Below are 115,343 nucleotides of genomic sequence, written 5' to 3'. Positions count from 1 at the left end.
GGCCTCCAAGCCGAGCTGAATATCTTCGTCCCAGATCTGGACGTCAGGTGTAGCTGGACGTCCAGGTGCCGGCTCACGTCGTTCCGTTGCGAGAAAACGCTGCCAGTCGGACGTGTGGGCAAAGGGAAGGGACAAGCCAACCTTCATCGACGACGCTCCCGTCGGTCTGTCCGAGGCTGCACTATCCGCTGGCGATGGCTGCGTTATCCGCCAGCGATGCAGTCCGATGGGTTTGATGCGCGGCACGCGTGGAGTCTCTCCGCAAGACCGTTGCTCGCCTGCGCCCGCGCTGGCCAAGACCGACCTTAGTACGTGAACGTTTACTTATGCAAGGTGCCGTTGCGTGGGCTTCACAAGGTGAGTGCGGCCATGTCGTCATGAACCGAGCGGAAGAACGCCGGTGGTCGATTGCTGCTGTGGACCATCATCTTGCCGTCCGCGACTGCACGGTCCATCGCCTCGTTCAACTCGCGGGCGCGGGCTTTGTCGTCGCCGACGACGAACTTCGCGAGGGGAGCGATCGTTGCCCAGTCGACGACCACCTTCAATTCCACATCGTCGGACTCGGTCCTGGTGAGCTCGACCGCACCGGCGCGAACCCGCCATGTCACCGCGACCCGGCCGTCTGCGGCGATGGTCCGTGGCACGTCCGTGTAGACCTCACAGACGGAGAATGCTGCTCCGTGCAGGGCGCGATCGAACTCTTTCGCACGCGCGGCGAGGTAGCCGTGCAGGGCGGCGAGGTACTCGGCTGAGGCAAATGCATACATCGCACAACTCTCGTTTCTCTGTCGATCGTCACTGTCGGAGCAGTTCCGGCCAGCGCGCCGCGATGCCGCGCCGCCCGGTCCGAGTGGTGTGTGCCCAGAGGGCTCTAGACACCCTGATGTTAGTTAACGTACACTTGCATACAATATCGCTACGAGGTCGGTGGAGGTTGCTCAGGTGAAATGTGGCGTTGCATTGCACTGCATGTATTCCGAGGATTGGCGGCGGGTGCAGGCCGGTGACTGGTCGCAGCCACCGAGCCCGCCGGACTACGTGAAGTGGGACGAGGTTCTCGACCTCGGGGACAGGATCGAGCCGCTGGGATTCGACTCGATCTGGTCGGTGGAACATTTCGCGACCCCGTACGGCATGGTGCCCAATTCACTTCAGCATCTTGCGTTCTGGGCCGGGCGGACCGAGCGCGTGGATCTCGGCACCTCCGTGATCGTGCTCCCCTGGCATCACCCCGTTCAGGTCGCCCATGAGATCGCTTTCCTGGACATCCTTCTGCAGGGTCGCAACTACACGATCGGCGTCGGCCGCGGGCTTTCGCCGAAAGAGTTCGGCCCCTTGGGGATACCGCAGGAGCAGGCTCGTCAGCGGTTCGTCGAATCGCTCGACGTCATCCGGCTCGGCCTGACCCAGGAGCGCTTCTCCTACGACGGCGAGATCTTCAAGATCCCTGAGACGAGCATTCGGCCCCAGCCACGTCACGGCGATCTGTGGAGTAACGCACTGGGCGGCTTCATGACGGAAACTTCGCTCGAAGCTGTCGCGAAGGCGGGGCTGGGCGCGATCGTGGTCAGTCCGCAATCCTTCGACAAGGTTGCCCAGAACATGATGTTGTTCAACCAGATTCGGCAACAGAATGGACTCTCTCCCGACTCGCAGCCCATGGTGCTGCTGTGGGCCTACTGCGTGGAGCGGCCCGAGGAAGCGGCGATCGCACGTAAGTACTTCGCTCGCTTCGAGCGTGACGGTGCACTCCACTACGGCTTCGCCGACCCTACGGCTTTCGAGAACATCAGCGGGTACGAGCAGTACGCCGAGATGATGAAGCAGCCGGATTCCGGCAGTACCGGCTTCGTCCCGGGTGGCGGAGCCGAGGTCGCCGAACACAATGCGGCGGACAATCAGCTCATCGGTACGCCTGACGAGATCATCGAGAAGGTCGAGTACATGCAGCGCACCACCGGCGCGCGCGAGATCGCGGTCAACTTCAACTTCGGCGGCATGCCGCACGATCTCTGTGTGAAGTCGATGCAACTGTTTGCCGCGGAGGTGCTGCCAGCAATTCGCGAAATGCCGACCGATCGAAAGTAGCCGCCGTTGTCTCCGCATATTTCGAACTCGGCAGCCGACGCTGACGAGCAGAACAGCTCAGCGATCCCGTATGAGGGAAGATGAAATTTCATTGGTTTGCTGAAGTAACCTACCCGCATCTAGGGCCGGACTTTCCGCAACGCGTCGACAGCGCTTGGGTCGATGTGTCACCGGCCCTCGTCGACTCCGGGCAGGTCGGTGAGACCTACCGAATGTTTCTCCGCCTCATGCAGGAGGCCGACAAGGTGGGTTTCGACGGTCTCGCCGTCAACGAACACCACCAGACCCCGTTCGCGATGACTCCATCGCCGAACCTGATGGCATCCGCGCTCGCGGCCACGACCGAGAACGCGGCGATTCTGGTGATCGGCGACTCCCTGGCCCTGTACAACCCACCGATTCGGGTGGCCGAAGAGATGGGCTATCTGGATTGCTTGTCCGGTGGTCGGCTCATCGCCGGGTTCGTGGTCGGGACACCGATGGACGCGTCGTACTCGTACGGCATTCCCCCCGGTGAGATCCGCGAGCGCTTCTCCGAAGCGCGTGAACTGATCATGCGCGGATGGGCTGCCGAGAAGCCGTTCGCGTTCAATGGGAAGTACACCCAACTCAGATACGTCAACCCGTGGCCGCGGCCGATCCAGAAACCACCGCCGGTCTGGGTGCCGGGAACCGGCAGCCCGGAAACCTGGGACCTGGTCCTCGACGAGGGCTACTGCTACGGCCATCTCGCCTTCACCGGACTCCATACCGCGAAGCCGAGTGTCGACGGATTCTGGAACCGGGTCGAGGAGCGTGGCCTCGACGTCAATCCCAACCGCATGGCGTTCACCCAGATCATCTGCGTCTCGGACACGGACGCCGAGGCGGAGGCGGACTACCACGAAGCGGTCAAATACTTCTACACGCACAATAAGATCGCGCCACGGTTCGCCCAAGGACCGGGGTATGTGTCGGCCAGGGCGCAGCGGTTGCGAGCTGAAACCGCGGCACGGAGTGCGAAGAACAGCATCGTCAGCCCTTCGGATATCCAGCGGGTTGCTGAAATGGATTTCTGGGAGCTCGACGAAAAGGGATTCATCATCGCGGGAAGCCCGGAGCGCGTCAGGCAGCGGGTGCACGAACTGGCGACGACGCTGCGAGTCGGACAGTTGGTCACGTGTATGCATTTCGGCAATCTCGCCGAGGAGGTCGCGCGCAAGAACACCACGCTGTTCGGCACCGAAGTCGCACCGCACCTGCGGTCCCTCTGGTCGGAGAAGCCGGATGTCTGGACGCCGGCCGTCAGCCAGAGTCGAGTCATCGCCAACGAGGCTCGAATCGCCGGCTCGGCAGATCAGCGGGCAGTCCTGTAGCCGAGCACTAGGCTCGAGAATCGAAAGGAGTATGCCGGTGAACGACTACCGATTCCTGACATACGAGACGCTGGATGACGGAAGCATCGCGCGTATTCTCCTCAACCGGCCGAAGACGCGTAACGCGCAGAACCGGGGTCTGCTGGTGGAACTCGATGACGCGTTCCTGCGAGCAGAGGCAGACGACGACGTCCGAGTCGTGATCTTGGGCGGGGTCGGTCCGATGTTCTCGTCCGGACACGACCTGGGTTCGGCAGAGAGTCGCGCTGAGACCGAGCCGGGTCCGGATCAGCATCCCTCGATGCGAGTCCACGGTGGCACCCGCTCGGTCACCGAGTCCCGCATGCTGCAAGAGTGGCACTACTATTTCGAAAACACCAGGCGCTGGCGCAATCTGAGAAAGATCACCATTGCGCAAGTGCACGGCCCGGTGCTGGCGGCTGGTTTGATGCTCACCTGGTGCTGTGATCTCATCACTGCCGCCGACGACGTGGTGTTCGCCGACGTCGTCGGTACCCGGCTCGGTATGTGCGGCGGCGAGTACTTTGCCCACCCGTGGGAGTTCGGGGCCCGCAAAGCCAAAGAGCTGATGCTCACCGGTGACGCCATCGACGCACATGAGGCGCACCGTTTGGGCATGGTCAGCAAAGTGTACCCAGTCGGAGAACTCGCGGAACGCACGCTCGAATTCGCGCGGCGGATCGCGGCGTTGCCGACAATGACGGCCCTCATGATCAAGGAATCCGTCAATCAGACCGTCGATAACATGGGTTTCTACAACGCGCTGAATGCCTGCTTCACCCTGCACGAGCTGAATCATGCACACTGGGGTGAACTGACGGGTAGCAAGATCGGCGTCGGCACGCCGGAGGTCGGCGTTCCCGGTTGGCGATCTGCCGGACCGCCGGAATGCGCATCGAAGGACGATGCGGGGCGAATGCCATCAGGAGAGCCGATCAATTCTGAAGGAAGCCGCTGATTCGTCGTGGCCATCGGACTGCGATGGACGTTCTCCGGCCGCTGATTCGCTAACTACCCGATGCGTCGGATGGTAGCACACGGCCCTCCTCGGCTAGCGTCGGATCCGGAGTCGCAAGGAGCGGGAAAGGAGTGATTCCATGACGCGGACGAAATCGTGCAGTGACGAGTTGATAATCAGCCGTATGCTCGACTTCGTGATAAGGTGGCGGCATTGGGGAGGTGGCCCCGACGAAGATATTTTCATCGAGTTCGGAGTCACGCCGCGCGTATTCTTTGGCCGAATACAAGCAAATCTCGGATCTGATGTCGCTGCACGGCATGGAAAAGAAGCAGTCGCCCAACTGGAATCCATCTGTCGCATACGGCTCGCCCGCAACATCGGCAGATGAGGCAACGTTCGGCCGCCGCGGACGCCGAGAGGGAGCTACATTTCGAATGCGCAGCAGCAGTGTGCCCACGGGCGGACCATACTTCGACGACCTTGCGATCGGGATGGTGTTCGACGACGCGCCCGCGGTCACGCTGAACCCGGGACTCGCCGCATCGCACCAGGCAATAGTCGGCGATCGGCTGCGTTTGCCCCTGGACGAGAATCTTTCCTTGCGAGTGACCGGGAAACCAACCCACGCACATCCTGCGCTGGTGTGGAATCTTGCGATAGGACAGTCGACCCTCGTCACGCAGCGAGTGAAGGCCAACGTCTTCTACCGTGGCTTGCAATTTCATGGCTATCCCACACTGGGGGATACGTTGTATACGGTCACCAAGGTGGTCGCGCTTCGCCAGAACAGTCCGAAGCCCGGGCGGTATCCCACTGGTCTGGCAGTTTTGCAAATATCCACCAAGGACCAGCTCGGAAAGCCAGTTCTCGATTTCTGGCGTTGCGCAATGCTGCCTCGACGCCCCGGGCGGATCGAAGACGACACCGGGCATCACGATGACCTCTCAGCTATTGGTCGTAGACGTCGAGGGCAGTGGAAAGCGCCGGAGACGTGGAATCTCAGCGCATTCCGGAGCATGGCTCCGGGGGAGCATTTCGACGGATGTATCGCGGGATCCGAATGGGTGCTCACGGCCGGTGACGTGGTGTCGAGCGCGCCGGAACTCGCGCGGTTGACGCTGAACATTGCCGCGGTTCACCATGATGAGCGGGCCGCCGAATCCGGTCGGCGGTTGGTCTACGGCGGACACACGATCGCGATCGCTTCAGGGCAGGTCTGCCGGGTTCTGCCGAATCTTGTGACGATTCTGGGTTGGATCTCCTGTGATCATCTTGCGCCGGTGTACGAGGGAGATACCCTGACGAGCACGGTGCGCGTCGAGCGTGCGCAACCGCTCGGGAGTGGGGGAGGAGTGCTTCAGATTCGAACGGTTGTTTCTTCGAAGTCGGGTTCGGTACTCGATTGGCGGTTTGCGGCGCTGGCCGCGTGAATGGCCGAGCCCTCACGAGCGTTGAAAGGAGTGCGCGCGCGATCTCGTCTCCGGCGCAGGACCGGGATGGTAGTCTGGCTGCGAGACGTGCGGAGCCGCGTGGCGCCGAATAAGCGCGCACCTCTGCGGAATCGAGTTCATCGTGTCCGAGTTCGAGCCGTCTACAACTCAGGCGGACGTGTTCTCCGGAATCGCGGCGGAGTTGGCCGCCGCCGGATTCGAGCATCCGCATGAGATCGGCCGGGGTGGTTTCGGTGTGGTTTTTCGCTGCGAACAACGGAATCTGGGTCGTACTATCGCGGTAAAGGTGCTGTCCGCCGTTGTGGACGACGACAATTACGAACGATTTCGGCGCGAGGAATATGTGATGGGTCGCCTGTCCGGGCACCCGAACATTGCCACGGTGCATCAGGTCGGGTCGATCGCAGGGGGGCGGCCGTTCATCGTGATGCCTTACTATCGGCTCGATTCACTGGAGAAACGGATCCGGCAGGAGGGCCCGTGCGAGTGGGCCTGGGCGGTACGGGTCGGTGTCAAGCTGGCAGGCGCGCTCGAGACAGCGCACCGCTTCGGCATCTTGCATCGCGACGTCAAACCTGCGAATGTCCTGCTCACCGATTACGGTGAACCCCAATTGACCGACTTCGGTATCGCTCGCATCGCGGGCGGATTCGAAACCGGCACCGGCTATTTCGCGGGATCGCTGGCCTACACCGCGCCGGAGGTGCTCGGCGGTGCACCGGCGACTGTCGTTTCGGATGTCTACGGTCTCGGCGCCACATTGTTCAGTCTCGTCAGCGGTCGTGCGGCCTTCGAACGCAAGCCGGGCGAAGAGGCCATCGCCCAATTCCTCAGGATCGGTACCCAGGACATCCCGGACTTGCGGGAGATCGGCATTCCCGACGACCTGAGCCAGGTGATCGAAAACGCGATGTCCCGCGATCCGCTGGCGCGAATATCCACGGCCGCCGCGGTCGGCGAAGCGCTGCGTACCGTTCAACGACAGCACGGGATCGTGGCCGACGAGATGGCGATCTCCTCGGAAACGATTGGCGCCGAGCCGTACCCGACCAGCCCGGCGGCGGTGGGCTCCCGGTACCGCCGCCACCTCGGCGGTCGATCGCGGTTACCAGTACCGTTGACGAGCTTTGTCGGTCGGCGGCATGAGGTGCGCGACATCGAGTCGCTGGTGCGCGGTGGCGCGCGCCTGACCACTCTCACCGGGCCGGGCGGCGTAGGCAAGTCTCGCCTCGCAGTGGAAGTGGCCACGCAACTGAGCTCGGAGTTCGGCGGGGATGTCCGACTCGTGGATCTCGGTAAGGTGCTGGAGGCGGATAACCTCATCGATGCCTTCGTCGACGCGCTCGAGCTCGGAGATCTTCCCACCGAACTGGGGCAGCCGGCCCATGCGCTCGCCGGTCGACTGGCCGAATCGGTGGGTACTCGGCCGACGCTGATCGTTCTGGACAACTGTGAGCACCTCATCGCCGACTGCGGTCCGCTGGTCGAGGAACTCCTTCGCACCGTAGCCGGCTTGCGGATACTCGTGACCAGCCAGCAGGTGCTGGGAATCGCAGGCGAGCATATTTTCCCCGTACTGCCCATGTCGTTGCAGGGTGCCCCGGACAGCGAGAGCGAAGCAATCGAACTGTTCCTCGATCGAGCTGAGGCCGCGGTGCCCAATTTCGCTCCGGCCGAAGCCGATCGCGCCGATGTCGCTCGACTTTGCGCCGAACTGGATGGGATGCCGTTGGCGATAGAGCTGGCTGCGGCGCGGTTGCGGACGTTCGGCGTCGGCGAGCTGCTGCAGGTTATCCAGGATCGGTTTCGACTGCTCGTCACCGGTAGCAGCGCCGTGGAACCGCGTCATCGGACACTGCAGGCGCTCGTCGATTGGAGCTATCGGCTGCTCACCCCTGACGAGCGTGAAATATGGTCTGCGGTATCACTTTTCGCTGGCGAGTTCACCGCGGAGGCTGCGGTCGAAGTGGGTGCGGGACCGGACCGGACCGTGCCCGACGTGCACGTCGCGCTCGCGTCCCTGGTGGATAAGTCGATGCTGATGAGCACACCGCGCAACGGTGTCCACTACTACCGGTTGCTTGTGACGCTGCGCGAGTACGCCAGGCAACGGCTCGCCGAATCGCCGGTGCGGGAGGTGATCACCACGCGTTACATCGATCGCTACCTCCGCATAGCCGAGGACTTCGAGAGAAACTGGTTCAGCTCCCGCCAAGTCACAGCCTTCCAAACCGTACAGGCCGAACGCGAAAACCTTCGTGCTGCTCTGGCATACAGTGACGTCGATGGCGACCTGTCTACGGCGGGTGCCGAGATCGTCACATCCTTGCATTACTACTGGCTGGCCAGCAGCACGCTCGCAGAGGCTCGACGGTGGCTCGCCGCAGCGATCGACTCACCTCGAGTGGACCCGGCCGCAAAGGTCCACGCGCTGTGGAGTTCGGCGCTCATCGCCATGGTCCAGAACGACATCGCAGGCAGCGAGCGTCATGCCCGTCAGGCCCTCGACCGTGCATCGGCCATCGGAGACGTCGTAGGCGAGGGATTCGCCAGAATGGCACTCGGCTTGGTCGCTCTTTTCCACGACGATCTGCGCGGCGGGTTCGCCGAGTACGAGTCGGCGCTGAAGTGTCACCGTGACGCGCAGAATCCGCAGGGAATCGTTGCCACGATCCCGGGTCTGCTGACGACGTTGGCGCAGCAGGACAGGGCGTCGCAAGCTCCCGAGCTCTGGCACGAAGCCGTGGCGCTGTGCGTCGAGGCAGGTGAACAGTGGAATCTGGCCTATCTGAGGTTCTCGCACGCCTACCACGCGTACACGGTCGGTGATCTGGACGGAGCCTTGCACGACGCCCGAAGAACTCTCCGGCTCTCTCGGCCGTTCGCCGATCGCATCCTCGTTGCCTGGGTACTCGAAATGCTGTCGTGGATTGCCGCCCAACGCAACGAATTCGAGTTCGCGGCGCGGCTGCGCGGCGCTGCCGTCGCGTCCTGGGCGGCCGGTGATTCGTCGATGATCGGGTACGGCACCATGACCGAACACCGGCGTGCGACGGACACCATCGTGCGCGCCGCCCTCGGTGCCGAACGCGCCGACGAGCTGATCGATCTGGGCAGGCGCACAACCGGCGACGCGATGATTGCCGAGGTGCTCGCTGAATTCGAATCCGACCCTGCCGCACATGCGGCGCGCCCTTCGGATACGTGAGCAGGCCGACGGCCGTAGGGCACAGGCGCGGATAGCTCTGCGTCAGTTCGCTTTGCGGCGGAGGTTGACCCGGTAGGTGTAGTAGTCCGGGTTGAAGTAGCTCACAGCCAGTTCCACGGCCCGTCCCTGCGTGTCCGAATACAGTCGATCGATCCGCAGGACCGGCGCTCCCACATGGCATTCGAGGCCCTCGGCGACGGCGTCCGAGGCCGCCACAGCAGTGATCGTCTGTTCGGCGTCGCGGATCGTACCGGGCATCCGCGAGTCGATCGATCCGATCACGGTCACGCTGCCGCGCGACCCCGCCGTCGCGAACTCCCGCACGTCATGGAGCAGTCGTCCGATCGAGGGCGGCAGGGTGACGGTGGTGATCGCGATCGGGGTGTCGTCGAACAGTCTGCGCAGTGTCAAGGTGCTCACCGAGTCCGAGGACAGACCCATTCGTCCGGCGGCTTCGATATCGACTCGCAACTGGAGCGGGGAGATGATCTCGCAGATGGTGTCCACCGACAGTGCGATGAGATCTTCGATCGAGCCGACATGGCGTAGGTAGCGACCGGATTCCGCGACCGGGAATGTTCCTCGCCCCGCCACTCGATAGATGAGCCCCTCGGCAACCAGATCCTGCATTGCTCGCCGGACTGTCGAGCGGCTCACTGCATGCGTGGTGGCGAGCTGTTCCTCGGTGGGCAGCGGGTTTCCCTCGCCGAACTGACCTTCGCCTATCGCGGCGCGCAGCCGATCGGCAAGCGTTCGATATGCGACGTCGCGCTCGACCCGACGCATGGAACCTCCCTTCGAGGCACGCCAGCCTAGTCGAGTTGCCGCATCGTCTCGCGAGCGTCCGGGGTCGATCCTCGGTCGACGCATGCCGTGGAGCGTCATCGCCCGATCGGGTGAGAGGCAGGCCACCCGGTAGCGCTCTTGACTGCCGATGGACGCCCATGGCTAAATGGCCCTACATTTAAACAAAATATACGTATATTTGGAGCTGATGTGAATCTGGCGGAGCGATTGGCGCAGTGGGGGTGCGCTCTCGAGCCCACCGACGACGATGTTGCGCTCGCCCGCAACGCGCTCGTGGACACAGTCGCGGTGACTCTCGCGGGCCGATCGCATCCCGTGCACAGCGTCGCCGGAGAGTTGGGCGAGGCTGGTCAGTGGGCCGCGGTGGGACACGTCCTCGACTTCGACGATCTGCACATGCGGTCCACCACGCACATCAGCGTCGTATGCGCCAATGTGGCGCTCGCGACGGGAGGCGCTTCGAAGGCATACCTCGCCGGCGCAGGCGTGATGGCTCGTCTCGGGACCCTGCTCGGCTGGAGTCACTACGCGCGAGGCTGGCACGCCACGTGTACGGCCGGCGCTCCCGCGGCGGCGGTCACCGCGTCCGTCGCGATGGGACTGTCGGCCCGGGAGACGGCAACGGCACTGGCACTCGCGGTTCCCGCGGCCGGGGGCGTCCAGCGCGCCTTCGGCACCGATGCCAAGTCCCTTCAGGTCGGATTCGCCGCGGACGCGGGCGTCCGCGCCGCCAGGCTCGCGGCTGCCGGTGCCGAGGCGGACACCTCGGCTCTGGCGGAATGGCTCCGGCTGGTCGGCGCTCGGCACGACGCCGTCGACTTGTCCGGTCCGGCTGTGCCGGGAGGTCTTGCGGTCAAGCTGTATCCGGCCTGCTATGCCCTCCAGCGGCCGATCAGCGCACTCGATGCCCTGACCGCGGACGGGGTTCGAGCCGCCGACATCACCAAGGTCGTCGTGAAGACCCCGGAGGCGACTGTGGCGCCGCTGATTCACCACCGTCCCCGGACTGGGCTCCAGGCGAAGTTCAGCCTGGAATATGCCGTAGCGGCAGCATTGCTCGACGAGCACCAGGGGTTCGAGAGCTTCACCGACGCCGCGGTCCAGCGCGACGAGGCGCAGCGTCTGGTACAGGCGGTCGAACTCCGGTGCGACCCTGGCGGCGAATGGCTCCTCGACGGCGAGGTGCAGATCGAGGTCCACCTCGATACGGGAACAATCGCCCGCACCAGTCTCGACTTTCCCCCGGGATCACCCCAGCGTCCGCTCGACGAGGCACGGCTGGAGAGGAAGTTCGCGGACTGCATGCGTCGCGCGGGGCTGCCCGGGCGCGATCACAACGAAATCACCTGGGACTCCGGGGCACAGCTGCTGCGGCAGGCGCTGAAGACGGCCTAGGGCCATCTGCCGCACCAGGGCACCAACTCCGAACACCGACAACCGTAGGGACAGAGCAATGGAAGGCCTCAGCGCAGAAGAGGGTGAAATCGTCAGAGCGGTACGGTATTTCGTCGACAAGGAAGTGCGACCGGTCGCCCGGGAGCTCGAGCACGCGAATGCTTACCCCGCCGCGCTGATCGAGCAGATGAAGGGCCTCGGCATCTACGGCCTCGCGATCCCGGACCCTTGGGGGGAAGTACACGTCTCGACACCCTGCTATGCACTGGTTACCGAGGAGCTTGCTCGCGGTTGGATGAGCTTGGCCGGGGCCATGGGTGGTCACACCGTGGTCGCCAAGTTGCTGGTTGCTTTCGGAACTCGGCAGCAACAGGACCGTTACCTGCCGAAGATGGCGACAGGAGAGATCCGGGCAACGATGGCACTCACCGAGCCAGGCGGCGGCTCGGATCTCCAGGCGATGCGCACGACAGCACGTCGAGAGGGCGACCACTACGTGGTGAACGGATCGAAGACGTGGATCAGCAATGCCAGGCGCTCGCAGCTGATCGCGCTCCTCTGCAAAACCAATCCGCGGGTGCAGCCGACGCATCGAGGCATGAGCATTCTGCTGGTCGAGAAAGGGCCGGGGTTCACGGTCTCACGAGACTTACCGAAGCTCGGGTACAAGGGTGTCGAGAGTTGTGAGATCGTCTTCGACGACCTTCGGGTGCCGACGAGCAGTCTGCTGGGCGATTCGGAAGGACTCGGCTTCTCGCAGATGATGCGCGGGCTCGAGATCGGTCGCATCCAGGTTGCCTCGCGAGCGGTGGGCGTCGGCCGCGCCGCGCTCGAGGACGCCCTGGCGTACGCACAGGTGCGGGAGACGTTCGGGCAGCCGATCTGGCGGCATCAGTCCATCGGTAACTACCTCGCAGACATGGTGACCAAGCTGACGGCGGCTCGCCAGCTGGTACTGCACGCAGCCCGGCGCTACGACGACGGAGCGCGCGCCGATATGGAGGCGGGGATGGCGAAGCTGTTCGCCTCCGAGGTCGCGATGCAGATCGCCCTGGACGCCGTTCGCGTCCACGGTGGCTATGGCTACTCGACCGAGTTCGATGTCGAGCGCTACTTCCGCGATGCCCCGCTGATGATCGTCGGCGAGGGAACGAACGAAATCCAGCGCGGTGTCATCGCAAAGCAGCTGGTCAAGAGGAACTCGGTGGCCCCATGATGCATCCGCTCGAAGGGATCACGGTGGTTGCGCTCGAGCAAGCTGTCGCCATCCCGTTCGCCACCCGTCAGCTGGCCGATCTCGGCGCACGAGTCATCAAGGTCGAACGCCCTCTCGTGGGCGACTTCGCCCGCGACTACGACCGCACCGTGCACGGTCAATCCAGCTATTTCACCTGGCTGAACCGCGGCAAGGAAAGCGTGACGCTGGATCTGAAGCAGCCCGAGGACCTCGCGGTGCTCGAGACCCTCATCGCCGGAGCCGACGTCTTCGTGCAGAACCTTGCCCCTGGATCCGACGAACGGCTCGGGCTGGCAGCCGAAACCCTCCGGGCACGGCATCCTGGCCTCATCACGTGCTCACTCTCGGGTTACGGGTCGTCTGGGCCGTATCGCTCGAAGAAGGCTTACGACCTGCTCATCCAGTGCGAGACCGGCTTGCTTTCCGTGACCGGGACACCCGATGAGCCCGTGAAGGCGGGAATCTCCGTCGCCGACATCGCCGGTGGAATGTATGCCTACACCGGAATCCTCACCGCGCTGTATGAGCGTGAACGTACCGGCGAAGCGAAGGCTCTGGAAGTCGCCATGATCGACGCCTTGGGTGAGTGGATGACCCAGCCGATCTACTACACGACATACGGTGACCATCCGCCGGTCCGGTCCAGCGCGCACCACGCTTCGATCGCGCCATATGGTCCGTACGCGACCGGCGACGGTGGTCAGGTCTTCTTGGGAGTGCAGAACGACCGGGAATGGGCACGACTGTGCGAAGAGATCCTCGGTCGGCCCGATCTCATTGCCGACGAGCGCTTCGCACACAACTCCGACCGAGTTGCGCACCGACCCGAGCTGAAGTCGCTACTCGAGCGTGCGTTCGCGTCATCCACCGCGCACGAGATCCTCGCCGCCCTGGATGACGCAGGCATCGCGAACGGGTGTCTGCGCACCCCGGCGGAGTTCGCTGCCCACCCACAGCTGGCGGCGCGGGATCGCTGGCGCACTGTCGACACGCCGCAAGGATCGGTGCAAGCGCTGCTCCCCGCAGTCACGGTGCCGGGGCGCGAAGCACTGATGGGTGCGGTGCCCGCTCTCGGCGAGCACACCGCAGCGATCCGCGCCGAGGTGGACGCGAAACGTCGTCGCGCCGGGGCGGGTGACGAGGTTCCGAGGATGCCGTAGGAGCGCAGAGTTTGCTGGAGTCGCCGAACAGAGCGCTTAATGCTGCAAGATGCAGCGTTTCGCGCACGCTCTGGAACAGTAAAACTGGGGCTCATGACCTGGACGATCGGCAGATCCCGGTCGGTTGCCGAGTGGAAATTCAGCTGCGAGCAGTGCGAACTTCCGGCGAACGGCCGGTGCGAGGTGGTGGCCAAAGGGTGGGCCACCGTCTGGTTGCGCGAGGATCCGGGTCACCAGTGCGCTGCCATCCGGCGAGCACTTGCGGGGCGTGCGCGGGCGCTCGAACGGTTCGAGCAGGCCGGGTGACCGATGGCGCCGACGTTCGGGTATTTGCAACTGTCGCTGGTCGGTGAACGCGCCGATGAGGTCACGGGCGAGTTGGAGGCGCTGGCCGCGCACTTCGACGGTTCGATCAAAGGCAGAGTGTTCGCCGAGTTGGAGCCGCCGGGTCAGGCGTTGTGGTCGATGTTGACGGCGGGTGAGCACGAGCGGATCCGGGCGACCGCGGCCCGCCGCCGAATTGCGCTGGAGCGGGTGCTGGGTGGTCCACCACCGACAACTGCGCTGTGGATGCTGCTGGACACGCTGGCCAGGTGCAACGGTGAACCGACCTATCTGCTCGTGCCGTCGCCACAGCATTTCGACGGTCTCGGTGTACCGAGAGATCTGATGTTGCGCAGGTTCGCGGACGCGTGTCCATCGCTCCTGGTGAGGTATGCCGACTCGGCGCAGGCCACCCTGCTGCTCGACGGGCAACCGCTGAGGGAGACCAGCGCTGATGACGGGTCTGGGGCGCTGGTTGATCTGACCGTCGAAGCATTCGCTCACCCTGTCGAGGTCGTGCGGTCCTACGCGCGCTGGAAGCTCTCACGCGCGGGCCTGGGCGATCTGGTCGAGCCGGTCGATTCCCTCATGCGCCTGCTCGTCGGTGCGGCCGTGGACGATCCCACGACGGCCGGTGACAACCGCCTGCGGGTTGTGATCCATCCGCCGCAGGCCACGACGCTGACCCTGGAGGTCTGGGAAACCGGCGACCACTCCGATGAACCGGTCGGCGGCAAGGTGAGGCAACTTGTCGACCCGGGAGGCACCGTAGAGCGGTACCGAAGTGCGCCGGGCGGGACCGTGACCTGCTGCGAGCTGGTGCTACCCACCGCGCGATCGCGACCGACGAAGCGCCACGTGGCGGTGGAATTCGGCATCGAGGGCCTGCCGATTCAGCACTACCAGGCCGATGCGGATGTCGCCGAGGTGTTCGCCGCCGAGGCGCGGCGGAAGCACCTGGTCGCGCAGGTCACCATCGACGATCTCGTGACGCCGGAGATGAGACTGCTGCCATGCCACCGCCTTTTCTTGCCATGACGCCACGGCAGTGGATCGCTGCGGCGAAGGCTCAGGATTCCACGCCGCCGGTCAGAGTGGCGGGCGCTAGGCGGTGGCGCGGTCGGGAACGATTTTCGCGACGCCGTCGAGCAGGCAGCGCAAACCGAAGTCGAATATGCTCTGCGGCTGCGAGGCATCGAACGCGTCGGCGTCGAACCGGGCGATCATCGGCAACTCGCCGGAGGCGAAGATTTCCTGGACCTTGCTGCTGCGTGCGTCCATCCACTGTTCGCGGGTATCGCTCGCGTACCTCTCCCTGGCGAGCGGATACGCGGCGCTCTGGGTGTGTGTGGAGACCATGATCGCGATGCGCACCATGGTCGGGAAATCGAGGCCGAGGCCGTCGACCGCGCGGATGCGCCAGTCGGTGTACCCCATCATGCGCGGTGCGGCCGGCGGGCGGGTGGTGATGGCGAACAGCTGTGGTACCCAAGGGTGTTCGCGGTAGATGTCCCACTCCTGGTGGGCGGACAGTTCCAGCTTCGCCCGCCAGCCCGGCGGGCCGGGTTCCGGCAGCGGGTGGTCGCCGAATACGGCGTCGATCATCAGTCCGCCGAGTTCCTCCTTGCCGGGAACATAGCGGTACAGCGACATCACACCGACGCCTAGTTCGGCCGCGGTGCGGCGCATGGACGGGCCTGCGCCGCCCTCCCGGTCCGCCAGCGCGATCGCGGCGCGCACCACGCGGTCGACGGTGAGCGCGGCACCGGCCTCCTCGGTCGGCTCGGCGACTTCCTGTTGCTTCGCCGCGACGCGTTCCCGATACGCCCGTGCCCGGCAGGCGCGTGAGCAGTATCGGGCGGGCCTGCCACGCACCGCGGGCGCCAGCATCCGGCCGCACACCTGGCAAGTCGGCATCCCGAGACTCTTTTCGTCACAAAATTCGGTCCGTGACGAAAGTCTACTCGATGCCGGGCGCGTGTCGGTACTCAGCGGCTGAGTACGGATGAAATGCCAGTTCACTGGCGGTTACTCGCATCTATATGTCGACAGGTTAGGAGCGTTCAGTACCATGCATTTATGACTCGTACAGTGTATTCAGAGAGAGTGTCGGAGTCGACGCTCTCGCGCTACAGCGTGGTGTTGCGTGAGGTGGTCAAGGTTTACGGAGCGGGCCCAACCACGACGAGGGTCCTCGACGGCGTGAGCCTGGCATTCCCCCGCCGCTCCTTCACCGCTGTCATGGGGCCGTCCGGCTCGGGTAAGAGCACGTTGCTGCAGTGCGCGGCCGGACTGGATCGGCCGAGTTCGGGATCGGTGGTGATCGATGGGGTCGAGCTGACGATGCTCGACGAGGACGCACTGACGCGGCTGCGTCGCGATCGGCTCGGCTTCATCTTCCAGTCCTACAATCTGGTGCCGACCCTGACCGTGCAGCAAAATGTCACGCTCCCCATGGAATTCGCCTCCCGGCGGATACCGGCCGGTGCTGTGCTGGATGTCCTGGCCCGGCTCGGTCTCGCGCAGCATGTGCACGCGCGGCCTGCGGCGTTGTCCGGCGGTCAGCAACAGCGGGTGGCGATCGCCCGCGCGCTGCTGAGCGGGCCGGCGGTGATCTTCGCCGACGAGCCGACCGGTGCGCTCGACAGCCGGTCCGCCGCCGAGGTGCTCGGCTTGCTCCGAGATGCCGTCGACAGCGCGGGGCGCACCATCGTGATGGTCACCCACGATCCGGTGGCCGCATCTGTCGCCGATGCCGTGGTCTTCTTCGCGGACGGGCGGGTGGTGGACGCGATGCCGCGGCCGACCGCCGACGCCGTCGCGGCGCGAATGGCGCGGCTGGCCGATGGCCTTGCCTACCATGGCGGTGTTCGATGATGTGGCGCTTCGCATTACGCACCGTGCGGGCCCGCGTGTCGGCGTATGTCGCGTCGGCGTGCGTGATCGGTACGGGGACAGCGCTGTTGACCGCGTTCGCCGCGCTGGTCGAGACCGGTGTCGCCGCGCCGGATGGCAGTGCGAAATCCTTGGCGATCCTCGCGGCGATCATGGGCGGCTGGACTGTCGCTGTCGTGGCGTTCGGCATCGCCTCCACCGTCACGCTCGTGATCCAGGCGCGCAGGCGGGAGCTTGCCCTGCTCCGATCGATCGGCGCCGTCCCCCGGCAGGTGAGCGGCGCGGTGCTGGTGGAGACGATCGCGGTCGCGCTGCCCGCGGTGATCATCGGACTCGCACCCGGTATCGGGCTCGGCGCGTTTCTCCTCGACCGGATGCGGGCGGTGGGTGTGGTGGACGCACCGATCCAGCTGGTCGTGAGCTGGCGGACTGCTTGTGCGGGCGTGGCCATTTCGCTGCTGTCGGCGGCGCTGGCCGCGGTGTTCGCGGGGCGTCGCGCGGCAACGGTCCCGCCGGTGCTTGCGCTGGCCGACGCCTCGGGTGCCGAGGAAGGCGTGGTCTCCCGAGCGAAGCCGATGATCGGTGTGGCATTCCTGCTGCTCGGCCTCGGCTGCGGGGTCAGCACGCTGTTCATGTCCGACGGACCGCTGCTGGCGGCAGTGGCCGGACCGGCCTGTATCGGTGTCGCGATCGGTGCGGCGCTGTTGAGTCCCGCTGTCGTCGCGGTGGCCGGGCGGGTCGACGCATGGGTGCCGAGCAGCGTCGGCCGGTTGGCCGTGCGCAATCTGAACGCCCGCGCCGCGGCCGCGAGCACTGTCGTCGGACCGCTGGCGCTACTCGTCGGCATTGCGACCGGCACGCTGTACATGCAGAGCACCGAGGACAGCATCGTGAAGCGTGTGCCCGACGACATCGGTCCGCAGTTCGCGGCCGCGAATTACCTTGTCGTGGCGATGATCATCGCGTTCTGCACGATCGCCGTCAGCAACGCGCTGATCGCGGCGACGTGGGATCGGCGGCGGGAGTTCGGCCTGCTCCGGCTGACCGCGTCGACGCGGCATCAGGTAGTGGGCGTGGTGGCCGTCGAAAGCGTGGTCGCAACGGCCATCGCGGTCGTTCTCGGCACGATCGCGGCGGCGGCCACCGCTGTTCCCTACAGCATCGTGAAGACCGGCTCGCCGATCCCCTCCGGGCCGTGGTGGATGTACCCCGCGATCGTCACGGGCAGCTTCGCGATCGCCCTCGCCGCGACCTCGTCGACGAGTGTGCGCGCCACCCGGATGCGGCCGGTCGTCGCCCTCACAACACCATGAGCCCGAGTCTCGGCGCAAAGCCTCACACAATCATTGATCGGAAGTAGATAAGCCATGGCAGAGAATCGAGAATTCGACCTCATCCTCTTCGGCGCAACGGGTTTCGTCGGAAGGCTCACTGCGAAGTACCTCGCGGGCGGGGCGCCGGAATCGGCGCGTATCGCGCTGGCCGGGCGTTCGCTGCAGAAGCTGACCAAGGTTCGCGACGACCTGGGGCATGCCGCCGCCGGGTGGGGTCTGGTAGTGGCAGATGTCGCCGACCAGACCGCGCTCGACGCGCTGGCCGCGCGGACCACCGCAGTGGTCACCACGGTCGGCCCGTACCAGCGCTACGGCATGCCGCTGGTGGCCGCCTGCGCGAAGTCGGGCACCCATTACGCCGACCTCACCGGCGAGTCGGTATTCACCAGGGACGCGATCGACCGCTTCCACGATCAGGCAGTGACCACCAGCGCGAAGATCGTGAATTCCTGTGGCTTCGACTCGATTCCGTCGGACTTGTGCGTCTACCAGCTCTACCGCAGCACCGTTGCGGACCACTCCGGCGAACTCGAGGACACCACACTCATCGCGACCGTGCAGGGTGGTGTCAGCGGCGGCACCATCGACTCCGCACGCGCCATGTTGGAAGTCATCGCGGCAGACCCGTCGAAGCAGTCGGTGATATCCGATCCGTACTCGCTGAGCCCGGACAAGTCGATGGATCCGAATGTCGGCCGTCAGTCCGATCGGGCGCTGCAGCGGGCGAAAACGATCGCTCCGCATTTGGAAGGTTGGGTCGGTACGTTCGTCATGGCACCGCACAACACGAAGATCGTACGGCGTAGCAACGGCCTGCTCGGTTGGGTGTACGGCAAGAATTTCCGCTACCGAGAGGTCATGGACGCGGGAAAGACGTACGCGGCGCCGATGATCGCCGCCGCAGTGTCGGGCGGAATCGTCGCAGGAATGGCGGCGGGCGCCGTGCTGTCCAGATCGTCGGGGGGACGCAGGCTCCTGGATCGGGTGCTTCCGAAGCCCGGCACCGGACCGAACGAAGAGTCCCTCGCCCAGGGATGGTTCACGATGAATACCTACGCCCGTACTTCCTCGGGCGCCGAATACGTGGCAACCTTCTCCGGCGCCGGCGACCCCGGCTACCAGGCGACCGCGGTAATGCTCGGCGAGAGCGGCCTGTGCCTGGCCTTCGACGGCGCAAAGCTGCCGCAGCGGGCCGGAATTATCACTCCGGCAACGGCAATGGGCGATCTGCTCACCGACCGGCTGCGGGCCACGGGGATGACGATCGAGGTCGAACGGTCCCGATCGTGAACATGGACTCGCTGCTATCTGCATCAGCCATGACCTTTACTTGTCAGCCAACACGGCATATGTTGGCCAACATAGATTCGAGCCATGGAGGTCGACGATGCGGTGGGTGACCTACAAGTCCGAGCGTGGCGATCGCGTGGGGGTGGTGTCCGGCGAGACCGTTCACGCTCTTCCGCCGGGGATACGTCTGATCGATCTGATTCGACACGGCACGGACGCACTGCATGCGGTCGGCGAGAAGGCGCTGCGAACCCCGGACGAGGTGGTCCGGCTCGACGAGCTGACACTGCGGGCGCCGATTCCGGAACCGCCGGCGATCCGCGACTGCCTGTGCTTCCTGGACCATATGCGGAACTGCCAGGAGGCGATGGGTGCACCGCGGACGCTGAAGGATGCCTGGTACCGGATTCCGGCGTTCTACTTCGCGGCACCGTCGACCGTGCTGGGTCCATACGAGGATGCGCCTACCGCACCCGGAAGTGCATGGCAGGACTTCGAACTCGAGATCGGTGCGGTGATCGGTCGCGGCGGCAAAGACTTCACTGTCGCGCAGGCGGAAGAGGCGATCATCGGATACACCATCTTCAACGATTGGTCAGCGCGTGATCTGCAGGCGCTGGAGGCCCAGCTGGCGATCGGGCAGGGCAAGGGAAAGGACAGCGGCATCACGCTCGGCCCGTATCTGGTGACCGCCGACGAGCTCGAGCCCTATCGGCGCGACGGCAGATTGAGTCTGGAGGCCGCTGCTCTGGTGAACGACGAGGTGATCGGGTCCGGGTCGACCGGCGCGATGGATTGGAGCTTCGCCGAGGTGATCTCGTACGCCTCGCGCGGGGTCGAGTTGCAACCGGGTGATGTGTTCGGTTCTGGCACCGTACCGACCTGCACGCTGATCGAGCATATGACGATGGCCGATCCCAAGGCCTTCCGGAGCTGGCTCGAGGAGGGGGATGTGGTGACGCTGCGGGTGCAGGGCCTCGGCGAAACCCGCCAGACGGTGCGCCGTACTCCCGCCCCCCATCCGGTCGCCGAGCGTCCGAACCCGGATCGGGAACCGCCCGCGCCGCGGGTGAACCGTGCGGCGGCGTTGGTCCCGTACACGAAGGGGCTGCACGATCTCGGCAAGGATGTGTGGGCGTGGACGCTGCCCGACGGTGGTCTCGGCTGGTCGAACGCGGGCTTGATCGCGGGCGCAGGCGCATCCTTGCTCGTCGACACGCTCTTCGATCTGCCGTTGACCAGGGAGATGCTCGCCGCGATGCGGCCGATCACCGACCGCGCCCCGATCACGCACGTGCTGAACACCCACGAGAACGGCGACCATATCTACGGCAACCAGCTGCTCGGGGAAGCGGTCCGTATCATCACCGCGAAGCACACTGCCGAGGAGATGGCCCATGGGCTGGCCCCGGCGTTGATGGCGCTCACCCAAGTGCTCGACGTCGACCCGGTGACCAGCCGGTATCTACGAGAGCGGTTCGCGCCGTTCGACTTTTCGGGTATCCGGCTGCGTCAACCCGACGAGACCTTCGACCGCGAGCTGACCGTGCACGTCGGCGATCGCGAGCTGCGGATGCTCAACCTCGGGCCCGCCCACACGGCGGCGGACTCGGTCGTGCATGTGCCCGACGCCGGTGTGCTCTTCGCCGGTGACCTGCTGTTCATCGGATGCACCCCGATCGTGTGGAGTGGCCCCATCGCCAACTGGATCGCGGCCTGTGACACCATGATCGGCCTCGACGCCCCGACGATCGTGCCCGGCCATGGACCCGTCACCGATCCCGATGGCGTCCGTGCCGTTCGCGCGTACCTCGAGTACGTCAGCGCACAGGCCGATATCGCGCATGCGAGGGGGCTGTCGTTCCAGGAGGCGGCGCTGACCATCGATCTCGGCGAGTACGCTACCTGGCTGGATTCCGAACGGGCCGTGGTCAACGTCTACCAGCGCTACCGCGAACTCGACCCCGCTACACCATCCATGGGCGAGCTCGAGCTGTTCGGGCTGCAGGCCCACTGGCTTGCCCGTCGAGGCTGACCGCTCGGTGCGCAGCCGATCGCGCCGGTCCGAGCCGAGGCGAAAAATCCCTCGCGCACGGCCGGTCCCGGTGCCACGATCGGCTCGTGTCCGACCACGTCACGCTCGAACCCCTCGATGAACAGCTGCTCACCGAGCTGCTGCACGCCGCTGTGGCGGACGCCGCTCCGGTCGAGGTGATGCCGGTAGCAGGATCAGGCACGAGCTGGAATGCCCAGCGCGAAGCGGGTTTCCGGGAGTTCCATCGCGGCAGGGCGCTGGCAACTCCGCCGATCGAATCGACCTACTGCATCGTCGCGGACGGCGCGGTGGTCGGAGCCGCCCGGCTGTGCCCGATCGCGCCGGGCGCCGCCGAAGCCGGGGTGTGGATCGGCCGTTCCCACCGCGGCACCGGCATCGGAACCGCTGTATTCGCGCTGCTGATCGAGCGGGCAGCCGACGAGGGCTACACGTCACTGTTCGTGAGCACAACCGCGGAAAACACCGCAGTGTTGCGCATGCTGGCCGCCCGCGGAATCGAATACGTGGTGGATGGCGACAAGGTCACCGCCTGGGTGGGCTGTGTTTGAGTGGTGGCCACAAGGGGCCGCGAACGCGCAGCGCCGCCGACGCTGCAAGAATATTTACGTGCGGATCTTCCTGGCCGGTGCGACCGGCGTGATCGGTGTTCGTTTGCTTCCGCTGCTGGTCGAGGCGGGGCATGAGGTCGCGGGGATGACCCGGTCGGCGGCGAAGGCCGATCAGGTGCGGGCGGCGGGGGCCGAGCCGGTGGTGTGCGACGTTTATGACTCGGAGGCACTGACCGCGGCCGTAGTCGCGTTCGGGTCGGAGATGGTGATGCATCAACTCACCGATCTGCCGGATGACGCGGCGCTGGTTCCGGAACGGGCCGAGGCGAACGCGCGGATTCGCACCGAAGGTACGCGCAACTTGATCGCCGCGGCGCGGGCCGCGGGGGCGAAGCGCTTTCTCGCGCAGAGCATTGCCTGGGAGCCGCCGGCGGGGCGGGGTGCGGTGATTCGCGAGCACGAAGCGGCGGTGCTGGATATCGACGGCGTGGTGGTGAAGTACGGGCAGTTCTATGGTCCGGGAACCTATTACGAGACCGAGCTGCCCACGCATCCGCGCGTGCATGTCGACGACGCCGCGGAGCGGACGATCCCGCTGCTGGACGCTTCCAGCGGCATTGTGATCGTCGCCGACGCGTCGTAGCGAGCGAAGCGTGGACGTGCGACGCAGCTGTGCACGGCGGAGTGTAGTCGTGAGTGAGTCCGGCGAGTAGATCCAGAGCACAGTAGGTGCTCGCGTGCGCCGCAGCTGTGTGGGGGCGCGGTGTAGTCGTGCGGGAGCGTCGGGCGGGTAGACCGAGGACACAGGGCGTGGTCGCGTGCGATGGAGCTGTGCCCAGTCGTGCGGGAGGGTCGGCGAGTACACCGATCACGCAGCGCCCGGGCACGTGCGACGGAGTAGAGCGCCGGCGGGTGTAGACCTGCGCTACGTGGTGCAGGGGCCGGTATCGACCGGCTGGTCGGAGCGCCAACCGTGATCGAGTCGATCGAGAACTTCCGGAAGGCTCGTGGCGAACCCGACGCTGCCGTCGTTCTCGTCTACACCGAAGACGATGCCGAGCACACGGCCGCTGCGATCGACGAGCGGCCCGCCTGAATTGCCGTGCTGGATCGAGCCGTCGAGGGTGTAGATCTCGCGCTCGCCGAGACCGGTGCGGTAGATGTCGCGCACCTGGCGGGCGGCGCGGCTGCGTACCCGGGTCGCTACGGCGGTGTACGACCCGCCTCTCGGGTAGCCGAGCGCGATCGCGTCGGCACCTGTTCCGGCGGGCCGGGGCGCGACGGTGAGGGCGGGCGCGGTGAGACCGGGGACGGCGAGCACCGCCACATCCATGGTCGGATCGAACTGCACGACGCTCGCGCTGAGCGGCCCGGCGGCGGCGTCGACGGAGACTCTGCTGGAGCCCGCGACGACGTGGGCGTTGGTCAGCACCCGCTCCGGTGCGATCACGAATCCGGAACCGGATTGGCGAACTCCGCAGGTCGGCGCGAGATCCTGGATGCGAAGCACACTCGGGCGCAACTCGGCGGGCATGGGTCCTTCGGCAATGGCCGGATCGGGCGGCGCGAGCGGACGGGCCAGCCCGGCGTCCGCGATCGGCGCGGTGAGCACCTCGGACAGCCCGGACAACCAAAACGGGGCGAGATCGTCGACGGTCCGCACGGTGGTCGAATCACGCACCAGGGCCGCCGATTCCAGCGGCGCGGCGAACAACCACACCACCAGGGGTACTGCCAACGCATGGACGAAGCCGCCGCAGACAGCGTCCGCGCGTCGCCCGGCAGGTGTGGAAACGGCTGTGCGGGCGGTGCGCCCGGCCCGGTGCCCGGCGATCGCGCCGAACGCGACCAGTCCGGTGATCACCATCAGCACGAGCAGTAGCCGCACCGCGCCGGGAGCGAAGCTCGCGAGCGCCGTGGCCGACAGTGTGGCGCCGAGTATCGCACCCGCCAACGCGCCGGCGAACCCGAGCAGCGCCACGATCGCGCCGCGGCGCCAGCCGAGCGCCGCGGCGGCGACGAGTGCTACGAGCACGGCGAGATCCAGCCAGTTCGGCAAGGTCACCGCCCACACTCCCGTCGCTGATCATCGAGAATGCCGACGGTTTCGTCGCCGGCCTCCCCGTCACCGCCCGGCTATGACCCAGCTAGCGGATCGGCAACGGTAGACCCGCTAATCTAACCAGCGTTTCGAGCCGCGGCAACCAGCTTGTTCCAGGCGGTGGGCTGGGTGGCCAGCGCCCGCCGGGCATACGCGCGGACATCGGCGTCGGTGTCGTCGATCGCGTCGCGCAGTGCATCGTGTGCCGCGGCCAGGTCCGGCCACCCCGCCAGCGACAATACCGCCGCCTTGCGGACATCCAGATGGGGATCGCCCAGTGCCACCGCCAGAATCGGTACTGCGAGGTCCGGATCGGCTGCGGCGAGCCCGCGCGCCGCGCCCACCCGGATCTGCCAGGCCGAGTGGCGCAGGGCGGCCGCCAGTGCGGTGACGTCCTCGGGCTCGACGCCGAGTTGGGCGAACGCGGTGCACGCCGCGGCGCGCACCAGCGGGTCCTGGTCGTCGGCGAGGCGCCGAATCACCTCGGCGCCGCCGTCGCCGATCGCGGCGAGCCCGTGGGCTACCGCGATGCGCACCTCACGCTTGTCGTCGGCGACGAGGGTGGCGACACCGTCGCGATCGTTCAGTGCGACCAGGGCGCGGACCGACTCGATGCGCACCCGATGATCCACGTCGGCGAGCGCCGAGCGGTAGTGAGCGGCTGTCCCGGCCCGCAGGGCGCGCAGCAGATCGATCACGGTGGCGCGAACGACCGGGTCGGGTGAGCCGAGCCGGTCGGAAAGCCCGGTCGCCGAGGGTAAGACTTCCACCAGTTCGCGCAAGCTCGCCGCGGCCGCGCGCCGGACCGAGGCCGCCTGGTCGTCGAGCGCGTCGATCAGAGCCGTGGGGAAGCCGTCCGGCGTGTGCTCGGTGAGCACCGAGATCGCGGCGGCCCGCACGCCCGCATCCGGATCCGCGAGATAGGCCGACAGCTGTGGGACGGTCGGCTCGTCGAGCGCGAGCAGCGCCACGATGCGGGGCGAAGGGGGAGTGGCAGCTTGCTTTCCAGCGCCGGAGCCGACCCGGTCGTGCTCAGCGGCGACGCCGGTGTGCGGAGCACGGCCTGCGGCCGGTTGCGGCTGGTGCACCGGCACCGCCGCGACATCGGCCGAGGGCAGGTCGTCGAGTCCGGGCACCGGAACCAGGTACGGGGCCACCGGCCGCTTCAGGAACGCCATCGTCCCGTCGGGGTTCTTGCGGAGGTTGAGGTGGTATCGCCATTCGACATCGTCGCGTTCGGGGAGGTCGGCGCGCTCGTGGTAGAGGCCCCAACGGGATTCGGTCCGGGTCAGGGAGCTGCGGGCGGCCATTTCGGCGCAGTCTCGGATGAACGACACTTCGGCCGCGCGCATCAGCTCGTGCGGGGTGCGGGCGCCGATGCCTGCGATCTCGCCGCGCATCCGCTCGAAGGTCTCCACCGCGATCGCCAGTTTGGCGGCCGTCTTGGGCGGCGCCACGTAGTCGTTCACGAAGCGGCGCAGCTTGTATTCGACCTGTGGCTGCGGCGGCCCGTCCGGATGACGCAGCGGCCGGTAGATCAGTTCGTGCGCGGTGGCCAGCTGGTCCTCGGGCAGCTCATCTGGCGCCGCCACCGCGTCGAGCGTGGACGCGGCGTGCGCGCCCGCGAGATCGCCGAAGACGAACGCGCCGATCATGTAGTTGTGCGGTACGCAGGCCAGATCGCCCGCCGCGTACAGGCCCGGCACCGTGGTGAGCGCGTGCTCGTCGACCCACACGCCGGAGGCGGAATGCCCGCCGCACAAGCCGATTTCGGAGATGTGCATCTCGATGTCATGAGTGCGGTAGTCGTGGCCACGGTTGGTGTGGAATGTGCCGCGGGTCGGGCGCTCGGTGGTGTGCAGGATGCTTTCGAGTGTGCTCAGCGTCTCGTCGGGCAGGTGCGACACCTTGAGATAGATGGGTCCCCGCGCGGATTCGATCTCGCGCTTCACCTCGGCCATCATCTGACCGGACCAGTAGTCGGAATCGACGAAGCGTTCGCCATGGGCGTTGACCTGGTAGCCGCCGAACGGATTGGCCACGTAGGCGCAGGCGGGGCCGTTGTAATCCTTGATCAGCGGGTTGATCTGGAAGCATTCGATGCCGCTGAGCTCGGCCCCGGCGTGGTAGGCCATGGCGTAGCCGTCGCCCGCGTTCGTCGGATTCTCGTAGGTGCCGTACAGGTATCCACTGGCGGGCAGCCCGAGCCTGCCGCAGGGCCCGGTGGCCAGGATCACCGCCTTCGCGCCGACGGCCACGAATTCGCCGGTCCGCGTGTGCAGTGCGGCGGCGCCGACCGCGCGGCCGTTGTCGGTGAGCACGCGCACCGGCATGAGCCGGTTCTCGATGCGGATCTTCTCGCGCATCTTGCGCTGCCGCAGTACGCGATACAGCGCTTTCTTGACGTCCTTGCCTTCCGGCATCGGCAGCACGTACGAGCCGGAGCGGTGCACCCGGCGCACCGCGTACTCGCCGTACTCGTCCTTCTCGAATTTCACCCCGTAGCGCTCCAGCCGCTGCACCATGGCGAAACCGCGCGTCGCGGTTTGATACACCGTGCGCTGGTCGACGATGCCGTCGTTGGCCCGGGTGATCTCGGCGACATAGTCTTCCGGTTCGGCCTTGCCGGGAATGACGGCGTTGTTCACGCCGTCCATGCCCATCGCCAGCGCACCGGAGTGCCGCACATGCGCCTTCTCCAGCAGCAGCACGTTCGCGCCCTGTTCGGCGGCGGTGAGCGCGGCCATGGTGCCCGCGGTGCCGCCGCCGATGACGAGCACGTCGCAGTCCAGCCGGATTCGTTCCGACAGCGGCGGAGTGTTCATAGTTTCTCCAGGATTTCGGCCTTCGCCGCCGACCGGTCGATCGCCTCGCGCGGGTTGGGCACCGGCACCAGTGCGCGCAGCGTGCCGCCGCTCAGCACGGCGATGCGGTCGCCGAGTAGCAGTGCCTCGTCGAGGTCGTGGGTGACGAAGACGATGGTGGTGGGGTGGGCGCGCCAGGTGTCGATCAGCAGTCGCTGCATGGTCTCTCGCGTCTGGGTGTCCAATGCTCCGAACGGCTCGTCCATCAGCACGGCGCGCGGCGCGGCGGCCAGGCTGCGGGCCAGCTGGACGCGCTGACGCATGCCGCCGGAGAGGTCGCGGGGCAGGTAGTCGCCATACCCCGTGAGCCCGACCTCGTCCACCCAGTGCAGTGCGGTCGTTCGGCGTTCGGCGCGGGGTATACCGCGCAAGCGCAGGGCGAGTTCGATGTTCTGTCGCGCCGTGCGCCACGGCAGTAGCGCGTCGTCCTGGAACACCAGAGCTCGGTCGGCGGCGGGTCCGGTGACCGCGGAGCCGTCGGCCAGGATCGCGCCGCCTTCCGGAGCACGCAGTCCGGCGAGGGTGCGCAGCAGCGTCGACTTGCCGCAACCGGATTTGCCGACCACGACGAGGATTTCCCCCGGCGCGATGGTCAGGTCGAGCCCGTCGAGCACCGGTTCGCCGCCGTAGGCGATCCGGACGCCGGTGAGGCTCAAGCGCATTCCGGTCGATGCCGGTGCGTCGACGATCACGGTGGTCATGCCTCCACCTCTCTGGGCAGCCAGCGGGTGATGCGGCGGCCGGCCAGCTCGACCAGCCCCGACGTCGCGAAACCGAGGACGCCGATGGTGATCATGCCGACGAAGACCGCCGGGTAGTCCACGATGGTGTACGCCTGCCAGGTCCGGTAGCCGACGCCGAGGCGCCCGGAGATCATCTCCGCGGAGATCAGGCAGATCCACGCCACGCCGACGCCGACCGACAGGCCGCTGAAGACGCCGGGCAGGATGCCGGGGAACACCACGCGGGTGAGCACGTCCAGCCGGGACGCGCCGAGCGTGCGCAGCGCGTCCTCCCAGATCGTCGGCAGCGCGCGCACCGCGTGCCGCGTGCTGACCAGCACCGGGAACAGCGACGCCGTGAAGGTGATGAACACGATGCCGGACTCGTCGCTGGGGAACAGCAGGATCGCGACCGGGACCAGAGCGATGGCCGGAATCGGCCGCACCAGCTCGGCGAGCGGGCCGAAGGTGTCGGCGAGCAGCCGGGACCGGCCGAGACCGATGCCGACGATCACGCCGACCACGGCGGCCAGCCCGAAACCGGTGACGATCCGCAGCAGCGACTGGGCGATGTCCAGGTAATACTGGTCGGCGCGTAGCTGTGTGCCGAATTCGGCGACGATCTCGGTGACGGTGGGCAGCGTGTCGAAACGCAGTACCGCCCGCACGTTGCCCACCGTGAGCAGCTGCCACACCCCGACCGCGGCGGCGACCGACGCGACCCGCAGCAGGCGCGAGCGCCACACCGCCGATGTCGCGGCGGACAACCGGGTCGCGGTCGGCTCGGCCGTACCGACCGGTACCGAGGGGGCGGCGAGTTCGCTTGTCATCCGCGTACTTCCGTGACGGCCTGGTCGTAGCCGACCGGTGTGGCGGACGGATGCGCCTGCCGGTATCGCTGGGCGGCGGAGGCCGTCGTGAAGGGCAGGTAGGTGGCGCCCTCGCGCAGCCAGACCGACTTGTCGGCGAACCAGCGTGTGCCGAGCTCGGTGTCCGGGACGTAGGCGGCGCGGATCACCTTGCCCTGCGCCTTCGCGGCCTGGATCGCGCGCAGCAGGCAGGTCGGGTCGGCGGCCGGTTGCGGCTTGTCCGCGCCGTCCAGCCACAGCTCCCCGGCCAGCGTGGGATTCTCCGCCGCGGCACCGCACACGGGATCGGTGCCGGTGACACGCGTGGGATTGGCCTTGTCCGCCAGTTCGCGGTCGTAGTCGCGGCCGGTGTCCGTAAACGCTGTGCGCAGCGGGGCGTCGTCGACGAACCGGTCGATATCGAGGTCGGCGAAGTCGCCGATCGACTTCAGGTACGCCACATCGCCTTTCAGTGCCGCGATCAGGCTCGGCTCGAGCGTGGTGTCGAAACTCGTTCCGCCGGGACCGTTGTAGAGGTACACCACCTCCTGCGGCAGGCCGGAGCCGTCGGCGACGATCTTCGCGGCCTCGAACGGCTTCTCGCGCAGGAACTGGGTGGCGTCGAGTTGCGCGGCGAGGAACGCTTGGAGCACCTCGGGGTGCTCGGCGGAGTAGGCGCGCCGGGCGACCACGCCGTGGAAGGTCGGCACACCGAGTTCGGCGCCGTCGTAGAGCAACTTGGCCTTGTTCTGGAACACCACCAAGCCGGGCCACGCGACGAACTGCGAGAGCGCGCTCACCTGGTGGGATTCCAGCGCGGTCGCGCCGACCTGCGGCTGCTGGTTGAGCACCTCCACACCCTTGGCCGGATCGATCCCGGCCCGCGACAGCGCCTGCACCAGCGTGCCGTGCCCGGCCGAACCCACGCTGGCGGAGATCTTCTGCCCCGCCAGATCGGTGATGCTGTTCGCCGCCGAATCATTCGGCACCACAACCATGTTCAGCGCGCCCTTGAGGTTGTACCCGGTGACCGACACGAGTTCGGTGCGTGCGCGCTCGTTGACCTGGGTGCGGGAGCCGTTGATCAGCAGCGGGTAATCGCCCATCGACCCGATGTCGATCTTCTCGGCCACCATCTGCGCGGTGATCGGCGCGCCGGTGTCGTAGTCCTGCCACTCGACCTGGTACTTCGCGCCGCCGTTGTCGGTGATCTTCTGCAGCCGCTGCTCCAGGTAGCCCTGTGCGCGCAGCAGGGTACCCGCGGTGACGGTGTTGATGGTCTTGGACTGATAGCCGATGACCACCTTGACGGTGCCCGCCGGTGTGTCGTCGGTTTTCTCCAGGGAGCAGCCGGTCAGCGCGAGCGCGACGGCGAGCAGGACGGGGGCGAATTTCACTCTCATCGGACTTCCAGATCAGCGGAGCAGGTAGGGCATGTTGACGGTGACGGCGCCGGTGGGGCAGCGGGCCGCGCACGGACCGCAGTACCAGCACTCGTCCACGTGCATGAAGGCCTTGCCGTTGTCGGGGTTGATGGCCAGCGAGTCGAGCGGGCAGATCTCGACGCACAGCGTGCATCCCTGGATACAGAGCGACTCGTCGATGGTGACCGGGATGTCGGTGCGCTGGTTCACGAGTGCCATCTAGAGGACCTTCCATTCGGGGGTGCTGCTGCGGGTCAGGCTGCCGCGCATGGTGATTCGGTCGCCGCGCATGCGGATGTACTCCAGGTCGACCGGACGGCCGTCGTCGAGCCGGGTCAGCCGTTCCAGCATCAGCAGGGGTGCGCCGCCGGGGACGTCGAGGGTGGAGGCGGTGTGCGGGTCGGCGGGCACCGACTCCACAGCCAGATCGGCCGAACCGAGCGAGTGGCCGCTGATGCGTTCCAGCAGCACGAAGACGTCGGTGTGCTCCAGGTCGTGGCCGAGCACCTCGGTGCCGATGTCGGGCACCAGATAGGTGAGATCGAGGCTCAGCGGCAGGTCCGCGAGGTAGCGCAGCCGCTCCAGGTAGACGACGCGTTCGCCCGGTGCGAGGCCGAGGCGGCGCGCGACGGCGGGCGGTGCGGTGACGTGCATCGCGGCGCGTACCTCGTTGCGCACGGTGCCGTGGCCTTTGAAGGTTTCCTGCAAACCGAGCAGCGTGTCGAGCCCGTGGTCGTACTTACGAGTGGCGACCCGGGTACCGACCTTCGGCGCACGATCGATCAAACCCTCGTCCTTCAACAGGGCCAACGCATCGCGGACCGTATTGCGCGAGGCGCTGTACTCCGCGGCCAGCTCCTGTTCACTCGGTAGCGAGCCGTCGAACGCACCCGCGTGCAACTGGTGGCGCAAGATGTCGGCGACCCGCCGCGCCTGATCGGCACGCAACTGCCGCACCGGACTGGGTTCCGCCGCCACCGCATCTGCCTTTCTCTCGCTGACCTGCACAGATAGCGAAGATAATGCGCCAGCGACCACCTCCGGGCCCGCATAGCACCCGCCAGAATTCAGAGGATGTTATTGCGCGGGGCCGGCCCTGCCCCGACCCTGCCCCGACCTGGCACTATGCGCCGCGGCGCGGGCAATCCGCCACCCGTGCGACGGCAAGCACATTTCGATCACGCCGATCCGAATTCCGCGCGGTGCGGCAACGGACCGGCATATCTACGGAGCGGAGTCGTAGGTTTCCGCATCTGCGTCGACCTGCGCACCGAGCGCAGGGAACCGGCCGAGCTGCGCCACAAGAGGCGCCGGGTCGAGTGGAGAACGAGCTGCAGCGCGCAACGCCGTGGCCGACTTCGCATCATTCGATCGCGAAGAGGCAAAGCGTTCACCGAAAGAGGTTGGTGAGGCGGCCTTCTTCGTCGGTGGTGAGACAGGCGACGAAGGCTTCTTTCACTTCTCCGATGTCGCGGGCGTAAGACTGTTTCCATTCTTCGTATGAGCGGACGCGGGGGGCGCGTTCGGGGGCATCCGGGTGGTCGCGGTCACTGATGTCGGCGTCGAAGATGATTATTTCGCCGCTGCGACGGTTGTCGATGTTGATGACGGTGTAGGGGCGAATCCCCTTCTTCTTGCCGTTTTCCCTCTTCTTACCGTAGTCGAGGAAGACGACAGCAGTGTCTGCGCCGTCTTTCAGGTTTCGGACGTCGTCGATGATGTGGGCGAGAGGGTCTTCGCTGTCGGGGTCGAGGTGGGTTTTGACGAGTTGGGCGGCAATGAAGTCCCGGAGGTGGGTGACTTTCTTCAGTCGTGGTTTGGGTTTGGTTGCTTCGTTGAGGCCGAGTGCCCGCAAGACTTCGGCTGTTTGGTTGATGCCGTCGAGCAGTTCCCGGGCGCGGGAGGCGGCAGCCGGGTCCTCCAGCGCCTTGTCTTCTCCGAAGATTCGGCGGATGACGGACACGAACGCGATGGAACCGAATGCCGCGGCCATACCTATGGCTGTGGGCCCGGGGCCCCATGCTGCGATTGCGCCGGCGGCGCTCATGCTGCTCAGCCCGGCTGCAGCCCCTGATGTCATACCGCGGAGGGAACTCACACGTCCGCGTAGTTCAGACGGGACCGTCCTGGTCACGTGGGCGTTGATAGCCAAGTTGCTCGGATTGAAGACCATCCAGGCGCCTGCAAGTATCACCGGGGCCGCCCACGGGCCGGGGGTGGTTGCCAGCGCGCCGGCCGCCGCTGCCGCGGCGACCAATTTGGCGGTGAGTAGCCTGCTGATTCTGACTGCTTGCGCCCGCTCGTCGGCCAACCGCTTGATGAGTACCACGTTCGAGAGATTGATCCCGATAAGAGGGATCGCCGCCGCCATGCCTATCTGCCCCGGTGAAAGGCCGGAGTGGGCGAGCAGCCACGTGAGCTGGGTCCCTTGCGCACCTAGGAAGAGCCAGGTGAGACCGCCGTTGGTGTTGATGCGTCGAAGCAGGGGATGGTCCTGGATCGTGTGCACGCCTTGACGGATCGAGGTGCTGAAGCCTTCCCAGGCACTGTCCGATTCCGAAGTCTTCGGCGCGGCCGGCGTATCCGGCACCAGCGATATGGTCGCCGCGCTCACAATGTTCGTCCCGAGATTGATGGCCGGAGGGAAAGCGGCGCCGAGTGCCAGTATCGGAGGCCCGAGCCCTTTTGCCGCGAGTGAAATGCCTTCCCCTGCGACGGAATGGAAGCGTTCCAGTCCTTCTTGCGCGTCGCCGGCCTCCTCTTGGAGGTACCGGAACATCGTTGCCCTATAAAGCTGGTTCGAGACTACTTCCAGCGTCGTTGCTCCGACGAGCCCGGGGATGGTGTATGAATTTTGAGCCGCCACCGCGGCAATCGCCAACAGTGCTCCTGCCGACCCTATGCCCAGACCGCTCAGCATTACTCTCCTGGGCGAGCCGTGGTCGGCCAGATATCCCGCGAACGGTGCAACGGCGATCGGTAGCGCGCTGGTGATCAGCTCACCGACACCCAACGCCACAGGTCCGGCCTCCGCGGCCACGTAAAGGCCCATCGCCGTCGACGCCAGTACCATTCCGCCCGTGTGGGTGGCCTCGGTGGCGAGGCGTATGCCGAAAGCGGGGTCGGCGCGAATCACACTCAGCAGTGATGTGGTCCTTTTGGCACCTTCGCTGTCGTTCGACGGCTCAGTTTTGCTGGACTGCTCGGATCCGCTCGGCTCGATGCTGGAATCATTCGCCGCGGCGGATGTTTCCGGAGAATCAGGCGTTATCGGCGAAGGCTCGGGCACGTCCTGCTGCTCGGATGTGCCGCCCTGCGGTTGCGGGTTCCCCGGTGTATCCGGTTGATTTCGATTACCGAAACGCAGTACCCGCCACGGCCTTCCGGTCCAGGGATTGAAACCGAACTCCTGCATCGGTCCGTCTGCGGGGACATGGGTAGCCATCGCTCCACTGCGCGTCCGATTGCCGAACTCGTCGACATCGCCGAAGCCGTCGTGGCCGGGGGTTGGGACGCCGGGGCGGACATCGAGTACTTCGTCCGGACCGACGTGTGGATGGAAAGACAGTCCTGGGCCGGGGGCTGGTGCACCGCCGCCGGATTTCGCGGTCGAGCGACTGGTCGTGGGTGCGGGTGATGTGTGGTTTACCAGGACGCCGGTGATGTTGTCGCGGTCCTTTTTCCGCAGCGCGTTCTGTCGGAAGGCGCGCAGCGCGGCGAGAAGGTCGCCAGGGGACTGGTCCTGCGCGTGCTGGAGGACGTTCGCGAGGGACTCGGCCGCGAAGGTCTTCCCCCACAGTCCGTCCGTGCACAACAGCAGGTGCCCTTTGCGGGGAAGGGGAATCGTCTTGGCATGGGACGGCTGTTCACTTCCTGGAGGCATTCCCAGGTAGCGGGAAATGTGATGAGCGTAGGCATGTTCGAGTGCTTCGGCTTCGGGGGTGCCGGTGTCGACCAGTAGCGGGACGATCGAGTCGTCCCTGGTCAAACTCTCGGAGTCGGGGGCATTCTCGTCCAGCCAATATGCCCGGCTGTCGCCTTCCCAGTCCAAGGTGACCTGGTCGTGCTCTTCCAGTGCCAGCACGACTGTGCACGCCGGGGGGTGGGGCAGCCCACGGTATTCCGGCAGTTCGGCCAAGGCGCGGACCGCCTGTCGTGCTGCTGCGGTCGCTCCCTGCACTATCGACACACGATCGAATCGCCCGTCGGAGCCGACTTCGGCCAGGGCCGCTACCAGATAGTCGCGGGCTGTATCGGCCGCCGTGCGTGCGGCGAGTTCGCCATTGCGCGAACTCGAGACACCGTCGCAGACGACGGCCACCTGGATGGGTTTCCCCGCGACGTCGAGCTTCGCGATCGCGAAGGCGTCTTGATTGTTGTGATGGCCGCGGCCTGCGGGCCCTACGCCGATATCGCTGTATCCGGCAATCGAACCCAGGTCCTGCTGCACCGGAGGAGGCAGCTCGTGGCGCTGTCCCGGCACCGACTGCCCAGACTCGGACTGCGCCTCTTGTTCGGGGCGAGGTGCACCTACGCTCTGTTTCCGCTCGGCCGGTGCAGATCCCGATCGGCCATCGGAATTTTGGTCCTGCGTCATGGCGGCCAGTGCTGCCCCGACCTGACCGACTCGGGCATCAGCCGCCCGGTAGCGGCTCACGGCCTCGGCGGCCAGCCGGACCCGATCCCGAAGGTTCGGATGGACCTGTCCGTCGGTGGCCTTGTCCGCATCCACCAACGCCGCCAACCAGTCCGCCGCGGCGTTGAAGTGATGGACCAACAACCCGAACCGTTCACTCGGGACGGTCGGCGGTCGCTCCAACTCGGCCACCAACTCATCGATGAACCCGAGCATGGCGTGCAGCTTTCGATAGCGCGCCATATCCGCGTGCAACACCGCCGCGCGCGGATCTACTGAGGCGTCCCGTTCTGCCGCGATCCCCTCGCGCACCAACCACACCTGGTTCACATCGACCGACGCCGAGAGGCTCATGTCGCCCGCGCCGGTCGAGCTGTCCGCCCGGGCCGCCTGCAGCGCTGCCCCGCCTTGCTCGACCCGCTCGTCGGCTGCGCGGTAGCGGTCCACTGCCTCCGCCGCCTGCCGGTTACGGTCGGCAATGTCGGGGTAGACCTGCCCGTCGGTAGCATTGTTCGCGTCCATCAGCGCCGCCAACCACTCCGCGGCAGCATGGAAATGCTGTACTAGCAACCGGAGTCGATCCGACGCGATGGTTGCCTCCGGTTGCGAAAGCACCTCCCGCAACTTGTCGAGGTGCCCGACCATGCCGTCCAGCTTCTGGCGGCGGACCACATCCGCATGCGGATCTACCACGGCAGCATCACGTTCGGCGGCGACGGCCTCACGGACCAACTCCAATAGTCCGGTATCGACAACGGCCGATAGAGCTGCCACCACGGGCGCATTGCGGGGCCTTTCGCCCGGCGCCTGAGATGGACGCTGTTCGGGAGCATCCTGTTCGTGGCCGTTCCCGGGATTCCCGTTGTTCGCTGCGTCAGACGAGGACGGGGAGGCTGATGACCCGACGCCCGGTACACCATCAGGCGCGGTCATGAAGGCCAGATGTACGCCGCCCAGAAACTCCTCCGCAGATGTCACTCCTTGCATCGGAACCCCCTCATTCCGGGCCAGGCGCTTGCGGTCGGTGTCCAAGGCATCGGCTGGCGTACCTACATAGCTCTTCGGCACCGGCTTGGAGTCCAGCGCCGTCGTCGGCGGAGAACCCGGATTCCCCGCCGGCGACGGCTCGCCGAAGTCCGCGGCATCGCCTTGCACTGTCCCCCCACCGGCGGCGATCTCTGTCATCGCGATCACAGTGCGCTTCGAGACGGGGTCGAAATGGCGCTCCGTGACATAGAACTCAGTTCCCGATCGAAATAGCACCTCGAGCTCTCGTGGTTTGTCGGAGATCCTCGATACATCTTTGCCTGTTTTACTGATGATCCTCATCTCGACATTTGCTCTTTCCGCGACGCGGACCGGTATGTTGGTGATACTCCGAGAAGTCGAAGTGAAGGCAGCCTCAACTACAGTGTTACCCTCGCTGTACTGACCGAGAATTTCGGATGACAGCATGGTGAGGCGCACAACCGGTCCTTCGTAATCCGGCAGCTTGGCGAGTGCGTTGTTGATTGCATCTATGAACTCTTCGTATCCGAGGAGTGGATCCTCCTCATCATATATGTTCCGCAACTGATCATTGTAGGAACTGGAATTCAGGAATGTGTAATCCTGGATGGCAAGGACGTCTTCCCCGGTGAGCACCTCCGCGCGCTCGACATGCACCGATCCTGTTGAATCGGTAAGCGATGAAGTATGTTCATGTGACCGATCGCCGGTTGCGGCAGTTCCCACCCGAGATTCCGAATCCGGCCGCTCGAATGGTATCGGGTATAGACGATCAAGTGTCGGTACGGCTTCACCAACGCCTACGTTCCAGTCGAGGAACTCCGCGGATTCCGTAAAGTCCGGACTGTCACCCGGCGCCGACCCGAATGGAGGATGGGCCATCATTATCTCGGGTAGGCTACTCCGCAGCGCGCTGTGCAGATCCAAACGGTGTATCTCCTCAACGGTAAACCACCCGGCATCAACAGTCTCCCACCCGTCTACTGTCGGATTCAGCCGATAAGGCACGTCCGCTGTGTAAGTGACGTACGTCCAATCGTGTTCAGGGTGTGAGAACACATGTTGACCGGTCAATTTCAACTGGTCGAGGTAGTCCGGTGATGCGCCCGCCTCCTCGGCGAGCTCGCGGGCGGCGGCATTTGCGGGCGTCTCATTAGAACCCTTCGATCCACCAGGAAGCTGCCAATTCTCTTGTGCGTAACCGTGCCCCATTCGCACTAGAAAGTAACGCGCCACTCCAAAGATATCGACATGCCTCAGCATCACTCCACCCCCTCCGTACAACCCAGCAGGCCCGTAGCCCGCGACACACCCATCTCCTGGATCGCCAATGTCATCCAATATCTGAAAGGGGCTGGCATTGCCACCCGACATCGCAACAGCGGGCTCGGCCACCGCACCGCCGGAATTCGATGCATCACCGGCTACCGACGGCTCAGGTCGCGCAGGCTCGAACAGATCCGGGGAATCCAGATGCTGTGCTGGTTCAGTTGTCAGGGCACCGCCGCCGCGGGTCGTGGATGGCTCGGCGGGGTCGGGGGATCCCAGCGCGGGTGTGCTGGTCGATGTGCGCTGGTCGGCGGAAATATCGTCGGCCGCCCTGGAGATTGCGGTCTCCGCTTCCCGGTCCGTCGTGGTCGACGCGGACGTCGCGTCGTGGGCTCCGGCCGGTGTGGTGCCAGCTGCCGTGACTTTGTGCCGGGGACTCGGCGTGGGTGGGGTATCCGGCGGATCGGTCGGCCCTGTATTCGCCACTGCGGGGCGGCGTTTGGTCCACAGCGTCGTGTGATCCTCGGCCACGGCGCCGGTCGCCCGGACTCCCGTGTTCGGCTTCATGTCGCCCCAGTCGGGAGAAATCGTGCCCTGCGGCGAGGTTGCGGTTATGGCTGCGGGCGGGGTCGGTCCGCGTGGGAGGCCGACAATTGTTGCTGTGTCGAGTTCGAGGACTGCCCAGATGTCATAGCTGTCCGAGTTCGTCGCTGTTCCGGTGTCCATGGCGCGCAGTCCGTATCTGGCCAGGTCCGGTTCGTGGAGCGCGTTCATCGGCAGTGTTGGTGCTGCACCGGTGCCCCAGACGCGGAGGCCGATGCGGAGGATTTCGGCTTGGTCGTTGTCGTCCTGGACCATCACGAGTGTGAATAGCAGTGCTGCATGTGCGCCCGGCTCGATCCCGTGGTGGATCATGTCCTCGACGACCGAGTTCACTGTGGTTTTGATTCTGTCCGGCCAGAACTGTGTCATCAGTAGGTGAGCGGTGGCGCGGCCCAGACCCACGGCCACAGCGGCCGCCATGTCGGGCTTGATGTCGAGTCCGCGCATGTCCGCGTGGAGCTCGGGATCGCCGTGCACGGTGGCGGCATCGAGGAGCTTCAGCTGGTCGCTTCCGTGGATGGGTGCGAGCTGTTGCAGCGGCTGCCCCTCACGTGCGACTTTGCGAATGATGGAGGGCCCCGCACCGGCCTCGGGAATTTCGAAGAGGATGCGTCGGTCGTCGTTGGGCACCGCTGATTCGTCCCAGGGAGGGTCGAGGATGACTCCGATGGACGGTCCGTCGATCCTGGCGGTGTCCAGCCCCCGAGCGTGCAGGTTGGCGTAGTGATCCAAAAGCTGCCCCGCCGCCTCGGACGCCGTGGTCGCAGCTGCGTCCTCCGACCAGCTGCCCAGTGCCGCCTGCACCAGTCGGCGGGTCTCGTCGGCGACATAGCTCCAGGCCCGCCCGATGGGCACACCGGTGATTGCAGGCTGGCCCGGTGTTGTTGTGCGCGGCCCGGCAGTAGGCGGTTCTATGGACAAGTCGACAGGAGCGGGGTCACCCGGCGCCGCATCGGTCTCGGATGTGTCCCCCGGCTCGGGTTGCTCGCCCCGGGACCAGCCACCGCCGTGCACGCTGAATTCCGCGAGCTTGTCTACTTGTCTGGGTACCGGGCGGCCGTGGTCCCATGCCCTGCCGTGTTCGCCGAAGGGGTCTTCGGTGTCGGGGACGCCCATGGCCGACGCGGTCAACGGCGAACTCGCGCTCCACCGTGTCCGCCGCGGTGCATGGGACCGGTTCTCGGGCGGACTCGCGTCGATCACCGGCTGCGTGGCATTCCCGGGTAGCTCCGCATCCGGCACACGGGGCGCCCAGCTGACCTCGCTGTCGCGGAACCCGGGAGTCGGCGACGGATCGGTGCCGTCGCCGTTCGGACGTGACCTCTCCTCGTCCCGCGCGGTTCGGCCCTGATCGGCGGAGCCCTGCGCACCAGGTTCCAGGGTCGGTTGGGTGCCGGCATGAGAGAACGTCAAGGGGGTGGACGGTGGACGGTCGGTCGGTGCGTCGTCGCGGACGCCCCATTCATTTCGCATGGCGGTGGTGTGGCGGCGGACTTCGTCGAGCGCTTGGGTTGCGGTGATTTCCCGGTCGGCGAGTTGTTGGCTGAGTTCGCGTATTTTCTGGCTGTGTTCGGCGCGGAGTGCCGGGTTGTCGAGGGTCCAGGTCGGCGGGTATTGGTGGCCGGTGACGGGGTCGCGGAAGCCGGCGTCGCCGGTGAGGCGGGCGGCGAAGGCGTCCATCACGGTCCGGTCGGCGGGAACGCCGTCGATGGTGAGGCGGTAGTCGGCGTATTCGTCGATGATCGCCAGTGCTTCTTCGGTGGAGCGGATGCGCAGGCCGTGGTCGGCCATGGTGCGGCCGAGGATGCGGTCTGGTGAGTATCGTGCGGAGGTCAGGTCCTCGACTGCCAGGTCGAGGGTGTCTTCTAGGGACTCTGGCTTCGCGAGGGTTTGCAGGTCGACTCCGGCGATGGCTTGCACGAGGGGGTCGGGGTGGTGTTTTCCTGCTTGGGCCTTGGTGCGTTCGTCGAAGGCGGTTCCCATGATCATGGTGTGGATGCGGGCGGCGCGGTCGGGTTCGTATCCGAGGGACAGCGCGTGGGCGCGGGCGAGGTGGGCCGAGCGCAGTTCGTCGTATCCGTGCGGGTTGTTGCTGCGGCGGCCGTTGCCGTAGACGGCGTCGCTGTAGGTGTCGGCGGCGGCCGCGTCGAGCCGCTGGTGCGGGCGGGCGTCGATAGTGCCCAGGTGTGCTTGCAGCAGGCGCCCGTCGTCGGGGAGACCGAAACCGTTGTGGTAGGTCGCCGGGACGCGATATTCGGGCAGCTCGAGGTCGCCGATGATCTGGTTGGCCCGCCCGACATCGGGATCGCCGTAGAGGGTGGCACAGATGTGCATCCCGTTCGCGGCGAGCCGGACCGCGACCTCGGCATCGGGATGGTTGAGCGCTTCGGCCGGCAAAACCGAACGCAGGGCGTCGATCTCCCGAGCCAGCACATGCTGCGGTAGCGGCGGCCGCGTCGGGTCGAGCAGGCGGGCCCGGATAGCCGCGGTTTCGAGGAGATCCTGCGGCAAGCCACGTTCCTGGAGCACGGCATACACGTCGGTAAGGCTCGCGACATGGATACCTTCCGGGGTTTCCCAGGAACGCTCGAGCAGTTCACGATGTGACGGACCCGCGTCCTCTCCCATACCGATCGACATCCCGGCGTCGACCAGACGAGCAGTTCCATCGGCCGCCCGCGTCCGCGACGATCCCGGCTGCCCATGCAGATACCGGAACACCTCCTCGGGGACCGATACCTCCAGCCCGGCCCCCGCACGCGGCCCGCCCCCGAAGGCAGCGTCCACCGCATCACGGCCCAGCACCACCAATTCTCCAACCACCCGATCACCCAGCCGCCCGACAACAGCCTCCAGCGAACCCCGAGAAGGATCGGGCCTCCGACGATCATCGGTGACCGCTACACGCCCTGACCGCTCACCCGCGGCGGGCCCGAACCCAAGCCGCTCCTGGTGTCGGGTGGCTGCCTGTTGTTCCGGATCCGATCGCTGGTTCCACGGTGTCGGCCTGCCGGGCTGCAATGTAGAAGCGTTCGGCAAGTGCCCCGCACCGGACGGTGGAGCGGACTCCGGTGTGGTAGTGGCATCGGCGGTGTCGGCCTGTGTTGTCGAAGGAATCAGGACCTCGAACCAGATGTCCTTGCCAGCTGGATTCAGGGTGACACCCCACACGCTCGAAAGCTCCTCCATCAGCCCGATACCGCGGCCGTGTGTCCCTGCCTCCAACGCGCCCAGATCGAACGCTTCCTCATTGAATTCCACTGAGTGCAGGTCGAAGTCGCTGAAGTTGCTCTCTTTCTGTCGGGTAGGCAGCCCGCGGCTTTCGTCGCCGATCGTCACCCGCAACTGGTTCCCGTCTACCCACAACCGGACGCGCGCGTGGCCCTCGGGAGCGTATCGATCGACGTTGCTCACCAACTCCGATACCAACGTGACCATGTTGTCGAGTTGATCGTCCGGAACATCGATCTGTGTCAGGACGTTCTTGACGGCGCGCCTGGCTTGTGACGCGCCTCGCGCAACGGCGCCCGGCGGGAAGGTCAGGTCCACTGCGGGTTTGGGCGTTGTCTGTGACGGATCCTGCTCGGCGCTTTCGGGGAGCTCGAACCACACCGTCGTTCCCGCGCCGTGCGGCAACTCGTAGCCCCATGCTTCCGTCGTCTGTTCGATCAACCTGACGGCGCGCCAACCGAATTCGGCTTGCAGCGGCCGGGTGGGCAGATCCCGGCTGTTGTGGCCGGTTACCTTCACCACCGCCCGCCGATTGCCGGGGTGTCCGAGTACCTGGACCGACACCTCCGGCTCACGCAGGGACGGGCGATGTGTGTCCGAAAATGCAAGCGCACGCCGCACCAACTCCTGCACGATCGCCTCGGCCCGATCTCGGTGTCCCTCGATCGGCCAATCGGCCAGAGACTCGTGAACGGATCTGCGTGCTCGCTGCATGAGTTCACGCGCCACCGCTGGGTCTCGCCTTGCCGCAGGATTCCGGTCCACCACCAGCGCAGCGCGGTCACTTGGATCAGAAAGCGCGGGGGCCGAACCGGCTCGGGATCCTCGCTCGGAGTTCTGTTCACTTGTCCGGCCGGATCCGCCGGTTTCCGGGTCCTGCGGCGGAGAGGGCGTTGCTTTCCGCGGTGGTTCGGGTGGCGGAGTCGGCGGCGGTTGCCTTTTGCGCTTATATGGCGGTTTGCGGTCGCCGTCGCCGACGGATGCCTGGGCTTGGGGGATCAGGCGACCCGGTTGTACCGGCCGTTGGGGTGGGGCGAGTTGCCGCGGTGGTGGTGCGGCTATCGCAGGTACGCCGGTTTGGACGGCGTGGTCTTCGAGGCCGTCGAGAGGTGGTTGGGGCGCTGCAGGTTTGTGTGGTGCGCCGGGGGTTTCGGGGTCCGGCTCGGTTGGATCGTGTGCGGGTGGCGGAAGTTCGGTAGGTGTGTCGGCGGGCTGCGCGGGCAGGTGCGGTGTAGGGGTGTCGGAACGATGTGGGAGAAGTGTTTCGGAATCGAGTGTGCTTGCCGTGTTCTGGTTTTCTCGGGGCGTACCGGGGGCGGCAGTGTCGGGGATCGGCAGCTGTGGCCGATCGGTGAGTGGGATGGCGGGCGAGTGCTCCGGAACGATCGGGGTGGTCGGGTGTGGGACGACGGGGATGGTGTTGGCGGGTGGGCTGTCCAGTACAGCGGGTTGGCCGGGGATCGCGTACGTGGTGCCTGGCGGTTTGGTGTACTCCTCGGGCATTTCGGCCGGGAATTCATCCAATTGGGGCTGAGTGGGTACGTATCCGGGCACGACTGGTGTGATCACCGTCCCGATTCGTGCCGGGAATTCCTCGGGATCGCCGGGGCGCTCATTGTTTTCGGTGGTTCGCTCGTCCGTGATCCCAGGCAGCGGTGTCGTGAGTGCCGTCGTGGCACCGGCATTCGACAGCACCGATCCTGGAGGCGTGTCGGTGCCGACGTGGAATCCGGTGCGGTTGTCGGTTGGCACGCTGTCGCTGCCGCTGTGTTCAGCGTGCGGTGGGTTGGGTCGGCCTGCGGCGGTGTCCGTAGTGCCCGGTTTCTGCGGGGGCGACGGTGGTGGCGTTCCGTTGTTGGGCGCCGATACAGCCTGGGCCGGTTGGTCTTTGGCGTCCGGTGTGGGAGGCGGTGTCGATTTCGGGGCGGGCTCCGGGTTGGCGGCCGCCGGTATCGGCGGTGCATCCCGCACGGGTGTCATCGAAGTCGGCCGTGCACCAGGTGTCCCGGCGTTCGGTGGTGTGGCGTCGTCGAAGAATCCGAGATCGATGAGAGAGGGCGCATCGTCGGCTGGAGGCGGCTCGCCGCGCCCACTGCCTCGGGTGGGCCCGCCCAGGCCCGGCGCACGCGGAGGAAGCCCATCCCCCGGTGCGGCAGCCGGTTGTACCGTGACACCGGATCCGTTGCCGCTGTTTCCGAGATCCGTGGTGGTGGCGACGTGGGTTTCGGGGGATCCGTTGCCGGGCGTCATGCCGTCGGCGTTCGTCATAGGGCTCGGAAGGGGGCCGCGTCCCGCTGCCGACCCGGTCTCGGCACCGATGTGGATGACGGTTCCCGCCAAGGCCATCCGTGCGGTGCCGGACTCACCGCCGCCGGTCGATGCGGTGGGCGGGTGCCCGATGGCCGAGCCGGACCGTCCCGGCGTGCCGGTGGTGGGCATGGGCGAGTCGGCCCCGACAGCTCTGCCCTGGAACTGTTCGAAGACCTTGTTCCAGGCTGGCCAGGTAGGCTCTCGCCCAGGTGTGGACGGAGTTCCACCCGAGGACGGTGATGACGTCGGTGGGGTCGATCCGGGCGGGGTATCGTTACCGCCTCGCAATCCGGCAAGCATCTGGTGAGCCTCGGCGTCGGCCCGCTGCTGCCATTGGGACAGGCTGATCTCTTGGAACCTGCCTTGGCCGGCAGGTGCGTCGGCGGCGTGTTCAGCGGCGAACTCGAGTGCTCCCGCGCGTGTTTTCGGTTCGAGGTCGTCGAGCCGTGGATTGCGGACGAATTCGCCGGCGATCTCCTTCCCGAGCTGGGTCAGCTCGGGGGAGAGTTCCGGCCGGGGTGTGTGCCCGTCGCCGATTTCCGGAGTGGATCCGGCTTCGTCGGGCAGGGCAGGCTTACTTCGGGGAGGGCCGGAGCCACCTGCCGCGTGGGTGGGCTCGCCCAAGCGGGCAACGGTATCCGAGGGTGCTCGCGGCGCGGCCCCCGCATCGGGTAGGGACGCATGGGCCGCGGGAACGACGCGAGCGGCGTGAACTGCGGCAGCGAGCCCGCCGACGACGCCTCCACCGACACCCATCAGCACCATCTCGGCGAGGTTGCGGCCACGGATCTCACCGCCGGTCAGACCGAAGGCGGTCAAACCTCCGGTCAAACCGCCTGCGGCACCGCTGATCGCGCTGGTGGACAGTGTGGCAAGCGCAGTCGGGAATGGCAGGCGTGCGTTGATGGCGAGACGGTGGAGCCCGGGCATTACCTTCGCCGCGACTATCCCCCCGGTCAGTCCGCTCACAGCGCCGATCGCCGTGGCCACACCGACCTTCCCCCAATCCATCTCCGTGACCCGCCCAGGTTTTCCTTCCCCCATCACGATCTGGGCATACTGTGCTGCCGCCGTCGCGCCACCCATGAATATCGACCCCATCAGCAGACCGCTTGCCGCTGGCGCCAGCATCGGGAATGCATCCCTGAACGCGGTGGCGCGCTGCAGCAACCACGTGATGGTGCGACGGCGCGCCTCGGCGGCGGCGATATCGGCGTTCAGCCGAGCAGTCAGTGCCTGGGTGCCGAAACTGCAGGCCACAGTCAGCCCTAGGGCGATGGCGATCGCACGGACGGTGAGTCGCTCCAGCTCCACGGCGTTCGCGCCGTCGTGCATGAGCCTCGCTGCGGCGTTCAGGGCCTTGACCAGTGCGTTGCCATTATCGATCTGCTGCTGCAGGCCACCCCGGATCGCCGTGCCGGTTTCACCGCCGATTGCCGATGCCGTGTCGCGCTCGGCTACGGACTCCAGTCGGCTCAGGATCTCAGCGAGGTTCCGCGCCGACCGAACCAGCGCATCCGCGATCGCACGCATCGCAGCGGGGTCCCCGACGGGCCAATGACCGACAATCCAGCGGGTGAGCCAATCCGGCAATCCCGGCACCGCGGAGTCACTCACCGCGAATCCCACCGCCTGCTTGCGCTCTCGAACATCAGCAGATGCAGCACTTTCGCGGGTCCGCACGCCGCCTCTCCGCGCAACTCGACTTCCGCGAACGAAGCGATCAACGCCGCTTGCGGGTGGAACCGCCCGCCGGTGATGCTCCCGCCGCCCAGCTGGTTTCGCCAGCGCCGGTAACCGTCGACGACCGTGGCCAGGGTGTCGCGGCCCGCCCACGGCCCACTGATCCGCCGATACTCGGTGATCAGTGCTCGCTGTGCCGACCGGCGGGGTCGCGGGCCCGCCATCGTCGCCAGGACTCGCCCCAGCTCGCCGACGACGGCCGAATAGATCGGGCGTTCGAGGGATCCGGGTACGAACACCCCGGATGGAGCTGCGGCCCTCGCCTCGGCGGCCAGCCTGGCCGGATTCGTCACGAGAGCGCGATCGAGCAGCAGCCACGGTTGGCCGCTGCGTGCCTGCTCCGACTCGCTGCCGATCCGATCCCACCTGTCCTGGGATATCCAGCCCCGGCCGAGTTCGTGGATTGCGATTCCGCCGATCTCGAGGAACGGATATCTGCCCAGGATGTCGTCCAGCGCCGCCGCGATCTCGCCGACGGTGTGCACTCCGATGCCCGAGGTGTCGAATCCGGCGAGCTGTATGCCGTGGCGCGTGGCCATGGCCTGCGCTGCCTCGAGAGCCTCGGGGTCTGTCGGCGCGGCGGTGCTATCCCGTTCTGCAACGGGTTTCGCTTTGCGGGACTTGTCTTTTCGGCTCGGTCGGGCCGGGTCCGCGGGCGCGACACCCGGTCGGGCGGGCTCCGGCCCGAAAACCCGTCCAGGCTGGCGGCTGCCGGGACCCGGGTGCGACCATGGTGAGGCGGCGGCGTTCGGCCGCATCGTGGAACCGCCGGGACCGCGCGACCATGGTGTGCCCGTGGGTTTTCCGGTTGCGGCGGTGGCGTCGCCGGCCGCGTGGAAGGTGGTCGAGGGCCCTGCGGTGCGCGGCTGCCTGATCCCCGGGTCCGCGGCGGATCGCGGTGTCACACCGACCGGAGCGTTCGGCAAGCCGTCCACGACCGCATCGCGGATACCTTGCGGTGCAGGCGCATCGGCCTTCGCTGGTTGCTGACCCGCTGTCGTGGGCTCGGTGATCGAGTCGTATCCGGCGGGTTGCTCCTGCGGGGCTGTGCTCGGATTGCCGCTGGGCGCCGTCGACGGCGCGGGGCTCGTCCACGGCGCGGAGGTCGTCGGTTTCTGTGTCCCGGTGGCGCTTTCGGCGAGCGGTCCCGTACTGCCGGGGTACGCGGCAGGCACGTCCGGGTTCTGCCCGACCGGATCGGATACGACCGGGAACGGGACGTCCGGGCCCATACTGTCCGGCACGGCGTCGCGGATCAGGTTGCCGAGTCGGTGGTCCTGCTGGTCGAAGCTATCGGCGACTTCAGCGATGCCATTGCTCAGTTCGTCCAGAGTGCCGATCAGATTCTGGTAGCCCTCCAATGCCTTCTCTACATGCGGTACATACGCCTCGCCGATCATCCGCCCGGGTTCGTCGTCTCCCCACGGCTCGCCCTGCCGGGCGAGCTCATCCTCTAGCTCGTTCAGGTCTCGCCGCGCCTGGTCGGCAGCAGTCGACAACGCGGTCACCAACATATGCATCAGGTCCGGGTCGACATACAACGACTCACCCATTCTCGGCATCCTTCCCCTGCACCCACGGAACCGAAAGGACTATCCGTCCACTGAATTCCGGAGGCTGAACTCCCAGAGATGGCAAGAGAGGTCGCAGCCGACTCGGGTCGGGCCCCGCATCCGGACGCCTCCTCGCGGTGCCGTCACGCGTGGTGGGATTCGCGCTCCAGCGGGTCCCGCAGGCTCGGTGCGCGGGGAAACAGATCGGGTAGGTCGGGTATCGCCTCGGCGATCGGCGCGATCATCTGCTGCATCTGCTGCTGAGCTCGCTGGGCAGCCGCGCGCCCGGCGTCGGTCACGGACTTGCCCAGCTGGTCGGCCGTGCTGCGCAGAGCATCGGTGCTGAACTGCACGTCGACGAGCACTCCGGTGGCGTCGACGGTCACCTCGACCAAACCGTCGGCCGAACTCGCGCTGCACCGCGCCGTTTCCAGTTGCTGCTGGACGGCGGCCAACTGCTGGCGCTGTTCGACGAGCAGATCGAGCATCTGATCGACTTGCTCGCGCATCCCGTCATTTGCTGAGCGCAACGCCTCCTGCTCCCAGCGGTCCATCGGTATCCACCTCTCGTCGATAATCCGGACGGTTTCATGCCCCCACGCCGTTGCGTTCGGCGAACCTCCGCTCGAACTGCGCGGTGGCGGTCTCGGGGTCGGCGGTCGAGTGTTCCAGTACGCCGTCGTCACCGACGCAGAAGATCGCCCGGCCGATCGCGAGCGCTCCTTCCGGCACCGGTACATGTACTGTCCATCCGACGCCGAATCGCTCGGCGGTCAACTGCGACAACGGATATCCCGTGGTATCCAGCCCCAGTCCGGTGATGTAGTCCCGCACCCGGGAGCAGGCTTCCGCGGCCGGTATCGGTTCCATCTCCGGCGGTGCCAGGCCGGCCAGCAGGTACTGGTGATATGCGCCATCGATATCGAACCGATCGTCATCGCCGAACACGTCGCGCAGGATGCCCCGCGTGATGACGCCCGCCTCGGCGGCGGCAGTCATCGCGGCAATCGCGTCGCAGCGGTCATCCCGGCCGTCGGGAAGAAGACCCGCGAGGATTCCGGCCACGGTGTCGCGGGTCCACATCCCGGGCACCGCGGCCGCACACTCCGTCGCTGTGGGTGACTGTCCGCGATACCAGCAGCCGGCCTCCCACCAATAGCAGAACGACAGCAAACCCGATTCGGCGCGCAGATTCAGGGTCGGGTCGGACACCCAATGCGGCGCTCCCGCATAGAGATTCGGGATCGACGCACCGTCGTTATACGCCGCGTCCAGCGCCGGTGCGTTCCACACCCCGCCGGACAACACTGCCCGGCCACCCGGGAGTGCGTGCAGCGTCGATCCGTGGTGGCCCGCTCCCTCGAACACCCCGGTCCAGGGCAGCATCCGTGGGCCCCACGTCGACCCGGTCGCGATGAACGCGGCGGCGAGGGTGGCCCATCGCGCCCACATCTCGGGAAAGGGCGGAAACTCGTTCACCGTCAGAGTTGCCCACACCGCGTCGGCGCGGTCTGCGCGTTCCTGTGCGGCGGCCTGCTGCGGCGCGCGTCGTTGCCTGCTGCCATGCCCGATGTAGGCGGCCAGCCACACCGGCACCCGGTCGCGCGGATACGCCGAAAGGTCGGTACGGTACGCCTGCGGTTCGAACAACTGTCCGGGCGGGAACGGCTCGTCGCCGTAGTCGTAGTCCACCTGCGGTGCGCCGGAATCGGTCAGTACCACCAGCATTCGCCACCACGGTCCTCGACTCGATCGTGCCGCGACCGCTCGCTGTTCCCGAACCAGGGCAAGTACCGGCTCCGGGGGAGGCAAAGAGATGGTCTGCTCACCGATGGAATACACGATGTGGCCGATCTCGGCGGATACCGTCATGGCGAACACCGCGTCGACCCGATGCCAGCCCGCCGGGCCGTGGAAAACAAGGGCTTGGCTGATCGGGTCTGCGGTGCGCCCCGTTTCATATGCCACGCCTACCCCGCACCGTCCTCGTTCATCGCGCGCTCTGGTCAGATCCTGTCGTATGACACCCCTACGAGGCCCGAAGTCGACCGCTCACCCGCTGGAGCGTGTCCGACGAGGTGTGCACGGTGTCTCGCCTCCCAAGCGAGCCAGGGGAAGTGTGCCGATGACGAGCGGAAGAGCGGGCGCTCCCGGAACCGGGTGCGAACATCAGCGTTCCGCATGCTGGTCGTCAGAAACAATGCGAAACCTAGTGCAGATAACGACCGCGTCCGTGGGTTGAGGCAAACGCCCGCTTGTCCGGCGGTCGGTGTGCGGTGGTCGGGGCCGCCCGATGGCGGCGAACACCGCCGTGCCGCGCATTCTGGCCGGCCGGGGATCGAATACCCGGTGAACGGCGACGAGGTCACTGCCTGGGGCTGTGGCTGAATTGTTTTGCGAGCCATAAGGGGGCCCGTGAAAAGCGGCGCCGCGGGAGCCGATTTCACGCCCTCATCGGGCCGCTGAGCGTGGGCCGTAGGTGTCGAGGAACAGCACGGGACCCGCGCCGAAAGCGGCTGTGGCGTCCATGTGGAGCAGTGCGGCCAAGGCTTTGGCGGTGTAGACGGGCTCCAATTGCAGTCCGGCCGCAGCGGCACGCTGTTCGGCGTCGCGTGCGGCCGTTGTGGTGTGGCCGTAGCCGGGGCCGAGCCAGTCGGTGGTCATCGTGACGTCCTCGGGCCGCAGTCCGGTTGGGGTGAAGCGGGCTCCGCGGGAACGAAGCAGGTTCTCGGTGCGCTCGGCGAGGCGGACGACGTGCGCGGCGTCGAGGGGGAGTGTGTCGTTCACGACGACCCCGACAACGCGCGTGCGCAATCCGGCCAGTCGTAACCCGAGTGCGAGACCGGCCGCGGTGCCACCGGACCCGACGGCGGTGACGATGTGCGTGGGTTCGGGAAGCTCGCCCGCGGCGATCTGAGCCGCGAGTTCATACGCCGCCTCGACGTAACCCAGGGCGCCGATCGGCGACGACCCGCCCGCGGGCAGGAAATACGGGCGCTTGCCGCCCCGCAGGTGCCGCAGATACAGCCACGGCGCGGCGAGCAACGTGCGCAGCTTGCTGTGCGTGAAATGCAGTGTGGCGCCAGAGCTTTCCAGTCGCCGCAGCTGCGCGCGGACGTGGTCGTCGACCGGCTGATCGACCAGGGCGAGAGCGGTATCGATGCCGTGGGCGCGGCCGTACAAGGCCGTGGCCAGGCCCCAGTTGGTACCGGTGCCGCCGACGGTCAGGATGGTGCGCGCACCGCGGCGCCGCGCCTCGGGCAGCAGCCATTCCAGCTTGCGTACTTTGTTGCCGCCCCAGCCGCCGTCGCCGTATCCACTCTCGTCTTTGCACCACAGGTCGGTCGCGGTGCCGAGATCACACCGGCGCACCGGTGTCGGCGCGGTGCCGAGCCGGATGAACGGCAAGGTGTCGGTCACCTCGGGACAACGCGCATGGAGCAGCGCACCGGTCATGGCGTGATCGCCTCGGGGATACCCAGCAGCGCCGCTTGGACCTCGTGGAGGCGGTCGACGTCGCCGCGGATGCCCGCGACGTTGTCGTTGTACAGGAACGCCTCCCCGAGGCGGACCAGCGTGTAGGCCAGCAGCGCGGGTTCGAGGGGCGGGCGGTATCCGTCCTCCTGGGTGGCGCGAACGATCAATCCCAGGACCGTGCGTACCACCAGCGGCTGACACGGTCCATCGCTGGCGGTCAGGATGCGCAGCCCGGACAGCGGCTCGTTCTCGAAGTAGCGGCGGAACGGTTCGTTGTCGGTCATCCAGCGGTTGACCCGGTAGAGCACATCCAGGATGCGCCGGGCGCCGATGGAGCGGCGGCGTGCGTCCGCGCGGCTGAGCAGGGCCTCGAATTCCCCGGCCAAGACCGCGCCGAGCACGCCGTCACGGGAGCCGAACCAGCGGTAGATCGAGGCGCGGCTGAGCCCGAGTTGCCCGGCGATAGCCTGGATGTCCACGCGTTCGCCGGCCAGGAACGCCTTGCGGGCGTGTTCGATGACCTGTTCCCTCGTCGCGGAGGCCGGTCGGCCGGGAGGGCGGGTGGTCCGCTGACTGGAATCGATCACCAAGAAATGATACATCCTCTAGGGCGTGTATAAAAACGCGCTCAGAACCACGCTTCCCGCATCTGCAGCGTAGTCGTGTCCAGGCGGGCGAGCAGGTCCAGTGCCGGTGCGGTCCTGGGCAGCTCGAAATGATAGAAGAACCGCGCCGCGTGCCGCTTGCCATCATAGAAGTCGCCGGAACGCTCCCCGGTGGCGAGAAACTGCTCGAGCCAGATCCACGCCAGCACGATGTGCCCGAACGCCTCCAGGTAGACCGAGCTGTTGGCCAGCGCGGCTTCGATGTCGCCGGTGGCGAACAGTCCGGCGGTCACCTCGACCAGCCGGCGCCACGCCGAATCCAGCTGGGCGGCAAGCTCGGCCGCCTCGCCACCCGCCATGCCAGCGGCGGCGATGGTGGCCTCGACCCGCGCGCCGAGCGCCAGCAGGCCGGCCCCGCCCTGCTGGGTCACCTTGCGGCCCAGCAGATCCAGGCCCTGGATGCCGTGCGTTCCCTCGTGGATCGGGTTGAGCCGGTTGTCCCGGTAGTGCTGTTCGACGTTGTACTCGCGGGTGTAGCCGTAGCCGCCGAGCACCTGGATGGCGAGGCTGTTGGCCTCCAGGCACCACTGCGAGGGCCAGCTCTTGGCGATCGGGGTCAGGATATCCAGCAGCAGGGTGACCGCGCGGCGGTCCTCCTCGGACTCCGCGGTGCGCTGGTCGTCCACCAGGCGTGCGCAGTACAGCACCAGCGCCAGCCCGCCTTCGGCATAGGCCTTCTGCGCCAGCAGCATTCGCTTCACGTCGGCGTGTTCGATGATCGGCCGCTGCGGCGCGGCCGGGTCGGCGGGCAGTTTGGCCCGGCCCTGGGTGCGGGTGCGGGCGTAGTCGAGCGACTCGAGGTAGCCGGTGTAGCCGAGCGCGGCGGCGACCAGGCCGACGCCGATCCGCGCCTCGTTCATCATGTGGAACATGTAGGTCAGCCCGCGATGCGGTTCGCCGACCAGATAGCCGACCGCGCCGGGCGCGCCGCCGGGCGTCCAGCGGCCCTCGCCGAAGTTCAGCACCGTGTTCACGGTGCCGCGGAAGCCCATCTTGTGGTTGAGCCCGGCCAGCGCGACGTCGTTGCGTTCGCCGATCGCGCCGTCGTCGCCGACCAGGAAGCGGGGCACCACGAACAGCGAGATCCCCTTGGTGCCCGCGGGTCCGCCGGGGATCTTCGCCAGCACCAGGTGCACGATGTTCTCGCCGAGTTCGTGATCGCCGCCGGAGATCCACATCTTGGTGCCGGACAGTCGGTACGTCCCGTCGTCCTGCGGCTCGGCGCGGGTGACGATGTCGGCCAATGACGAACCGGCCTGCGGCTCGGACAGGCACATGGTGCCGAAGAAGCGGCCCGCGAGCATCGGCCGGACGAACTTCTCGACCAGCTCCGGATCGGCGTGGGCGACGAGCAGATTTGCGTTGGCCACGGTGAGGAACGGATAACCCGCGGTACCGGGGTTGGCCGCCTGGAACCACGCGTAGCTCGCCTGTGCGACGGTGGCGGGCAGTTGCGCACCGCCGAGTTCGTAATCCATTGCCGCCGAAGGCAGCCCGGCCTTCGCGAACGCTTCCAGCGCGCGACCGACCTCGGGGATGACGGTGACGCGTTCGCCGTCGAAGGTCGGTTCGTTGGCGTCGTTGAGCTTGTTGTGCGGCGCGAAGTACTTGGTGGCCAGCTGCTCGCTGAGCTCCAGCACGGCGTCGAAGGTCTCCCGCGAGTGCTCGGCGTACCGTTCGCGTTTGGTGAGCCCCTCCGCGTCCAGCCACTCGTAGAGCAGGAAATCGAGATCGCGCCGGGACAGCAGGGTCGACCGCATCAGCCCATCCTTTCGGGACATGTTCGAGCAAGTGTATCTTACGGGCGCTCGCGGCGCCCGGTGGCGCGCGCCCCGGCGACGGGATCGCGGCTCGACACCGCTGGGGGTACGGGTGGGCGACCTCCGGACCGCGCGGCCGGGTTCGTCTAGGGGCTGAGCAGGCCGCGGGCGTGGGCGGTCGCCGCGGCTTCGGTGCGGGTGGCCGCGCCGAGTTTGGCCAGGATGCGCGAGACGTGCACCCCCGCGGTATTGGCGCTGATGAACAGCTCGGCCGCGATCTGACGGTTGCTCGCGCCCGTGGCCACCAGCCGCAGCACGTCGAGTTCCCGAGGTGTCAGGCCCGCGGTGCTCGGCCGCTGCGTCGCGGGCGGGCGGTCTGCGGGGTGGTCGAGGATGATCCCGGCGCGGTCGGCCAGCTGCTCGGCTTGCGCGCCGAGCGGCGGCGCCGCCAATTCGTCCGCCAGCTCCACGACGGTCCGCAGCGCTGTGCGCGCCGCGGCACGATCGCCTGCGGCCAGTTCGGCTTCGCCGGATTCGAGCAGAGCGCGCGCCAGTTCGTACGGCTGGTGCAGGGCCCGCCACGAAGCCGCCGCCGCAGTCCAGTCGGCGGGACGGCCACTGCGGACGGCTCGGCAGGTATCCCGGTGCGCGGCGTCGACGGCGGTGGTCACCGGCAGCGTTGCCATGGCGGTGTCGAGAACCATTGTCGCGCAGCGCGTTCGGGCTACCGTGGCGGCCAGCGCCCATCCTTCGTGATGATGGGCGGCCAAGTCGTCCGCGGTCAGCGTCGCTGCGCCGATCTCGGCGGCGCGCTGCGGGTTGCCCGCCGCGTGCGCGATCTCGGATTGCACGGCGTGCAGCTGGATCTGGTACTGCCTGGCCCAGCGGCGGTCGCCGAGCAAAGGCTGCGCGGTTTTCGCGCTGGTCGCCGCGGCGTCCACGTCACCGCGCGCCAGCATGACCCTGGCGTGGCAGAGCAGCAGCGCGGCGGTGCTCAGCGGCGGCAAGCGCTCGGTCAGCGATTCGTCGATGAGATCGAGCGCTTCGCTCCAGCGGCCCAGCGCGGTGAGCGCCTGCGCCCATTTGACCAGCAGAATCGGTCCGGCATCGATGAAACGGTAGGTCTCGTGCGCGGCACGCAGCCCCTGCTGGATCGCGGCGATGGCCGCCTCATTCGACCCCGCCGCGACCAGCAGCGCCGACTCCCACAGCACCACGCTCAGCAGCGTTCCCGGATCGCCCGCGGCCGTCGCGGCGGCATGCGCCCGTTCGAAATGCGCCATGGCCACCTCGGACCGGGCCGCAGTGGCCAGCCCGAGGTATGCGTAGGCGCGCGCGGTCAGTGGCCCGGCGCCCAGCTGTTCGGCCACGTCGGCGGCGGCGCGCGCATCGCTCTCGGCCGCGGCGGAGTCACCGCCGAACACGCGCGCCGCGGCGAGTTCGGCGAGTACCTCGCCGCGCAGCACCGTCGGCCGGTCCGCTGGAAGCAACGCCAGCGCCGCGAGCAGGTCGTCTTCGCCGCCGCTGCTGCTCTGATTGCGCAATCCGGCCCGAAGGTGGTGCAGCCGGGCGGCGCGCTCCGGTTCGACCGCCACGTCGATCGCGGCCAGTGCCTCGTCGGCGGCCGCGATGCCCCGCTCGATGACACCGCCGCGATGACATGCCGCAACGACCGCTTCCAGCACGCCGAGTCGATCGGCGTTCACCCGGTTCGCGGGTTCCGGTGTCCGGTCCCATAGTTCGAGCACCCGATCCAAGTGACGCACCTGACCACCGTGTGCGCCAGCACTTTCCGCGTCCGCCGCGGCATGCCATGCGGCTTCCAGTGCCAGCGGCAGTTCGCCAGCCTCGTACGCGTGATAGGCCAGCTCGCCGGAGGGGCACCCGTCCCGGTCGGCGGCGAGTACCTGGGAAAGCTTGGCGTGCAGGCGTTTTCGTTCCGCTGGCAGCATGTCGTCGTAGACCGCGTCGCGGATGAGGATGTGCCGGAACTCGTAGCCGGTGTCCGTGGTGACCAGCAGTTGCTGATCGACCAGCTGATGCAGGGCCGTGGTGAGCTCGTCCGGGGGGAGGTCGGCGGCGGCCTCCAGCGGCGCGTGGCGCACCGGTGAACCGGCCACCGCCGCGAGCCGCAAGACCGAGCCGGTCCGGTCGGGCAGGTCGGACAGATACCCGAGCAACAGCTCCGACAGGTCGGCGGGCGTGTCCTCCGGTGCCGGACCGAGCGCCTCGACGAACAGCGGAATTCCCTTGCTGCGCTCGAAGACTCGCGCGATCGTCCCTGGTTCCGGCTCCCTGCCGAGCAGCGCGGCCAGCTGTCTGCCCACCTCGTGCCTGGTCAGCGGCGCCGGAGTGAGCAGGCGGACTCCGGGGGCGCGGCGCCACCCGGCGACCAGCCTGCGCAGTGGTTCGGAATCGGCGGGCCGATAGGTGCCCACCAGCAGCAGATCTCGCTGGGTGAGGTTGGCCACCAGGAACGCCAGCAGCTCGAGGCTGGCGTCATCCGCCCAGTGCAGGTCCTCCAGGACCACCACCACCGGCCTGGTTGTGGCCAGCTGTTCCAGGACGGTCAGGATTTCACCGAACAACCGGATTCGATCCGTGTCGGCTTCCGCCGACCCGGACCGTGCGGCCAACTCGGGAAGCCAGCGGCCCAGCGCGGGCTTGTCCACCGGAAGCAGCGCTGCCAGCCCGTCCACACCCTGGTCGCGCAGCAGCGCGCGCATGACCGCGACGAACGGAGCGAACGGCACGCCCTTGGCGCCGAACTCCGGACAGCGTCCGCACAATACCGCCGCATGCGCGCCGACCCGCGTCGTGAACTCTACGACCAGCCGCGACTTGCCGATTCCCGCCTCGCCCGCGACCAGCACGGTGTGGACCGCCGGGTCCCGGTAGGCGTCCTGCAATGCCGCGACTTCGGCGGCCCGCCCGACGAAGGCACCGCAAACGGGAAGGCTCACCACGGGCGCGATCATGCCCGACCACGCCGTTGGTGCCAACTGTGGCGGGTAAAGAGGTGTTCAGCGGGAAGATAACGAATTCTCGTGATTCGGCTGCCCCCTCGTTACCCGAAGTATTACCGGCATGACGACGAACACCGAAATCCGCCCCTTCCGCATCGACATCCCGCAGGCCGACCTGGACGATCTCCGGCTGCGCCTGGCCCGCACCCGCTGGATCGACGACCTGCCCGGCACGAGCTGGGAACGCGGTGTGCCGACCGCCTACCTGAAGGACTTGGCCGGGTACTGGGCGGAGAAGTTCGACTGGCGGGCTGTGGAGGCGGAGCTGAACGCCTACCCGCAGTTCACCACCACCATCGCGGGGCAGAACGTGCACTTCCTGCATGTCCGCTCGGCCCAGGAGGACGCCACCCCGTTGCTGCTGCTGCACGGCTGGCCCAGCTCGGTGGTCGACTTCCTCGACCTGATCGGCCCGCTCACCGACCCCGCCGCGCACGGCGCCCCCGCCGCCCCCGCCTTCCACCTGGTCATCCCGTCACTGCCCGGCCACGGCTTCTCCGGCCCGATCACCGAGACCGGGTGGAACGACGGCCGCATCGCGGCGGCGCTCGCCGAGCTGATGGCGCGGCTGGGTTACGACCGCTACGGCGTGCAGGGCGGCGACCACGGCGCGTTCATCGCCCCCACGCTCGGGCGGATCGACACCGAGCACGTGGTCGGCGTGCACGTCAACGCGCTGGTCACCTTCCCGACCGGGGACCCCGCCGACATGGCCGCGCTCACCGACGCGGAGAAGGCACGGCTGGGCGCGATGAAGAAGTTCCAGGACGACGGCTCGGCCTACATGAACCTGAAGGGCTCGCGACCGAACACCATCGCCCAGCTGCTGGCCGATTCCCCGACCGGCCAGCTCGGCTGGATCGCCGAGAAGTACCAGGAGTGGACCGACTCCTCGCACGAACTGCCCGAACAAGCCGTGGACAAGGACCGGCTGCTGGCCACGGTGAGCATCTACTGGTTCACCGACACCGCCCGTAGCGTCGCGAACTTCTACTACGAGCGCTTCCACGACGCGACCATGTTCGCGCCCAAGCCGAAGGGCACGGTGCCCACCGGTGTCGCGGTGTTCAAGGACGGCGACTACGCCATTCGCCGCTTCGCCGAACGCGCGCACACCATCACGCACTGGTCGGAGTTCTACTCCGGCGGCCACTTCCCGGCGCTGGAGGTGCCGGAACTGCTGGTCGGCGACATCCGAGAGTTCTTCCGCACACTCGGCGACTGATACGGCGGAACCCAAGGGCAGGCGGTCCCCACCGCCTGCCCTTTCCGTGCGTCGGCCACGCGTTGAGTCAGCGGAGTGATATGGCGGCGACCCAAGCGCCGATCGGCCACCATTTGCCGACCGTCGGTAACTCACGACACGTGCACGAGAACCGTCCGAAGCCGATATACCGAACTCAAGCGAGCACTGTTACGAGAAATCCTGCGATGTACGCGATGCCGAAAAGAATTGGGATCCATTGCTCGATGTGGGTGAGGGGCCAGTATCGTGCCCGGTCCTTCCCTTCCCCCAGGGCCCACCATTCGGCACGCCAGAAGGGCGAGGCGGGGAGTCGTTCTTCGAGGACGCCGATGACCTGGTACTTGGCGCTGTTCAGGAGCCGGTAGCTGCGTACCAGGTAGAACCAGGCGAAACACTGGCCGAGGATGGCGACCAGGGGGATGGCCAACCACGGTTCCTTGTCCGACGGTGGGGTTTTCCCGAAGGCGGCGACAAGGGTGAAGATGCCGGTATTGAGTGTCACGAAGAACGAGTTCGTCAAGCCTCGTCGGGCGCTGATGCGGTCGGCCATCTCCACGTAGAGGCGGTACTGGTCGAGCACCGCGCTGTCGTAGGTGGTGCTACGGGCGTCGGGGCCGGTCTCGGCCTCCGGGTGGTTCCAGAGTCGGTGGCGCAGCTCCGACCGGCGATCGTTCTGGTGCATTGCCCACCTTTCCCTGGCGTGTCGCGGTGTGCTGCGGGCGGATTCTTCGTTCTGTCGGGGGCAGCGTGTGCGGTCGGACTCCTCGAGTCGGCGAGCCGACGTCAGCTCACCTTCACTTCGCAGCCGGGGTGTCGTCAGGAGGAATCGGTAGGTCAGGGCAGACCTTGACGTAGTCGATATCCGGCGAGACCCACTCACGCCATTGTTTGTGGCTCATGTTTCGCGTCAGCGTGCTGCACAGATTTTTCGTCCACTCAGCGGGGGCTGCGGACCAGAGCAATATGCTGCCATGATCACCGCTGGATACGATGCGCCGACCGTCCGGGCTGAACGCCACGCTCCGGACAGTTCCAGGGTGTCCTGTCATGGGAGGGCCGATCGATCGGCGGCTGGTCGCGTCCCACAGCCGCACGTTACCGTCGTCGCCGCCGGTGACGATGCGCTGCCCGTCCGGGCTGAACGCCACACTCCACGCTGTTCCTTGGTGCGCGCCCATCGGTTCGCCGAGGGGTTGGCCGGTTGCCGCGTCCCACATCCACACGGTGCCGTCGGAGCTGCCAGCGACGATGCGCTGCCCGTCCGGGCTGAACGCGATACTTGGAATCCGGACCGCAGTTGCGGTCATCGGCTTTCCTATGGGTTGGCGGGTTGCCGCGTCCCACAACTGCACGGTGCCGTCGGAGCTGCCGGAGGCGATGCGTTGCCCGTCGGGGCTGAACGCCACGCTGAACACCCAGTCTTCGTGTCCGGTCATGGGTTCGCCGATCGGTGTTCCGGTGTTCGCGTCCCAGAGTCGCACGGTGCCGTCGGAGCTGCCGGAGGCGATGCGCCGTCCGTCGGGGTCGAAGGCCACGCTCAACACCCAGTTCTGGTGTCCGGTCATGGGTTCGCCGATCGGTGTTCCGGTGTTCGCGTCCCAGAGTCGCACGGTGCGGTCGGGACCGCCGGAGGCGATGCGCCGCCCGTCCGGGCTGAACGCCACGCTCATCACGCCGTCTTCGTGTCGGGTCATCGGTTCGCCGACGGGTTGCGCAACGGTCGCATCCCATCGCCGCACGTCACCGCCGCCGGAGGCGATGCGCTGCCCGTCCGGGCTGAACGCCACGCTCATCACGTCGCCCGGGATGGTCGGTTTGCCGGTGGTCGCATCCCACACTCGCACGGTGCCGTCGTCGCCGCCGGTGACGATCCACTGGCCGTCCGGGCTGAACGTCACACCGCCCACCGGCCCTCGGTGTCCGGTCAGGGGTTCGCCGATCGGTGTTCCGGTGTTCGTGTCCCACAGCCGCACGGTGCCGTCGGCGCCCGTGGAGACGATGCGCTGACCGTCGGGGGCGAACCCGACGCTGCCGATCGGGCCTCGGTGTCCGGTCAGGGGTTCGCCGATCGGTGTTCCGGTGTTCGCGTCCCACAGCCGGAGGGTTCCGGCCCTGCCGGCGAAGCCGCCGGAGACGATCCGCTGCCCGTCCGGGGCGAACGCGACGCTCGCCACCTGACTGCGGTGCGCGGTCATGGGTTGGCCGATCGGTGTTCCGGTATTCGTGTCCCACAGCCGCACGGTTTCATCGACACCGCCGGATACGATGCGCCGTCCGTCCGGGGCGAACGCCACGCTCAACACCCAGTTCTGGTGTCCGGTGATGGGTTCGCCGATGGGTTGTCCGGCGTTCGCGTCCCAGAGCCGCACGGTTTTGTCGTCTCCGCCGGAGGCGATGCGGCGTCCGTCCGGGGCGAACGCGACGCTCCGTACCCAGTTCTGGTGTCCGGTGATGGGTTCGCCGATGGGTTGTCCGGTGTTCGCATCCCAGAGCCGCACAGTCTTGTCGGCACCGCCGGAGGCGATGCGCCGTCCGTCCGGGGCGAACGCCACGCTCAACACCCGGCCCTGGTGTTCGGTGCTGGGTTCGCCGATGGGTTGTCCGGTGTTCGCGTCCCAGAGTCGTACGGTGCCGTCGGCACCGCCGGAGACTATCCGCTTCCCGTCCGGGCTGACCGCCACGCTGGGCACCCGCGCGGTGGTCTCGATTATCCTGCGTACGTGACGGAGCTCGAGGTCGGCGCCGAGCAGCGCGCCCTCGTCCGGCCGTGATGCGATCGACTGCGCGGCCAGAATCTGCTTGAGCGCGCGTGCATCCCCGTCGAGGCGGGCGCCGGCGAGGATGGCCTGGGCCTCGGATACCAGCCGCAGAGCGATCGCTTCGTTGCGTTGATGGATGGCCGCTTGTCGTTGATCGAGCGCGATCGCCGCCGCGGTGACAGCGCTGATGGTCAGGAGCGCGAGGCCGACGATGGCGGCGCGCCGTAACCGCCGGAAGCGGCGTTGCTCCCGCAGGTCCTCGCTGGCCAGTTCGTACTTGGGTTTGCCATGGATCGGGGCAGCCAGGTCGGTGACCTTCTCCCGGAACAACGCCGCGCGAGGATCCCACGGCGCATCCTCGCTGACGTCGACGTAGAACGGCTCGGCGGTGAGCGTTCCTGGCTCGGTCAGTACCGGTAGGGCCACATCGGAGCGTTCCGGGTCGAATCGTCCGGTGTCTTCGTCCCAGGTCAGGTGTCCGTCGGCGACGACGAACAGCAACCGGTCCGGGCCGCGTCGTCGCAGCCAGTGGGCAACTTCCTTGTTGACCCAGCCCGAGGCGACCGAGTGTGCGGAAAGCACCACGATGAAATAGCGGGCGCGATCGATCGCGTCGCTGACCTTGCCCCACAGGTCGGGGCTGGCGGTGAGGTCGGTGGCGTCACGGAATACCCGCAGGGCGTGCAAGTGGCCCATGCGCCGTCCGATGCGATGCAGGCCCTTCTGAATACCCGCGGCGACCAGCCGATCTTCGTGGGCATAGGAGATGAAGGCGTCGTAGTCGGACGACTCCTGTTGTCCACGAGCCTGCCGCTCCAGAGCCTCCGGAGCCTGCGCGCACATGGGTTATCGCCCCGCTCTCCAGATCGAGACGCATGAACTGGACGATTCGAGCCTGACGCACCCGAATTCAGATGACGCGCGTAGTCCGCTACTCGACTTCGCAGGAAGTTGCTGACTCGCCGGCCCGCTATACCAGGTGCCGCATATCCACGCCCGACACGAGATTCGCGGTGAGCCTGTACGCGGGGTCGGTGACCCAGCCGCGTGAGGGCCCGTCAGCCACTCCACGAACGCCGGTGATGGGCATGGCTCAGCCCGGTCGGAGGTTCGTGACTGGCAGGCCATGCTCGGCGCGCAGGCGCGCCGCCACGAGCGAGCGGTGGCATGCCTCCGGATCGCGTTCGACACAGAAAAGGACGGTCGCCGAGTCGCTCGGAAGCTCGGCCACGAGCGCGCCGAGGTCGAACGGGTCGAGGATCTCACGGGTGTAGCGCTCGGCGTACTCGGGCGCCAGCGCGATGCGGTTGCGCTTGCCCACGCCCTGGCGGTCGTCCTCGCGGTACTGGAGCTGGCGCAGCTCGGTTGTCGGCGCCAGTTCCTTCACGTGCCGGTAGCCGATGTCCGCCGCGGCGAGCGCGCGCTGGAGCCGCGCCGAGTTCGCCCAGGAGTAGTCGGGGCCCCGGACGCCGCGGCGCTGGCGGAGGTCGAGCAGCGACCCCACGCCCGCGCCGGTGAGCTTGTCGAGGAAGGCTCCGGCCGTGAAACCGTAGACGCCGATTGTCACTATTCTGAGCACCGGAAAGCACCCACCTGCCTGCTACTCGTGCCGGTTCGACCGGCAGAGGCGGCGAGGTCGCATCACGCGACGGCGGTCCCCTCGAGCTCGACCATCAGGCCGGGGATCGCCAGCCGTGTCACCCCGAGCATCGTGGTGGTCGGTGCCACCCCGGCGGCGCCCAACCGCGACGCCAGCACGCCGTAGTGCTGGAAAAGCAGATCGACGTCGGTGGTGTAGACGTTGAGCCGGACGAGGTTCGCGAGGGACATGCCGGCCTCGCTGAGAATGGCCTCCAGGTTGTCGACGCTCAGCGCCAACTGCGCGGCCATGTCACCGGCATGTTGGGGCTTGCCGTCGCCGCTCATCGCGGTCTGCCCGGAGCAGTACAGCGTCCGGGTGTGCCCGGAGACGATCTCGCCTTGGCTGTACCCCATCTCCACCGACCACGTCCACGGGTTGACCGTTGCCCGTTCCATGGCCCCATCAGCTCCGGCCGATTCATCGAGAGTACGTACGTCCATCGGCTCGGTAGCCATCTTCTTTGTCATGCTGGTCAGCCTGTCAGCAATACACGACACCTTGTGTCGTGTATTGCTGACATAATTTTCGTATGCGAGCTGACCGGTTGGTCTCGCTGGTGCTGCTGCTGCGCCGGCACGGTCGGCTGTCCGCGGCCACGCTGGCCCGCGAGCTGGAGGTATCCACCCGCACCGTGCTGCGCGACATCGAGGCGCTGTCCGCGGCCGGCGTCCCGGTCTACGCCGAACGCGGCCGGCACGGCGGTTTCGCATTGTTGCCCGGTTTCCAGACCGAGCTCACCGGACTGAATCACGACGAGGCACTTGCCCTGCTGGTCGCCGGATCACGGCGTGGTGGGCAGGCATTCGGCCTCGGCTCGGCGCTCGCTTCGGCCATGCGCAAGGTGGTCGACGCGCTACCCGAGAGCTCTCGGGCCACCGCGGCCGGCGCGGCCCAGCGATTCCTCGTCGACCCGGAGGCCGACCTCCTCTCGCGCCGGCTGGTCGCTGAGGAGGTGCCCGACGCCATAGTGACCGAGGTCCGGCGCGCGGTGTTCGCCGGCCACAAGCTGCGCATCCACTACGCGGCTGTCGACCAGACCCCGAAGTGGCGCACGGTGGACCCGATCGGGCTGGTCACCGTACGCGACCAGGGCTACTTGCTGGCCACGAGGTCTGGCGCGGACCGCACCTACCGGCTGTCCCGGGTCTTGGCGGCGGAGGAACTCCCCGAACCCGCACAGCGACCGGACCGGGTCGATCTGGACCGGGCCTGGCAGGAACGCAGCACGCAGTTCCGGACCGGCGGCGACCAAGTCACCGTGCTGGTACGGGTGCACCCGGCACGGCGGGAGGACCTGGTGGGCACCGCGCTGGCCGTCCGCGACGAAGCAGCCGACGCAGACGGCTGGCTGCGGATGGAGGTGACCTTCCAAGATCCGAGACACGCCGAATGGGCGGTGTGGCAGCTCGCCACGAACGCGGAAGCCCTGGCCCCGCAGTGGTTGCGCACCTCCCTGCGCAACCGCGCCGCCGCGATCGCCACCTGCTACGGGGTGTCATCCTGAGAGTTGCCGCCTTCTGCGGGCAATGAAAACGCCACCTTTGGACAACGCTGGTCGGCGATCCCGCGCGCACCGCCGCCGAGCGGCTCCACCGGAATCCTCGACGCTGAGGAGACGTCATGCCGAGCGCATAGCCGGAAAGATCTCCTACAGCCGCGAGGAAGCCGAAGCCGCGCGGGCCCCGAGCTGCCGAACCAAGGTCGTCTGTGACACCGCCTACCGGTGGGATCTCGACACCGCCTGCGATCCGAAGACGTTGGTACAGGCGAATATTGACATCACCAGGGTTCGTTGGTGATAGGTCGGCTAGCGCGATCCCCCGATGGGATGGTCTGGCACTTTCAACCCGCCACTGTCGAGACAGAACCAATGCCAGCCACCATTCAGGTGATGGAATGCGCCATGCGGGGGAGGCGCGCCGGTAAGCTGGGCGAACCCTCCGCCCCCGCTCGAGCAGTTGCGCGCTATGGGGCTGGTCCTGAAGTAGATACCCCGGTCGAAGCGGTCCGCACTGTCAATGCGGTAGAGGCCGAGCCGGTGACCTTCGAACGTCCGCGGATCGACACCGTCGCGCACCTGCTGTGCGGCATCATCGAAGCTGTGCGCCGAGAAGTACCAGCGCACAGCGATCGGTAGGTCTGCGCTCCAGGCAGCTACCGTGAACGCCACCACCAGCGCAGGCGCAAGCAGGGGACTGAACTCGGGTACCCGAAGCCGCCGGGATACGACTACCCGGGTCAGGTAGCCGACGATCACGCAGAACAACCCGAACGCCACGCTGATCAAGAACAACCACAACAGCAACGACTCGGTGCCATCTGGGGCACTGGCCCGGACGAGTGCCCCCAGGCAAGACGCAACTGTGCAGGCGAGGAACAAATACCAGGCGAGCTGTGACCGCAGTCGTCGCTTCTCCCGTCGACCGGGAAGGCTGTCGGACTGCGCCGTGCTCATGCCGGAAGCCTAGCCTCGATCTCTCGCCGGGCCGTCGCCCGGCGTGATCGGGTTCGGATCAGGATTTCAGATCCTTGTCCGGGGCGACCTCCCACGCGAACCCGTCCAGGTCGGCAAAGGACCCGATATCGCCGCCGATGATGATCCGGTGCGACCCGGCGCCCTCCGGTGCGACGCCGGCGTCCTTGGCGGCGGCGCGGCGCCCGTAGAGCGCCAGCTTGACCGAAGACGGTGAAGCGTCGAACTCGACGTACTTGCTGCCGAAGCTCTTCGCCACGGCCAGACCGCGGTCGACGTAGAACTGCTTGGTCGCCTTGACGTTGTCGACCCCGAGGAGCACCACGAAATCGTCGACCTCCCGGGTGGCCGGGCCGGTGTCCTTCTTCGACGACGTCGCGATCTTCCAGATCGCCCCGTCCGGAGCCTGGACGACGCCGCCGTAGCCCCAGAAGCTCTTCTTGGCAGGCTTCAGCGTCGTCGCGCCTGCGTCGAGGGCGGTGCCGATGAGGCTGTCGACGGTGCTCGGCTGAGACACCACGAGCGAAAGTATGAAGCCGCGAAAGCCGGTCGTCGGCGCCTCGGAGGCGCGCACGCGCACCTTGTCGCCGAGGCCGAACGCGGCGGCGTAGAAGGCCGCGGCGGCCGCGGGGTCGGACACCTCGAGGATGACGGACTCGACAGTGCTCTGATCAGTGGTGATGTTCATGGCAGTAACGCTATGCGCTGCTCGGTGACCGGCGCTTCTCGATTCCTGATCGGTCTGCTGGAGATCAGGCCGGGGTGATGATCTGGATCAGGTTCCCGCAGGTGTCGTCGAAGACCGCCATGGTCACCGTCCCTGCCGCCATCGGTTCCTGCGTGAACGTCACCCCCAGCCCGCGCAGCCGCTCGTATTCCGCCTGCACATCGGTGACCTGGAACGACGTGGCCGGAATGCCGTCGGCGACCAGTCCTTCCTTGTACGGCTTGACTGCGGGGTGTCCGTCCGGCTCGAGCAGCAGTTCTGTGCCCTCGGGGTCCTCCGGTGAGACGACCGTCAGCCACCGGGCCTCGCCCAGCGGGATGTCGTGCTTCTTGGTGAAGCCGAGCACCTCGGTGTAGAAGTCGAGGGCCTTCTGCTGGTCGTCGACGAACACGCTGGTGACATAGATCTTCACGGTGCTTGTCCTTTCCTGCCGACCGGCCACCGCTCGAAGATGGCGGCCAGGGGAGTGGTGTCGAGGTGGTGGAACTTGTACCGCCCCTGCTTGCGCGTCGTGATCAGCCCCGCCTCCTCCAGCACTGCCAGATGCTGGGATACGGCCTGCCGGGTCAGGTTGAGCTGATGTCGACTCGTCAGGCGGACGCAGATCTCGAACAGAGTCTGACCGTCGCGCTCGGTGAGCTCGTCGAGAATGGTCCGCCGGGTGGGATCGGCGAGGGCCTTGAAGATATCGCCCATGGGCCAACAATAGGCAAGTAGTCACTTGCCTGTCAATATCGGTGAGATCGGAATGCGCCATAGGCTGCGGTCCGCTGTCCTACCTGTGCGTGGCACGCAAATCGGCAGTCCGGATCGTCGTCCCGCCACGGGCAAGCACGATCAGCGGTATTCCGGTTTGTTCAGGCTGCTGGTTTCGCCTCGAAGTAGCTGGAAGGTCGATACCGGTACACCGGTTCGCTCACTTTCGGTCAGGGCCCGATGCCAGTAGGTCCGCACGGCGTGCGCCAACGCCGTGTCTACTCCGGCAGCCGTGGCGGTCTGGACGACATGCTGCGCGCCTGCTGCCATCATCCGCAGATGTGCGATATCGCGCCATCCGCCGGTGGCGGCCATAGCGGCCACCGCGGCATACAGATCCGCCATATCGCCCATCGACCGTTGCGCGTACGGCAGGAATCGTTCGATCGATTCGCCGGATCGATCGATCATGGCCAGTGCCTGCTCGAACGCGAGCAGCCCGGGCAGGAACATTGCCAGGACCGCCTGGTAGTAGAGCTGTGCGATCCCATCGTCCTCGCCGAGGTACTCTGGTCGGCCCAGCGGCCGGAGCGCGTCGGCACATGCGGCGAAGACGTCACGAGGGCCGCTGTAGAAGATATAGGCGGCTGAACTCCCCACGCCATCGCTGTCGGCCATGACTCCGCCGGCGAGGAATCGACCACCACGTGCACGAATCCATGCCCCGGCCTTGCGTGTGCTTTCCGGCGAGTCCGACGAGAGGTTGACGATCGTCTTGCCCGCCAGGTGCTCGGCCACGGGCTCGAGCACGTCGTACATGGCGGGGTAGTCGGTCAGGCTGAGGACGATCACCTCGCCGGCACTCAAAGCCTGTCCCACGGTATCCGCTCGCACGGCGCCGAATTCCACCACAGCGCCGGCTTTTTCGGGGCTGCGGTTCCATACGGTCACCTTCGTGCCGGAAGCGCACAACGACCGGACCATCGCCTGTCCCATCGACCCCAGCCCCATGACCGTCACCGAACCAGCTGACTGAGACATCATTTCGTCCCTTCGAATACGGTTGTGCAGATCGTGTCGGCGCCGGACTCGATGGTGACTGCCGCTGGCCACGTCGGGAAGACCGCACTTCGGGTCCCGGTTACTTACCTCCAGGTTTGGGACAAGGTCAGAACGCCGCGGAAACCCACGGCAGTGGTGTGGATCACCATCGACCACGACGATTTCGAGGTGTGCGCCGGCGGCCCCGACACGGCTGCTCAGGCGGTGCAGGCGTGGATCAGCCGCGGTCCTGAATCCATAGAGGATGAGCAGTTGTTCGGATGCCGTACGTGGCGAACAGCTGTGTCGCGGAGCGGTCTTCGACCCGATGGAAACCAAAGGACACTCACGTAGGCGAGCCGTCCGTAAACGGAGCGATAGCGCGCGGTCCGTATTCACGCACGTCTTGTGTTCACGCTCGTCGAAACTCGGCTGGGGTGGGCTGCTCGTCGTGACGGGCGGCGCGGCGTGATCCGACCAGCAGCAGGACGCTGGCGAGCAGGAGGATCGGCCAGGGCGTGAACATGAGGACCGCAGCGCCGCCCACGGTCCAGACCCCGAGCGTCCACGCGACGAACGTCGGCGGCGCGATGCCGCGACGTTCCAGCCACAGCACCATCACGCCGACCACGACGAGCGGCACGCCGAAGCTGGCCAAACTCAGCCAGTACGCGCTGTTCGCCGAACTCATCGCCGCGAGGTCGTCGCTCCACAATCCCCCGCTGAACCAGGTTCCCGCGTGACGCGCGGCTTTCTCCACCGTCAAAGCGCCGAGCGTGTGCGCGGCCCCGAACAGCGTGATGAGCCAACCGGCCCACTTGATCATCCGACTCGCGCTCCGCTGCTCCATCGCGGCCCTCCAGATATATACGGTAGCGTACAAATCAGAGCTTAAACCCATATATACGGTTCCGTATAGAACTTGGAGCCCGCCGACCATGGTCACCGGGACCTCTGTCCCGCTGACTGGATCCGATCCAACGATCCAGCCAGCGCACCTCGAGGGACCCACTCTCGGATTGGTATTCGAGAATCCGACCTTTCCTTGTGTCCTCGCTCATCAGCCGGTAGCGGACATTCGGTCGGGGCTCGCCGTCCTCTGGTACCGGTGGTGACACCCGTCATACCGCACCCATGCGGGCCGCTCGCGACCTGGCAGATTACCTGGACGTATGTAACTGCCCTGGAAAGTGCGTACTTGCTGGGATTGCTGAGACGCACAGACACTCGGTCCGCAATGTCATGTGATAGGAGGCGTAATGATCGATCGGGAACGCACCTCGGTGACTGTGCTCGGCACCGGATCCATGGGCCGCGCGCTCGCCGAAGCCTTCCTCGCGGCAGGGCACCCGACCACCGTGTGGAACCGCAGCCCGCAACGGGCGGCTCCGTTGGTGGCGGCGGGTGCGACCCAGCAGCTCGCCATCGCCGATGCCATCGCCGCCAGCCCGGTGATCATCGCGTGCATGACCACGTTCCGAGCCACCCACGACAGTCTGGCTACGGCCGGGTCGAGGCTGAGTGGGCGCACTCTCATCACCCTCAACAGCGGAACACCCTCCGACGCACGGGAATTCGCACACTGGGCGGCCGAGCAGGGTGCGCGTTTCCTCGGCGGTGCGATCAAGAATGTGCCTTCGGCCGTGGGCAAACCGGACACGTTGCTGTATTTCGGCGGCGAGCAGACCGTCTTCGACGAGAACGCGGAAACGCTGCGGGTGCTCGGCGGTGACCTCGTCCACTTGGGCACCGAACCGGATCTGGCCGCTCTCTACGAATCCGCCGTCGGCGCCACTTTGCTGCCTGCGCTGCTCGGCTTCTTCGAAGGCGCGGCGGTGCTGGCCGCGCGTGGTCTGGCGGCACGCACGATGGTGCAGTACTCGGCCAAGTGGCTCCAGATGATCGAGTCGATCCTTCCGGTGCTGGCCGAGGAGATCGATGCCGGGGACTACACCCGGCTCGGCTCTTCGATCGCGCTGTTCCACGCCGCGATCGGCGATGACGAGCAGCTCGGGGCGGAGTCGGGTGTCGATATGTCCTGGCATGCGCCGATGCACGACCTGCTGCGTCGAGCCGTAGCCGAGGGCCGGGGTGAGCAGAGCATCACGGCACTGATCGAGCTGCTCGCGAAACCGGCCACTCAGCGATAAGGCCTCGAAACCGGCGACTTTCACCGAGGTCTGTCTTGCGTGACGCCGCGCCTGCCGCCAGGCGCGCAACGGGTGACCAGAACGATCAGGAATCGAGAAGCGCTGGTCACCGAGCCGTGGCTAACGTCTTCTCCACCGACGTTCGGCAGGCAGATCGCCGGGCCGCGGGTCGCTCGTACGCAGAGGAGGACTCAATGAACCGGAACAAGCGGGTTCGGCAGATTCACCGGTGGCTGGCCATTGTCTTTACGGTCACCGTCGTCATCACCGTTGTCGCCTTGGCGCTGGGGGGTCCGGTCTGGGTGTCCTACCTACCGCTGCCCCCACTCGCCTTGCTCCTGCTGTCCGGTCTCGCCATATTCGTGTTGCCGTATGCCACCGCGCGGCGCAGCCGACCCGCCGCGGACATCCCAGCCCGGCAGGTCGCCGAGGCCCGGGGTCGTATGTCCGCACAGTGGGTCCGGCAGCTGCACCGTTGGTCGGCCATTGTCTTTATTTCGACCGTCCTTGCCACTTTTGTCGCCTTGGCACAAGAGGAGCCTGTCGTCTGGGTGTCCTACCTGCCGCTGCTTCCGCTCGCTTCGCTTCTGTTCTCCGGTCTGTACATGTTCGTGCTGCCGTATGCCACCAAGTGGCGCAGCGCCCGTCAGGCAAGCTCCGCTGCGACCAATGCCTAGTCCGGCCTGCCGAACGAACGTTCCGAGATGACGCACTGCATCGCCGAACGCTCATCGGCATTGTCGGATGTTCGAACTTCCTACAAGCCAGGCATGTTCGATGCCGTCCGCACTGATCGGCAGGCGAATCCTGGTCGGATCAGTCCATCCGGGTGAGCTGCGCGATGATTGCCGCGGCCATCGATGCGGGGTCGCCGTGGTCCGGGCGCAGCACGATGTCCGCGTGCACAGGCGCCTCGTAGGGGTCGTCGATGCCGGTGAAGCCGCGGATTTCGCCCGCGCGCGCCTTGGCATACATGCCCTTGGGGTCGCGGACTTCGCAGACCGCGAGGGGGGTGTCGACGAACACCTCGAGGAACGGGATACCCGCCGCCTCGTGCGCGGCCCGCACTCGATCTCGGTCGGCTCGGTACGGGCTGATCAGCGAAACCACCGCCACGACACCGGCTTCGGCGAACAGTCTGGCCACCGCGCCGACGCGCCGGACGTTCTCCACCCGGTCGGCCGCGCTGAAGCCGAGATCGGAGTTGAGCCCGTGCCGCAGGTTGTCGCCGTCCAAGAGGAATGCCGGTCGGCCCGCGGCCACCAACCTACGCTCCAATTCCACGGCGACGGTGGACTTTCCGGAGCCGGACAGGCCCGTCAGCCAGACGGTGAGGCCGCGGGTGGCGCGCTCGTCGCGCTCGACCGCGGTGGAATGCCAGACCACCCGGGCGGACGGCAGGGTGGGGCCGGTGATCATGCCCGCGGCGACCGTGTTGTTGGTGGCCTCGTCGACCAGGATGAAACTGCCGGTGGCGCGGTTGCGCCGGTACGGGTCGAACAGCAGCGGCCGGCGAGTGCGCAACTGGACGCGGCCGATCTCGTTGAGCGACAACGCCTCCGCGTTCTCATCGCGATGCAGCGTGTTCACGTCCAGCCGGTAGTCCAGGGATCGGACCTCGGCGGTGGCCGCGCGGGTGGTGTGCTTGATGGTATAGGTCGCGCCGGGGGTGAGCTGGGTGTCCTCGGCGAACCAGCACACCATCGCATCCAGGTCGCGGCCCGCGTGCGGGCGGTTGTTCGGGCGGCAGATCAGGTCGCCGCGGGAGATGTCCAATTCGTCGGCGAGCTGGATGGTGACCGCCTGCGGCGGAAAGGCTTCCGCGATCGGCGTGCCGCCCGGACCCCAGATCGCCGCGACCGTAGTGGTGAATCCGGAAGGCAGCACCGCGACTTCGTCGCCCGGCTTGAACACCCCGCCCGCCACGGTGCCCGCGTAACCGCGAAAATCCTCGGCGTGCCTGCGCGTGACGTACTGCACCGGGAACCGCGCGTCGATCAGGTTGCGGTCCGAGGCGATGTGCACTTCTTCGAGGTGGTGCAGCAGGGGAGTGCCCTCGTACCACGGCATACTGGCGCCGCGGTGCACGATGTTGTCGCCGTGCAGGGCCGACACCGGCACGAACGTCAGGTCGGAGACGTCGAGTTTGGAGGCGAACCGGGCGAACTCCTCGCGGATTTCCTCGAACCGTTGCTGCGACCAGTCGACCAGGTCCATCTTGTTCACGCACAGCACCAGGTGCGGGATGCCGAGCAGGCCGGCCAGGAACGCGTGGCGGCGGGTCTGCTCCACCACTCCCTTGCGGGCGTCCACCAGGATCAACGCCAGGTCGGCGGTCGAGGCGCCGGTCACCATGTTGCGGGTGTACTGCACGTGCCCCGGGGTGTCGGCGATGATGAATTTCCTTCTGGGCGTGGCGAAATAGCGGTGCGCCACGTCGATGGTGATGCCCTGTTCGCGTTCGGCGCGCAGGCCGTCGGTGAGCAGGGCCAGGTTCGGGTAGTCGTCGCCGCGGTCGCGGCTGGTGCGCTCCACCGCGGCGAGCTGGTCGGTGAAGAGGGTCTTGGAGTCGAACAGCAGGCGGCCGATCAGGGTCGACTTGCCGTCGTCGACACTGCCCGCGGTCGCGAGGCGCAACAGAGTGGTGGTCGTCATCAGAAGTAGCCTTCGCGTTTGCGGTCTTCCATACCTGCCTCGGAGATGCGGTCGTCGGCGCGGGTGGCGCCCCGCTCGGTGACCCGCGCCGCGGCGACCTCGGCCACCACCTCAGCCGGGGTGGCCGCGGTGGATTCGACGCAGCCGGTGCAGGTGGCGTCGCCGACGGTGCGGAACCGCACTGTGGCCTCGTAGGGCTGCTCGCCGTCCAGGAGTTCGAGAAAGCGGGTGTGCGCCAAGAGCATTCCGTCGCGTTGCACCACTTGTCTGCGGTGTGCGTAATACAGCGCGGGCAGCTCTATGCGCTCGGCGGCGATGTAGCTCCAGATGTCCAGCTCGGTCCAGTTCGACAGCGGAAATATCCGGATGTGCTCGCCGGGGCGATGCCTGCCGTTGTAGAGGTTCCACAGCTCGGGGCGCTGACTGCGCGGCTCCCATTGGCCGTACTCGTCCCGGAAACTGAACACCCGCTCCTTGGCGCGGGCCTTCTCCTCGTCGCGGCGCGCGCCGCCGAAGACCGCGTCGAACGATCTCTCCTGGATCGAGCGCAGCAACGTCGTCGTCTGCAATCGATTGCGCGAAGCGCGTGGACCGGTGTCCTCGACGACGCGTCCCGCATCGATGTCGTCCTGGACCCGCCCGATCACCAGGCGCAGCCCCAAGCGCGCGACCGTGGCGTCGCGGTAGGGAATCACCTCGTCGAAGTTGTGCCCGGTGTCGATATGCAGCACGGGGAACGGTAGCGGCGCGGGCCAGAAGGCCTTGGCCGCCAAGTGCAGCATCACCACCGAGTCCTTGCCGCCGGAGAACAACAACACCGGGCGTTCGAATGTTGCTGCCACTTCACGGAATATGTGCGCCGACTCGGCCTCGAGCGCGTCCAGATGGGGTAGCTCGTAGGTGCTCACCGTCGACTTCGCGTACAGGCTCACATCGCAAAACTAGAACACGTTTCGGTCGCTGGTCAATGGTTTGCGACCGCCCGAGCTCGCCGTCACCGCGTCGGCGGCGGTGACCAGCGCCGCGCCGCGCCGCGCGATTTCGGCGCCGGTGATCGAGGCGCCGACATACATGGTGAGCACCATGTTCTGCCTGCCGTCGCCGTCGTAGGTGGGTGCGGCGAGCAGGCTCACCGCGTGCTCCTTGCGGGGTCGCAGATCCGACCCCAGATAGACCCGTTCGCCGAGGCTCGTCACCAGCTCGGCGACCAGTTCGCGCAGCTCGGGGGGTAGATCCCGGTCGGCGACCCCGGCCAGCAGCGAGTACAGCCGCCGTCCGGCAGCGGTCATGCTCTCCACCAGGAACCCGCGTTCGCGGCACTCGGCGACCACCTGGCGCAGGCGTGCCTCGTCCTGCCGCAGCGGCACCGCGGGCGGCTTGGCCAGCCAGGCGTCGAAGGCCGCGTCGGTGTCCCAGAGCACGTACATCAGGCCGACCGGCGGCGCGAAATGATAGGCCGCGCCCACCTTGACCAGGCCGGGCCCGGTGCTTTCCAGCACCATGATCTGCTCGCCGACGACGGCCGACGCGGTGCAGGTCGTGCGATAGCGCCCGGTGATTTTCTCCAGCTCCACGCGGGCGAGCGCGGAGATCGCGAAACTGTCCTGGGCCACCCGGCCCGCCGCGATCAGCGCCGGTCCGAGCCCATAGCTGCGGGTATCCGCGTCGCGCATCAGGTATCCGCCCGCCGTCAGCTCGGTGAGGATGCCCAGGCAGGTGGGCTTGGCCAGATCGAGTTCGCGGGCGAGCTCGGAGAGTCCGAAGCGTTTGCCACGCTGCTCGACGAAGAAATCCAGGACCTGAACCACCCGTGCGGTGGGCGCGGACCGACGGCCGACCATTGACCACTCCTAGAACACGTTCTAATCTTTCTCGTATCGAAATGTACCAGAGTGGTACATATTTGGAACACTGGAGAGAGCCTCTTGCTGACCCAGCCGTTCGCGGACGCCATAGCGGCCGCCGAGCAGATCATCACCGGAGCCGCGCACATCCGCACCGAACAGGACCTCGTCGAGGGCTACGACTATCTGGCGGGCAGCATCCGCGCCTCGCTGCAGATGGCCTGGGCCTACGAGCGGGACTTCCCGTTCTTCGTGCAGTCCACCGGGCCGTACACCAAGATGGGCTTGGACAACCCGGACACCCTCTACTTCCACTCCTACCTGCGGCCGGATGCGGAATACGTGGTGACCGGTACCCGCGGCACCACCCGTGACCTCAGCTTTCAGGTGCTCAACGGCGACTATTCGCCGGTGGACGTGCCCGACAGCCTCACCGCGTTCGACGATCGCGAGCTCGAGATCGGCCCGGACGGCTCCTTCGCGATCCGGTTCGGTCCAGGCGAAGCGCGTCCCGGCTATGTGCACCTGAGCTCCGACGCGGCGATGCTCGTGGTCCGCGAGGTCTACAGCGATTGGTCGACCGAGCGCGCGGGCACGATTCGCATCCAGCGCGTGGACCGGATCGGCGACGCCCCGCCGCCGCTGACCAAAGACGTGCTGACCAAGCGGTACGGCGTGGCGGGCAAGATGCTGGTCTCGCGGCTGAAGACCTTCCTCGCCTTTCCGGAGTGGTTCTATCTGAACCTGCCGGTGAACACGCTGACCGAGCCGCGCTCCACGCCGGGTGGGCTCACCACGCAGTTCTCCTCGGTCGGCCACTACGACCTGGACGACGACCAGGCCATGATCATCACGGTGCCGAAATCCGACGCGCCGTACCAGGGCTTCCAGCTCGGCAGCATGTGGTACCTGTCGCTGGACTACATCAACCACCAGACCAGCCTCACGGCCGACCAGGCGCGCGTGGACCCGGACGGCATGATCCGACTGGTGGTCAGCGAGCGCGATCCCGGCCTGGCCAACTGGATCGAACGCACCGGCCACGCCAGGGGGTATCTGCAGTTCCGCTGGCAGCGGCTGTCCAGGGACATGAAACCCGACGACGGGCCGACCGTGGCGGTCGTTTCGGTCGCCGACCTGCCCGAGCGGCTGCCCTTCTATGACCAGGCGCGCGTCACGCCGGAGCAGTGGCGCGCGCGGATCGCGGCGCGTCAGGTGGCCGTCGCGGAGAGGATGCTGGGCTGATGTTGTTGCAGGACAAGGTTGTCGTGGTTTCGGGTGTCGGGCCGGGACTCGGCCGTGCCATCGCCGTGCAGAGTGCGAAGGCGGGCGCGGACGTGGTGCTCGCCTCGCGGACGGAGTCCCGCCTGACCGAGGTGGCCAAGGAGATCACCGAGCTCGGCAGGCGCGCCGTGGTCGTGCCGACCGACATCAATGACGAGGCCGCGGCGGTCAACCTGGTGGAGACCGCGCACAGCGCGTTCGGCAAGGTGGACACGTTGGTCAACAATGCCTTCGCCATCCCGCCCATCGTCGATCTCCTCGACGTCGACCTGGATCAGGTGCGGGCGGGCTTCGAGACCAACGTGCTGGCCGCGCTGCGGCTGACCAGGCTGTTCGTGCCCGCGCTCAGCGAGACCAAGGGCTCGGTGGTGATGATCAACTCCGCGGTGCTGCGTCACTCGCGGCGGACCTTCGGGCCGTACAAGATGGCCAAGGCGAGCCTGCTCGCGCTGGCGCAGAGCTTGGCCACCGAACTCGGGCCGAAGGGCATCCGGGTGAATTCCGTTGCGCCCGGCTATATCTGGGCCGACAACTTGAAGTGGTACTTCAACTACCTGGCGCAGCAGCGGGGCATCACCGCCGAGGAGGTCTACGCCGAGACCGCGAAGACCATCGACCTGCGCAAGCTGCCGGAACCCGACGAGATCGCCGACGCGGTCGTGTTCTTCGCGTCCGCTTTGGCGCGCGCGATCACCGGCGCGTGCCTGGACGTCAACGCCGGCGAATACCACCACTAGGAGATGAATGTGATCGGCAGGGACGACGTCGGGACCATCGACGATCTGCACGCCTCGGCGACCAAAGTGGTCGGGCTGGACGATTTCGGTACCGACGACTACCGCGAAGGGCTCGAGGTTCTGCTCGAGTCGTATGCCGAGGACGCTGAACTCACCCCGTTCGGCAACAAGGTGAACCGCGCTTTTCTGCGCGGCGCGCTGATCGCCCGGCTGCTCAGCGAGGCGTCGTGGCAGCGCTTTCCAGAACATGCCGACGTGGCGATCGAGCGTCCCATCTTCGTGACAGGGCTGCCACGCTCGGGCACCACGGCGGTGCACCGCCTGCTCAACGCGGATCCGGCCCACCAGGGGCTGGAGATGTGGCTCACCGAGATGCCGCAGCCGCGCCCGCCGCGCGAGACGTGGGCGAGCAACCCGGTATACCAGCGCCTCGCGGCCGCCTACGAGAAGCACCACGTGGAGCACCCGGAATTCATGGGTGTGCACCACATCTCGGCCGACGAGGTCGAGGAGTGCTGGCAGTTGCTGCGGCAGTCGGCGATGTCGGTGTCCTACGAGTGCCTGGCCTATCTGCCCCGTTACTCCGAATGGCTGCGCGACCGGGATTGGACTCCCGCCTACCGCAGGCACCGCCGCAACCTGCAACTGATCGGGCTCCCGGACGCTGGAAAACGCTGGGTGCTGAAGAACCCGAGCCACCTGTTCGCCCTGGACGCGATTTTCGAGGTGTACCCGGACGCGCTGATCATCCAGATGCACCGCGATCCGCGCACGATCATCGCGTCGGTGTGCAGCCTGAACGAACAGGCGTCCGCGGGGTGGTCGGAGAAGTTCCGCGGGCCGGTGGTCGGCGCGGCACAACTGGATCTCTGGGCACGCGGCGCGGAACGTTTTCTCACCGACCGCAAGCGCCACGACGCGGCACAGTTCTGCGACGTCGACTATGGCGAGTTCGTCGCCGACCCGATCGGCGCCGTCGAATCGATCTACCGCCACTTCGGCCTGCCGCTCACCGAGGAAGCGACCGCCGCGATGACCGCATTGCACGCCGAAAGCACCTCGGGCGCAGCGCGTCCGGCCCACCGCTATACCCTCCCCGATTTCGGCCTGACCGCCGAGCAAGTGGACGCCCGCTTCGGGGCGTACCGGGAGGCGCACTTCCCAGGGCGCTGACAGAGGGGAGAACCCTGGAGCGGTTCCGTCGGTGATCGCGGTGACATCGATCTGTTCGATTCCGGCGGTCGGCCCAGAGGTCGCAGTAGCAGATCGGCGCGGTCTTCTAGCCGAGCATCACGTGCTCCTTGGTGAGGAAGTACGAGGACCGTGGCAGGTCGATGAAGTTCTTCTCGTCATCGGCGAGCCGTTGGTTGGTTTGCATACCGGCTGGTGTGGCCATTGCCGTGATCAGCGCCTGTTCCGAGCGGAACCAGACTTCGGTGACGCCGTCGAAGGCCTCGCCGGTGCCGCGTGCCGTGGCGAGCAGGAGGTTGTGGGTGGAGTCTGTTGTGTGGCTCTGCACGTAGCGGTAACCCCCGAGCACCTTGATCTGCTCGGTGGCGAAGGGGCCGTGGCGGTGCAGCCAGTAGTCGTAGAACTGCGCGGGCAACAGGTCCGGTCGGCGTCGGAGGGCGCACACCAGCTTGACCGGATCGGGTGTGGTGTCCGCGGCCGCCTCGGGGGCGTGGGATGCCAGGACGGCGCACTCGAACCGCAACTCGGCCTGCTGAGCCTCATGAAGGAGTTGCCGGATCTTCTCGGACGTCGCCGCTCAGGCTGCCCGTTTGGTCGAGGACCGGGTCCGTTGGTCAGGTGAGGCCGTTGGCGGCGAGTTTGGTGTCGAGTTCGCGCAAGCTGGCCGAGCCGGGCGCGGTGTGGCTGATGGTGTCGCGGGCAACGCGGACTTCGCTGGTGAGGCGGCCGGAGCCGTGGGTGACGGCGGTGTCGGCGCTGTGGGCGATGATGCGTGCGGCTTCGTCTACTTCGCCGATCAGGCACAGCGCGACGCCCAGGCCCACATCGGCGAATCCGCGTGAGAGTGCGAAGGCCGGGTCGATGAGTTCCACGCATCGGGTTGCGGCGGCGACGGCTTGGTCGCCGACGCCGAGCTTGATGAGGCATTCGGCCGCGAATCCCGCATTCAGCGCAGGGTCGTACACGTAGGTGGGCAGGTGCGTGGATGCCACACGCTCGATGATCTCGCGTGCCTCGTCGAGTTCGGTGCGACACTCGCGTGCTCGGCCGAGTTCTGCGTGCGCCTCAGCTGCCATATCGCGGGCATACGCGAGTAGGTATCCGTCGTCGCTTCGACCGGCCCAGTAGGCGGCGGCCATGGCGTGGTCGACTCCTACACCGGGCCGCCCGCCCCTGGTGGCCGCCAGCGACATGTTGCACAGCACCAGTGCCGTCAACGACGGGTTCTCGGCTTCGTGGGCGGCGTTGCGAGCCAACTCGTAGTGGTGGCCCGCCAGGCGCAGATCGCCCGCGTCATATGACATCCAGCCCAGCGACCGCGCCAGCGACGCCCGAACCGACAACAGCCGCGACCGAAGCGGGGCGGGGCAGTCCCGCAGCAGCGCGTCCACCAGGTCCGCCTGGCCTTGCCGGACAGCGAGCACGGCCTTCGGCCCGAACGCCTCGTATTGACGCCCGACGGCGTCGAGCACGGTTTCGATCTGGTCGATGGCGGTTGCGTCGAGTTTCACGGTCAACCCGCGGGCCAGTTGCCCGCCGGTGCCGCGTTCGAGCCCGGCCAGCAGCGCGGCGGCTGGCAGCGTCCCCGCGACGGCGAGGAATTCGAGCATTTCGCGTCGATTCATGTCCAACCACGCCTTCAAGTCGGTATCGAGCATGGAGTCTAGGTCGACAACCGGCAGGACGGAGCCAAGCACGAACATACCGGCCCCGAGTGTCCTGCCCGGCTGCCGTGTGCCGGTGTAGGTGTCGTAGGCAGCCACCAGCGCACCGTCGGCGCGCACCGCCTCATCGGCTGCTTCCCAGAACTTCCGGGGTGGGAGCTGCCTGCCGGCTTCAGCGTGCGAAATGTAAGTGCGGTCCACCAGGCACCGATGCGCCACCGCCTCCTGGGTTAGCCCTGCCGCCGTCCGCAGCCGTGCCAGCACGGCACCCAACGCCCGTCTGTCATCGTTCGGACCGCTCATCAACCCCACCCCTCGAGCCGCGAATTCGAGCGTGTTCGCCACGGTAGCCCATCGCCGGGCCATTAGTGAGGGGTTGTGAGAACTCACGTGATCACCTCGCTCACATCGTGCCTCACCCGGTGTCCTGAAACCCAATGACATCCAAGCGAATCGAGGTGAACCGCTAATGCAGCCCTGGCAGGCGATAGTCCTGATCTCCGTCGGCTTGCTGGTCACGAATCTGGTCACCATCGGTGCGGTTGCTTGCTTCTGTCCAGCGCGGCGAACCGACAGCAGTCTCACCGAAATCGGGCAGCGGATCGGGGACGAGCCATCAGAGCCGCGCAATCGCGATGCGGCAATTGGAGTTTGGCCGATCAGCTGGACACACGCCGCGCCCGCCAGCCCGTTCACCGTCGATGAGGCGCACATCGTGATGCAGCAGCACCGGCGCTGCAACGCCGATGTCTGCGCATGAAAGAAGTCCGCATTCCGCCTGCTCGCCTCCGTCGGTCATGCAGTGCCGGATCCCCGCGCCGACAAGCATCTCGCCGAAGTCGTGAACGGACAGTGGCCGATGCCGTGGCACCCCGAAGGCAACACATCGAAGTAGCTTCGATTGAAAGGTGATACGAAATGCATGATTTGGCAATCGATCCGCAGTTCTTCGCGACATGCGCACAGGAGGGGATTGATCCGGTAGACGCAGCGCTGGCAGTACAGCAGGGCACCCTTGTGTTCTTGCGCTCGGAAGCAAGCAGACACATGACTGACTACCGGCCGTTGCTCGTTGGTGCCGGAACCCGCCGCAAGGTCGCAGGTCTGATCGGGCTGGGCCCGCGTGATAGCAACCGGCAGGCCATCGTTGAAAGCATGTCAGTGATCCTCGCAGCAGGACCCGACTCGGTTATGGACCTCACGACCAACCCCGAAGGTGTGGCATTGCGGGCCGATCTCAAGGAGGTCGTCGGCGTCCCATTGGGGGCGTGCTTGACTTACGACCTGTTCGCCAGCCCGCGAAAGAAATTCGGCCGCAACGAATTCCTTGATCGATTCGAAATGGGTCTGGCACCAGGTGTCGACTTCGTGCTCATCCATGCAGGCATCAACCCTGGACTCGCCGAGATGAGTGAAAAGTCCGACCGGATCATGCCGACCACCTCGCGCGGCGGCGGTCTGCTCGCTCGCTACATGCGGATGCACGACTGCAACAACCCTCTGATCGAATTCTTCGACGGCATTATCGACATCTGCAAACGCCGCGAAGTCGTGCTCGACCTCGGAGACATCTTCCGTCCCGGCGCGACCGCCGACGCGGGCGATGAGCTGAAATGGCGCGAAATCCTGCTGCTCTCCGAGTTGCGCAAGGACGCGCTCGCCAGCGGTGTCCAGGTACTATGCGAAAGCGGCGGACACATCCCGCTGCACAGAATTCCGGAGCTGATCCCCGCCTACAAGGATGCCCTTGGCGGTGCGCCACTGTGGCTGGCCGGACCTATGGTCGTCGATAACGCGGTCACTCTCGACAGCATCGTCAACACCATCGGCGTCGCCACCGCTGGGCAGCACGGTGGAGACATGTTTGCCTCGATCACCCAGGTGGAGCACTACGCGATGCCCGGCGCGACGGACACCGCCGAGGCCATCCGCAATGTGCGCGTCGCGATCACCGCGCTGGACCTGGTCCGCAGCTGGCCTCCCGAAGTCGAGCGACAGCGCGCGATCAGCGTTGCCCGGCGGGCCAACGACTGGGACATCCAGCAAGGACATGCTCTGTATCCGGGGCTGGCGGGCAACGCGTTCATCGAACACGGACTGCGCAAGGGTGCGCCCTGCACAATCTGCGGGTCGCTGTGTCCGCACATCACCGCGAAGAAGGAGCACGACGAGACACCTGTCCCAGCCATGCAGTCCGGGCCGGTGCTGCTATCTCTGCCCATGCCTGTAGCAAAGGGCGAGCACGGGCTCGATGGCGACGCCAACCAAGAGGACGGAGCGGACGCGGTCTTCCTCGTCGCGACGAGCGACCCGGAGGTGTGACGTGGAAGCCGCAGCCCTGGCCGAGCGCATCATCTGCCGCCTGTCCAACGTGGCCGACCTCGAGCCGAAGGCCATCGGCATTGCCGATGATCTGCTGTCGCTCGGGAACCGCGTGCCAGCTGACGATTGGCTGATCGTAGGCGGCTCCCTCGCCCGTGGTGAACCCACATTCATCAGCCGAGCCGTGGGCGAACGCCTGCTAAGCGACGTCGACTTGCTCTATGTCCACTACGGTGACGAACCGTCGATGTCGGTGGACGAGCTGGTGATCCACGCTGAGAAGGTTTTCCCCACAGTCGATCTGATGACCCTGTCACTTCGCGACTACCGCGCTATCCAGACCTCGCTCGGGTTCGATTTCAAAGATCTGGGCCTGGGCATCACCGAGCACGGTCTGCCCGAGCACGAGCCAGTCAAGCTGGACGCCCGCGACGCCTACGAGATCCTGCTGTACTACAGCCAGGCGTATTTCTGGCTCGGGGTCCACGACCAATGGTGTGCCGATAGCGACTCGGCACGCTTCCACCTCACGGTAAACCGGTTGTGCATAAAGATCCTGCGGGCGATTGCCATGGTTGACGGCGCATACGCACATCACGACTTCGACTGGATGGCACCGCATTTGGCCGAGCAAATGCGTGCCGAGCTCTTCTGGCGCCGTGACCCCACACAGCAGCCGATGGATCCAGGCCGATTCTGGACCTACCTGCACGACGCCTTCATCCGGTTCGACGACGAGTTCGGACAACAGCGCTCGGACGCGGTCAACTACAGCCGGTACGCCACAACCAGCAGCGGGCGGATCGTTGCCCGCCATCACCAGGCCGTGCACGCGCTGTCGCGCGCCATGGCCGATGCATGGATCGCCGAACCTGACCCGATGGTGTTGGCTACGGTGAAGCGTCGCGTCTGGGAACGGATCACGGGCTGGACCGGAAACGCACACAAACCCACTCCCGAGGACTATTTCCGGGCGCACAAGCAAGCAATCCACGACCACCTACTCGCCATGAAAGTGCAGGTCAGATGAAACTCCTGGTCACTGGGGGTGCGGGCTTCGTCGGTGCCACCGTCACGAGGATGCTGCTCGACGCCGGGCACGAGGTTGTTGTCGTCGATGACCTTTCCCGCAACGACGACCGGCAGATCCCTGACGGCGCCAAGTTCATCCAACTGCGCGTTCACGACGTCGTGGACGTCCTCACCCCCAGGGCCGGGTTCGATGCCGTCCTGCACTTCGCTGGTCTCATCGCGGCGGGTGAGTCGATGCACCATCCCGAATGGCACTGGGACAACAACACCCGCGCCTCGCTAGCGCTGCTGGATGCGATGCGCGCAGCCGATGTCGGCAAACTGGTTTTCTCCTCAACCGCGGCCGTCTACGGCGAACCAACTGAACTGCCGCTGGTGGAGACCTCACCGACCAGTCCGGTCAACACTTACGGCGACACCAAACTGGCGATTGACCGAGCGATCACCTCGTTCGCCCGAGCCAGCGATAGCTTCGGCGCGATCTCGCTGCGCTACTTCAATGTGGCGGGCGCACACGACTGCGGCGACGGAACCATGATCGGCGAGCGCCACAACCCCGAAACGCACCTGATCCCGCTGGCGCTCGACACCGCAATGGGCCGCGTTGATAAGTTCTCGCTGTTCGGCAACGACTATCCGACACCGGACGGGACCTGTGTACGCGACTACATCCACATCACCGACCTCGCCCGCGCGCACCTGCTCGCCCTGGGTGCCATCCATCCCGGTGAGCACAAGATCTACAACCTGGGCAATGGCATCGGGTTTTCGAATCTCCAAGTGATCGAAGCGATTCGAGAGGTAACTGGGGAGCCGTTCGAGGTCGAGACGGCACCGCGCCGACCAGGCGACCCCGCAATGCTGTACGCATCGTCCGAGCTGGCCCACAACGAACTCGAGTGGAGGCCGCAGAAGCCGGACATCGTCGAGATCGTCCGCGATGCCTGGCGGTTCCACCGGCAGCAGTAGGAAGTCCGGAGAATGCGACTCCCCGCTGGCAGTGATCTGGGTTCATGGCGAGCTGTCCACAGCGATCAGAGCAGCGGCGAACCGGGATCGATCATGAATTAGAAAGGGCTGCGCAGGGTGACCGCAGTACGAGTGGGACGTCCTTCCGCTACGTCCGCTACGGCGACGAACTGGTCCTCCGAAAACAGGTCAGGGTTGGCCGGGTTTGAGGACGATGAACAGACCGTTCGCCTCGGCGCACAGTCGCTCGCCCTCGTGCAGGGTGGCACGGACGTAGACTTTGCGTCCTTCCAGGCGTTCTGCCCACGTGCGCACCTTCAGTTCGGTGTTCAGTGGGGTGATGGAGCGGTAGTCGACGTTGAGGGAGGCGGTTCTGGTGACCGCGCCCGCATGGACAGCGGCGGCCATGCCGAGTAGGTCGTCGAAGGCGATGGCGATCTGGCCGCCGTGGGCGGCGCTGTTGCCGCCCAGGTGGAAGGTGCGGAAGGTGACGCGGGCGTCGACGCCGTGTTCGTCGACGTGGTCTATGACGAACGGTGGCAAGGTGATGTTGCCGCGGGCGGGCAGGTCGAAGCGGGTCCAGTTCGGGGTCGACCACTCGTCCACGATCGCGTCGTCGAGCTTGTCGTTCAGCTGCTTGAGCAGGCCGATCGCCTCTACCGCGAGGTCGTCGGAGGGGCTGGCCAGGCGGACTCGGTCCATCAGGCCGCGGATCTGCTCGATGAACTGGCCGTAGTGCGGTCCGCCGCGGGAGATGTCGTCCTTGGCGGCCTCGTGGGCGGCGACGAGCTCGCCCATCGGGCGGAACCCGCCCTCGTGGTGCTCCTTGCTCGGCAGCGTGCCGCCGGTCTGCGGTTCGTTCATGAGAACACGTTATCGGTTGCGCCGTGGATGTTCGCTGGGCGGGTGCCGGGTCCTCCCGCAGCAGCACCGCAGGACGTGCGCTGCCGGTCGAAATCCGACCGAGGCAGGCCGGGGCGGAGTGAAAGCGGAGGCGGGCGTATGCAGGGCGCAGCCGGACGGGGTCCGTCTTCGGTGCGCGCCGGGCGGAGTGAAGGCCGAGGCCGCTGCATGAAGGGCGTTGCCGGACGTAGTCGGTCCCTAGCGCGCCGGGCGGAGTGGGAGGCCGAGGGGCGGCATGAAGAGCGCTGCTGGACATCGTCGGTCCCTAGCGCGCCGGGCCGAGTAGCGGCGAGACAGCCCCTAGGCTGGTGTGCGATCGGTGATCGCGCACCTTCGGGTGACCCGGCGCGGTTCCGGTGGTCGAGTGCGGAACTCGGCCTCGATCGACATCTGACCGCTACGGCTGGTGAAAGGCTTTGTGTGCATGGGTATTACGGCGGTCGTCTTCGACATGGACGGAGTCCTGATCGACTCCGAGCCGGTGTGGGAGCGGGTGCGGCGCGCGTACGTCGCGGAGAAGGGTGGACAGTGGCTGCCCGACACGCAGCAGCGGCTGATGGGGATGAGCACCGGTGAGTGGTCGGAGTACCTCAGCGGTGAGCTCGGCGTGGGTGAGCCGCCGGGGACCGTCGCGCGTGAGGTGATCGGCCGGATGGCCGAGCGCTACGACGAGGCCGTTCCGCTGCTGCCGGGCGCCGTCGAGGCCGTGCAGCGGATCAGCGAGCACTGGCCGCTGGGGCTGGCCAGCTCGTCGCCGCGTGCCCTGATCGACACCGTGCTCGGGCGCACCGGTCTGATCGAGTTCTTCACGGTCACGTTCTCCACCGAGGAGGTCGATCGGGGGAAGCCCGCGCCGGACGTCTACCTGACGGTCGCGACGTTCTTGCGGCAGCGGCCCACCGACTGTGTCGCCGTGGAAGATTCGAGCAATGGGCTGCGCTCGGCGCACGCGGCGGGCATGCGCGTCATCGCGGCTCCGCGACCGGAATACCCGCCCGCTTCCGATGCGCTGGGCATGGCCTGCCGGGTGATCTCCGGTCTCGACGAACTCACTCCCGCACTGATCACCGGGTGATCGACCGGAATAGCCGGGGTCAGCTTCGGTAGGAGGTCAACAGGGTGCGCGCGGCGGCGGTCACGTCCTCTTCCAGCCAGGCGGGCAGCGACGGGGCGTGGGCGTGGCGACGCAGCGCCGCATAGGGAATGTCGACTATCGCGCTGGTGACCGCGTCGATTTCGCGTTCACCGTCGCGGCCGAACAACGCGTTCGTGATGCGGCGCAGATGCTCGATCAAGGGCGCGTTCATCTCGGCCAAGGTGGCGCGGAATTCCGCGTCGGGGCCGCCGTCGAGCAGATCGCTGGGGCGCAGGTTGAGCAGAAGTCTCGCGTCCTCGGGTAATTCGCGCCCGAACTGCAGGGCGGCCCGCACCATCGCGACACCGGCCTCGACCGGGTCGGACTCGTCGGCCGCGGCCAGGGTGCCGCCCTGGAAACGCCGCAGCGCGCGCAGCCATGCGGCGGTGAGCACGCCGTCGCGGTTGCCGAAGCGGTGGTACAGCGTGCCCACCGGAGCGCCGCTGGCGTCGGCGATCGCTGACACGCTGGCCGCGCGGGGTCCGTCGGCGAGCACCAGGGTGCGTGCTGCGTCGAGGATCACATCGGTGTCGTGCTTGCGGGGTGGCGCCATGTACTAGTACGTTCCTTCTATATGGAGCGGTTGCACTATATAGATGAGCATGCCAGATCGGTCGACGCGAACCGGGATCGAGCGTGGAAAGCGGTGCTGAAAGTCATCGGCAAAAATCCGTCCGACCCGTCGTCGATGGAGGGTGGATTCGCCGTCGAATCCGCCGAGGAGCCGCGCCGCTTGGCGTTGCGAGGCGAGCACTGGTTCTCGAAGTACCAGTTGATCTTCGAATTGGACGAGGAGGGCCCGAGCCGGACGCGTGTCCGCGCGCGCAGCTTCGCCGAGTTCCCCGGACTCTCCGGCAAGGTCTATCGTGCGCTGGTCATCGGTACCGGCGGCCACCGGATGACGGTGCGCTGGATGCTGCGCCGAATCGCGGCGGCGGCATGATCCCCGGGATAGTGTGGGGCGCCACCGAAGCCGAGCGCGAGGCGCCGCTGCCCTGCGACGATCGGCAGCCCGGCGGCCTCCAGGCCGACCGCGCGATCAGTATCGCGGCTCCGCCCGCGCTCGTCTACGCCTGGTTGTGCCAGTTGCGTATCGCTCCCTACAGCTACGACCTGCTGGACAATTTCGGCAAGCCCAGCCCGCGCCGACGCGATCCACAGCTCACCGAATTGGAAGTGGGACAGCGGTTCATGTCCCTGTTCGACCTGGACTCCTTCGTCCTCGGTCGGCATATCACGCTGATCACCGGCAAGATCTGCGTCACCTATGCGGTGCGTCCTGAAGGGGAGGGGGCCAGGCTGGTGATCCGGGTGCGCTTCGGCGCACCGAAACCGATTGCGGTGGCGCTGGCGCTCGGTGACGTGGTCATGATGCGCAAACAGTTGCTGACGCTGAAGGAACTCGCCGAGGCCGAATACCGCTCCGGCTGGCCGGACGGGCAGTAGTACCCCGACGGCAGTCAGGTGAGCAGGCGTCCTGGCCGCAACGGGTCGCGCTGCCGGTGGAGCACTCGCGATCACGTGCGCCGTTCGACCAGGTCGAACTTCAACTGCTCGAATCCCTCCGGCACGATGTCGCGCACCGAAACCAGGGCGTACGCCCAGGAACCGAGGAGGGTGTGGTCGCCGACGATGCGGCCCTCGTCCGGCGCGGGTTCCGCGGTGAGCAATGGCAGCGGATGGATGCGATGACGAGCGTCGTTTTCCATCACCGTCGCCTTGTCCACGAAGACCCGCAGGTCGTGATTGACCAGGTACCGCCCGACAGCGCCATGCTCCGGCGTCACCAGTGCGGCAACGGAACCGGCTCGCCGGTAAAGGTTTTCGCCGCCCGGTCGATGTCGCGCGGCCGCGTGGCCCGCCCACACGACCCGACTGGGCGTATCGAGCAGCCGCTCGACCCCTTGGACGAGATGGTGGCCGATCCTAGCGTGTTCCATGAGCTTCGCGCCCGCTTCGACGTAGCCGAGCAAGCGATGGTCGTCGGTGAGGAGTACTGCTCGATAGAGCTGCCACACGTAGCCGGATTCCCTTCGGTGGTAGGGGATTTCGTTGCATGTTCACACGCGTGTGCGGTGTGGCGATTACAGCGGCGTTACCACCGTGGTGCGGCTGGGCGGGGGCGCTCTCAGATCGTTGGCTGCGCGGCGTCTGGGAGTTGCGGCCCACATTTTACGGTTCAATGACCCGTGAAGGTGCCTTCCAACCGGTTCCGCGATCCCGGGTGGACCAACCGCGCCGCGCTGACCAACCCGCGCGCCGACCACGTCCGCCGGCGAATCAACAGGCAGGGTTCGGACCGCTTGATGCGCAGCAGGCGGCATTCGTCTGTGCTGCCGAGGACTGCTTCTACGATGTGCTCGCCGCGTTCCAGGGGGGCGACTTCGCTCAGATAGTTGTTCGGCGTCTTCAGTGTGAAGTCCTGGTCGAGGTAGCCGGGGGCTTCGCTGGGATTGACGTATCTGTCTTCGACCTGGATCGGTGTGTCGTCTTCGAAATGCACCAGCAGGGAGTGAAAAACGGTGCCGCGCATCAGATCCTGGATGACCGGGTTGGCTTTGTCGGCCTGTTCCGCGCGCACGTAGATCACCTCGGTGCGATGCCGGTGGCCGCGGCGCTGGATCTCGTCGGCGATATTCTTCACCTCGAAGAGTGGGGATGCGGACTTCGGTGGGGCGACGAAGGTGCCGATGCCCATCATGCGCACGATCAGTCCGTCGGCGGTGAGTTCGCGCAGCGCGCGATTGATCGTCATGCGGGACAGGCCGAGCGCGGCGACGAGCTGATTCTCCGACGGCAGCTGGTCACCCTCGCACCACTGACCTGAATTGATCTGCGCGACAACGAGATTCTTCACGCGCTCGTAAGCAGGAGCCGAATCGGTTCCCGCGTCGTTGTACAGCGCGACGAGTTCCGCGTCGACGATCGCCACGATTCGAACCCCTTATCCATTGACTGCACCGGTGATCATCCCATGTCGTCCGCGCATATCCGGTGGCGCTTGACATCGAGTTGTCTATACAGGACTATACATCCTGTTCATGGAAAACGTGAGCCAGCGCACAGTGTGTACGAGATCGCGGGCTGTGGCCGCGCGCCGAACCAGCCGGACTCGCGGGAAGAGAGACAGGCGTATGACCATCGACGAACCATCCGAAGTCGTCCTCGCGCCGGAGCGTCGCACCATCGACGTCATCCCCGACGACGAACGGCATGGCTCCCCATTCAGCCAGTTCACCCTCTGGTTCGGCGCCAATATGCAGATCACCGCGATCGTCGACGGCGCATTGGCGGTGGTGTTCGGGGCCGACGCGATCTGGGCAATCCTCGGCCTGCTCATCGGCAATGTTCTCGGTGGCGCGGTGATGGCATTGCACTTCGCACAGGGACCGAGGCTCGGGCTCCCACAGATGATTTCGAGCCGCGCCCAGTTCGGTGTCTTCGGTGCGGTGCTGCCGCTGGTACTCGTGGTGCTGATGTATCTCGGGTTCGCCGCCACCGGCAGCGTGCTCGCCGGCCAGGCGATCAACAAGATCCTGCACATTGATAGTCCAACCGTCGGTATCGTCATCTTCGGTGTACTCACTGCGTTCGTGGCGGTGACCGGGTACAAGCTCATCCACGTCGTCGGGCGCATCGCGACGGTCATCGGCATTGTCGGCTTCACCTACCTGGCGATCCGGCTGTTCGCCGAATACGACGTGTCGGCCGTGGTCGGGGTCAAGGGCTTCGACATCGCCACCTTCCTGCTCGCGATCTCCCTGGGCGCGGGCTGGCAGTTGACCTTCGGGCCCTACGTCGCGGACTACTCCCGCTACCTGCCGCGCGACACGAGCGCGCGCGCGACATTCTGGTCGACCTTCGCGGGCAGCGTGATCGGGTCGCAGTGGGCGATGACCCTCGGTGTGCTGGTCGCCGCGGTCGCCGGCAAGGCATTCCTGGGTGACCAGGTCGGATTCGTCGGCAACCTTGCCGGGCCCGCGGTCATCGCGACGCTGATCTACCTCGTGGTCCTCGTCGGCAAGCTGACCGTCAACTGCCTCAACGCCTATGGCGGCTTCATGTCGATCCTGACCACGGTGACCGCGTTCAATGGACAGTCCACGATTTCCGCCGCTGCCCGCACCGCCTACATCGTCGGCTTCACCGCGGTCTCGGTGGTCGTCGCGGTCGGCGCCAGTGCCGACTTCCTGAACAACTTCAAGAACTTCGTCCTGGTGCTGCTCATGGTCTTCACGCCGTGGAGCGCCATCAACCTCACCGACTACTACCTGATCTCGAAAGAGAAGGTGGACGTCCCCGCGCTCTACGATCCCGACGCGCGCTACGGACGCTGGAACGGAACCGCCATCGCGTGCTACGTGATCGGTGTACTGGCCCAGATCCCGTTCCTCGCCCAGAAGCTCTATACCGGACCGATCACCGAACAACTCGGCGGCGCGGACATCTCCTGGATTGTCGGCATCGTCGTCACCGCGGCCCTGTACTACCCACTCGCGCGGCGCACCAGCAATCCGCCCGCGTCGATGACCTATCCCGCCGATCCAGCGACTACAAGGAGCACTCGATGACCGCACAGCCCACGGCTACCTCCGGCGCGCGCCACGTGTCCGCAGCGCGCGGCAGCGAACTCACCACGCTCGGCTGGCAGCAAGAGGGCGCGCTGCGCATGCTGATGAACAATCTGGATCCCGAGGTGGCCGAGCACCCGGATGAGCTGGTCGTCTACGGCGGCACCGGTAAGGCCGCGCGCACGTGGGATGCCTTCGACGCGATGGTCCGCACGCTGAAGACGTTGAAGTCCGACGAGACCATGCTGGTGCAGTCGGGCAAGCCGGTGGGCGTCTTCCGCACCAACGAATGGGCGCCGCGCGTGCTCATTGCAAACTCGAATCTGGTTGGTGACTGGGCGAACTGGGAAGAGTTCCGTCGCCTGGAGCACCTCGGCCTGACCATGTACGGGCAGATGACCGCGGGCTCCTGGATCTACATCGGCACCCAAGGCATCCTGCAGGGCACCTACGAAACCTTCGGTGCCGTCGCGCGAAAACTGGCGGCATCGGGTCGCTTCCCGAACAGTGACGGCACACTGGCGGGCACGATCACCCTGACCGCTGGACTCGGCGGTATGGGCGGTGCGCAGCCCCTCGCCGTGACGATGAACAATGGCGTCGCGATCTGTGTCGATTGCGACGTGACCCGCATCGACCGCCGGATCGCCCACAGGTATCTCGACACCAAGGCTGCCGACCTCGCGGAGGCGCTGCGACTGGCCATCGAGGCCCGGGATGCCGGCCGCCCATTGTCCATCGGACTCGAAGGCAATGCGGCGGAGGTATTTCCGCAGTTACTCGCGATGCAGGCACCGATCGATATCGTGACCGATCAGACCTCGGCACACGATCCGCTGGCGTACCTGCCGATCGGCATGGACCTCGCCGATATGAAGATGATGGCGGACAAGGATCCGGCCAAGTTCACCGAGGATGCCCGGACGGCGATGGCCGCCCAGGTGCGGGCGATGGTTGGGTTTCTCGATCGTGGCGCCGAGGTCTTCGACTACGGCAACTCGATCCGTGACGAGGCCCGAAAGGCTGGATACGACCGGGCCTTCGACTTCCCCGGCTTTGTACCGGCCTACATCCGGCCACTGTTCGAAGAGGGCCTCGGCCCATTCCGGTGGGCGGCGCTGTCGGGTGATCCGAAGGATATCGCCGCCACCGACAAGGCGATCGTGGAGTTGTTCCCGGAGAACGAACACCTGCGCCGCTGGATCGACATGGCAGGGAAGAAGGTCGCTTTCGAAGGCTTGCCCGCTCGCATCTGCTGGCTCGGCTACGGCGAACGGCACCTCGCCGGACTGAAGTTCAACGAAATGGTGGCTTCCGGCGAGCTGTCCGCTCCGATCGCCATCGGGCGTGACCACCTGGACTCGGGTTCGGTGGCGTCGCCGTATCGTGAGACCGAGGCGATGGCAGACGGTTCCGACGCCATCGCGGACTGGCCACTGCTGAATGCCTTGGTGAATACCGCATCCGGTGCGTCATGGGTATCGATCCACCACGGGGGCGGCGTCGGCATGGGCCGCTCTATCCACGCTGGACAGGTGTGCATCGCCGACGGCACCGCCCTCGCCGCCGAGAAGCTGGCAAGGGTACTGACCAACGATCCTGGTATGGGTGTGATTCGACATGCCGATGCGGGCTACGAGCACGCCATCGATGTCGCCGAAGACCGCGGTGTGCGCGTGCCGATGACCGAGGGCTGAGCGCCATGGGCTCCACTGTTCTCACCGGGATCGGCACACTCATCACGAATGATCCCGATCTCGGCGAAGGCCCGCTCGGCGTAATCCGTGACGCGGCCATCGTTTTCGACGGCGGCCTGGTCGAATGGGTGGGTAGCTCCCGGGCTGCGCCGAGCGGCGACCACGGGCAAGACCTCGGCGGCCGGGCGGTGTTGCCCGGCTTCGTCGAGAGCCATTCGCACCTCGTGTTCGCCGGTGACCGTGCCGAGGAGTTCGGTGCACGGATGTCGGGAACGCCTGATGCGGCGGGCGGCATTCGCACCACGATCGCGGCGACTCGGGCTGCCACCGATGACGAGTTGCGTGCCAACACCAGACGGTTGATGAATGAATCGCTGCGCGGGGGTAGCACGACCGTCGAATGCAAGACGGGGTACGGGCAGTCGGTGGAGAGCGAACTACGCAGCACCAAGATCGCGGCCGAGTTCACCGACGAAGTCACACTGCTCGCCGCGCACGTCCCACCACCGGAGTACGCGGGCCGTGCCGACGACTACGTGCGCATGGTCTGCGACGAGATGATCGATGCGTGTGCGCCGCAAGCCAAGTGGATTGATGTGTTCTGCGAGCGGGGTGCCTTCGATCGCGATCAGGCCTACGCGGTGCTTACCGCTGGTATGGCCAAGGGGCTGGTGCCACGTGTGCACGGCAACCAGTTGCGAACCGGGCCCGGTGTGGCGCTCGCGGTGGAACTGGGCGCCGCGTCCGTCGATCACGTCACCTACGTGACCGCCGCGGACATCGACGCGCTCGCCCACAGCTCGACGGTGGCGACTCTGCTGCCCGGCGCAGACTTCTCGACCCGCAACAAGTATCCGGACGCACGGGCGCTCATCGATGCCGGAGTGACCGTCGCGCTCGGAGCCGACTGCAACCCTGGTACGTCGTACACCACGAGCCTGCCGTTCTGCATCGCCATCGCGGTGCGGGACATGCATATGACACCCGAGGAAGCGGTGTGGTCCGCAACCGTGGGCGGGGCACGTGCATTGCGACGCAACGATATCGGAGCTCTGCGCCCAGGTTCGAGGGCTGATCTGATCGCCTTGGATGCCCCGTCCTATCTGCATCTCGCCTACCGGCCGGGAGTCCCACTGATTCACCAGGTTTGGCGAGCCGGTGCGGCGGTCGATACCGCCTACCGATGAACACCGAGGAGACAATCGTGCGACCCGTTCCTGTGACGACTGCCTACGAGCCGTGGACCGGACGTGACGACGGCAGCGGTGTGGAGCATTTGCGCTGGCATCACGTAGTGGAACCGTATGCCGCTCAGTCCGATCCGGGCGCATGCGTGTTCATCGGGTTCGCCAGCGACGAAGGCGTACATCGGAACAAGGGCCGCCGGGGTGCCGCGGCGGGACCACGCGCACTGCGGCAGGCATTGTCCTCGATGGCGCTCGCCGGCCCGATCCGCGCTTTCGACGCGGGCACCGTGCTGGTTGCCGATGACCTGGCCGCGGGCCAGCGGCAACTGGGCTCGGTGGTGTGCGAAGCGCTCGACGCCGGACACTTCCCGGTGGTCCTCGGCGGCGGCCACGAGGTGGCCTTCGGCACCTATCTAGGTCTGGCCGATTCGGCACTGCTTTCCACGCGCCCACACATCGGAATCCTCAACCTCGATGCCCATTTCGATCTGCGCTCGGATCAGGTTCCCAGCTCCGGCACTCCATTCCGGCAAATCTTCGACGCGGCGGACGCTGCGGGTACTTCCGTCGAATACGCGGTGGTCGGAATCAGTCAGCCGAGCAACACTGCGGCATTGTTCGACACCGCCGACCACCTCGGCGTCCGCTACCTCGTCGACGACAAATGCGGCGTCGGAAACCATACCGCCATCCTGGATTTCGTGCAGGACTTCCTCGCGAGGGCCGACCTGGTCTATCTCACCATCGATCTCGATGTGCTACCGGCCGCGGTAGCACCGGGCGTCAGCGCCCCCGCGGCCTTCGGCGTGCCGCTCGAGAGTGTTCAGCTCGTCACCGATGTACTCACCGCAAGCGGCAAGCTCGCGGTATGCGACGTGGCCGAGCTCAACCCAGAATTCGACATCGACAACCGCACAGCACGTACCGCAGCCCGGCTGATCCACCGCATCATCACCAGACACAGTCGGCCACCGCAGTTTCCATGAGGAGTTACAACGACATACGTGCCGTGACGTGGCGCCGCTCGCTCACGGCGACGGCCACGCGGTCGGCTTGCGCGCCGCACGGGCGGTCCAGCGGCCGTCGTCGTAACGGACCTCGACCGGGTGGGCGAAGGCGGTGGTGACGTTCTCGGTCGTGATCGTCTCCAGCGCAGGCCCTGGGAGAGGGTCGGCCAGTTCTCGTCCGCCTTGCCGGTCAGGCCGACGGTGCCGATGATCGCGTCGGCACGGCGGAACTCGTCCGGTGTGGGTGTCCAGCGCATCGGTGTGTCGATCGTCGCGGTGAGGCCGGTCAGCACGACCTCGCGGATCGTGAGCGGCGAGCGCAGCGGATGACGCGGGTTCACGTGGCCGATGTGGCGGCGCAGGCGCTGTAGTTCGACGCGGCCGAGCTCCGCGCCGAGCACACGGACGGAGCTCGAGGTGGGGAAGGTGACCGCGCCGCAGAAACCGAGCAAGGTGCTCTTGCCCGCGCCGTTCGGGCCGAGCAACGCCCAGCGCTCGCCCGCGCGCACCGTCAGCGAGATGCCGTTGATGATCTTCTTGCGGTCGCGGCGGAAATGTCACGTCGGTCAGTTCGAGCACCGGAGCGTCGGTCACGTGACATGCCGGAGGGTTCCACGCTGCGCATCCGGAGTTGGTCGCCGTTCAACCCCGCGCACTTCCACAGCAGGGTGTCGCGATGCCGATCGAGCCACGCCTGGAGCATGGTGCGCTCGTCGGCGACCAGCGGTGTCTCGATGCGTTCACGGTCGGGCGCGATCCAGGTCACGCGCTCGACCATATCCGCGCCCGTCCCACCGAACACGCCATTTTCTCGCGCATCAGAACATGCCGTGCGGAACCTCGCCGCGTTCGGGCACCGGCTGGACGACGTCCCAGTGGCCGCGGGAAACGGCGGCAGTCAGTCGTAGAGCGCCTGGCGTGCCCGCCGATACTTCGCCCGGATCCGCTGCCCTGCCGCGGCGTCGGCCGGAGCGGGCATCTCCGCGGCCGTCCGTGCCTGCCAGGCGGGTGGCTGCGCCGAACCGCGCAGCGCCCAGGCTGCCTGCCGGGCGGCACCCAGCGCGACGTACTCGGCCGGTTCCGGCACCGTCACGGTGACGCCGAAGACCTGCGCGGCGATCGATGCGACCAGAGGCGAGCGAGCGGCGCCGCCGACGAGCAGCACGCGCCGCGGCGCCACCCCGATGCCGGTGAGATGGTCGAGGGCGTCGGCGAGGTGGCAGAGCATGCCTTCGAAGGCGGCTCGGGCGATGGTGGCGGGACGCATGGCGTCCGGGCGCAATCCGTGCAGACTGCCTGTGGCGCGCGGCAGGTTGGGTGTGCGTTCACCGGTCAGATAGGGCAGTAGGACCAGGCCGTCCGCGCCCGGCGGTGCCTGGGCGGCAAGCGATTCCAGCGTGGGGAGGTCCACGCCGAGTAAGTCGGCGGTCGAGGTCAGGACGCGGGCGGCGTTCAGCGTGCAGACCAGCGGGAGGAACGCGCCGGTCGCATCCGCGAATCCGGCGATGGCTCCGCTCGGATCGGCGCAGGCGCGGCCGGAGCGGGCGAAGGCCGTCCCACTGGTGCCAAGCGAGACCACCACGTCGCCTTCGGCGATGTCCAGGCCCAGTGCGGCCCCGGCATTGTCCCCTGTGCCCGCCGCGACCAGTGCGCCCCACGGCGTCCGCCCCGCAGGTTCGGCTGGATCGAGCACGCGGGGCAGCGCGGGTGTGCGTCCGCGAAAGGCCATGGCGAGCAGGTCTTCCCGGTAGTCGCCGCTGCTGGGCGACCAATACCCGGTGCCGGAAGCGTCGCCGCGGTCGGTGGTCGGTTCCGGCAGACGTCCCGGCTCGCCGCGCAACCGCCAGGTCAGATAGTCGTGCGGCAGCAGGACCCGCGCGGTGCGGTCGGCCGGATCCGGCTCGTGATCGGCCATCCAGCGGAGCTTGGTGACGGTGAACGACGCCACCGGCACGCTGCCGACCGCGTCGGCCCACTCCTGCGGCCCGCCCAGCTCCGCGATCAGATCCTCGGCCGCCTCGGCGGAGCGAACGTCGTTCCACAGCAACGCCTCGCGCACCGGTGTGCCCGAGGCGTCCAGGGCGACCAGACCGTGCTGCTGTCCCGCGACGGCGATCGCGTCGACGCCGTCGAGCAATCCGGCCCCGGCGGTGCGCAACGCTTCCCACCAAGCGGTGGGGTCGACCTCGGTCCCGGCGGGGTGCGGCGCCTGCGCCTGGCCCAGGATCGCACCGGTGTCGGCGTCGCAGACGACGACCTTGCACGACTGGGTGGAGCTGTCGACGCCCGCGACCGTAGTTGTCATTCGTCTCCCTATCCGATGCAACCCATCTCGTAGATCCCGATCCGGCGGACGCAGCCCGGACATGCCACAGACATATCGACACTGTGCACCCGAAGCGCCCCGCCCCGGGGCATTTCGGGTAATCGGCTGCCCCATCGGGCAGACTGGCGCGATGAGCACCGACCCCACGGACGTGCGCATCCGCACGGGAGACGGGACGCCGCTGCCGGAACTCACCGAGAACACGCTCGGCGACCTGCTCGACGAACCGCCCCAAGCCGACCGCGCCATTCTCGAGCTCAGCCGCGCCGGCCTGCACGAGATCCGGGCCAGGTGGCTACCCGACGGTGTCTACGAACTGGAGCACCGGGCCGGGTCGCCGACCGAGTCCTTCCAGCTGTATACCTCCGACGCGGTGCTGGTGCGCGACGTGCTGTGGGCCTGGCTGTCCGGCGATCCGTGGTGGCACGACTCGGTCGCATGGTATCCCGTGGACCCGGCGATCGCGGAACTGCGCGCCGTGCAGGACGAACTCACCGGACTGCTGGACGGCCTGACCGTCATGGACGATCTGACCGCGAACATGGACGCCGCGCTGGCACGCGCCGACGAGCTGCTGGCGCTGGACCACCAGGAACCGGATACGCCGGATTCATCCGCTCAGGACTGATACCACCACGCTGTCGTCGCGATGTCGGCGTCTTCCAGCGGAAGGTAGGTTTCCGCGTCCCGCCATCCGAGCGCTTGCACGGTGACGCGTAGATCGCGCTCGAAACAGATCGGATCCCGCACGTGCCAGCGGTACATCCCGAACCGCTGGTCCGGTCGATATATTTCGTCCGGCGGCAGGACCTGGTGCAGTCCCAGATACGGCGCGGAGTATGTCCGATATGTCCCGGCTAGATCGAAATTCCAGGCTCCCCCGAAATAGTCCTCGGTGCCGGTCCCGCAAATAGTGGGATGTTCGGCGTCGCCGTCGAGATAGAACTTGACTTCGCCTTCGCCCCACCATCCCGGCGCGCCGGGGCGAATAGCGAGGTAGGTGCCGACATAGCGGCCGGGCCCCCGCACCGTGTCGAGGATCGTGTGCACGGCCGGATCGCCCAAGCGGGCCACATGCGACCAACGGGTGTACAGATATCCGGCGTCGTCCGGAACATCCTCCTCGGTGTAAGTCGCTTGGTAATAGACCGGAATTTCACGGCCGCAGCGGTTTTCGAGCGTGACTCGCGCCCGGTGCCGAAACGGCATTGGCCAGTAGCTGTTCAGGCCGCCCGACGGGGCGACCACCACCATTTCCGAACTGAGCAGTGCCAGCTCGCCCCATCCATTGCAGAAGAAGTCGCCGAGCGGCAGCTCGATCGCGGGCTGGGGCGCGTCATCCCAGGACATGCGCAGGGTCAGCGAGCGCAGCACGGAGCGCTCGGTGGTCAACCAGAAGTGCCGCAACACTCCCGGGCCGGAAACGTCGGCCAGCACGGCGGTTTCACCGTCGGCGAGCGCGATCGAGGGCGACACCTTCCACCCGGCTCCCAGCAATCGAGCCGCGTGCGCTCCCGTGCCGTCGGTCGCGCGTGCGCCGGTACCGGGTGCTCCGGTGGGGTTCTCGGCGCTGACCGATCGCGTGCGCGCGCCGTCCAGCCGCCACAGCTCCGCGCCCGCGGTCACAGCCCGGGCCAGCCGTACCGAGGCGAAGCCGGCGCGGGTCCGGCCCTGCGTACCGTGCCGGCCGCGCCGGTCATGGCGAGCTGCTGCGCATCGGCCTGCTTGGCCAGCTCCCGGCGAAGCTGGTCCATGTCCAGCCAGAGAATCTGCTGCACCAGCTCTTCCAGCGCGTCCGGCGCCAAAGCGCCCGCCGCGGAATACACCAGCAAGCCCTCCCGGAACGCCATCAGCGTCGGATACTGGGTGACCTGCGCGCCTGCGCTCAGCGCGACTTCGGCCTCGGTGTCGACCTTGCCGTGCACGATCTCCGGGTGCCGCTCCGACGACGCCTCGTACACGGGCGCGAAACGCTGACACGGCCCACACCAGCCCGCCCACCAATCCACGAGCACGATCGGGTTGGACGCGACGACGGAGTCGAAATTGTGCTGGGTCAAGGTGATAGTCGGCATGGAATCCTCGTATGGTTCTGGCCCGGTAACCCTGGATCGTCGCATGGATATCCGCGATCAGGAAGACGTGCCGGCGCGATGCTGTTCCGTCGCGAGGAAATGCGCGATATTCGTCGTGCGTTCGTACAGTTCGCGGTAGTACCGGTAGTACTCCTCGTATTTCGCGGTGCGCTCAGGATAGGGCTGCACGGTGTCGACGACGGGATTCCACGCGGAGGTGTCGACACCGGCGGCCTCGGCCGCGAGCAACGCGTCGCCGAGACAGGCGCCCACGGTGTCGGCGGGCAATTGCTGCTCCAGACCGGTGACATCGGAGACGATCTGCGTCCACAACCCGCCCTTGGTGCCGCCGCCCACGGCGACCAGACGCCGTGCCTGTCCACCCGCCGCGGTCATGGCCGCCAGATTGTGCCGCACCCCGTAGGCGATACCCTCCAGCACCGCCCGATACAGCTCGGCGCGCCCATGCCCCAGGGTCAATCCCGCGAGGATGCCCCGAGCGTCGGGATCGAACAGGGGCGTGCGCTCACCGGCGAAGTACGGCAGCGCGAGCAAGCCTCTGCTGCCGACCGGCACGTCGGCCGCCGCGGTGACCAGGTCGGCGAACTCGCCGCCGACGAGCTTGCGCAGCCAGTCGGTGACCGCGCCCGAGGTGGCCATGCCCGCGGCGAGCGTGTAGGTGTCCGGCCAGGCGCCGCAGGTGCCCCACAGTCCGGGATGCGGGCGTGGATCGGTGAGCACCTGCACCAGGAAAAGGGTGGTGCCATACATGATCATCGCCTCGCCGGGGGCGCGAACACCCACACTGGCTGCCTCGGCCCATGCGTCGATGGTCCCTGTGGTGACCGGCAGCCCTACCGGCAGTCCGGTGCTCGCCGCCGCATCGGCGCTCACCCGGCCGACGATCTCGGTCGGCCAAGCCAGTTCCGGCAGCGACCATCCCGGTATGACCTGATCGGCCCAGTCCCTCGCCCACGCACGCTCGCGCAAGTCGTACAGCGGCACGCATTGACTGGCCGACTGGTGGTCGAGAACGTACCGGCCGGTGAGCCGATGCACCAGAAAGGAGCTCGCCATCAGCAGCATCGCGGTACGCGCGGCGACGTCCGGCTCGTGCCGGGCCAGCCACCGGGCCTTGGGGCCGACCGCCTGGCTGGTCAGCGGTGACCCCGCGCGGTCGAGTACCGCTTGCGCACCGAATTCGTCGTTCAGTTCCACGATTTCGGCGCCGGCCCTGGTGTCGACGCCGTACAGGATGGCCGGGCGCAGCGGCCTGCCCTGCGCATCGGCGGGCAGCAGGCACGGGCCGATCCCCGACACCGCGAGCCCGTCGAGCGGAGCGCCGTCGGCGGCGTCCACCAAATCGCGGGCGAGCGTGACGAAATCGGCCCACCACACCGTCTCCGCGTCGTGCTCCACCCATCCGGGATGCGGCATGGAGACGTCGTGGGCCCGTTCGGCTCTGGCGACGATCGTGCCGTCGGCGTCGGTGAGCACACCCTTGGAACTCGAGGTCCCGATATCGATGCCGAGAAACATCGTCACCGCGTGAACTCGTCCAGCGTGACGTCGAGCAGCTCGCACGCGGCGCGTACGGCGGCCCGGTGATCGCCGGGTACCGCGTGGATGTGGTTGGCGCCGAAGCGGTTCAGGAAGTCGTCGGCGCGCGCGTCCAGCCGGGCGAAGGCGTGCGGCCACTCCCAGGTGGACTGCTTCATCAACGCTTCGTTCGTCTCCCGGTCGTACTCCTCGAAGTCGCCGAGCATCAGCTGCATGCGGTAGTCGCCGTCCGAGCGGGTCAGTCGCGCCAAAGTCATCCGGCCCGGCGCGGCCAGATGGTGCACCGAGGCGCCGCCCGCCGGGAAGAAGAACACTTCCGGATACAGATGCACCTTCGCCAGGTTCTCGGCGGGATCGGCGCTGCGCGCCGCGAACCAGGTGGCGTGCTGGCCGGAGTTGCAGAGATCCCAGATGTCCCGATCCGCGTGATAGTGCCGGACGTCGGCGAACAGCACCGGTGTTCCCGCGATCCGCTGGAGCAGCTGCATGGTCAGCGCCCCGTCCATGTCCGCTTCGGTCGCGCAGACATGCGGTTCTTTCGGACCGTTCCAGTCATAGGGATCGTTGAGGAACGCCTCGGTGACGTCCATGGTCGCGAAGTACTGGGTGAGTTCGGGCTGCCCCTTGATGCCGGAGAAGTCCAGGCGCCATTCCGCGATCAGCTCGCGCACCGCCAGATACGAACGGATCTGGCGTTCCAGCAGCTCCGGCGTGAGCTTCGCACCGTCGTAGTGCACGCCCGCGGTGTGCCGCTCCAGCCACTCCCGCGCCGCCTTGGCCTCGCCGGCGTCGGCCAGCTCGGCGCGGCGCACGATCTCCCACTGATCGATCTCCTCGACATCGATCCCGAAGCGCCGCTGCCACTGGTCGGTGTTGGCGACCGCGGTGTTCATACCCATCGGCCGCCCACCGAAGCGCCCGAATGTCGCCCCGCGCAGACTGGATACGGCCGCCGCGGCCCGCGCCCGTACGCCGATGGCCTCGATCAGCTCAGGATCGGACGGATCGCCCCACAGCCTGCTGTGTTTGCGCCCGATCTGGTCCAGCGCGCCACCTGCGGCGAGCATGCCCACCATGCCGGGCTGCACGGGATCGATGTTCGACAGCAACAGCAGCGGGCCGGGGGTCGCACCCGCCGCGAGCATGGTGAAATGCGGGAACGCCCAGACCGCATAGTGCAGTACGGTCAGGTCGACGCCCGCCGCGGCGACCGTGCGCGCCACCGAACTCGCCAGTGCGTTGTCGCTGATCGGCGCCGCGCCGCGAACCACGTCGTGTCCCGCCGCGGCGAGCGCGGACACCAACCGGTCCTCGGTGGAGGCGATGAAATCGGCGATGCCCGCATGCACGTAATCGCGGCCATCGGAAAGACTGATAACGCCGATACGGGCCATGCCGGTCCTTCCCGTAGGGGTCGGAGAGTTCGACTCCATCAACAGATACCAGCTGGGACCCGGTTCGTTGGCCCGTTTCGGGAATTGACGTCCTCCCCGGCTCGAAGGCTGGGGATTCCTGTCGGCGCGTCGGACCGCTTATCGCGGAACCGCTTTGACCATCCGCGACTGTGGGAAGGTGAGCGACGCGAGGTGGACACCGCCCTGGCCCCAGCCCGCACTCGTGATCCACCAGCGGCCGTCCTCGACGGCAACTTCGGCGGCGTGCGCGGCGATGTGGCCGACCTTGTCCCCGATGCGGAAGCGAAACGGGCTGTCGCTGCGGAAGACGTCGGTGCCGACGTAGTGCGGGCGCGGGCCGATGAACAGATACCACCAACCGTCGTGTCGCAGGACGTACGGAGACTCGGTGTTGCCCGCCTCGGTGCCTTTGGCCGGGTCGGTGTAGGCGATATGGCGTTCACCCCAGTGCACGAGGTCGGTGCTGGTGCGGTAGGCGACGACATGATGGCCCCCGGCGGCGGCGCTGGTCGCGCAGTAGTACATCACCCACTGGTCGCCCACCGGCGCCACCATTGGATCGCGAGCGTCATAGCCGTCGTGGAACAGTGGACCAGTCGGCAGCCTGGTCCACCGGAACAGGTCGGGCGAGGTGGCCAGGTTCATCGCGGCGCCGGTGCGGTCGGCGCCACCCGCGGCGTAGTACATGTAGTACTGGCCGTGCGCGCGGACCACGAACGGCGCCCACAGATGCGTCTCCCCGTAGTCTCGATCAACACGCAAGGCGGACGGGTGCTTGGCCCACGGCCCGTGTAACCGGTCGGCGCAGGCGTGCGCGAATTCGATCTCGTCGAACGGGTCCGCCGGCTCCCGATGGGTGATCCCGAACAGGTGCCATCGCCCGGCCTCGTCGCGAACCAGCGTGTGGTCATTGATGTACCACGCATCCGCCTCCCCGACGCTGGGGTCGTAGATCCGCGCGAACGTCCCCGCTCGAACCACCTCGCGCGTCGTCATACATTCATAATGCCGCCGCAGCCGTCGAGAGACCGCCGTCCCGCCGATTTTCGCATCCGTGACCAGGCTGTTCGTTCAGGTCCAATACAGCACCGAGAGGTCATTGCAGCACACCGACGCTGCGCCGCAGATAGTCCGCGGTAATGGAACGAGCATCCGACAGCAAGTCCGACGGCGTTCCGGCGAAAACTATCTCCCCGCCGTGCTTTCCGCCATCCGGCCCGAGATCGATCACCCAGTCGGCGCGGGCGACGACGTCCGGGTCGTGTTCGATGACGATCACCGTGTTGCCCGCGTCGACCAATCGGTCCAGCAGCGCGACCAGGGTGTCCACGTCGGCCATATGCAGCCCGGTGGTCGGTTCGTCCAGAACGTAGACCCCGCCGCGGCGATGCAGGTGATCGGCCAGCTTGATGCGCTGGCGTTCCCCGCCGGAGAGGGAACTGAGCGAGCGGCCGAGGGTGAGGTAGCCGAGACCGACGTCGAACAGCGCCCGCAGCGGTGTGCGAATCCGCTGGTCATCCAGTTCGGCCCAGAAATCGAGCGCCTGCTCGGCGGTCATCTCCAGCACGTCGGCGATGGACGCGCCGCGGATCTCGTAGCCGAGCACCTCCGGCCGGTAGCGGCGTCCGTGACAGTTCTGGCACACGGTGGTGACCGGATCCATGTACGCCAGGTCGGTGAAGATCACGCCCGCGCCACCGCATTCTCCGCACGCGCCGTCGGAGTTGAAGCTGAACAGGCCCGGTCGCACGCCGTGCCGCTTGGCGAATAGCTGACGCAGCGGGTCCATGATCCCGAGATAGGTGGCCGGGCTGGAGCGCCGCGAGGCGGCGATCGCCCCTTGATCGACCGCGATGACCTGTGGATGCGCCGCGGCGAACGCGCCGGAGACCAGCGTGCTCTTCCCGGAGCCCGCGACGCCGGTCACCGCGGTGAGCACGCCCGTGGGAAATCGCGCGGTGAGGTTCTTCAGGTTGTGGGTGTCGACGTCCGTTACGGTCAGCCATCCGGTCGGCCGACGGGTGTCTTCCTTGATCCGCCGAACGCGGCGCAGCCGCTCGCCGGTGGACGTTTCGGCGCCGCGCAGCTCGTCGACCGTGCCCTCGAACACCACCCGCCCGCCGTGCGAGCCCGCGCCGGGCCCCATGTCGACCACGTGATCGGCGACGGCGATCACGTCCGGGGAGTGCTCGACCACCAGCACGGTATTTCCCTTGTCCCGCAACTGGATCAGCAGATTGTTCAGCCGTCCCACGTCCCGGGGATGCATACCGACGCTCGGTTCGTCGAAGATGTAGGTCATGCCGGTGAGGCTGGAGCCGAGGTGCCGCACCACCTTGAGGCGCTGCGCCTCGCCGCCGGACAGTGTCGAGGTCTCCCGATCGAGCGAGAGGTAGCCGAGCCCCACCTCCTCGATCCGGCGCAATCGGCCGATCGCGGCGCTCGCGATGGGCTCGGCCACCGGGTCATCGATCGCGGCGAGCACCTCGATGAGGTCAGTGATCTCCAGCCTGCCGTAGTCGGCGATACCGAGCCCATCGATCCGGCTCGCCAATGCGGCGGCGTTGAGCCGGGCGCCGCCGCAGTCCGGGCAGACTGCCTCGCTGACCACCGCCTGGGCGGCCGCGCGGTTCTTGTCCGACAACGCGGTGAGATCGCGCTTGATGTAGAGCCGGTCGACCCGCTCCAGCAGTCCTTCATAGGCATTGTTGCCCGCCGATCCGTTCCTGTTTCGTCGCGGCACCCGAAAACCATTGCCGCGCAAGAACAATTGCCACTCCTCCGCGGTGAACTCGCGCAGCGGTTTATCCGGGTCGAACAGCCCGGACTCGGCGTAGAGCTGCCATTGGAAGGTGCCGATCGCGAAGGGAGCGAAGGTGATAGCGCCCTCGTTGAGCGACTTGTCGGTATCAATGAGCTTGTCCAGGTCCGGACGCACCACGTGGCCGAGCCCGCCGCAGCCGGGACACATGCCCAGCGGGTCGTTGAACGAATAGCAAGTGGCCTCGCCCGCGCTCGGCACACCGTGCCGGGAGAACAGCACGCGGATGATCGACTGGATGTCGGTCATGGTCCCGACCGTGGAACGCGAATTGCCGCCGATCGGTTTCTGGTCGACGACGACGGCGGGCGCGAGGTTGTCGATCACCTCGGCCTCCGGCCGCTCGTATTTGGGCAGCCGATTGCGGATGAACCACGTGAAGGTCTCGTTGAGTTGCCGCTGTGATTCGACGGCGACGGTCCCGAACACGACCGACGACTTCCCCGAACCGGAGACGCCGGTGAAGACCACGATCTTGCCCTTGGGAATCGTCAACGAGACATCGCGGAGATTGTTCTCGCGGGCCCCGATGATCCTGATGGTGTCTCGATCTGCATGCACGACCGCCACGCTAGGAGCCCATGAGGTCGGTTTCTGTCCTCATTCGCGGCCATACTGGATCGCGTGACCCAGACCGCCGCCCGCCTGCTGCAGCTGCTCTCGCTGCTGCAGACCCGCCGCGAATGGACCGGCCCGGAACTGGCCGCGCGACTCGGAGTCACCGTCCGGACGGTGCGCCGGGATGTCGAGCGTCTGCGCGAGCTGGAGTATCCGGTGGTCGCGAGTTTCGGTGCGGTCGGCGGATACCGCCTGCAAGCAGGCGGCGCGCTGCCTCCGCTGCTGCTCGATGACGAGGAGGCGGTGGCGATCACGCTCGGCCTGCGCAGCGCCGCCCAAGGCGCGGTCGCGGGTATCGAGGAATCCGCCGCCCGCGCATTGGTGAAACTGCAGCAGGTGCTGCCGTCGCGGTTACGTCGCCGGGTCGACGCGATCGATACCGCCACCGTGTCACTCGCCGGTCCCGCCGCCGGTCCGATGATCGACCCCGAGATTCTCGTCGTCCTGGCCGCCGCCGCGCGCGACGGCGAACGGATCCGTTTCCGCTACCGGGACAAGGCCGACACCGAAACCAGCCGCCTCGCAGAGCCGCACAGCCTGGTCTCCGCGGGCCGCCGCTGGTATCTGGTGGCTTGGGACGTCGACCGCGCCGACTGGCGCACCTTCCGCGTAGACCGCGTGACCTCCCCGCATCCCACCGGAATGCGGTGCCCGCCACGAGAACTCCCCGCTGCGGACGCGGCGAGCTTCGTCACCAGCCAGCTGGCCCGTTCCCGCCCGGCCCGGCACGTGGTCCTGCGTGTCCACGCGTCCGCCGCCGCCGTCACAGAATCCTTCCGGGTTCGTCCGCAGGAGATCGAGGCGGTGGACGCGCAGACCTGCCTCCTGCGCACGTCGGCCGATTCCCTGGAATGGACCGCCCTCCGCGTCGCGCACTTGGACCTCGACTTCGAGGTCGTCGAACCCCAGGAAATGAAAGACCTGCTCGCCGCCGTGGGCGCCAAATTGCTTCGCGCGGCCGGGAATCCTCTCCCGGCACGTCCAACCGGTGCTGTCGACCAAGGGTGATGTAGTGCCGCCGGATGCCGCGCCGTGTCGTAGCCACTCCCACCGCGGAGATGACAGTCTGGGCCCAGCAGCTGGTTCAGGCCACCGCCGGATACCCGAATTACCGCATCCGGGTGATCGACTGGTCCTTGACGGCCGATGCGGTCGATTTCGCCATCTTCGACGACGCGGTGGCCTTCCTCGCCCTCACGACAGGGACCACCCAGCAGCTGATCGGATTCCGTATCACGGACCAAGCGTTCGTGCAGGGCGCGATCGGGCACTTCGAACAACTATGGCTGACCGGTCGTGAGCTCGACTGATCGCCGCCACCGTGCCTTTCCGCGGACTTCGAGGGGTCGTTGACAGGAGTCCGTTCAGGTGGCCGACCAGTGCTCATGGGATACGGCAACGCCCCCGCCTCGCGATCATTGAGGCGCAGAGGGCTTCGTGTTGGGCTCGGACAGTCAGGGCTGGCCGAACGCTCCGTCGACAGCGAGCATCTGGCCGACACCAGCCGGACAATCCCCACATCGTGCCCACCGCGCTGTTGTCCTGAAATCAGTTGCTGTTGTCGGGGCTGATGGGAAGTCCTGGGCAGAGTTCGATGTAGCCGATCCCCGCCGGCACCGTTTCACGCCATTGCTTGTGGCTCATATTCGAGGGAAGTTTCGCGCACAGGTCTTCGACCGACGGGGCGAAAATCGGCCACATCTTCAGAGTGGTATCCAGGCTGCCCGACACGATACGGCTCCCGTCTGGACTGAACGCCACATCCGTCACGAAGTTGGCGTGGCCGGTCAGTGGCGCGCCCATGGGTTCCCGGGTGACTGCATCCCACAACCGCAATGTTTGATCGGGGCCGCCGGAGGCAATGCGCTTGCCGTCCGGGCTGAACGCCACATTCCACACGGCGTTGGTGTGGCCGGTCAGGGGTGGGCCGATGGGTTGTCCGGTGGCCGCGTCCCACAACCGCAACGTCTGGTCGAAGCCGCCGGAGACAATGCGCTTGCCGTCCGGGCTGAACGCCACACTCGCAATGGCGTTGGTGTGGCCGGTCAGGGGCGCGCCGATGGGTTGCCCGGTGGCCGCGTCCCACAACCGCAACGTCCTGTCGGCGCTGCCGGAGACAACACGCTTGCCGTCCGGGCTGAACGCCACGCTCTTCACTGTGAGGAGGTGGCCGGTCAAAGGCGGGCCGATGGGTTGCCCGGTGGCCGCGTCCCACAATCGCACTGTCTCGTCGTCGCTGCCGGAGACGATGCGTGTGCCGTCCGGGCTGAACGCCACATCCCACACGCGTTCGGTGTGGCCGGTCAGGGGCGCGCCGATGGGTTGCCCGGTGGCCGCATCCCACAACCGCAACGTCTGGTCGTTGCCACCGGAGACGATGCGCTTGCCGTCCGGGCTGAACGCCACACTCTGGATCGTTTCGGTGTGGCCGGTCAGGGGTGGGCCGATGGGTTGCCCGGTGGCCGCATCCCACAACCGCAATGTCCGGTCGGTGCTGCCGGAGACGATGCGCTTGCCGTCCGGGCTGAACGCCATAGTCATCACGACGCTGGTGTGGTAGGCCAGAGCCACCGTCGTGGCATCCCAGATCCGGAGTGTGCCGTCACCGCTGCCAGAAACAATGCGCGTCCCATCAGGACTCGACGCCACACTCCAAACAGAGTCGGTGGCTCCCGCCAGGGGCAAACTCACCGGGCGGGCTGCAATAGGGCTCCACAGCCGTACGACGTTGTCGGAGTAGCCAGCGGCTATCCATCTTCCTTTCCGGTCGATGGCGATGCTGTTCACCATGGCTACACGATTTGCTCCCTCTGACACTCCGTCGTTCATCGAGGCCTGCATCGCATCCTCTGGGGATAGCGCAAGGGCTTCCTTCGGAGACAGCGGTACGTAGAGGGGCTGTGCGGTAGCCGGATCCCAGAACCGCAACGTCTGGTCGGCGCCGCCCGAGATGATGCGCTTGCCATTCGGGCTGAATGCCACGCTGTAAACGAACTCGGTATGGCCGGTCAGGGGTGTGCCGATGGGTTGCCCGGTGGCGGCATCCCACAACCGCAACGTTTGGTCGGCGCTGCCGGAGACGATGCGCGTGCCGTCCGGGCTGAATTCCACATCCAACACGGAACCGGAGTGGCCGGTCAGGGGCGCGCCGATGGGTTGCCCGGTGGCCGCATCCCACAACCGCAACGTCTGATCATCGCTGCCGGAGACGATGCGCGTGCCGTCCGGGCTGAACGCCACATCCAGCACGGACTCGATGTGGCCGGTCAAGGGTGTGCCGATGGGTTGTCCGGTGACGGCATCCCACAACTGCAACGTCCGATCGTGGCTGCCGGAGACGATGCGCTTGCCGTCCGGGCTGAATTCCACGCTCTGGACCACGTCGGTGTGGCCCGTCAGGGGTGCGCCGATTTGTTGCCCGGTGATCGCATCCCACAACCGCAACGTCTCGTCGAAGCCGCCGGAGACGATGCGCCTGCCGTCCGGGCTGAACGCCACGTCCTTGATGAGGGCGTGCGTTTGCGCAACGGCGAGTAGGTGTCTGCGGGCGTAGAGGGCATCGACGATCGCGGTGTCGGTTCGTAGGCTTGGTGCGAGGGCGTGGGCGGCGAGTATTTCCTGGATTGCGTAGATGTCGCTGCCGAGTTGTCTACCTTGCAGCGTGGCTTCACCGTCTTGGATCAGGCGTAGTGCTATGGCTTCGCGGGTTTGGCTGTTGGCTCGTTCGCTGGCGTTGGTCGCCGTGACGAATCCCGTGACGGCGAGCAGGGTGACGACAAGCAGCACGGCGACCAGCCCGGTGAGGACGCGCGCTCGCTTACGGGATGCGCGGAGTTCAGCGTCTATGCGGTCGTCGTGGTATTTGCGCGAGGTCGAAACAAGTTCGCGGACCGATTCGAGACGTTCGCGGTAGCCCGGTTTCGTGAGGAGTGTTTCGGCGGCGAGCAGGCGTGAGCCGTCCAGCAGCCAAGCGTCGTCGTGATCGTGGCGGGCCCATGCGCGGGCGGTCTGTTCGAGCGCATCGGCGTTCTTGAGGTCGTCGGCGTGTTCCCGGAGCCATTCGGCGAGGTCGTCCCATTGCCGCAGCAGGCTTTCCAGCGCCACCTCGACCACGGTCCGGCCGTCGCGCTGGTCTTTCACCAACAGCCGCCGCTCGACGAAGCAGTCAAGCAGCGAATGCGTCTCGGCGGGCAAATCGGTCCAGGCGGCGATGCGGCGCAGGGGCTGGTCGTTGTCGGGACCGATAGTGGCCAGCCACGGAATGAACGCCGAGCGCAACAGGTCGAGCTGGTGTCGCCGCTGCGCCGGATCGACCGCGAGGACGCGGTCGATCTCGCTGCGCACGACCTGGTTGATGCCGCCGATCGCGGTGTAGTGGTCGAGGGTGAGAACTCCGGTGTCACCGTAGTCCTCGTACAACCGGGACAGCGTCAAGGCCAGCAGCGGCAGGGTATCCGCACCCTCGGTGCAGTCGGCCAGCAGCCGATCGACCAGGTCCGGGTGGACCTGCAGCGGTGCCCCCGCCTGGGTGGCCCGCGTCGCGGGACCGGTGATGACGTCCTTGAACAGGGCACGCGGCATCGGGCCCAGGTCGTCGAAGAGCATCGTTTCGATACCGGCCAGTTGCGGGGCGGTCTGAAACGCCTCATAGCGGTCGGTGCGCACGCAGACCAGCACAATCAGCCACTGCCGTGTCGCGTCGCCGTCCACCGGGTCGGCGAGCAGATCGGCGAGCAGATCGAGCAGCAAGCCACCCCGACTGCCCGCATCGGGACCGAGCAATTCCTCGGCCTGGTCGATCGGCAACACCAGCGTCGGAGCCGCCCGGTCGGCTTCTGCCCCGGACGTGTCGATCAACCGAGCTGTCGCGGCCTGCCGGATCTCGAGCAGCCACTCGCGCACCCGCTCATGCTGGTCGGACAGCGCGGCTCTGATCACACCGTGGCTGGGCGCCCGAAGACCGAATCGCGTTCGGGTGGCATGGATTACGGCGGCGAGGCCGCTGGCGCCGGTGAGGGCTTCCCGCGCGGGTCGCAGAATGTCCATGACCACGAAGTGCCGATCGTCGCGGGCCAGCCGCGGCAGCAGCCCCGCACGCAGGTACGACGATTTCCCGGCACCGGAGGGGCCGAGGACGACGAACAGCGATTGCACACCAGTCGCGCGCATGACCGCTAAATGATCCCGGCCGCGCAGGATCTGCGCGTCGCGACCGAAGAACACGGCGGCGTCGATCGCCTCGAACGGCCGCCATCCGCGATAGGGCGCACGGTCGGGCTCCGCCCGTGGTGGCCACAGGAAGTGCTCGGCACCGATACCGGCTGGCTCCAACCCGGCAAGCAACTGGTGGAGACCCGCAGTGCGGAACCGCACCGGCTCGCCGCCGCCGTGGAGCTGGACGGTGGTGGCGGGGCCCTCGCCGAACAGGTCGCACCGCTGCCATTCCCCGGTGATATCGCCATCAGTGGCTTGCAGCCGGGCCACCAGAATCTGCTTACCCAAAGTCTCGGCGGTGCGGTACTCGGTCTTGCATTCGTGCGAGCTCTGCCAGTGCCGCGATACCAGGCAGATCACCGCCTCGCAGCGTGTATTCGCTTGCCGCAGAGCATCTTTCCACCGAACCCCAGCGCGGATGCCTGTGTCCGGATCGATATCGAGAAAGACCTCCCCGGCCAACCCCGGTCGCTGCTCGATCAGCCACTGTCGCAGTGCAACCGCCGCCGCGTTGTCCCTGCTGGAATGACTCAGGAAGATACGCGACACTCATCAACCCCCGTGACGTCGACTGCCGGAACCAATTGCCCGGCAAGCGTAACGACACACACATACTGCCGCCGATGAATTCGCCGATCGGGATACGCGCGGGCAAAACGCGCTCACCGTCGATCGCGGCTATGGCCAGCGCGCCCGGTCATCCGTTGCCCGCGCCGCATGAAACCCGATCGGCGGCCACCGGGCCTGAGCGAGACGGATCCGCGCGGGGCAGGTCATCCGTTGCGGAATGCCTGTCCCGGCCCAGCGATCCGGGCAATCAGGGCTGGTCGAACGCTCCGTCGACTTTGCCAGCGGTGAACGCATCCCACTCGCTCGGCGTGAACACACACCAGTACCGGGCCGGACATGTGCTTGCTATCGCATACGCCGACCATGCCTTTGCTCAGGTGCGCCACTTCTACGCAGTCCTCTTTGCCCGTGCTGCGACTGCTCTTGAACGAGCGGGCGCCGGGTAGGTCGCTCATCTCATCAGCTCCTTCATTGCCGTCAGCACCGAGTCTCTGGATGCCCCTTCGGGTCACGCAAGCCGCAGCTTCCGGAATTCGAACCGCCCCGGCCTCGGCACGTGAGGCTCGGGGGTTAGATGTTGGTCTCGGAGAGTCAGGGCCGGTCGAACGTTCCGTCGACTACGCCAGCGGTGAAGACATCCCATTCGCTCGGCGTGAACACCAGTACCGGTCCGTACGTATCCTTGCTATCGCGTACGCCGACCATGCCTTTGCTCAGGTGTGCCACCTCAACGCATTCCCTGTTTCCCGCGCTTCGGCTGCTCTTGAACCAGCGGGCCCCAGGTAGGTCGATCATTTCATCAGCTCCTTGATTGTCGTCAGCACCCGGTCCCTAGATGCTGCTTCGGGTAACGCTACCTGCGCCAGCCTCCGAGCTGTATCCATATACTGGGCCACTTCTACGTTGCGCTCCAGATAGAGTTCCCCAACGAAGCCCTCGATGTAGACAACCGGTGGCTCGATCAGCTTCGACGTTGGCAGCGGCGGGAACTCGCAAATGACGAACGGCGAGCGAGTGATGAGCGCAACCGGGGTCTGGGCATCGAAGGGCACGATCCGCACCGAGACATTCGGCATTTCGGACAACTCGAGCATGCGCCGGAGTTGGTCCGTGCTGACTCCCGGGCCACCCGCCTGATAGCGCAAGACGGCCTCGGCGAGGATTGCTTCGAAACGAAAGTCGCTGTTGACCAGCATTTCCTGTCGCTTCATCACGAAGTCCAGGATGCGTTCCACCTCTTCCGGCGGCATACCCGGATACTCGGCCCACACCAGCGCACGACGGTACTCGCGGGTTTGCAGCAGCCCCGGGACCAGCATTGTTTGCCATGAGATGATACGGCTCGCAGCCTCTTCCAGCGCCAGATAGTGGTTGAACGCCTTGGGGATTACGTCGGAAGTTGCCCGCCACAAGCTACCGTCCGACTTCTGGGTTTGCCGGATTTCTTGCGCCAAGTCCAGCAGTAGCCTGCGCTCCTCGTCGTCGGCCTTGAAGGCGTTGGCGAGGGCGTTGATGCCCAGGTCCGTGACCTTGGTGACCCTGCCCTCTTCCAAGCGACCATAGGACTGTGGTGACGTCTCCACGATGCGCGCGGCGGCGGCCTGCGAGACGTTGTTGCGCTCCCGCAGTTGTCGTATCCGGCGGCCCAAAGCCCTTCTGGGCAGGGTAGATCCAGTGGCCATATCGTTCCCTTTGCTAATCGGATGCGTGAAATATGGAATGCTCCGCGGTGGAATAACGATGATCCCCCCGTCGATCTCCCACAATAATGCCGCGAATCCCGTTGTGCGCCAGATCTACTGAAGGAGCGCCCGGTGCAGGCCAGCCCCAATCGCCCATTGGGGACATCGCCTGGAGGCCCGGAGAGCCGAAACGGCGATGGTCCGGCAACTCGGATACAGCTGCCCCGCCGGACCCTGCACCGGGCGCGTACCAAGACTAGTTACTGGAGCGCACTATGGTCATGGCTATCATCTTTTTGAAGGCGGATATTTTCAATAATGTCGAGACCCGGGACGTGCAAGAACTCCACTGCGGTCGACTCGCCACGGCCCACGGCTGCGACATACAGCGGACGATCATCGCCGACCGGGCGGACCCGATCCCCTGGACGCTCAAGGAGGCGGTCGGACTGGGGTACCGCGTGCTGATCACCTTCTCGCTGGCCCACATCGACTTCAGAGCCCCCGAGATCCTGGAGCGATGCGGCCTGCTCGTCGGGCACCCCTACGGCTGGTACCACCGGGGACACACCGGGTCCATTGCGGGCATGTCGATGGTGCGAACACGACACTGAAGCTGAATCCGAAGGGATAAGTTCACATGTCGATTGCCGTTGTTCCCCCATTGGAACGGTCCCGATCGGCTATTGCCGGACGCCGGACCATTTCTGTGCCGTCTCGAAGGAGAAACGCCCTTGATTTGAACCGATTTTCGGCTTTTCGGTGGCAACATGCATCGCCATCGCCATCGCCATCGCCATCGCCACGGCGCGATGCTGGGACCGAAATATCTGCCTACCTGAGTCGGGCAGACTAGCCCGGGGGCGATCTGAACCCGGCTCTACGGCGACGACACCACCTCGTCTGGTCCCAATAAGGTCGCCCCCGGTGGAATTCCTGTCCGGTGCGGTTCCGGCTCGGCTGACGACAACCAATCCGGTTGCGCCGGGCTCGTGGCAATGCGTGATCTATGTAGATGCCATCTACGTAGATTGCGTCTACATAGACGGGAGGCTGCGGCATGCCGTCGATGGTGCTGGCAAGCCGGGCACGAGGTGGGGGAACGCCGTGAGGGCGGGGCTGACTGATGGTGCGTGGCGGGGTTGGCTCAGCCGCGCTGTCGGGCCTAGTGCCGCAGCAGGCTACGCCGCCTGACCTCGCTGGCAGCGTCTCACCACAGGTGCAGGAAGCTCCGGACGTCGTCATACCCGTCGACGGCCCGACCGTCCACGTCCGACGGGTCGGCCTCGGCGCGAGCCGCCAGCGACTTCACCAGTGCGAGGGATTCATCGCTGAGACGCCCGAAACGCCGGGCGGTGTGTCCCAGGCACAGTCCGGCCAGCCCGAGCAACGGACTACCCGGCACAGCCCGTGTCCCGACCTGCACGCACCAGTGCTCGACGAACTCCACGTCGTCGTCGTTCAACGCGCTTCCGACGAGGACACTCGCGGCCTCTCCCGCGGTCGTGCGGTCACGCAAAGCCCGCTCCAACGTCTCGACCACGACCTTGTGAGGCAGCCCAGGAGGGTTCTCGAAACTCAGATGAGAGTGCACCGCGCGAGACTACGTGCCCCGCGCGCGGCACCGCCACGCTCTACGGCCGCACCGGTTCGCTCGGCCCTTGCGTCGTGACCGCATCGTCGAACGCTCGCCGACAGATCGACTTCGCGACCACGGCGAATGCCGACCGCCACGCCACTTCCCGCTGAGCCTGCCCTCGACCTCCGGAAAGCCGCCGTATTCGCCTGACCTGTGCGGAGACCGGCGGTACGGTGCTGCGCATGACGCTATCGATGGAGGACCGCATCGCGATCAACGACCTCATCGCCCAGCACGGTCACCTGGTGGACGCGGGCGAACTCGATCGGATGGACGAGCTGTTCAGCCCCGGGATCGTCTACGACCTCAGCGATCTCGGGTTCGGCGAGCTGCGCGGCATAGCGGCCGTGCGGGAGGCCGCGCTCATGCTCGGCGACGCGAATCCGGTGGGGCATCACGTCACCAACGTGCTCGTGACCGAAACCGAGACGGGTGAGGTTCAGGTGCGCTCCAAAGGAATCGGGATCAGCGCCGACGGCGGCTGTGCGAGCGTGACCTACGAGGACGTGGTGGTACGGGAGGAGGCGGGCTGGCGCATCTCCTCCCGCAAGGTCGTTCCGCGCCGGGCGCCGCTGGGCGGCTGATCCCTGGCGGGAGGCGATCCGCTACCACGGCTGTCGTCAAAGCCGGTATACAGACCCGCGCGTGTTGCTATCGTCTCGCCATGTCGGACACGCTGGGCGCTCGAGTGGATGAGCAGAAGCGCCCGCCGGTCGTGGAGTTCGACGACGAGGAGCGGCCTGCGCGGGTGCTGAGCGGCTGGGCGGAGCGACTGGTCGCCGTCGCCACGTTCGCCGTCGCGATTCTCGCGCTGTGGCAGGTGTTCCGGCCGTTGGCGCAGGGCAGTCAGTACTACCTGGTGATCTTCCTGGCGGGCACGTTGCCGACGATTTTTCTCGCCTACGGGTCCGGGCTTCGCTTCCTGGACCGTCGGAACCGCCCTGGCATGGTGGACTGGTTGCTGGCCGCGGTGGCGCTGGCGGTCTGCCTGTATCCCGTGGCGCCGATGACGATCGGGTCGGGCGGCGGCGGGTACGACGCGTTCCTCGATCGGCAAGGACTGCTCGATCCCGTCGACGTCGCGGTCGGCACGGTGGTGCTGGCGCTCGTCCTGGAGGCGTGCAGGCGCACGACCGGATGGGTGCTGCCCGCGGTGTGCCTGGTCTTCCTCGCCTACGGGTACTACGGAGGACTGCTGCCGCAGGAATGGAGCCTCGCGCACGCCGGACTGGACTTCGGCCAGATCATCGACGCTCTGTTCAATTCCGGCAGCGGCTTCTACGGCACTCCGCTGGATGTCGCCGCTACCTACATCGTGCTGTTCACCCTGTACGGCGCGGTGCTCGAATTCTCCGGCGCCGCCCAATTTTTCGTGGATCTGTCGGTCGCGGCGTTCCGGCGCTCGCGCAGCGCCGCCGGGCGCACCGCGGTGGCTTCGGGTTTCCTGCTCGGCACGGTGTCCGGATCCGGAACCGCCACGGCGGTGAGCGTGGGCGCGGTGACCTGGCCGATCCTGCGGCGCGCGGGCTACCCGCCGGAGCAGGCGGGCGGCATGCTGGCCGCGGCCGGTGTCGGCGCGATCCTGTCACCACCCACGCTCGGGGTCGCGGCGTTCATCGTGGCCGAATACCTCGAGGTCTCTTATGTGACCGTGCTCGGCTGGGCGCTGATCCCGACCCTCCTCTACTACCTGGGCATCCTGCTCGCCGTGGAGATCGATGCGCGCAGGCTGGGCACCGAACCGGTCGAGATCGGCGGTGCGTCGGCGGGTCGGCTCCTGCTGCGGTTCGGCTACCACTTCTTGTCGCTGATCGCGATCGTCGTACTCCTGCTCATCGGAGTGAGCGCGACGCGAGCGGTGGTGTACGCGACCGCGCTGGCGTTCGTCTTGGCGTTCTTCGACGCGCGGACCAGGGCGGCGGCCCGGTCGCCGCGCCTGGTGTTCGCCATGATCGGCAGCGGCGTCCGGTCGGCGCTGCCGGTGGTCGCGGTGTGCGCGGCCGCGGGCGTGATCACCGCGATGACGACCAAGACCGGTCTCGGCGCGCAACTCGCGGCACTGCTGGTCCGGGCCGCGAAGGCGTTGTCGGACAATCACACCGTCGTGCTGGCCTGCACCGTCGCGCTCGCCGCCGTCGCGCTTGCGCTGCTCGGGCTCGCCGTGCCGGTCACGGCGTCGTTCATCATCGGCTGGGCGATCATCGGCCCGGCGCTGCTGGCCCTCGACGTGCCCGCGCCCGCGGCCGCGATGTTCGTCTTCTACTACTCGGTCCTCTCCGAGGTGACGCCGCCGACCGCGCTGGCGGCGGTGGGTGCCGCCGCCATCACCGGAGGCCGCACCGTGCCCACCATGTGGCAGGCCTTGAAGTACGCCTTGCCCGCCTTCCTGGTGCCGATCGTGTTCGTGCTGACCGGGCCGGGCGAATACTTGCTCGGGCGAGGGCCGGTTCTCGGCATCCTCTGGACCACGGTGGTCGCGTGCGTCGGCGTTGCCGCGCTTGCGGCCGCCACCGGCGGCTGGATCCCTGGTATCGGCCCCGCGCCGTTGGCGGCACGCGTGCTGGCCGCCGTCGGCGGGTTGACGCTGCTGTATCTGGCGCCCGCCGCACTGATCGTCGGGGCGTGCGCGCTGGTCACGGCCGCCGGGATCACTCTGCTGTCGCAAAGGAGAACGACATGAGAAGAGCCGCACTGATATTCGCCGTCATCACGATCGCGGCGGGACTGCTCGCGGGCTGCGGCGGCCGCAGGGACACTCCGCACACCGACTCGGGCGCGGCGGTCACCTGCGTGCTCGGGCGGGAGACCCGAGTCGGCATCGCGACCGGTAACGCCACCGGGGTGTACTTCGCTCTGGGGAACGCCTACGCCGACCAGCTCGCGCAGGCCACCGACGGCAAGGTGAAGGCGACCGCCGCCGAGACCGGGGCGTCGGTGCAGAACATCCAGCAGATCGTGGCAGGTAGCTACCAGGTGGCGTTCTCCCTGGCCGACAGCGCCGCCGATGCCGTGCTCGGCACGGGGAGCTTCGACGGCAAGAAACAGCCGGTGCAGGCGCTCGCGCGGCTGTATCCGAACTACACCCAGGTAGTCGTTCGCCGGGACGCGGGCATCAACT

Annotated in this window: 94 protein-coding genes and 3 pseudogenes (2 of these 97 cut by a window edge); 43 read left to right on the top strand and 54 right to left on the bottom strand. The window is 66.8% G+C overall.

The window, feature by feature from the left end; translation table 11 throughout:
• Together OHA40_RS02655 and OHA40_RS02650 are read right to left on the bottom strand one after the other, a co-directional pair.
• Nucleotides 1-147, bottom strand: the 5' portion of a protein-coding gene (locus OHA40_RS02655) for an LLM class flavin-dependent oxidoreductase (RefSeq protein WP_330231470.1). The gene continues 1,011 nt to the left of window position 1, outside the view; the window shows 147 of its 1,158 coding nt (coding positions 1-147); it begins with the start codon at nt 145-147; its stop codon lies off the left edge, out of view.
• Nucleotides 148-350: 203 nt separating this feature from the next.
• Nucleotides 351-770 (bottom strand): hypothetical protein, encoded by a 420-nt coding sequence (locus OHA40_RS02650; RefSeq protein WP_330231469.1) that lies wholly within the window; start codon nt 768-770, stop codon nt 351-353.
• A gap of 202 nt (nt 771-972) precedes the next feature.
• Between OHA40_RS02650 and OHA40_RS02645 the strand changes: the two genes are divergently transcribed.
• The 5 genes from OHA40_RS02645 to OHA40_RS02625 all read left to right on the top strand — a co-directional run bounded on the left by OHA40_RS02645 (nt 973) and on the right by OHA40_RS02625 (nt 9,087).
• Entirely contained in the window at nt 973-2,091 is a 1,119-nt protein-coding gene (locus OHA40_RS02645; RefSeq protein ID WP_330231468.1) for an LLM class flavin-dependent oxidoreductase, read from the top strand.
• 80 nt (nt 2,092-2,171) lie between these two features.
• Nucleotides 2,172-3,446, top strand: a complete 1,275-nt coding sequence (locus OHA40_RS02640; protein WP_330231467.1) for an LLM class flavin-dependent oxidoreductase — start codon at nt 2,172-2,174, stop codon at nt 3,444-3,446.
• 37 nt (nt 3,447-3,483) lie between these two features.
• Nucleotides 3,484-4,425 (top strand): enoyl-CoA hydratase, encoded by a 942-nt coding sequence (locus OHA40_RS02635; protein WP_330231466.1) that lies wholly within the window; start codon nt 3,484-3,486, stop codon nt 4,423-4,425.
• Between the two features lie 437 nt (nt 4,426-4,862).
• On the top strand, nt 4,863-5,858 hold the full coding sequence (locus OHA40_RS02630; RefSeq protein ID WP_330234018.1) for a MaoC family dehydratase: 996 nt from the start codon (nt 4,863-4,865) through the stop codon (nt 5,856-5,858).
• Nucleotides 5,859-6,000: 142 nt separating this feature from the next.
• On the top strand, nt 6,001-9,087 hold the full coding sequence (locus tag OHA40_RS02625; RefSeq protein WP_330231465.1) for a protein kinase domain-containing protein: 3,087 nt from the start codon (nt 6,001-6,003) through the stop codon (nt 9,085-9,087).
• 42 nt (nt 9,088-9,129) lie between these two features.
• Here the strand turns inward: OHA40_RS02625 and OHA40_RS02620 are convergent, their stop codons facing one another.
• Nucleotides 9,130-9,873 (bottom strand): GntR family transcriptional regulator, encoded by a 744-nt coding sequence (locus OHA40_RS02620; protein ID WP_330231464.1) that lies wholly within the window; start codon nt 9,871-9,873, stop codon nt 9,130-9,132.
• 210 nt (nt 9,874-10,083) lie between these two features.
• On the opposite strand from OHA40_RS02620, the gene OHA40_RS02615 reads away from it, so the two are divergent.
• From OHA40_RS02615 to OHA40_RS02595, 5 genes are all read left to right on the top strand, one after another.
• Nucleotides 10,084-11,289 (top strand): MmgE/PrpD family protein, encoded by a 1,206-nt coding sequence (locus OHA40_RS02615; RefSeq protein ID WP_330231463.1) that lies wholly within the window; start codon nt 10,084-10,086, stop codon nt 11,287-11,289.
• Nucleotides 11,290-11,347: 58 nt separating this feature from the next.
• Nucleotides 11,348-12,505: an acyl-CoA dehydrogenase family protein gene (locus OHA40_RS02610; protein ID WP_330231462.1), complete on the top strand. Its 1,158-nt coding sequence runs from the start codon at nt 11,348-11,350 to the stop codon at nt 12,503-12,505.
• Nucleotides 12,505-13,686 carry a CaiB/BaiF CoA transferase family protein gene (locus OHA40_RS02605; RefSeq protein WP_330234017.1) on the top strand — a complete coding sequence of 394 codons (1,182 nt, stop codon included), beginning with the start codon at nt 12,505-12,507 and terminating at the stop codon, nt 13,684-13,686. Before OHA40_RS02610 ends, OHA40_RS02605 begins: the two co-directional genes overlap by 1 nt.
• A 93-nt stretch (nt 13,687-13,779) precedes the next feature.
• On the top strand, nt 13,780-13,992 hold the full coding sequence (locus OHA40_RS02600; protein ID WP_330231461.1) for a hypothetical protein: 213 nt from the start codon (nt 13,780-13,782) through the stop codon (nt 13,990-13,992).
• 3 nt (nt 13,993-13,995) lie between these two features.
• Nucleotides 13,996-15,048, top strand: a complete 1,053-nt coding sequence (locus OHA40_RS02595) for a hypothetical protein (protein WP_330231460.1) — start codon at nt 13,996-13,998, stop codon at nt 15,046-15,048.
• 66 nt (nt 15,049-15,114) lie between these two features.
• Here the strand turns inward: OHA40_RS02595 and OHA40_RS02590 are convergent, their stop codons facing one another.
• The gene (locus OHA40_RS02590) at nt 15,115-15,927 is read right to left on the bottom strand and encodes a TetR/AcrR family transcriptional regulator (protein WP_330231459.1); all 813 of its coding nucleotides are present in this window, start codon (nt 15,925-15,927) and stop codon (nt 15,115-15,117) included.
• Nucleotides 15,928-16,089: 162 nt separating this feature from the next.
• Here OHA40_RS02590 and OHA40_RS02585 point away from each other — a divergent pair, with 162 nt between their 5' ends.
• The 6 genes from OHA40_RS02585 to OHA40_RS02560 all read left to right on the top strand — a co-directional run bounded on the left by OHA40_RS02585 (nt 16,090) and on the right by OHA40_RS02560 (nt 22,776).
• Nucleotides 16,090-16,887, top strand: a complete 798-nt coding sequence (locus tag OHA40_RS02585; protein ID WP_330231458.1) for an ABC transporter ATP-binding protein — start codon at nt 16,090-16,092, stop codon at nt 16,885-16,887.
• Nucleotides 16,884-18,218 carry an FtsX-like permease family protein gene (locus OHA40_RS02580; protein ID WP_330231457.1) on the top strand — a complete coding sequence of 445 codons (1,335 nt, stop codon included), beginning with the start codon at nt 16,884-16,886 and terminating at the stop codon, nt 18,216-18,218. The genes OHA40_RS02585 and OHA40_RS02580 overlap by 4 nt, the downstream gene beginning before the upstream one ends.
• Before the next feature lie 54 nt (nt 18,219-18,272).
• Nucleotides 18,273-19,529 (top strand): saccharopine dehydrogenase family protein, encoded by a 1,257-nt coding sequence (locus OHA40_RS02575; RefSeq protein ID WP_330231456.1) that lies wholly within the window; start codon nt 18,273-18,275, stop codon nt 19,527-19,529.
• Between the two features lie 97 nt (nt 19,530-19,626).
• Nucleotides 19,627-21,564 (top strand): fumarylacetoacetate hydrolase family protein, encoded by a 1,938-nt coding sequence (locus tag OHA40_RS02570; protein WP_330231455.1) that lies wholly within the window; start codon nt 19,627-19,629, stop codon nt 21,562-21,564.
• 86 nt (nt 21,565-21,650) lie between these two features.
• Nucleotides 21,651-22,133, top strand: a complete 483-nt coding sequence (locus tag OHA40_RS02565) for a GNAT family N-acetyltransferase (RefSeq protein ID WP_330231454.1) — start codon at nt 21,651-21,653, stop codon at nt 22,131-22,133.
• Nucleotides 22,134-22,191: 58 nt separating this feature from the next.
• Nucleotides 22,192-22,776 (top strand): NAD-dependent epimerase/dehydratase family protein, encoded by a 585-nt coding sequence (locus tag OHA40_RS02560; protein WP_330231453.1) that lies wholly within the window; start codon nt 22,192-22,194, stop codon nt 22,774-22,776.
• A 282-nt stretch (nt 22,777-23,058) separates the two neighbouring features.
• Here OHA40_RS02560 and OHA40_RS02555 read toward each other — a convergent pair whose 3' ends face one another.
• The 8 genes from OHA40_RS02555 to OHA40_RS02520 form a co-directional block, all read right to left on the bottom strand.
• Nucleotides 23,059-24,198 (bottom strand): MarP family serine protease, encoded by a 1,140-nt coding sequence (locus OHA40_RS02555; RefSeq protein WP_330231452.1) that lies wholly within the window; start codon nt 24,196-24,198, stop codon nt 23,059-23,061.
• A 113-nt stretch (nt 24,199-24,311) separates the two neighbouring features.
• Nucleotides 24,312-27,059, bottom strand: coding sequence for a fumarate reductase/succinate dehydrogenase flavoprotein subunit (locus OHA40_RS02550; RefSeq protein WP_330231451.1), 2,748 nt, complete (start codon nt 27,057-27,059; stop codon nt 24,312-24,314).
• Entirely contained in the window at nt 27,056-27,799 is a 744-nt protein-coding gene (locus OHA40_RS02545; protein ID WP_330231450.1) for an ABC transporter ATP-binding protein, read from the bottom strand. The genes OHA40_RS02550 and OHA40_RS02545 overlap by 4 nt, the downstream gene beginning before the upstream one ends.
• Complete coding sequence (locus OHA40_RS02540) at nt 27,796-28,650, bottom strand: ABC transporter permease (RefSeq protein WP_330231449.1); 855 nt, start codon at nt 28,648-28,650, stop codon at nt 27,796-27,798. The genes OHA40_RS02545 and OHA40_RS02540 overlap by 4 nt, the downstream gene beginning before the upstream one ends.
• Nucleotides 28,647-30,071: an ABC transporter substrate-binding protein gene (locus OHA40_RS02535; RefSeq protein ID WP_330231448.1), complete on the bottom strand. Its 1,425-nt coding sequence runs from the start codon at nt 30,069-30,071 to the stop codon at nt 28,647-28,649. Before OHA40_RS02535 ends, OHA40_RS02540 begins: the two co-directional genes overlap by 4 nt.
• 12 nt (nt 30,072-30,083) lie before the next feature.
• On the bottom strand, nt 30,084-30,311 hold the full coding sequence (locus OHA40_RS02530) for a 4Fe-4S dicluster domain-containing protein (protein WP_014984269.1): 228 nt from the start codon (nt 30,309-30,311) through the stop codon (nt 30,084-30,086).
• A complete protein-coding gene (locus tag OHA40_RS02525) occupies nt 30,312-31,070 on the bottom strand; it encodes a GntR family transcriptional regulator (protein ID WP_330231447.1) in 759 nt (252 codons plus the stop codon).
• Between the two features lie 412 nt (nt 31,071-31,482).
• Nucleotides 31,483-39,597, bottom strand: a complete 8,115-nt coding sequence (locus tag OHA40_RS02520; protein ID WP_330231446.1) for an NUDIX domain-containing protein — start codon at nt 39,595-39,597, stop codon at nt 31,483-31,485.
• Between the two features lie 48 nt (nt 39,598-39,645).
• Here OHA40_RS02520 and OHA40_RS02515 point away from each other — a divergent pair, with 48 nt between their 5' ends.
• Nucleotides 39,646-40,053 (top strand): hypothetical protein, encoded by a 408-nt coding sequence (locus OHA40_RS02515; protein ID WP_330231445.1) that lies wholly within the window; start codon nt 39,646-39,648, stop codon nt 40,051-40,053.
• Nucleotides 40,054-40,797: 744 nt separating this feature from the next.
• Here the strand turns inward: OHA40_RS02515 and OHA40_RS34625 are convergent.
• Nucleotides 40,798-41,553: pseudogene (locus OHA40_RS34625) on the bottom strand (ATP-binding protein); the annotation flags it as partial.
• Nucleotides 41,554-43,830: 2,277 nt separating this feature from the next.
• Between OHA40_RS34625 and OHA40_RS02510 the strand changes: the two are divergent.
• The gene (locus OHA40_RS02510; RefSeq protein WP_330231444.1) at nt 43,831-44,421 is read left to right on the top strand and encodes a hypothetical protein; all 591 of its coding nucleotides are present in this window, start codon (nt 43,831-43,833) and stop codon (nt 44,419-44,421) included.
• Nucleotides 44,422-44,762: 341 nt separating this feature from the next.
• Here OHA40_RS02510 and OHA40_RS02505 read toward each other — a convergent pair whose 3' ends face one another.
• From OHA40_RS02505 to OHA40_RS02475, 7 genes are all read right to left on the bottom strand, one after another.
• Entirely contained in the window at nt 44,763-46,445 is a 1,683-nt protein-coding gene (locus OHA40_RS02505; protein ID WP_330231443.1) for a hypothetical protein, read from the bottom strand.
• A gap of 143 nt (nt 46,446-46,588) precedes the next feature.
• Complete coding sequence (locus tag OHA40_RS02500; protein WP_330231442.1) at nt 46,589-46,999, bottom strand: YbaB/EbfC family nucleoid-associated protein; 411 nt, start codon at nt 46,997-46,999, stop codon at nt 46,589-46,591.
• Nucleotides 47,000-47,033: 34 nt separating this feature from the next.
• The gene (locus tag OHA40_RS02495; protein WP_330231441.1) at nt 47,034-48,413 is read right to left on the bottom strand and encodes a hypothetical protein; all 1,380 of its coding nucleotides are present in this window, start codon (nt 48,411-48,413) and stop codon (nt 47,034-47,036) included.
• A 483-nt stretch (nt 48,414-48,896) separates the two neighbouring features.
• The gene (locus tag OHA40_RS02490) at nt 48,897-49,901 is read right to left on the bottom strand and encodes a 1-aminocyclopropane-1-carboxylate deaminase/D-cysteine desulfhydrase (RefSeq protein WP_330231440.1); all 1,005 of its coding nucleotides are present in this window, start codon (nt 49,899-49,901) and stop codon (nt 48,897-48,899) included.
• Nucleotides 49,898-50,509, bottom strand: a complete 612-nt coding sequence (locus OHA40_RS02485) for a QsdR family transcriptional regulator (protein WP_330231439.1) — start codon at nt 50,507-50,509, stop codon at nt 49,898-49,900. The genes OHA40_RS02490 and OHA40_RS02485 overlap by 4 nt, the downstream gene beginning before the upstream one ends.
• Before the next feature lie 41 nt (nt 50,510-50,550).
• Nucleotides 50,551-52,347 carry an acyl-CoA dehydrogenase gene (locus OHA40_RS02480; RefSeq protein WP_330231438.1) on the bottom strand — a complete coding sequence of 599 codons (1,797 nt, stop codon included), beginning with the start codon at nt 52,345-52,347 and terminating at the stop codon, nt 50,551-50,553.
• A 146-nt stretch (nt 52,348-52,493) separates the two neighbouring features.
• Nucleotides 52,494-55,310 carry an ATP-binding protein gene (locus OHA40_RS02475; protein ID WP_330231437.1) on the bottom strand — a complete coding sequence of 939 codons (2,817 nt, stop codon included), beginning with the start codon at nt 55,308-55,310 and terminating at the stop codon, nt 52,494-52,496.
• Nucleotides 55,311-55,434: 124 nt separating this feature from the next.
• On the opposite strand from OHA40_RS02475, the gene OHA40_RS02470 reads away from it, so the two are divergent.
• Nucleotides 55,435-56,598 carry an epoxide hydrolase family protein gene (locus tag OHA40_RS02470; RefSeq protein ID WP_330231436.1) on the top strand — a complete coding sequence of 388 codons (1,164 nt, stop codon included), beginning with the start codon at nt 55,435-55,437 and terminating at the stop codon, nt 56,596-56,598.
• A 175-nt stretch (nt 56,599-56,773) separates the two neighbouring features.
• Here OHA40_RS02470 and OHA40_RS02465 read toward each other — a convergent pair whose 3' ends face one another.
• The 4 genes from OHA40_RS02465 to OHA40_RS02450 form a co-directional block, all read right to left on the bottom strand.
• Nucleotides 56,774-57,301 carry a RipA family octameric membrane protein gene (locus OHA40_RS02465; RefSeq protein ID WP_330231435.1) on the bottom strand — a complete coding sequence of 176 codons (528 nt, stop codon included), beginning with the start codon at nt 57,299-57,301 and terminating at the stop codon, nt 56,774-56,776.
• 112 nt (nt 57,302-57,413) lie between these two features.
• Nucleotides 57,414-60,221 carry a TIR domain-containing protein gene (locus OHA40_RS02460; RefSeq protein WP_330231434.1) on the bottom strand — a complete coding sequence of 936 codons (2,808 nt, stop codon included), beginning with the start codon at nt 60,219-60,221 and terminating at the stop codon, nt 57,414-57,416.
• Between the two features lie 250 nt (nt 60,222-60,471).
• Nucleotides 60,472-60,957 (bottom strand): DUF488 domain-containing protein, encoded by a 486-nt coding sequence (locus OHA40_RS02455; protein WP_330231433.1) that lies wholly within the window; start codon nt 60,955-60,957, stop codon nt 60,472-60,474.
• A 62-nt stretch (nt 60,958-61,019) separates the two neighbouring features.
• A complete protein-coding gene (locus OHA40_RS02450; RefSeq protein ID WP_330234016.1) occupies nt 61,020-61,415 on the bottom strand; it encodes a RidA family protein in 396 nt (131 codons plus the stop codon).
• Nucleotides 61,416-61,549: 134 nt separating this feature from the next.
• Here OHA40_RS02450 and OHA40_RS02445 point away from each other — a divergent pair, with 134 nt between their 5' ends.
• Nucleotides 61,550-62,524: a helix-turn-helix transcriptional regulator gene (locus OHA40_RS02445; protein ID WP_330231432.1), complete on the top strand. Its 975-nt coding sequence runs from the start codon at nt 61,550-61,552 to the stop codon at nt 62,522-62,524.
• Between the two features lie 303 nt (nt 62,525-62,827).
• Here OHA40_RS02445 and OHA40_RS02440 read toward each other — a convergent pair whose 3' ends face one another.
• The 6 genes from OHA40_RS02440 to OHA40_RS02415 form a co-directional block, all read right to left on the bottom strand.
• Nucleotides 62,828-63,475 carry a hypothetical protein gene (locus OHA40_RS02440; RefSeq protein ID WP_330231431.1) on the bottom strand — a complete coding sequence of 216 codons (648 nt, stop codon included), beginning with the start codon at nt 63,473-63,475 and terminating at the stop codon, nt 62,828-62,830.
• Between the two features lie 58 nt (nt 63,476-63,533).
• Complete coding sequence (locus OHA40_RS02435) at nt 63,534-64,181, bottom strand: glyoxalase (protein WP_330231430.1); 648 nt, start codon at nt 64,179-64,181, stop codon at nt 63,534-63,536.
• 64 nt (nt 64,182-64,245) lie between these two features.
• Complete coding sequence (locus OHA40_RS02430) at nt 64,246-64,632, bottom strand: VOC family protein (RefSeq protein ID WP_330231429.1); 387 nt, start codon at nt 64,630-64,632, stop codon at nt 64,246-64,248.
• A complete protein-coding gene (locus OHA40_RS02425; protein WP_330231428.1) occupies nt 64,629-64,916 on the bottom strand; it encodes an ArsR/SmtB family transcription factor in 288 nt (95 codons plus the stop codon). The genes OHA40_RS02430 and OHA40_RS02425 overlap by 4 nt, the downstream gene beginning before the upstream one ends.
• Nucleotides 64,917-65,057: 141 nt before the next feature.
• Nucleotides 65,058-65,960: an NAD(P)-dependent oxidoreductase gene (locus tag OHA40_RS02420; protein ID WP_330231427.1), complete on the bottom strand. Its 903-nt coding sequence runs from the start codon at nt 65,958-65,960 to the stop codon at nt 65,058-65,060.
• Nucleotides 65,961-66,369: 409 nt separating this feature from the next.
• A complete protein-coding gene (locus OHA40_RS02415; RefSeq protein WP_330231426.1) occupies nt 66,370-66,807 on the bottom strand; it encodes a DUF6463 family protein in 438 nt (145 codons plus the stop codon).
• A 409-nt stretch (nt 66,808-67,216) separates the two neighbouring features.
• Here OHA40_RS02415 and OHA40_RS02410 point away from each other — a divergent pair, with 409 nt between their 5' ends.
• Together OHA40_RS02410 and OHA40_RS02405 are read left to right on the top strand one after the other, a co-directional pair.
• Nucleotides 67,217-68,107, top strand: coding sequence for an NAD(P)-dependent oxidoreductase (locus tag OHA40_RS02410; protein ID WP_330231425.1), 891 nt, complete (start codon nt 67,217-67,219; stop codon nt 68,105-68,107).
• A gap of 194 nt (nt 68,108-68,301) precedes the next feature.
• Entirely contained in the window at nt 68,302-68,784 is a 483-nt protein-coding gene (locus OHA40_RS02405; RefSeq protein WP_330231424.1) for a hypothetical protein, read from the top strand.
• 139 nt (nt 68,785-68,923) lie between these two features.
• Here the strand turns inward: OHA40_RS02405 and cysC are convergent, their stop codons facing one another.
• The 3 genes from cysC to OHA40_RS02390 are packed head-to-tail and all read right to left on the bottom strand — an operon-like array spanning nt 68,924 to nt 72,603.
• Nucleotides 68,924-70,762 carry an adenylyl-sulfate kinase gene (gene cysC, locus OHA40_RS02400; protein ID WP_330231423.1) on the bottom strand — a complete coding sequence of 613 codons (1,839 nt, stop codon included), beginning with the start codon at nt 70,760-70,762 and terminating at the stop codon, nt 68,924-68,926.
• Nucleotides 70,762-71,694, bottom strand: a complete 933-nt coding sequence (gene cysD / locus OHA40_RS02395; RefSeq protein WP_330231422.1) for a sulfate adenylyltransferase subunit CysD — start codon at nt 71,692-71,694, stop codon at nt 70,762-70,764. The genes cysC and cysD overlap by 1 nt, the downstream gene beginning before the upstream one ends.
• Before the next feature lie 9 nt (nt 71,695-71,703).
• A complete protein-coding gene (locus OHA40_RS02390; protein WP_330231421.1) occupies nt 71,704-72,603 on the bottom strand; it encodes a helix-turn-helix domain-containing protein in 900 nt (299 codons plus the stop codon).
• Nucleotides 72,604-72,687: 84 nt separating this feature from the next.
• Here OHA40_RS02390 and OHA40_RS02385 point away from each other — a divergent pair, with 84 nt between their 5' ends.
• The 3 genes from OHA40_RS02385 to OHA40_RS02375 are packed head-to-tail and all read left to right on the top strand — an operon-like array spanning nt 72,688 to nt 75,800.
• Entirely contained in the window at nt 72,688-73,851 is a 1,164-nt protein-coding gene (locus OHA40_RS02385) for a hypothetical protein (protein ID WP_330231420.1), read from the top strand.
• Nucleotides 73,851-74,627, top strand: coding sequence for an SDR family oxidoreductase (locus OHA40_RS02380; protein WP_330231419.1), 777 nt, complete (start codon nt 73,851-73,853; stop codon nt 74,625-74,627). The genes OHA40_RS02385 and OHA40_RS02380 overlap by 1 nt, the downstream gene beginning before the upstream one ends.
• 3 nt (nt 74,628-74,630) lie before the next feature.
• The gene (locus tag OHA40_RS02375; RefSeq protein ID WP_330231418.1) at nt 74,631-75,800 is read left to right on the top strand and encodes a sulfotransferase family protein; all 1,170 of its coding nucleotides are present in this window, start codon (nt 74,631-74,633) and stop codon (nt 75,798-75,800) included.
• 106 nt (nt 75,801-75,906) lie between these two features.
• On the opposite strand, the gene OHA40_RS02370 is transcribed toward OHA40_RS02375, so the two are convergent.
• Together OHA40_RS02370 and OHA40_RS02365 are read right to left on the bottom strand one after the other, a co-directional pair.
• Entirely contained in the window at nt 75,907-76,341 is a 435-nt protein-coding gene (locus OHA40_RS02370; RefSeq protein WP_330231417.1) for an EthD domain-containing protein, read from the bottom strand.
• A 91-nt stretch (nt 76,342-76,432) separates the two neighbouring features.
• Nucleotides 76,433-77,785, bottom strand: coding sequence for a helix-turn-helix domain-containing protein (locus tag OHA40_RS02365; RefSeq protein WP_330231416.1), 1,353 nt, complete (start codon nt 77,783-77,785; stop codon nt 76,433-76,435).
• 166 nt (nt 77,786-77,951) lie between these two features.
• Here OHA40_RS02365 and OHA40_RS02360 point away from each other — a divergent pair, with 166 nt between their 5' ends.
• From OHA40_RS02360 to galE, 4 genes are all read left to right on the top strand, one after another.
• On the top strand, nt 77,952-78,242 hold the full coding sequence (locus OHA40_RS02360; RefSeq protein WP_330231415.1) for a hypothetical protein: 291 nt from the start codon (nt 77,952-77,954) through the stop codon (nt 78,240-78,242).
• A gap of 158 nt (nt 78,243-78,400) precedes the next feature.
• Nucleotides 78,401-79,804: a phosphomethylpyrimidine synthase ThiC gene (locus OHA40_RS02355; protein WP_330231414.1), complete on the top strand. Its 1,404-nt coding sequence runs from the start codon at nt 78,401-78,403 to the stop codon at nt 79,802-79,804.
• 1 nt (nt 79,805) lies between these two features.
• Entirely contained in the window at nt 79,806-80,834 is a 1,029-nt protein-coding gene (locus tag OHA40_RS02350) for a hypothetical protein (protein WP_330231413.1), read from the top strand.
• Entirely contained in the window at nt 80,831-81,805 is a 975-nt protein-coding gene (gene galE, locus OHA40_RS02345) for a UDP-glucose 4-epimerase GalE (protein WP_330231412.1), read from the top strand. Before OHA40_RS02350 ends, galE begins: the two co-directional genes overlap by 4 nt.
• A gap of 189 nt (nt 81,806-81,994) precedes the next feature.
• On the opposite strand, the gene OHA40_RS02340 is transcribed toward galE, so the two are convergent.
• A complete protein-coding gene (locus OHA40_RS02340) occupies nt 81,995-82,669 on the bottom strand; it encodes a PaaI family thioesterase (protein WP_330231411.1) in 675 nt (224 codons plus the stop codon).
• A gap of 463 nt (nt 82,670-83,132) precedes the next feature.
• Here OHA40_RS02340 and OHA40_RS02335 point away from each other — a divergent pair, with 463 nt between their 5' ends.
• Nucleotides 83,133-83,783, top strand: coding sequence for an HAD family hydrolase (locus OHA40_RS02335; RefSeq protein ID WP_330231410.1), 651 nt, complete (start codon nt 83,133-83,135; stop codon nt 83,781-83,783).
• Between the two features lie 19 nt (nt 83,784-83,802).
• On the opposite strand, the gene OHA40_RS02330 is transcribed toward OHA40_RS02335, so the two are convergent.
• On the bottom strand, nt 83,803-84,396 hold the full coding sequence (locus tag OHA40_RS02330; protein WP_330231409.1) for a TetR/AcrR family transcriptional regulator: 594 nt from the start codon (nt 84,394-84,396) through the stop codon (nt 83,803-83,805).
• A 21-nt stretch (nt 84,397-84,417) separates the two neighbouring features.
• Here OHA40_RS02330 and OHA40_RS02325 point away from each other — a divergent pair, with 21 nt between their 5' ends.
• Complete coding sequence (locus OHA40_RS02325) at nt 84,418-84,786, top strand: hypothetical protein (protein WP_330231408.1); 369 nt, start codon at nt 84,418-84,420, stop codon at nt 84,784-84,786.
• Nucleotides 84,783-85,289 carry a hypothetical protein gene (locus tag OHA40_RS02320; RefSeq protein WP_330231407.1) on the top strand — a complete coding sequence of 169 codons (507 nt, stop codon included), beginning with the start codon at nt 84,783-84,785 and terminating at the stop codon, nt 85,287-85,289. The genes OHA40_RS02325 and OHA40_RS02320 overlap by 4 nt, the downstream gene beginning before the upstream one ends.
• Before the next feature lie 71 nt (nt 85,290-85,360).
• Here the strand turns inward: OHA40_RS02320 and OHA40_RS02315 are convergent, their stop codons facing one another.
• On the bottom strand, nt 85,361-85,861 hold the full coding sequence (locus OHA40_RS02315) for a hypothetical protein (protein ID WP_330231406.1): 501 nt from the start codon (nt 85,859-85,861) through the stop codon (nt 85,361-85,363).
• A gap of 161 nt (nt 85,862-86,022) precedes the next feature.
• Nucleotides 86,023-86,775: a histidine utilization repressor gene (hutC, locus tag OHA40_RS02310; RefSeq protein WP_330231405.1), complete on the bottom strand. Its 753-nt coding sequence runs from the start codon at nt 86,773-86,775 to the stop codon at nt 86,023-86,025.
• A 202-nt stretch (nt 86,776-86,977) separates the two neighbouring features.
• On the opposite strand from hutC, the gene OHA40_RS02305 reads away from it, so the two are divergent.
• The 4 genes from OHA40_RS02305 to hutG are packed head-to-tail and all read left to right on the top strand — an operon-like array spanning nt 86,978 to nt 92,284.
• Nucleotides 86,978-88,414, top strand: coding sequence for a purine-cytosine permease family protein (locus OHA40_RS02305; RefSeq protein ID WP_330231404.1), 1,437 nt, complete (start codon nt 86,978-86,980; stop codon nt 88,412-88,414).
• Nucleotides 88,411-90,111, top strand: a complete 1,701-nt coding sequence (hutU, locus tag OHA40_RS02300) for a urocanate hydratase (protein WP_330231403.1) — start codon at nt 88,411-88,413, stop codon at nt 90,109-90,111. Before OHA40_RS02305 ends, hutU begins: the two co-directional genes overlap by 4 nt.
• Nucleotides 90,112-90,116: 5 nt before the next feature.
• Nucleotides 90,117-91,298, top strand: coding sequence for an imidazolonepropionase (hutI, locus tag OHA40_RS02295; protein WP_330231402.1), 1,182 nt, complete (start codon nt 90,117-90,119; stop codon nt 91,296-91,298).
• Nucleotides 91,295-92,284 (top strand): formimidoylglutamase, encoded by a 990-nt coding sequence (hutG, locus tag OHA40_RS02290; protein WP_442943900.1) that lies wholly within the window; start codon nt 91,295-91,297, stop codon nt 92,282-92,284. The genes hutI and hutG overlap by 4 nt, the downstream gene beginning before the upstream one ends.
• Before the next feature lie 42 nt (nt 92,285-92,326).
• Here hutG and OHA40_RS02285 read toward each other — a convergent pair.
• From OHA40_RS02285 to xylB, 3 genes and pseudogenes are all read right to left on the bottom strand, one after another.
• Nucleotides 92,327-92,899 (bottom strand): annotated as a pseudogene (locus OHA40_RS02285) (ATP-binding cassette domain-containing protein).
• A gap of 55 nt (nt 92,900-92,954) precedes the next feature.
• Nucleotides 92,955-93,008 (bottom strand): annotated as a pseudogene (locus OHA40_RS02280) (Mini-circle protein); the annotation flags it as partial.
• 195 nt (nt 93,009-93,203) lie between these two features.
• Entirely contained in the window at nt 93,204-94,610 is a 1,407-nt protein-coding gene (gene xylB / locus OHA40_RS02275) for a xylulokinase (RefSeq protein WP_330231400.1), read from the bottom strand.
• Between the two features lie 151 nt (nt 94,611-94,761).
• Here xylB and OHA40_RS02270 point away from each other — a divergent pair, with 151 nt between their 5' ends.
• On the top strand, nt 94,762-95,259 hold the full coding sequence (locus OHA40_RS02270) for a hypothetical protein (protein WP_330231399.1): 498 nt from the start codon (nt 94,762-94,764) through the stop codon (nt 95,257-95,259).
• On the opposite strand, the gene OHA40_RS02265 is transcribed toward OHA40_RS02270, so the two are convergent.
• The 6 genes from OHA40_RS02265 to OHA40_RS02240 all read right to left on the bottom strand — a co-directional run bounded on the left by OHA40_RS02265 (nt 95,250) and on the right by OHA40_RS02240 (nt 103,063).
• Nucleotides 95,250-96,257 carry a glycoside hydrolase family 172 protein gene (locus OHA40_RS02265; RefSeq protein WP_330231398.1) on the bottom strand — a complete coding sequence of 336 codons (1,008 nt, stop codon included), beginning with the start codon at nt 96,255-96,257 and terminating at the stop codon, nt 95,250-95,252. The genes OHA40_RS02270 and OHA40_RS02265 overlap by 10 nt on opposite strands.
• Nucleotides 96,254-96,706, bottom strand: a complete 453-nt coding sequence (locus OHA40_RS02260) for a thioredoxin family protein (protein WP_442943899.1) — start codon at nt 96,704-96,706, stop codon at nt 96,254-96,256. The genes OHA40_RS02265 and OHA40_RS02260 overlap by 4 nt, the downstream gene beginning before the upstream one ends.
• A 57-nt stretch (nt 96,707-96,763) precedes the next feature.
• Nucleotides 96,764-98,245: an FGGY-family carbohydrate kinase gene (locus OHA40_RS02255; RefSeq protein WP_330234015.1), complete on the bottom strand. Its 1,482-nt coding sequence runs from the start codon at nt 98,243-98,245 to the stop codon at nt 96,764-96,766.
• Nucleotides 98,246-98,247: 2 nt separating this feature from the next.
• On the bottom strand, nt 98,248-99,660 hold the full coding sequence (locus OHA40_RS02250) for an L-fucose/L-arabinose isomerase family protein (RefSeq protein WP_330231397.1): 1,413 nt from the start codon (nt 99,658-99,660) through the stop codon (nt 98,248-98,250).
• A gap of 138 nt (nt 99,661-99,798) precedes the next feature.
• Complete coding sequence (locus tag OHA40_RS02245) at nt 99,799-100,677, bottom strand: family 43 glycosylhydrolase (RefSeq protein ID WP_330231396.1); 879 nt, start codon at nt 100,675-100,677, stop codon at nt 99,799-99,801.
• 100 nt (nt 100,678-100,777) lie between these two features.
• The gene (locus OHA40_RS02240; protein ID WP_330231395.1) at nt 100,778-103,063 is read right to left on the bottom strand and encodes an excinuclease ABC subunit UvrA; all 2,286 of its coding nucleotides are present in this window, start codon (nt 103,061-103,063) and stop codon (nt 100,778-100,780) included.
• 63 nt (nt 103,064-103,126) lie between these two features.
• Between OHA40_RS02240 and OHA40_RS02235 the strand changes: the two genes are divergently transcribed.
• Entirely contained in the window at nt 103,127-104,128 is a 1,002-nt protein-coding gene (locus OHA40_RS02235) for a helix-turn-helix transcriptional regulator (RefSeq protein WP_330231394.1), read from the top strand.
• 50 nt (nt 104,129-104,178) lie between these two features.
• Nucleotides 104,179-104,430, top strand: coding sequence for a hypothetical protein (locus OHA40_RS02230; RefSeq protein WP_330231393.1), 252 nt, complete (start codon nt 104,179-104,181; stop codon nt 104,428-104,430).
• 238 nt (nt 104,431-104,668) lie between these two features.
• On the opposite strand, the gene OHA40_RS02225 is transcribed toward OHA40_RS02230, so the two are convergent.
• The 4 genes from OHA40_RS02225 to OHA40_RS02210 form a co-directional block, all read right to left on the bottom strand.
• The gene (locus OHA40_RS02225) at nt 104,669-108,883 is read right to left on the bottom strand and encodes an nSTAND1 domain-containing NTPase (protein ID WP_330231392.1); all 4,215 of its coding nucleotides are present in this window, start codon (nt 108,881-108,883) and stop codon (nt 104,669-104,671) included.
• Nucleotides 108,884-109,107: 224 nt separating this feature from the next.
• The gene (locus OHA40_RS02220; RefSeq protein ID WP_330231391.1) at nt 109,108-109,359 is read right to left on the bottom strand and encodes a DUF397 domain-containing protein; all 252 of its coding nucleotides are present in this window, start codon (nt 109,357-109,359) and stop codon (nt 109,108-109,110) included.
• 136 nt (nt 109,360-109,495) lie between these two features.
• The gene (locus OHA40_RS02215) at nt 109,496-109,699 is read right to left on the bottom strand and encodes a DUF397 domain-containing protein (RefSeq protein ID WP_330231390.1); all 204 of its coding nucleotides are present in this window, start codon (nt 109,697-109,699) and stop codon (nt 109,496-109,498) included.
• Nucleotides 109,696-110,586: a helix-turn-helix domain-containing protein gene (locus tag OHA40_RS02210; protein ID WP_330231389.1), complete on the bottom strand. Its 891-nt coding sequence runs from the start codon at nt 110,584-110,586 to the stop codon at nt 109,696-109,698. The genes OHA40_RS02215 and OHA40_RS02210 overlap by 4 nt, the downstream gene beginning before the upstream one ends.
• A gap of 281 nt (nt 110,587-110,867) precedes the next feature.
• On the opposite strand from OHA40_RS02210, the gene OHA40_RS02205 reads away from it, so the two are divergent.
• Complete coding sequence (locus OHA40_RS02205; RefSeq protein ID WP_330231388.1) at nt 110,868-111,200, top strand: hypothetical protein; 333 nt, start codon at nt 110,868-110,870, stop codon at nt 111,198-111,200.
• A gap of 69 nt (nt 111,201-111,269) precedes the next feature.
• Here the strand turns inward: OHA40_RS02205 and OHA40_RS02200 are convergent, their stop codons facing one another.
• Together OHA40_RS02200 and OHA40_RS02195 are read right to left on the bottom strand one after the other, a co-directional pair.
• Nucleotides 111,270-111,392 carry a hypothetical protein gene (locus OHA40_RS02200; RefSeq protein WP_330231387.1) on the bottom strand — a complete coding sequence of 41 codons (123 nt, stop codon included), beginning with the start codon at nt 111,390-111,392 and terminating at the stop codon, nt 111,270-111,272.
• 404 nt (nt 111,393-111,796) lie between these two features.
• Nucleotides 111,797-112,180 carry a hypothetical protein gene (locus OHA40_RS02195; protein ID WP_330231386.1) on the bottom strand — a complete coding sequence of 128 codons (384 nt, stop codon included), beginning with the start codon at nt 112,178-112,180 and terminating at the stop codon, nt 111,797-111,799.
• Between the two features lie 227 nt (nt 112,181-112,407).
• Here OHA40_RS02195 and OHA40_RS02190 point away from each other — a divergent pair, with 227 nt between their 5' ends.
• The 3 genes from OHA40_RS02190 to OHA40_RS02180 all read left to right on the top strand — a co-directional run.
• Nucleotides 112,408-112,809 carry a nuclear transport factor 2 family protein gene (locus OHA40_RS02190; protein ID WP_330231385.1) on the top strand — a complete coding sequence of 134 codons (402 nt, stop codon included), beginning with the start codon at nt 112,408-112,410 and terminating at the stop codon, nt 112,807-112,809.
• An 80-nt stretch (nt 112,810-112,889) separates the two neighbouring features.
• The gene (locus OHA40_RS02185) at nt 112,890-114,905 is read left to right on the top strand and encodes a TRAP transporter permease (protein WP_330231384.1); all 2,016 of its coding nucleotides are present in this window, start codon (nt 112,890-112,892) and stop codon (nt 114,903-114,905) included.
• Nucleotides 114,902-115,343, top strand: the beginning of a protein-coding gene (locus OHA40_RS02180; protein ID WP_330231383.1) for a TAXI family TRAP transporter solute-binding subunit. 554 nt of this gene lie beyond the right edge of the window; only the first 442 of its 996 coding nucleotides appear in the window; the start codon lies at nt 114,902-114,904; its stop codon lies off the right edge, out of view. Before OHA40_RS02185 ends, OHA40_RS02180 begins: the two co-directional genes overlap by 4 nt.

The organism is Nocardia sp. NBC_00508, assembly GCF_036346875.1.
GTDB lineage: Bacteria > Actinomycetota > Actinomycetes > Mycobacteriales > Mycobacteriaceae > Nocardia.
The sequence above is the reverse complement of the archived record's forward strand: the minus strand, read 5'-3'. Positions and strand labels throughout refer to the sequence as shown.

Bases quoted from the DNA above. Each gene is read 5' to 3' on its own strand.
- OHA40_RS02580 (WP_330231457.1), top strand. From the start codon at position 16,884: ATGATGTGGCGCTTCGCATTACGCACCGTGCGGGCCCGCGTGTCGGCG.
- OHA40_RS02415 (WP_330231426.1), bottom strand. From the start codon at position 66,807: ATGGAGCAGCGGAGCGCGAGTCGGATGATCAAGTGGGCCGGTTGGCTC.
- OHA40_RS02440 (WP_330231431.1), bottom strand. From the start codon at position 63,475: ATGAGCACGGCGCAGTCCGACAGCCTTCCCGGTCGACGGGAGAAGCGA.
- OHA40_RS02650 (WP_330231469.1), bottom strand. From the start codon at position 770: ATGTATGCATTTGCCTCAGCCGAGTACCTCGCCGCCCTGCACGGCTAC.
- OHA40_RS02365 (WP_330231416.1), bottom strand. From the start codon at position 77,785: ATGAGCGGTCCGAACGATGACAGACGGGCGTTGGGTGCCGTGCTGGCA.
- OHA40_RS02500 (WP_330231442.1), bottom strand. From the start codon at position 46,999: ATGGACCGCTGGGAGCAGGAGGCGTTGCGCTCAGCAAATGACGGGATG.
- OHA40_RS02605 (WP_330234017.1), top strand. From the start codon at position 12,505: ATGCATCCGCTCGAAGGGATCACGGTGGTTGCGCTCGAGCAAGCTGTC.
- OHA40_RS02420 (WP_330231427.1), bottom strand. From the start codon at position 65,960: ATGATGTCTCAGTCAGCTGGTTCGGTGACGGTCATGGGGCTGGGGTCG.
- OHA40_RS02630 (WP_330234018.1), top strand. From the start codon at position 4,863: ATGCGCAGCAGCAGTGTGCCCACGGGCGGACCATACTTCGACGACCTT.
- OHA40_RS02550 (WP_330231451.1), bottom strand. From the start codon at position 27,059: ATGAACACTCCGCCGCTGTCGGAACGAATCCGGCTGGACTGCGACGTG.
- OHA40_RS02405 (WP_330231424.1), top strand. From the start codon at position 68,302: ATGAACCGGAACAAGCGGGTTCGGCAGATTCACCGGTGGCTGGCCATT.
- cysC (WP_330231423.1), bottom strand. From the start codon at position 70,762: ATGACGACCACCACTCTGTTGCGCCTCGCGACCGCGGGCAGTGTCGAC.
- OHA40_RS02410 (WP_330231425.1), top strand. From the start codon at position 67,217: ATGATCGATCGGGAACGCACCTCGGTGACTGTGCTCGGCACCGGATCC.
- OHA40_RS02190 (WP_330231385.1), top strand. From the start codon at position 112,408: ATGACGCTATCGATGGAGGACCGCATCGCGATCAACGACCTCATCGCC.
- OHA40_RS02620 (WP_330231464.1), bottom strand. From the start codon at position 9,873: ATGCGTCGGGTCGAGCGCGACGTCGCATATCGAACGCTTGCCGATCGG.
- OHA40_RS02450 (WP_330234016.1), bottom strand. From the start codon at position 61,415: ATGGAACGGGCAACGGTCAACCCGTGGACGTGGTCGGTGGAGATGGGG.
- OHA40_RS02640 (WP_330231467.1), top strand. From the start codon at position 2,172: ATGAAATTTCATTGGTTTGCTGAAGTAACCTACCCGCATCTAGGGCCG.
- OHA40_RS02535 (WP_330231448.1), bottom strand. From the start codon at position 30,071: ATGAGAGTGAAATTCGCCCCCGTCCTGCTCGCCGTCGCGCTCGCGCTG.
- OHA40_RS02425 (WP_330231428.1), bottom strand. From the start codon at position 64,916: ATGGGCGATATCTTCAAGGCCCTCGCCGATCCCACCCGGCGGACCATT.
- galE (WP_330231412.1), top strand. From the start codon at position 80,831: ATGAAACTCCTGGTCACTGGGGGTGCGGGCTTCGTCGGTGCCACCGTC.
- OHA40_RS02245 (WP_330231396.1), bottom strand. From the start codon at position 100,677: ATGACGACGCGCGAGGTGGTTCGAGCGGGGACGTTCGCGCGGATCTAC.
- OHA40_RS02380 (WP_330231419.1), top strand. From the start codon at position 73,851: ATGTTGTTGCAGGACAAGGTTGTCGTGGTTTCGGGTGTCGGGCCGGGA.
- OHA40_RS02355 (WP_330231414.1), top strand. From the start codon at position 78,401: ATGCATGATTTGGCAATCGATCCGCAGTTCTTCGCGACATGCGCACAG.
- OHA40_RS02185 (WP_330231384.1), top strand. From the start codon at position 112,890: ATGTCGGACACGCTGGGCGCTCGAGTGGATGAGCAGAAGCGCCCGCCG.
- OHA40_RS02320 (WP_330231407.1), top strand. From the start codon at position 84,783: ATGATCCCCGGGATAGTGTGGGGCGCCACCGAAGCCGAGCGCGAGGCG.
- OHA40_RS02220 (WP_330231391.1), bottom strand. From the start codon at position 109,359: ATGAGCGACCTACCCGGCGCCCGCTCGTTCAAGAGCAGTCGCAGCACG.
- hutG (WP_442943900.1), top strand. From the start codon at position 91,295: ATGAACACCGAGGAGACAATCGTGCGACCCGTTCCTGTGACGACTGCC.
- OHA40_RS02520 (WP_330231446.1), bottom strand. From the start codon at position 39,597: ATGATCATGGGAACCGCCTTCGACGAACGCACCAAGGCCCAAGCAGGA.
- OHA40_RS02340 (WP_330231411.1), bottom strand. From the start codon at position 82,669: ATGAACGAACCGCAGACCGGCGGCACGCTGCCGAGCAAGGAGCACCAC.
- xylB (WP_330231400.1), bottom strand. From the start codon at position 94,610: ATGACAACTACGGTCGCGGGCGTCGACAGCTCCACCCAGTCGTGCAAG.
- OHA40_RS02490 (WP_330231440.1), bottom strand. From the start codon at position 49,901: ATGACCGGTGCGCTGCTCCATGCGCGTTGTCCCGAGGTGACCGACACC.
- OHA40_RS02445 (WP_330231432.1), top strand. From the start codon at position 61,550: ATGCGAGCTGACCGGTTGGTCTCGCTGGTGCTGCTGCTGCGCCGGCAC.
- OHA40_RS02335 (WP_330231410.1), top strand. From the start codon at position 83,133: ATGGGTATTACGGCGGTCGTCTTCGACATGGACGGAGTCCTGATCGAC.
- OHA40_RS02215 (WP_330231390.1), bottom strand. From the start codon at position 109,699: ATGATCGACCTACCTGGGGCCCGCTGGTTCAAGAGCAGCCGAAGCGCG.
- OHA40_RS02595 (WP_330231460.1), top strand. From the start codon at position 13,996: ATGGCGCCGACGTTCGGGTATTTGCAACTGTCGCTGGTCGGTGAACGC.
- OHA40_RS02325 (WP_330231408.1), top strand. From the start codon at position 84,418: ATGGAGCGGTTGCACTATATAGATGAGCATGCCAGATCGGTCGACGCG.
- OHA40_RS02480 (WP_330231438.1), bottom strand. From the start codon at position 52,347: ATGCGGTCGACCCTGCTGTCCCGGCGCGATCTCGATTTCCTGCTCTAC.
- OHA40_RS02460 (WP_330231434.1), bottom strand. From the start codon at position 60,221: ATGTGCGCGCAGGCTCCGGAGGCTCTGGAGCGGCAGGCTCGTGGACAA.
- OHA40_RS02375 (WP_330231418.1), top strand. From the start codon at position 74,631: ATGAATGTGATCGGCAGGGACGACGTCGGGACCATCGACGATCTGCAC.
- OHA40_RS02435 (WP_330231430.1), bottom strand. From the start codon at position 64,181: ATGAACATCACCACTGATCAGAGCACTGTCGAGTCCGTCATCCTCGAG.
- OHA40_RS02210 (WP_330231389.1), bottom strand. From the start codon at position 110,586: ATGGCCACTGGATCTACCCTGCCCAGAAGGGCTTTGGGCCGCCGGATA.
- OHA40_RS02505 (WP_330231443.1), bottom strand. From the start codon at position 46,445: ATGGGTGAGTCGTTGTATGTCGACCCGGACCTGATGCATATGTTGGTG.
- OHA40_RS02590 (WP_330231459.1), bottom strand. From the start codon at position 15,927: ATGCCGACTTGCCAGGTGTGCGGCCGGATGCTGGCGCCCGCGGTGCGT.
- OHA40_RS02645 (WP_330231468.1), top strand. From the start codon at position 973: ATGTATTCCGAGGATTGGCGGCGGGTGCAGGCCGGTGACTGGTCGCAG.
- OHA40_RS02250 (WP_330231397.1), bottom strand. From the start codon at position 99,660: ATGGCCCGTATCGGCGTTATCAGTCTTTCCGATGGCCGCGATTACGTG.
- hutI (WP_330231402.1), top strand. From the start codon at position 90,117: ATGGGCTCCACTGTTCTCACCGGGATCGGCACACTCATCACGAATGAT.
- OHA40_RS02530 (WP_014984269.1), bottom strand. From the start codon at position 30,311: ATGGCACTCGTGAACCAGCGCACCGACATCCCGGTCACCATCGACGAG.
- OHA40_RS02205 (WP_330231388.1), top strand. From the start codon at position 110,868: ATGGCTATCATCTTTTTGAAGGCGGATATTTTCAATAATGTCGAGACC.
- OHA40_RS02255 (WP_330234015.1), bottom strand. From the start codon at position 98,245: ATGTTTCTCGGCATCGATATCGGGACCTCGAGTTCCAAGGGTGTGCTC.
- OHA40_RS02510 (WP_330231444.1), top strand. From the start codon at position 43,831: ATGGGCCGCGGGAACGACGCGAGCGGCGTGAACTGCGGCAGCGAGCCC.
- OHA40_RS02360 (WP_330231415.1), top strand. From the start codon at position 77,952: ATGCAGCCCTGGCAGGCGATAGTCCTGATCTCCGTCGGCTTGCTGGTC.
- OHA40_RS02540 (WP_330231449.1), bottom strand. From the start codon at position 28,650: ATGACAAGCGAACTCGCCGCCCCCTCGGTACCGGTCGGTACGGCCGAG.
- OHA40_RS02545 (WP_330231450.1), bottom strand. From the start codon at position 27,799: ATGACCACCGTGATCGTCGACGCACCGGCATCGACCGGAATGCGCTTG.
- OHA40_RS02330 (WP_330231409.1), bottom strand. From the start codon at position 84,396: ATGGCGCCACCCCGCAAGCACGACACCGATGTGATCCTCGACGCAGCA.
- OHA40_RS02465 (WP_330231435.1), bottom strand. From the start codon at position 57,301: ATGCACCAGAACGATCGCCGGTCGGAGCTGCGCCACCGACTCTGGAAC.
- OHA40_RS02305 (WP_330231404.1), top strand. From the start codon at position 86,978: ATGACCATCGACGAACCATCCGAAGTCGTCCTCGCGCCGGAGCGTCGC.
- OHA40_RS02570 (WP_330231455.1), top strand. From the start codon at position 19,627: ATGCGGTGGGTGACCTACAAGTCCGAGCGTGGCGATCGCGTGGGGGTG.
- OHA40_RS02610 (WP_330231462.1), top strand. From the start codon at position 11,348: ATGGAAGGCCTCAGCGCAGAAGAGGGTGAAATCGTCAGAGCGGTACGG.
- OHA40_RS02230 (WP_330231393.1), top strand. From the start codon at position 104,179: ATGACAGTCTGGGCCCAGCAGCTGGTTCAGGCCACCGCCGGATACCCG.
- OHA40_RS02270 (WP_330231399.1), top strand. From the start codon at position 94,762: ATGAGCACCGACCCCACGGACGTGCGCATCCGCACGGGAGACGGGACG.
- OHA40_RS02575 (WP_330231456.1), top strand. From the start codon at position 18,273: ATGGCAGAGAATCGAGAATTCGACCTCATCCTCTTCGGCGCAACGGGT.
- OHA40_RS02600 (WP_330231461.1), top strand. From the start codon at position 13,780: ATGACCTGGACGATCGGCAGATCCCGGTCGGTTGCCGAGTGGAAATTC.
- OHA40_RS02585 (WP_330231458.1), top strand. From the start codon at position 16,090: ATGACTCGTACAGTGTATTCAGAGAGAGTGTCGGAGTCGACGCTCTCG.
- hutU (WP_330231403.1), top strand. From the start codon at position 88,411: ATGACCGCACAGCCCACGGCTACCTCCGGCGCGCGCCACGTGTCCGCA.
- OHA40_RS02390 (WP_330231421.1), bottom strand. From the start codon at position 72,603: ATGGTCGGCCGTCGGTCCGCGCCCACCGCACGGGTGGTTCAGGTCCTG.
- OHA40_RS02260 (WP_442943899.1), bottom strand. From the start codon at position 96,706: ATGCCGACTATCACCTTGACCCAGCACAATTTCGACTCCGTCGTCGCG.
- OHA40_RS02470 (WP_330231436.1), top strand. From the start codon at position 55,435: ATGACGACGAACACCGAAATCCGCCCCTTCCGCATCGACATCCCGCAG.